This is a genomic window from Maridesulfovibrio ferrireducens, assembly GCF_900101105.1.
Taxonomy (GTDB): domain Bacteria; phylum Desulfobacterota; class Desulfovibrionia; order Desulfovibrionales; family Desulfovibrionaceae; genus Maridesulfovibrio; species Maridesulfovibrio ferrireducens.
The window spans coordinates 173,015-288,357 of the sequence record NZ_FNGA01000003.1 but is presented as its reverse complement, the minus strand read 5'-3'; the positions used below and the strand labels follow the sequence as shown (position 1 = coordinate 288,357).

Below are 115,343 nucleotides of genomic sequence, written 5' to 3'. Positions count from 1 at the left end.
AAAGGTTCCAGCTTCAGCCGGTAAAGGCAAATTATTGCCTTTTGCTCCACTATACTTGCCTTCCGGCAAAGTTTGCGGAGGCAGCAGAATAATATTAATTTTACGTTGTCCCGGCCCGTAGATATCCACAGAAAGGGTATCTACGGCTTTGGCATTAACCGCAGAAAAAACGAAAAGCATTAATGCCGCGACAAAAACAACGACACCAGTCTGCAAATAAGAATAATTTCTTTTGCTCATAATATAAAACCGAACCTACTGATCAAGGTCATGCAGGTTAAAGTTAACAATGATAGTTCGAATTGAACTTCCCGGTGGTTCAGGTAGAACCTCGGTGTCTCTCAAAGCAGTCAAAACTGAATCATCAAAATCTACATTTCCCGAAGAATCAAGAAGTTTAATATCAGTGATTTCGCCTGAAGCTTTTAATGAAACTTGTACGCGCGCAGATAAATTATCTTTCTGTCCGAAAACCGGATATCGCCAATGCTTTTTAACTTCCTGCATTACAATGGCTCCGTAAACCTGAACAAGACCGGACGCCCCGGCTGTCCCGCCAGCAGAAGCCTGCACAGCCGTTGATTGAGCTGTGCCTGTAAGAGAAGCTAAATCCTTAGCAACAGCCCGCTGCTTCGCCTTTTCTTTCTTTTCCACCAACTGCCCAATTGAAGCAAGGTCCGCAGCCAAAGCTTCTTCAGCCGTCATTTTTGGCTTGACCGGCTTTTTAGGAACCTCTTTCTTTTTCGGAGTCTTCTTAACCGGAGCAACCTTCTTCTCCTGCTTTTTAACTTCAGGTTTCGCAACTTTCTTTTTAGGAGGATTGGTCGTTTTTATTTTCTTTGGAGAAATTTTTTCAACTTTAGGTTCCGGCTTAGGTACAGGTTTGGCTATCGGTTTCGGAATCGGTTTTGATTCAGGAGCTTTTACTGGATTTGCCGGAGCCTTGGGTATCTTTTTAAGAGCAGCATCTTCAGGAAGAGGAATCGCGTCAGGCTTTGAAAGATGTGCAGAAGGTTTACTGACCGGAGCAGTTGCAACTTTAGGAGCCTGAGGAGCTGGAGCAAGAGAAACAAGGTCAACCTGATAAACAGGCATATCAAGAGAAATTTTCACAGGCGAAGAAACCGACCATGTCATAGCCAGAATTATTATACCCGCGTGTAGCAGTAATGAGATTAAGAGACCGATAATTCTCATCAATAAATACGCCCTGCAAAAGAGTTCCCGATCATCTTAAATGTATACAACAAACCGTCATTACCCTTTTTATTTTTTACGCTTCTGTTCTGCCGGTTCAGCCACAACTCCCATTCTGTCTATACCCGCAGCTTTAATCTCGCCCATAACGCGGACAACTTCACCGTAAGGAACACTTTTATCAGCCCTTAGAAAAAGCATTTTATTCTGCTTCTTCACCAGTTTTTCAAGATGCCCCTGCAATTCATTAAAATCTACTTTATATTCATCAAGGAATATCTCACCTTTATCATTTATCGATAAAACAAGGTGCTCATTATCCTGCGGAAGGGAACGGACTGTGCGGGTTTGCGGTAAATCAACTTCAACGCCCTGAGTCATTAACGGGGCTGTAACCATAAAAATGATCAGGAGCACCAGCATAACATCAACAAAGGGAGTAACGTTTATTTCAGCCAGCATTCCCCGGTTGTTAGTGTACATTCCCATTATCTACACCTCTGCGGAAGAATCATCTTCGCTATCGCCACCATGTTTGGATGCAGGCTCAACCCATGAAACTTCTCTTTCGACTCTATTAAGGAAAACTCCTGCAAAATTGACCATTTCAGTCTCAATTCCGCCGAGAACTCCAAGGAAAAAGTTATAAGATATTGTTGCCGGTATCGCGACAACAAGACCAATTGCTGTAGCAACCAGAGCTTCAGAAATACCGGGAGCAACCGCTGAAAGAGCTGCGGACTTTGCTGTTCCGATGGCATGAAAGGAATTCATAATTCCCCAGACAGTGCCGAAAAGACCGATAAACGGGGCGCCGTTTGCGCAAGTAGCGAGAAAGGAAAGAGAGGTTGACAATCTTTTCATTTCTGAACTGACTCTCTGCCTCAAAATTCTGCGCAAAGTATCTTTAATCAACCTACGTTTATGACTCGGACTGACTGCGGATTTTTCAAGAATACGGTACTCTTTAACCGCTGCGGCACCGATACGGTTCAACGGAGATGATTTTGTTTTATTAATTGCCGTCAAACCGGAAGACAACGAATCTGCATCTTCCATAATTTGATTTCCTTTAAGAACAAGAGACCTTGCTTTGCCAAGAGAAATAAGTTTCCAAAAAATAATTGTCCAGCTCCAGAGAGACATGCCTGCAAGGAGACAAAGTACCACTTTTACCACGATTGAAGCGGACCCGAGCATGGCGAAAATTCCGCCCTGAGGTAAAAAATCCATACAGCACCAAACCTTTTTTTAGCGTTACCATCGAAATTTAAGAGGCCGCATTAAAAGAAAAAACAGCTTTATTTAATTATATTCTGCACTATTACAGGCAAAACATCTTCAACAGCACCTTTAATAAAAACATCACTCATCGCGTGATAAGCGGATGGAACCTTATTAATTTCTATTATCTTTCCACCGTTACTCTTAATTCGAGGCGGAATTAAGCTTGCTGGAACAACTTCACCGGAGGTTCCGGCAACAAGTACAAGATCAGCCTGATCAGCTAAATCAAAAGCGTCTTGATATGCCTGCGGCGGAATCTGTTCACCGTAAAAAACAAGATCTGGACGAACAATCCCTGAACATTCCGCGCATTTGATCGGAAGTTTTTTAGCATCAAATTTAAAGACGTCTTTCGCCTCATAAACTGCGAAACACTCTGAACAGAAAAAATGACTGCAATTGCCGTGAAATTCTATGACATTAACAGAACCTGCCCGCTGATGCAGACCATCGATATTTTGTGTAATAACGCCTTTAATATTCCCCGAGGTTTCAAGCTCAGATAAGGCAAAATGTGCTGGATTAGGTTCGCATTTCTGAGTCATGCGAACAAGTTCCAAAAGGAATTTCCAAACCGTTACAGGGTCAGACTTCAAGGCTCTGATTGATGCTACTTTTTCAGGATCATGCTTGGACCAGATACCGCCGGGACTACGAAAATCAGGAATACCGCTTGCTACAGAGAATCCCGCACCTGTCATTGCCACAGCGCATCGCGCATTCGCAATCAACTTGATAGCATTTTCCAATGCAGTCCGGTCTAATTTAATCTGCTCAGACGACATGTTCCCTGCTGTAATAATTTACTTTAGCTACCGCGCTTCATCATCTGCTGTACAAGCTGGCGGGAATTTTCTTCAGATTGTTCATATTCCTGCGGAGTCATACCTGCACCAAGTGCAATCTTACGACGCAGTTCACGGCTGACTAAATCGCCCGGCGCGTGTGCGTCATTGTTAATTACAAGCTTTGCACCGAACTTGCGTGCTAACGCTGCAACATGACCATTAGTTAGACTGTGTCCTTTACGGGTAGTGATTTCGAGATGGACACCGTATTCTGCTGCAAGTTTAACTTCTACTTCAGTAATCAGACCCGGATGAGCAAGAATATCAACCTTCGCTTCAATCGCTGAAAGATTCGTTCCTTCTGCAACAGGTTCAACTATTGTTTCACCGTGAACAACAACTAGCTGCGCGCCCAGATCTCTCGCCTGATCAACCATTTCACCAATCAATCCGGGAGGAACGTGAGTAAGCTCCACGCCGCTGAAAACATCTATATCAAAAAAGTGACCGTGCTTCTTGGCGAAACGGTGAATATTTTCAAGAATGATCTCAATATTACTGGAATCGGCATGATCGGTCATAGCAAGCGCACGATACCCCGCAATTCTAGCCCTGCGAGCCAGCTCCGCGGGAATCAATTCACCGTCACTGAATACTGTATGTGTATGAAAATCTATCATTTAATTTTCTCTATATTTATATTAAAAAATATCTACATTTTATACTTGAAGTCGTCAGGCGAAAGCTCTTCAAATTCATCACTATGACCAGTGTCTTTAACAAGTTTCGATTCAGTCTCTTTTGTTCCGGCAATATCAACCACTTTCTGGGACACCCGCACAGGGCATCCGGCTCTTACTGCAAGAGCTATTGCATCAGATGGGCGGGAATCAATTGCTTTGACCTCACCGTTACTGTCAATAATGATTTCAGCGTAAAAAGTTCCCTTTTCAATATCAACGATATCAACAGAGACAACTTTTCCGCCAAGGGCATGGATTGCATCCAGAAGCAAATCATGTGTCATAGGCCTAGGGAAAGCCACTTCATCAAGCACAAGTGAAATAGCCATAGCTTCAATTGCGCCTATCCAGATAGGTAGAACGATTTCCTGTTCTTCATTTTTAAGAACGAGTACCGGAGCGTCGGAGTCATTATCAACCGCCAATCCGTAAACCTTCATTTCTACCATAAATCCCCCACTTTAACACCAACAAGAGAGTGATTCTTAGCTTCTATAATCTTGGCTTTAACCAACTTACCGCCAAGCGGAAGATGCCCTTCAATCCCTTCAATAAAGATATTAACGACTCGTCCGCCGGGATCTTTGCCCCGCCACGCCACTCCGCCGTCTTCCTGCCACTTGCTGTTTCTTTCCAGCAGAACGATCATATCATTGCCGTCCAACTCTTCTAGACATTCTCTAGTAATATGCTTTTGCCTTTCCTGCAAGCGAGTAAGTCTTTTTTGAGCAACATCCTCAGGAACTTTAGGCATCATCTTTAAAGCTGCTACGCCCGGACGGTCAGAATACTTGAAGGAAAAACTGCTTTCAAATCTGACACGTTCCATAATATCCATTGTCTGCTCGAAATCTTCATCCGTTTCACCGGGAAAACCGACAATGATATCAGTTGTTAAAGCAATCTCAGGACACACTTCTTTCAGCCCTTCAACAATGCCCAAATAGCGGGCGCGATCATATTTACGGCCCATCTTCTTTAATATGTTATCTGAACCGGACTGTACAGGCAGATGTAAGTGAGGACAAAGGTTAGGCAACTCTCCGAAAGCCTTAATGACTTCGGGGGCGATGTCCTTAGGATGAGATGTAGTAAATCTGACCCGTTCCAAACCTTCAATTTCAGCAATCTTGTATAACAGCTGCGCAAAGCTTAAGTCGCTGCCGTTTTTATCCATTCCAAAGCTGTTTACATTTTGCCCCAGCAAGGTAATTTCACGAACTCCGGACTTAACAAGCGCGCGACATTCATCAATTATTGCCGAAGACAAACGCGATTTCTGACGACCGCGAGTGTAAGGAACAATGCAATAGGCACAAAAATTATCGCAGCCCTGCATAATGTTTACAAATGCCTGTCCGGGAATTGTTCCAATTCCGGGAGGCAAAAGTTCTTCATTAGGATTTGCAAGCCCGCCTTCACGTTCGGGGTATTGCGCTAGAAAATCGTTTAAAACCAGTCTCTTTTCGTGATCAACCGCCAATTCCTCCAAATATTGAGGAGCTTGGACAATACCGTCACTTCCGAAAACCAGCCTCACATAAGGAAACCTTTCGAGAAAGCCTTCCCCAATCTGCTGAGCAACACATCCACCGACAGCGACAAAATCACCCGGAGATGTACATAAATACCCGAGCCGCCTAAGAACATTGTATACTTTCTGTTCAGGTTTATCCCTTACAGAACACGTGTTCAAAATAAATATATTTGCTTCTGATTCTTCCACTGCTTTCCAGCCTCGACTTTCCATCGCGCGGATAAGCCAATCGGAATCGTGGACGTTCATCTGACAGCCGTATGTTAGTACATTAAACTTCATGAGCCGGACATACTCTATATGAAGGTGAGGGTAAACCCGATAAAAACCTAAAAAAAACAATAAGATAACTCAACCACCAGAATCAGGCCGAATATAAAAAATAAAATTTCCTAAAAAAGATAATCTTTACAAACAGATAAAGCCGGGAAAGTCATAAAGACAATCCCGGCTGAAATACAAAAATTTCTAAAAAAAATCAGGAAGGATTGCGTCCGTAAACCTCTTTAGCTATTTTCCACTGATTGCCATCGAGTACAAATTCAAAAGTCGGGGTAAATTTACCGCGTTCACTGTTGTCGCGATAATCCCAAAGAACTCTGGCTGTACATTTTTTACCGGACAATTCAAACGATGTAATCTTAAACAATCTAAGCTTAAATGCCTGATTAACCCAATATGAAGAGCAACGGGGAAGATCTTCACTGAACTTATCAAAAAACAACTCTTCTTTAGAGTTACACGGAAATGACATAATTAATGCATCACTGGTATAAAGAGCTTTAACAGCATCAAAATCTCTGAGATTATATGCGTCTTTATATTCAAAAAGAACATCCTTGATTCTGTCGCGGACAGCCTCTGTTTCATCAGAGGCAAAAGCAAAAGCGGCAACGGACATCAACAATAAGGCCGAAATTAAAATAAATGAAATTTTCTTCACATGATCACCTGTAGATAATATTTTATTACAATTTCAATAGCTATATAATATTTTGAAAAAAAAATCAGCATACCCCGTTCAGGTTTCGCCATTTTTGCAAACAGGAAATAACATTCTGAAGAACCTGCTCCGGGTTTTTATCTTCTGTCTCGATTGTACATTCCGCATCAAGATCTGTTTCAAACTTCACGTCAATACCGATAACCTCCCCGAGTTCCTTAAAAACTTTTCCGGTTTTCTGCCGTTCCAAAGCTTTTTCATAGAGTCCGGCCATAACCAGCCCCTGCTGTCTTCCGGCTTCACGCTTCATGGCAATATTAACCGGACATTTCAGATGGACCTCGGCAAAAAATTCTATTTGATCACGGGCTTCTTTACGAAAGCAAAGCTCATTCCCTGTACCGTCCATAATAACGCATCGCCCGGACTGCATAATGGAAATCGCGTCCTGCACAAAAAGACTGTACACTCTTCTCCGCTCATCATGTGTATACTCGGGATTAGGAATATACAGCTTACGCCTTTCGTCCAATCTCAAAAGGACAGGATTAAAGCCTTCTTCTCGCATTTTATTTAATACACCGTCAGCAATGGTACTTTTTCCGCAGCCGGGAAGACCTGTAAACCAAACCGCCCAATTTTTATTAACGCATATACCTTTCGAATCCGGCATAATCAAAAACCTCCTCCTCAAGCACATTCTCGATAAATCTTAAAAGCGAAGATCTTACCGTTTCAGGGTGATCTGGATACCACACCGGAGAAGCTATCACCAGCCCCCTGAAAACGAAAAACGGAGCTATAACTTCCAAAATTTCCATATCTCCGGTTCTCTCAAGATATCGCTCAAAATAGGTCATATACATCTTTCTGAACTTTTCAGAGAATAAATTACCTTCGTACAAACCAAAAAGAATATAATTTGACGCCATGCAGCAAAGATCTCCGGCGGCCTCTCCCCATTCTCCGCGACTTCTATCCAAAACGCTGAACCCGTCTGGGCCACCGACAAGCACATTCCAAGGATGAAAATCCCCATGAACAGCACAAAGCCTGTGTGTATAATGCGAAAGCTTCCATCTCCAGTCTATAAGCCGCTTTTCAAGGTTTATAAATCTATCCCGCGAGAAATATTCACATGGATGACTGTACGCCTCATCCACAAGTCCCATAATACACTCACTGCTTCCGATAAGATCTCTGACTCTTCGCGTATAAAGATGTGAATCATCTTTTTTTAAAGAATGAATATCTGCCAGCCAATCTGCCAATTCACCTGCACGATCATTATCCGCATCTAAAAATCCGCCCTTGCGAATACGGTCAAGATCCTGAAAATAATCATACCCTTCAAGCTTTTTATTTAAAATAAAAAACTCTTCCGGCTCCTGTAGAGGAATCATTTTACCGGATTTATCAACATAACCCAGCCCCATAGGTTTTACATGCCGCTTAAGCTTTCCTGACGTTTCATATTGAAACATTAAAACAGCAGCGCGATCCCAGTAAAACTGGTGCCCGTAATTATCGCCCTTCATAACGGAAATTACGGTTTCTTGAATTTTACCTTTCACTTTGAAACGAACAAGAAGAGGCTTCCCGTAGCCGAATTTTTTCATACCCTGTTTATCAAGTGAGCCTATGTCACCATAATCAACAAGGGACGTTTCGGTACCGAAAGCCTCTTTCAGATATTTTTCAATCATACCGGCAGTTAATTCAACCACTTCACTATCCTCCCACTTAATTTAAATTAAGTAAGCCAGGCGAAGAAAGTTACCTGCCGACAGATTACCTGCAAAAAAGTTATCCGTTCGCGCTAAATTTCTCCGAAACTGGATTTGTAACGAGCCCAGAATTCATCCTCAGTATAAGAATGTTCCTGAGTTCCAAGCTTTTCAACGCAATAGACAGCACTGACAGCGCCGATATGAGCAGATTCAACCAGAGTTTTTCCAAGAGACAACCCTTTGATCAGGCCTGCTCTGAAAGCATCTCCTGCTCCGGTAGGATCTTCAACTACGCTTGCCTTGGCAGCAGGCACAGCTGTTTCGCCGTCTTTTTCAACAACAAGACATCCCTTTTCACCGAGAGTAACGATGATGGACTCACAAAGTTCCATTAACTCGGCTCTGGTTTTTTCGGTAGATTTCATGATCATTTCAAGCTCGTAGTCATTAGCTACGAGAATTTTACAACCTTTGATCATGCCGAGAAGCTGCTCACCGCTGAATGCAGGGATATTTTGGCCCGGATCAAAAATAAAAGAAATGCCCTTCTGTCTATATGTTTCAGGGAAATTCTGCATATCATCAAGGTTACCCGGCGAAACAATTGCGAGAGTGTTTTCAGTATCAACTGCTGAAAAATCGTAATCGCAAGAATATTTCATGGCCCCGAGGTTAAACCATGTGATCTGGTTATTAGACTTATCGGTAGTAATATAAGCACCTGCGGTAAAATCTGAGTCAATACGCTTTACGCCGTCAAGTGCAACACCATGTTTGGTAAGCCACTGCTCATAAACGTCAAAATCTTTACCTACAGTTCCAAGAATAACAGGCTTTTCACTGAACAAAGACAGTGCGTATGCTATATTCCCAGCGGTTCCACCGAACTTTTCATCAAGTCCGTCTACAAGCAAACTTATATTCAACATGTGGATTTTTTCAGGAATAATATGGTCAGAAAAACTACCTGGAAAACTCATAATTCTGTCATAAGCAATTGAACCGGAAACTAAAATCTGCATTAATAACGCTCCTTAAACTGTTAAAAAAAAGGTAAACTATAAAGTCGTATCGAGTTCTATATTTTTTACAGCCCGCTTTACAAATCAAACAGGCTGTTCCAAAAGCATCAGGTGAAAAACATAAAAAGAATCAGATCACTATTTTCAAGCATTCTGCAAAACCGGACATTATGCTTTCACACCCGATAAAGTCAATAAAGTGGTCATGAGGTATGACTATTTATCCACTCAAAGAACTCGGAGTTACCTTCTTTTGATTCAACAGCAACAATGCAGGGACAATCATAACTGTGCAGATTTTTGACTGTTTCAGTTAATTTTTCCACAAGAGATGGAATCGTTTTCGCCAGCAGTACAGCCTCAGATGAACTTTCCAGCCGCCCTTCCCACCAATACATTGATTCCATTTTATCAAAAATATTAACACACGCGGCAAGATGACGCATAAGAAGCTCGCTGCCAATTTCACGAGCTTCTTCCACGTCTCCTACAGTAATATATACCAGCGTTATGTGCAGATCATTTTTCACGAATTTACCTACTTACAAATAGCATCATCAGACGTTGCTCCAGATAGATATTTGTTAATATCTGCAAGCTCCGCGTCAGTTACTGTCATGCCCTTTTTGACCATTCTTTCGTTGGTCTTCTGCCACTGAGCAAGATCTTTTTTACCCAGAGCACGGCATACTCTTTTGAGGCTGTGACATGACGCACACTTTGCAACAATCAGCCCTGAACAATCTTCAGACTGTGCTGAAGTCACAAACGCCCCGGACAACAGGAGAGTTCCTGCCACTAGTAAACTGATTAATAATTTCATAATCTTTCCTCCGAATAATTTATGATTTAACAATACATGATTTGATACACCGTGCAACAGTTATAACTTTCAAATACTGACTATGAAGATTGTAAGTTATAAAAAGAAATGATAGCCCGTCCTGATATGGTTATAAAGAATAGTTTGCCCGAAAAGGAAGTCGCTAAAAGAGCAAAAGAAATATATTCTCGTCTACTGAAGCGATACCCTGATCCAACGCCTGAACTTGACTGGAAAAACGGATGGGAACTTTTGGTTTCTACCGTTCTTGCTGCGCAATGTACTGACGTGAGGGTCAACAAAATAACTCCCGCACTTTTCGCAAAATGGCCCGGCCCTGCAGAGCTTTGCAAAGCGGACGTTACAGATATTGAAAGTGTGATCCGCTCAACGGGATTATTCAGAAATAAAGCCAAAAATCTCAAGGCCGCCGCTATCCTTTTAATGGATGAATTTGACGGCGAGTTGCCACGCAGCATGCAGGAAATGACACGACTACCCGGAGTCGCACGCAAAACAGCCAACATAGTGCTTTCCAATGCAATGGATGTACACGAAGGCGTTGCCGTCGATACTCATGTAAAACGTCTTTCGTTCAGAATGGGATTAACAGTAAGCACCAATCCCATTATTATTGAAAGAGATCTGATGCCGCTGTTTAAAAGAGAAAACTGGGGAATTGCAAACCACTTACTGGTACTCTTCGGACGCGACATATGCCCCGCCAGAAGCCCTAAATGCAATATTTGTCCACTAAACGATATATGTCCTAAAAACGGAATTGAGAAAAAATAATGACTGAAAACACAACAAAACCCGGCACTTTTAAAATTCATGCAACCGATGGAAACGCACGCCTCGGAACCCTGACCACTGCCCACGGTGACATTGAAACACCTGTTTATATGCCTGTCGGTACACAAGGAACTGTTAAAGCTGTTTCTCCGCGCGATCTAAAAGAAATCGGGTCACAAATTATTCTGGGCAACACATATCATCTCTATCTAAGACCCGGAGATGAATTAATCGCCCGTAGAGGCGGTCTGCATAAATTTTCCAACTGGGATCGTCCTATTCTCACAGACAGCGGCGGTTTTCAGGTTTTCAGCCTTGAATCAATCCGCAAAATAACCGAACAGGGAGTCGAATTCCGTTCTTACTTAGACGGCTCTAAACATTTCTTTTCACCTGAAAAAGTTATTTCCATTCAAAAAAACCTCGGTTCAGATATAATGATGGTTCTTGACGAATGCGTCGGATACGGAAATGACCGTGAATACACAGAGCGTTCTCTTGAAATGACTACCCGCTGGGCACAAAGATGCCGGGATGCTTATCCCGTAGGTTCCGGCGATCAGTTAATGTTCGGAATTATTCAGGGCGGGTTCCACAAAGATCTACGCGAAAAAAGCCTCGAGCAACTCACTGAGATCCCATTCGAAGGCTATGCCATCGGCGGATTAAGTGTCGGTGAACCTATCCCTGATATGTATGACATCCTCAGGCACATCGGACCTAAACTTCCACAGGACAAACCAAGATATCTGATGGGGGTCGGAACTCCACTTGATATTCTCGAAGGAATCGCCAACGGCGTAGATATGTTCGATTGCGTACTGCCCACAAGGAATGCACGCAATGGAACCCTTTACACCAGCCAAGGCAAAGTTAACATCAAACGCGCTCAGTATCGCGAAGATGATTCCCCTCTTGATCCCAACTGCGATTGCTACACATGCAGAAATTTCAGCAAAGCATATCTGCGCCATATTTACACAGCTAAAGAGCTGCTTTCATCTCAGCTTAACTCAATTCACAATTTGAGATTCTTCTTGAATCTGACCGAGCAAGCACGCGAAGCTATCAAGAATGGTACTTTTGCAGATTTGCGCAAGAAATACGAAGCTGTTTACGAGCCTGTTGTATAAGGAAAGAGAATGCCTCTGGCGGCTTAAACCTTTTTGGGAAAAGGGTTTAAGAATCCCAAAACTTTTTAATGATTTGGTCTTTAGCGAGTATCACTTAAAGGCTTTTATAAGGGGCTATTATTTTAAAGCTTATTCGAAATTTGTTTGCGCTTTTAGGAGCGATCACCTTTTTAGGAATTGTGGCTGCTGCCATACTTTTCTTTTACGCTCCTGCTATTTTGCAACAAACGGATAAACTGGAAAAAGCAGATGCAATCGTCGTACTAGGCGGTCAATATTTCCGCCCCATTTATGCGGCAGAGCTTTATAATGAGGGCTATGCTCCTCAAATATTAGTCAGTAAGCCTATCATATATACAGAAGTAAAAGCTCTTCGCGACCTAGGTATTAACCGCAAATTTCAATGGGAAATTTATCGGGAAGTTTTGCTTAAAAAAGGTGTACCGGAAAGTAGTATTAATTATTTCGGTGAAGATAGCATGAGCACTATTGATGAAGCTGAACAGCTGAAAAAAATGTTCAATGAAAAAAAATCTGACGCAGACATAAAAAAGATCATTCTCGTTACATCACCGCTTCATACCGGACGAGCCGGTAAAATCTTTCGTGATACGCTTCCTGACAAAGAATTTATTGTAGTTGCCACGCCATACGAACCGATTTCCGAAAAATGGTGGACCAACTTTCGCACGGCTCCATATATAATTTTAGAAACGACCAAGAATATTTATTATTATTTAGGTGGGGCTTTCAGAAGTTCTGAACAGCGTTAAACGATAAAAAAACAACCTCCCGAAAATCAAAGTTACCTCATCATTCCGGAAGGTCGCTAAACGCATTAAGTTAACTGACTGATTTTATTTTTTACAGCCCCATTTGTTTGACAAGCTGTTCAAGAATAATATCAATCTCATCAGATTCAGGAAGGCTCAGAACATTGCCATCCATCATTTGCCGCTCTACAAGTCCTGCCAGAGGTGGAATCGTCGTATACCACTTTGGAAGATGCGGAAGATCGGGAGGAATGCCGCCCATATAGCGATTGATAACCATAGCCTGATTATCAAGTCCCAACTCCAGCCCCATGCGCCCTACGTCGGATGCAGTCTGAAAACTCCGCAAACTTGGTTCAGTTACAACGACAAGACCGTCAACATAGGTAACTGTCCCTCTTCCCAAATGCTCCACTCCGGCTTCAAGATCAACCAGAACGCAATCATCACTATCCATAACAACATGCGCGAGAATAGCTTTTAACAGCGCGTTGGCATCACATGCACACCCGCCTCCCGCATTCGTGAGTCCACCCATGACAAGAAGACGTTTGCGTCCGGGAATTATCCCCGGCAAAGGTTTTGAGGATAATGGAATATCAACAGCCAAATCATCCGGCAAATCGCCAACGTCCGGGTTGAGATTTAAAAAACCACCTTCATGGATACGTTCATGCACAAGGTCTTTTCTGCTGATTATAGGCAGTGGCAATGACTCAGGATCAAGCCCTGATGCCTGTCCGAGTGAAAGAGCTGTATCCGCATCAATCATCCAGACATTATGCCCGTTCCTAGCCAGCCAATCCGCCATCCATGATGTGACAGAGGTCTTTCCGACTCCACCTTTTCCTGCAAATGCCAGTTTCATAAGCTGCTCCTGATATTCCTATTCGCTAAGTCCGAGTCCCTTACGCTTAGCCTTGATACGTATATCAAAAAGTTCAGCGGCCTTAACGGGATCAGGTTCGATAACAAAAGAAGCACCTACAAGATCTTCAAGACCTGAAACGGCAAGGTTCGTGACAGTTTCAGAACCGAGAATATTCGGAGGATGACCAAGATGAGTATAAATTCCACTTGCAACGGCATATAAGCCGATAGCAGCGGCTTTTTCAGAATACCATTCAGGGGAAGATGCTCCGACGGGAAGATCACTGATATCAACATTCAGAGCATTGGCCAGTGCGGCACAAAGTTGCAGGATACGCGCATTATCTACGCAAGAACCGTAATGCAATACAGGCGGGATACCCAGTGCTCCGCAAACTTTTTTAAGACCCGGTCCGGCCATTTCTATAGCCTCCGGCACAAGAAGTCCGGCTTTGCCTGCTGCGGTTGTTACGCATCCGGTTACCAAAACAAGAATATCCTTCTTGATCAGCTCCTTGGCAAGGGTGACATTCATGGAATCCTGTTTAATTTTTGGATTATTACACCCAACGATACCAACTGCCCCACGTACATCTCCGGCAACAATCGCCTGAATCAGAGGATCAAGCGTTCCGCCGAGCGCAGATATGACAGCTTCGTTTGAAAAACCAGTCATAATTTTTACGGGTTCACATGGGATATCTACACGGGACGCATCACGTTCGGAATAGGCTTTAACTGCCAGACGGACGATTTCACGAGCCTGTTCAAGAGCGTTGCTCGGATGAATATCAAAATGAATAGCTCCGGTGAAACGGGCTTTTTGCGCGGTATCAATAAATCTGGTGTGATAACAACCGGATATCTGAACAAGACTAGGCATAATACACTGGTAATCTACAACCACAGCTTCAACGGCTCCGGTGATAATTGCCAGTTCTGTCATAAGATGATTTCCTGCCATAGGAATGCCCTGACGCATCAGCAATTCATTACCGGTGCAGCAGAGTCCGGCAACGTTAATTCCGGTGGCTCCGAGAGCTTTTGCCTCGGCTATAATCTGAGGGTCACGCGCTGCGGCAAGAATCATTTCGGAAACAACGGGATTATGCCCGTGTACGAGAATATTAACTTTATCTTCTTTGATAACGCCTAAATTAGCTTCAGACATAGAAGGAGACGGAGTCCCGAAAATGACATCTGAAAGCTCAGTTCCGATCATAGAACCGCCCCAACCGTCAGAAAGCGAAGTTCGAGCCGCATGAATCATTGTGTTAGGAGCATCGTTATCGCATCCCATATGCGTGCGATGCATCATTTCTGCTATTTCGCGATCGACACCGCGAGGAGTCATACCAAGCTTTTTCCAAATGTCTTTACGTTTTTGAGGAACGCGTGAAAGAAATGAAATCTGCTTTTTACGACTGCCGAAATCTCCGAAAAAGACTTCTAAAAGATCGGTTGCAACAGCTTTAACATCACGTTCAGCAACTGTGACTCCGACCTCTTCAGCAATCCGCCTAAGCTTAGGTTCGTCAGTAATTTTATAATCAGTAGTTTCGCCAGTTACAATAGCTTCAAGGACTTCAATCAAATCACGACCATGATCAGAATGACCGGCTGAACCACCAGCCACAAAACGACCGAAATTGCGGGCAACAACAACATCTGCATCTGCGCCGCAGACTCCGCGAGGTGCTTTAGCTGTGATTTTACAAGGGCCCATGGTACAGTTGCGACAGCTGAGACCTTGTTCGCAAATTCTGCAATGAGGAGTTTGATGCTGGAGCCTTTCGTAAACGGTGTCGATTCCCTCAGCTCTGGCCTTGGTTATCATCGCCTGCGCATCATCCCATAAAGAAAGCTCTTCTACCGGACGTGGTTCCTTTGCCATACTTTCATCCTCCCTGTTTTAAACGGATAAAGACAAAATATTTGTCTCAAAATAAAACCTGCATTCAGATTCGTGATTCCAATGTAAACAGTTCAGAACAATTTGTTTGTCGGATATCCGACAAAACAGGTATAAAATTTATATAAAAATAGACAAAAAACATTATTAGGAAAGATTCTAACAAAAAACCTTACGAGTTAACTACATCTTCAAGCGCTTTCAAATCAGGAACAAACCATTTTGAGCGAGCGCGTTTTACAACAAGTCCTTCGCGAACCATATTATTGATCAAAGTAGAAACGGTCTGACGAGTTGCACCAAGAATTTGGGAGAGTTGTTCAATAGTCAAATCGAGCTCAAGCTCAAAACCGCCATCAACGGGAATTCCTGAAACTTGGGCTTCTTTGAGAAGGTAAGCTGCCAAGCGAGCATAAATATCTTTAAAGGCCAGACCGCCGATTACTGAAAATGAATTTTGCAGAATTTTACCGAGCACACGAACCATAGTTCGATTGAAAAGAGGAATTTCGACCATACACCGTTTTACAGACTGAACATCTGTTGTCAAAAGAGAACTATCCTCGAGAGCCTGAACAAAACATCCGGCATGAGTAGAATAAAGATCTCCCGGTTCCAAAATACCGAGTGTGAACTCTTTATCCTCATACCCAAGATAAATCCGCACTCTCCCTTTTTCGACAATAAAAACCAGATTTTCTTCCTGATCGGGGCTAAAAATAATCGCGCCCTTCTTAACACGGCGAGAATTAAACACATCTCGAAGATCTGCGAGCTCGGTCCTTTGCAATTCATCAAGAAGATTTATGCCGGAAAACTTCATAAGGCTCCCGTTTTTATTCTGTAGAAAGCTCTACCAACTCATCAACTTTTTCCGAGCACGAAGTCTTCTGAATCATTTGATCGGCACACAAAGCAAGTGAAATATCTTTACCGCTGTCTACAAGAGCCTGCCGCATATCATCGACAATATTAGAAATATAGACCATGCACGAACTGCTGACTTTTTGTGTCACCTCATCACCATGCCCGGTAAGAATTGAAATAATTCGCAATAATGAAATTTTTTCAGGTGATACAGCAAACGTATATATATCCTTTTCAGCATCCTCGTCACTTCCTTTGACCAGGATACCACCTACCACGAATTTATCCAGCATAGAGCTTAAAAAGCTAACGGGAACACCCATTTCCGTTGCCAAATCCTCAACATAATAAGCAGATTCCGCGCGATTAAACCTGACGCTCATTAGACTCAAAGCCAGCAAAGATATTTTTTGCAAATCTTCCATACTGGCATCCGGCATAAAACGCTGCTGACGGTAAAGCATTACATTTTGAACAGCATAACTTATTTCGGAACCCAGCAGAACTATAATCCAGCTCAGATACAACCAAAGCAAAAAGAGAGGGAATTGTGCAAAACTTCCGTAAATTGCATTGTACTTGCTTACGCCTACCTGCCAATTAATATAAGCCCACTGAGCCATTTGCCAAACGGTTCCGGCAACAATTCCCCCTACAGCCGCACTGCAAAGACGAACCCGCGTGTTAGGCATAAAGGCATAAATAAACGTAAATGCCACCCAGATTAAAACTAACGGAGCCAGTTTAATAAAAAAACCCTCAATTTCTGAAATACCATAAATGTTATCCAGAGATGAAAGCATTCCTTGTTTACTGATTGAAACACTGACACTTGTTGCCGCAATGACGGCTATCGGGCAGATAAATATTACTGAAAAGAAATCTGTAAACTTCCGCCAGAACGTCCGGCCTTTCTTCACTTTCCAGATCACATTAAAAGCCTTTTCAATAGTTCCAACTGTAGACAAAACAGTAAAAAGTAAAGCCGCAATACCGACGACTCCTAAAGTTTTTACATTTGTATTATCCACATATTCAAGCATCTTAGTCACAACTTCTTCCCTGCCGGCTGAAACCTTAAGGAGTATCTCGTGTATATATGAAGAATCCTGAAAACCGATTCCTTTCAAAATGGAAAAAGCAACAGCTATAAAGGGAACAATTGAAAGCATAGTGGTAAAAGTTAAAGCGGAGGCTCTGATCATACACTGATCTTTCCAAAATCCGTAAAAAACAAGATAAAGAACGCGGGAAAATGTATAAAAAATTCTACGCACAAATCCCGCTTTATGGGAATCCCAGTTCCAAATTTCATTCAGAAAAAAATCTGAAACTTTATCTCCAATTTTTCCTGCAGTCATCAAGAACCCCCTTAAAAATCGGACCCCGAAACAATCCAAATAAATAACAGCATCTTCTACAACTTAAATGACTATATCAGAATAAAAAGTTTCTGAAAAACCTAAAAGACTGTTCCGGCAAACCTAAAACATCACTGAAAACATCGTTCCAGCGCTGAAGTCCCAAAACATTAATCTGAGGATCACTCAGTCTGCCGGAAACATGAACATCAACCCCTGAAATAGCATCCAAAAAGGCATTTACAATTTTCAGATATAAATTCGGCAATTCAATAATGTCTGCATTAACGTGCAGGTTAATAGAATCAGCGGGAATATTAAATCCCCCTTTAGCTGTTGCACGCATATAATTTGTATTCAACAAGTAATCTTTAACAACAAAAACACCATCTTTTCCTTTAATTACACCTTTTAAAACGGAAAAAGATGTAGGCTGAGGTATTTTTATTTCTTCACCTTCTTTATTTAATTTAGCAGCAAAAAGGTATGATCCGTTGACAACCTTAAAAGCATAACGGCCGCTCAAAGTGTCAATAAAATCTATATTCGCGCTGGAATTACCACTAAGCTTAACTGAGGAGTCAGCTGTGCCCTTGACATAGGCTCTGCCTACATAATCAGCAAAAAACAGACCCGCTTGAAATCCTCTAGCCTCCAGATCAGTGGTTAGAGCAACAGTACTGTTTTTGAATCCTATAGACAGCTTCCCAGCAATATTTCCTTGATGAAAAATACCCTTGATATTTTTAATGTTGATTACTGATTGCCGCATATCGACATCTGCACTCAATCTGCTTCCACCAAAATCAAAAATGCGGAAGGCGTCACACTGAATTTTTCCTGTTGCATTAATTGAGTCCAGAAAAGTTTGCGGGAATTTCCATTCCGCAACTTTAGGGGTTACAGCCTTTCTCGCTCCAATCGGTCTTTCTGTGATAGCCGGCTCATCCGGAGGCAGGAATCTATCCACATTGACTTTATCAGCCTGCAAAACAAAATTAAGAACTGGCTTTTTAAAATTCGTAAGATTCAGTGTTCCCTTTGCATTTGAATTATCAAGAGTGCAGCGATTAATGTGCATTTTAAGATTATCGCCATTAACCTGATAAGAACTATCAAAAGCAACCGAACGGAAAGCTTCAGGATCATTAGTAGCAGGCTTATTTACACCCAAAATAGCAAAAATATCCGAACAACTCGTTTCTTTAAGTAGAAGACGGCCCGTCACTGCGGCAGTTTCTGACCCTAATCTTTTCGCGTTAAGATCTCCTGAAATTTTAACTTTGCCGCTATTTATAACAAAGCTATCAAACTTGATGCTTTGATTTTTTAAAGCTGCGCCTCCGCTGCAAGTAAGCGTAATCTTCTTTTTAATCGGTAATGATTTACCGTCTAAAGATAAGACCAATTTACTGCCCTCAACCCGAAAGTCGTTCTTGCTATGTCTCGATCCGAAAACATTACCTGAAAAGTCTCCGCCTACCGAAATCGAAGGATTTGATAGTACACCCGAAAGTTTAACTTTCAAATTACGCCCGACCAACCCTTTTCTTACGGAGGTAGTAAGAGGGGCGGCGATAATTCCCATATGAATAGTCTGAGCATGCAGCTGTTTAAACTGAGCAGGGACATCCTTGGAATTAAGAGAAGCTTTAACACTTTTCCCATCCACACAAATATCTGCTTTAAGATTTTTAACAATTTCACCGAAAGTTTTACCACTTGAACTCAAAGAACCAAGAGTAAAATCAACCTTCCCCGAAGTAAGTTTTAATCCGTCAATTTTAATAGGTAACTGAGACAAAGACACTGACGAAACTGACCCCGCCCCTGAAAGAAACAGCGTATCTTTTTCTTTTTGTTTATCAAAAGCCAGGTCAGCTTTGATTGCAAACTTTCCATCCAGATAAGTACCATCTTTAACACTGATGCTTGCAACCTTGGGCCCGGGGGAAACAGACAAACGGCAATTATCCATACGCAAACCGTTATAAACAAATTTACCGATTTCGACTTTTCCATTGCAGGGAATACGCCGAACAAGATCCGCAATGATCATATCTTTAAACTTATTTTTACCAGTACCGGAATTTAAATTAACAGGCTGAACAGACTTCTTAAGCGCAAAAAGTTTGGTATAATCATCGAGAACAATGCTATCCGCGCGAACGTCAAACTCTGCCCACGGGTTTGCATAATCCCGCAAAGAAAATTCACCACGAAGAACAGTATCATCAATCGCTAAAACTAAATTTTTAAGTTCTGTTTTTTTCAAAGTAGAATGGAATGCAACAGAAAATGATGCCGAATTAAGCACCTTGTCCATTTCAGGAGGTATTTTTTTAGGAATGAATCTGGAGAAAAGAGCTTTAGGATCAAATTTGGTAGATTTAAGCTCACCTATAAAATCAGGAGAATCGTAAATATTACTACATATTGCAGAACCGGTAAGACGAACACCCATACCTTGCAAAACAAGGTTCTGAACATCAATTTTACCTTGAACTAAATCAAAATTAAGCGAAGCGATTCCTTCGATAGTACCATCAGAGCCCAAAAGTTCGTCACTCTCTACATGTATCGAAAGAGATGTTTCCGAAAGAGCTACCGACTTGTCTGCAAATGAGACATGAAGCAGCCCTTTAACTCCGGTAGCAGCCTCAATACCAAATAAATCACTATCAACATTTGCACTGACAACAAAAGCAATAGGACTGTCTTTTATGAGAGGCCCGGTTCTGATATTTACACCGGAAAGATTAAGCTCATTCCCTGTTGCAACGTCTCGATAAACACAGGTAGCATTCTCTACGCTTACCCCGCGAACGGATATAGATTTACATAGAACGAATCCTCCGCCTTGCTGATCATCAGAGCTTAAATTTTCAAATGGTAAATTCAATTTACCGTCTTTTCCTCTATCAACTCTGACCACGGGAGAATCGACTATTATTGTATCAATTTCGATTCGCCCAAGAATAAGCGGTAAAAGGCGAACTTTAAAATCTATATCACTAACAGTAATCTGAGGAAGAGAATCTTCTGACGGAACCCCGCTAACAGATACGGATCCTGTATGAAATCCAATCCACGGGAAAAACACGAAATCTAAATTTTTCTCGAAAACAACATTCCGACCTGATACTTTACCTAGATAAGCTTCAAGCTCGCTTCGAGGGCTCTCTGATTCAATATAATAAATTCCACCCATGACTGCGACAAGCAGACATAGATCGAATAATAAAAAAAGAATCCAAAATATTTTTTTCACTCTAAGCAGCACAAGCAACACTCTATTTAGACTTAACAGAATTAATAACTATACCGGACACCTTACCACAATTCATAAGCATAAATATCAATAAAAAGATCTAATAACTTCCATTATTATAAACTATATCCGGCAAGTTAACTTTCGCGACAGAACAATGATGTTTTCATAGGATGACCTGTAATCCCGGCGACAACTGGACATTTTACTTTAAAAGCATAGTAAACATCAGGCATAACTCCCCATAAAGATTCAAAATTACCTTGCCCTTTACTGAGTACAACAGGAGATCTTTTTAACCTTTCATTAAATTCAGGACTGCATCTTTCGAGCACAGTTCCCGGAGTATCCACACCGGAAGTAACAACCTCGCATACATCGGTCATACCTACAAACTTTGCATCTTCAAGTGTAGCATCATTAAGAATATTCTTGCCTCTGACAGCATAGGTTACCTTGACCCCTTCCGCCTGTAATAATCCGGTAAAAATAGTATCCAGTCCGATTTCACCGGCATTATCCCCAAGAATTAAGAGCGATTTATCAACTCTGACCTTCTCTACAAAAGATGCAAACAAAGAACGATCCAGCCCTTGCTCGAGGTGCCCTAATTCAGCTTCCCAGTCGAACTGCTCCATCAGAGCGCAATCCATATAATTACCGATAATTGAAACTCCCATCGCAGCAAGCAGCGGATCAGCACTTCCATATACAGTTTCAGTTATACTTGGAAGCAATTCCATTACACGCTTGTTAGCTTCATCCTTCTGAACTTTATAAATATCCACATCACCGATATGTTTTGAAGTCATCCGGAAAAGTCTTCCGGCAAGTGATGGTGGTGATTCACTGAGGTCAGCCTCGGCAAACCCCTTCGCCCATTCACGTATAACAGCTTCATGAACATCTTCCTGCCCGGGACACGCTTTCCGAATTCCGGTTAAAGCCATATTCAAAAAACAAGGTAAACAATCAAGCTGAGTTCTCATTATAATAACCTTCCAAGATACAGGACTATTTTTGATTCATGTCTTCCATAAAACGGGCTAATATTGCGTCTTTAATATTCTAAAACACTACAGCATACTTAGACAACTCACTGTTTTTTATCCTCTTTCATCAAAGGCACAGCAGTTGCTATACCAAAGGTATCAATAACCAAATTAAAGGAGCAAAACAATGCCCATATTAAACAGAAATCAAAATGGCTCCAACTCAAATGGACAAGGAAGTCCATCTAAAGCTGGAACGTCTCAGGGACAATCCGGAGGCCAAGGTTTAGGTCAGGGAATGGGGCAAGGTCAAGGAATGGGCCAAGGCCGTGGAATGGGACGTGGGCTAAGAGACGGATCTTGCCGCTCCATTAATCAGGATTATTCAAATGCAGGCCAAGGTCAAGGTCGCGGAATGGGCCAAGGTCAGGGGATGGGCCAAGGGCGTGGAATGGGACGCGGACTAAGAGACGGATCTTGTCGTTCCATCAACCAGAATTATTCAAATGCAGTCCCGCAGAATGACAATGATTTAGAAAAACGCATTGCCGACCTTGAAGCCGAAAATGAAAGACTCAGGGCAGAGATCGAAAAGTAAATTCACCTTTTAGGATAAGGCGCGATAACCATCGCGCCTTTAATTTTATACCAGTAAACAGGATATACATATGCGGATAGCTATTGCCAGCGGCAAAGGCGGCACAGGTAAAACAACAGTTGCCGTCAACTTTGCAGCCTATCTTGACTCACTCGGAGTAAAAGTAAGCTTTACAGATTGTGACGTAGAAGAACCTAATGCCCATTTCTTTCTGAATCCAGAATTAAGTGCTGAAAAAGATGAATTTATTCCAGTACCTAAGATTGATGAAGATAAGTGTCTTGGTGAATCGTGCAGAAAGTGTATTCAACTCTGCCACTTTAAGTCACTGATATGGATGGTAGATTCAGTCATGGTTTTTGCTGAATTATGCCACGGGTGCGGACTCTGTAAACTTGCCTGTCCCGCTGACGCAATAGGCGAAGGACAGAGACTTATCGGAACAACCTCACACGGAAAAGCCGGAAATATTGATTTTACACGCGGATTGCTTCGAATTGGTGAAGCAATGTCTCCGCCTTTAATTAAGGCTGTAAAAGAAATATCTCCTAAAGCCGAAATAAACATTTTTGACTGCCCTCCCGGCACATCATGCCCCGTAGTAGAATCACTTGGAGGAGCGGATTTTGTTGCGCTCGTAACTGAGCCTACCCCCTTCGGACTTCATGATCTTGATCTGGCTGTTCAGCTTCTGGACACTTTAAAACAACCGTACGGAGTAATTATCAACCGTTCCGGTATGGGCGATGATCGAGTCGAACACTACTTATCAGAAAAGAATATTCCTCTGCTGGGTACATTACCCCACAGCCGCGAAGCCGCCTCGATATACTCAGGCGGTGGACTTCTTTATGATTCAATACCTGGATTTAAAGATGAATTCGCTAAGATTTGGTCATCTATCCAAACTTTCACAGGCGAGGCCAAATAAATGAAACAATTAGTTGTAATAAGCGGCAAAGGCGGCACAGGTAAAACCAGCGTAGTTGCGGCTCTAGCTTCAGTCGGCCCAAAAAAAGTTCTCGCAGATTGCGATGTGGATGCAGCAGATCTTCACTTAATACTTAGTCCTACAATTCTTGAAACTAATGATTTTATAAGCGGAGTACATCCAACAATTGATCCCGAGTTATGTGTTCAATGCGGGCTTTGCGTTGAACATTGCAAATTCGGAGCTATTTCAGAAAATTTTTCAATTATACCTGAAAAATGTGAAGGATGCGGCGTCTGCGCTTTTGTTTGTCCTGCAGAAGCAGTAACGGAACACCCGCGCAATTGTGGTAAGTGGTTTAAATCTGATACTCGTTTCGGCACCATGATTCATGCTGCTCTTGGAATAGGCGAAGAAAATTCCGGCAAACTAGTCACAACAGTACGTAATGCCTCAACTGCTGCCGGTGAAGAAAACGGAGCTGAGATAGTATTGGTCGACGGCTCTCCCGGAGTTGGTTGCCCAGTTATTGCATCGCTCACAAACGCTGATCTTGCTGTCTTCGTCGCCGAACCCACAATATCAGCAGTGCATGACCTTAAGAGAGTCCACAAGCTGACAGAGCACTTCAAAATACCCTCAATGACCATCATCAATAAATGTGGAATTAATGAAGATCAGGAAAACGAAATTAAAAGATTCTGCCTTGAAAAAGAAATCCTTATTGTAGGTGAATTACCATACGATATGGGTTTCACTAAAGCTCAATTAGCTGGTCTTTCCGCAGTAGAATTTGATCCGGATGGTTTAGGGAAAAATATAAAATCAATTTGGGAAAAAATGGAAAAAAACTTTTAAAGGGAAAAACATGTCAAAAGAGAAAATTGTCATCATTGGTTGTACAACAGCAATGGATACCATGTGTATCGGATGCTCTCGCTGCATGGTCGCTTTCAATCGCCGCAAAGGTGAATTTGAACGTTATGATGAATCCGCTGAACTTACTGCAATCATTGGTTGCGGAGGTTGTCCCGGAGTTGGAGTTGTCACACGTATGGCTCACCTGAAGCTTTGGAATACTGCTTTGGATGAAGTACCTACTATAGTACACATTGCACCGTGCATCACTAATTACTGTCCACATAAAGACATCTTAATCGCAAAAATTAAAGCAAAAGCAGGCTGTGAAGTCGTCGAAGGAACACATCATTTCTTCCCTGATCAAATCTTTGCTTAGGAATCTATAAAATGCCTATTTTTGAATACATATGCCTTGAATGTGGAAAGATTTATGAAGAAATATCGAGTAGTGATGCGAACGAAGGCGAATGTCCTTCTTGCGGAAAAACAACTCGAGAAAAACTGATTTCTTCAACTTCAACTCTGACTGGAAAAGAAGCTCCCGTTACTAAACCGCATGGCGGTAAAGGATGCTGTGGCTCAAGTCCTTCAGCAAAAGGTTGTATTCCAGGCTCTTGCTGCGGAAGAACCTGATTTAAGCAGAACAAAAAAAGCTCTAGCAAAAAGGACATTCCCTTTTTGCTAGAGCTTAAAATTTTGTAACTCTTAAAAAAATTAAAACAATACTAATTATCCACCCAGTCGGAAGTTAATCCGACAATGCAAATCCCATTTTTATCAGCAAACTCTATTGATTTATCTAAATCAAAAAAGAGACTTTTGCCGGCTTCAACCCCTAAACAGGTAGCACCAAGCTCTTTCATCCCTTGAACGGTTTTAAAACCGATTGAAGGCATGTCAACACGATCTTCCTGACCAGGCTTAAAAACTTTAACAATAGAACAGCCCTTTCCCCCAAGTGAACAACCGCGCTTAACAGCAGCATCAGTCCCTTCAATAGCTTCAACAGCAGTAATTACGCCTTCACGAACAACGACGCACTGCCCAATATCCATCCGTCCTAATTCCCGTGCGATTTTCCACCCGACAGCTAAATCCTTTTTTTCCATATCTGAGGGCTTACGCTTTGTCAGCAATCCGGCCGGAGTAAGAAGTTGCGGTGCATAAACATGCGGTCCGACGACTTGAAAACCTTCGGATTCAAACTCATCGGTGATAGCTCTAAGCAGAACATCATCACCTTTTGTCGCAAGCTTAAAAAGCAATTTAGCTGCTCTAAAATCTGGACGTATATCAAAAGCTTTAGGTTTATTGATAGTCCCGGCCATAACTACTTTTGTCACGCCGTTTTCTAGGAAAAAATTTATCAATTTAGAGAATTGACCTAACTTAAGTTCTTTCCAGACATCAACTATGCGATGAACTTCATCGTTCGAATGCCCTTTAAAAGATACAGCCACAACACGGTTTCCCTGCGCTGCGGCTCCTTTAGCAACCAAGAGGGGGAATTGTCCCCCTCCGGCAATAAGTCCAATTGTTTCAGATGCACTATTCATAAATTATTCAGGGCTGCGGTCCGCAGGACAAACTCCACGTTCACTATCTCTAACAAAGGTTATTAGCTTCATGACCTCAGGAATTTCTGACATTTCCTTTTCAGCCATTTCTAGAGATTCATCACGGGTAAGTCCTGAACGGAAAATAATTCTATACGCTTTCTTAATTGCCATACAGGTTTTAGAATTAAATCCATGTCTTCTAAGACCAATCGAATTCGGACCGTGCAAAACTCCGCGAATACCTGTCGCCAGCATATAAGGAGGTAAATCCTTAGCAAATCCTGACATACCGCCGAGAAAAGCATATTCTCCAATTCTGACAAACTGATGAACTCCGGACATACCACTTATTGTGACATGGTCTCCGACTTCAACATGGCCTGCTAAATTGGATGAATTAGCAATAATTACATTATTTCCAAGTTTACAGTCATGAGCAACGTGAACGTATGCCATGAGCATACACTTGTTGCCTATACGAGTACTTCCGCCTCCCTCAACCGTACCACGGTTAACAGTGACGAACTCACGAAAAATATTATCATCACCAATCTCTAAAGTTGTCTCCTCTTCCTTAAAACCAAGGTACTGAGGAGCATCTCCGAGAACAGCATTTGAATGAATAGAATTGCCTTTCCCCATACGGGTGAAAGACTTAATTTGAACGTAAGAATCCAAATAGCAATTGTCACCGATAACAGTATTACCCTCAACCACACAAAATGGGCCAATGGTAACGTTGGTTCCGATAACAGCGCCTGGATCAACGATTGCGGTAGGATGAATGCCAGTCGACACTATAAAGACTCCCTGTCTACAATGGCAGCGGAAACTTCGCCTTGAGCAGCAATTTCGCCATCAACAGTAGCAACACACTTCATTTTCCAGATACTCATCTTACTGCGAATTTTGGTAACATTAAGCTCCAACTTATCGCCCGGAACAACAGGTCTACGAAATTTAACCTTATCAATTCCGGTGAACAGAAAGACTTTATCATCAACGTCTATGCCGTCAATACTGAGAACTATCATCCCGCCAGCCTGAGCAAGAGCTTCAATGATCAAAACTCCGGGCATAACAGGTAGACCCGGAAAATGTCCCTGAAAAAAAGGCTCATTCATGGTGATATTTTTAAAAGCTTTAATATGCTCACCAGGCACCAATTCTTCTACTCTATCGACTAAAAGAAAAGGATAACGGTGAGGAAGCATCGACATAATTTTCTGTATGTCGAGATAATCTATTTCTTTTTTACTCATTTTATTTTCCTTTTGCCAGCTCAGCCTCGAGAGCTACAATACGCTTTTCCAGAGCTGAAAGCTTTCGCCCCATATCCGGAAGCTTTTTAATTGAGATTGAACTTCTCAAATATCTACCTTTTTCAAGAAGAGGAGAACCAGCTCCAACAAAACCAGCCGGCACATCATTGGAAACTCCGGATTGAGCGCCAATAATTGCCCCGTCTCCAATTTTAATATTATCTACCAATCCGGCCTGAGCAGCCAAAATGACATTATTACCGAGCTTTGTGCTTCCAGCTATACCGGACTGAGAAATAATTAAACAATCATCGCCAGTTACAACGTTATGAGCAATCTGGACGAGGTTATCTATCTTAGTTCCTGAACCGATTTTTGTAACATCAAGCGCAGCTCTGTCAATTGTGGTGTTTGATCCGATTTCTACATGGTCACCGATTTTGACAGTACCGATTTGAGGAATCTTCATATGCTTTCCTGAAACCTGTGCATAACCAAAACCGTCACCGCCGATAACTGAACCGGGTTGAATGATAACCCCGGAACCGATAACTATACGGGCCATAATAGAACAATTCGGATAAAGGCAACATCCGGAACCTATCTCACAGTCTTCGCCAACATAAACACCGGCAAAAATCTTTGAGTTAGGGCCAATTTTTGCCCCTTTTCCCACAAAAGCAAAAGGATAAACTGTAGCTGTTTCATCAACTTCAGCTTCAGGATGAATAAAGGCAAGTTCATGAATGCCTTCGACACACCCTTGAGGCTTAGAAAACACGTGCATAGCCTTAGCTAAATCCATATACGGATTTTCGCTCAATATAGCAGACTCAACTTGATCCGCATATTTTGCATTAAGCACGACAGCTGCAGCCTTCGTCGTTGCGAGCTGAGCTTCATATTTAGGGTTAGCTAAAAATGAAAGATCGCTTGATCCGGCATTTTCCAGAGTATTGACTCCGGTAATTTCAGTATCTTTACCTGATATAGTAAGCCCCAGCAGGGCTGCGAGTTCTGATAAAAGCATAAATCCCTACTTTTTACCTGCTCTGTAAGCACGGTTCATTTCGAGAAGAATTTCATTTGTTACATCGATAGTTTCGTCTACATAAAGAAATCCGGAAGATCCTTTATCAAAAATAGCAATAAATGAATTTTTCTTAGCATATGTATCAACCGCTGCTTTAATAATTTCTAAAACAGGAGTTCCAACTTTCTGCTCTTCAGCCTGCATTTTTCTCTGAGTAGCCTGAGCAAGGTCCTGGTAATCGCGAACTTTGCGTTTGAACTCTAATTCTTTATCCTGTTTAGCTTCAAGAGAAAGAACAAGACTCTGTTTCTGCAAAGACTGCTTAAGCGCTTCAAGTTCCTTCTGCTTAGATTCAAGCTTCTTTTTAGCAGATACAAACTTCTTTTCCATCTGCTTTTGAGCAGCTTGTCCAGCCTCAGAATCCTTTATCAGTTTGCCCATTGCAGCCACACCGATTTTTTGAGTGCCAGCAAAAGCATGTGCCTGAAAAGCTAGGACTAAAACCAGAACTAAAAATAAAATTTTACGCATTACTCTCTACTCCTTATATTATCTAACGACTCGAATTAGTCGAAAAGGCATGTCAGGTAACCCCGGACATGCCCTTACTCTTCAATAATTATTATCAAACTATTTTAAAAGAACTGCCCCATTGAAAACTCGATCTTATGACGGCTGCTGTCTTTAAGTTTATCCAGACCGTAACCATATTCAACCCTGATCGGTCCCATTGGAGAGAACCATCTTATACCAGCTCCTATACTTTTGTACAGTCCGAGCGTTAGATCGTTTCCATCTGCCTGCTTAGTATCAGTGAAGAAACTGTCCCCTTCTCCCCATGTATTACCAATATCAAAGAAGGTTACACCAACAAGCCCGAATTCCTCATTAATTGGGAATAGAAGCTCGAAGTTCATGAACATCATCTTATTACCACCGATTCGGTCATCGGAGACACTGTCACGAGGAGATATTTCTCTTGAAGAGTAACCTCGGACATCATTAATTCCACCTAAGTAGAACTTTTCAAAGACTGGAATATCACCATCACCGAAGTTGTCATGAATAAATCCAACTTTACCTCTCCAGTGGAAAATCAAATCCCAGAACACAGGAGTGAAATAGTTAGAATCTAAGGTGTACTTGACGTAAGAGTCATCACCCATCAAAATACCGCCACCCATAGCAACTGTTGCGGTATTAAGAGTACCCGTTGAAGGGTTAAACGCCTTATTAGTGGTGTCTCTCTTAAAACCTGCAGTTACAATACTCGACCAGTTATACCCTTCAATATCTTTAATTGACTGAGCAGCTGTCTTTGAAACGTTTGAAATATAATAGTTATCCAAACGATAGTTAGTGAAGAAGTTTGTATACTCTCCGACTGGATAAGAGGCTTCAATACCTGCACCAATTGTCTGTTTATCATAATCGTCAAAGTCTTCATTACGCCAATAGGTCTGAGCTCCTGCTCCCCACAAAGTATCGCCTACACGTGGGTTATAGAAGTTAAGACCGTAGCTGATACTCTTTGAGCTCCAACCACCGTTAAGACCGAAGTCCCAACCGCGCCCGAACAAGTTTCGTTCAGTAATTTTGGCTGAAACGAACACACTGTCCGAGGTAGAATATCCGATACCACCACTGACCATACCAGTGTTTTTATCTTTAACCTTAACTTTCAAATCCATCTCACTGGGGTCACCAGTCGGAATCGGCTCAATATCAACTTCACTGAAGTAGTCCAGCTTATTCAGCCTGACAATTGAACGTTGAAGCTTAAACCCACTGAACTGATCGCCATCAGCAAGACGCATTTCGCGAAGTATTACATTATTACGAGTTTTTGAATTACCCTCGATAATGACCCTTCTGATATGAACTTTCTGACGCTTAGAAATCATGAAAGTAATTGCAACTGTTTTATCTTCGGAATTCTGATCGAATTGAATATTGGCATCAGCGTATGCATAACCGAAGTTCGCATAGAAATCTGAAAGAGCTTTCATGTCCTCACGCAGGACAGATCTATCAAGATATTCTCCGCCGTCCGCCATATCATCGGCAGCAATAATTTCCTTCAACTTGGATTTTTTAACAATCAAGTCACCTCTGAGTTCAACACGACCGACTTTGTAGCGATCGCCCTCAGAAACCTGAAAAGTCACATATATTCCGTCATCTTTTATTTCAACTTCCGGTTCACCGACTTTTGCTTTGATGAATCCACGGTTACCGTAATACGCTAGAATAGCAGCGGCATCACGTTCAAGCAGCTCTTCTTTGAGTACTCCGGTTTTAGTAAACCATGAAAGCCACCCTCTCTCAGTAAGAGCAAGCTGAGCTTTAACTTCTTCAGGGTCCAGCTTTTCAGCTCCCTGAATAATAATGCCTTCAATATAAAGCTTCTTGCCTTCATCAACCTTTAAATTAAGACGGGCCTGAGCGCCTTCACCGTCTACATTATAATCGACTTTGGCCTTATAATAACCTTCTTTACGGTACATTTCACGCACGGTATTAAGGTCATCAGAAAGAACTTTAGGGTTGAGAACTGCACCCTTTTTAGTATTGACGGCAGAAAGAATATCTTCTGAATCTATTGCGTCAGCACCCTGAACGGTAATTGCTTGAATGCGTGGTTTTTCCACAACTTCGAAAACAATTTTCTTTCCACCGGGCACATCACTGACTTTAACTTTTACGTCTTCAAAATAACCGAGAGCGTAAATGTTTTTGAGATCTGCATTGATTTTATATGGAGTGTATATATCGCCGACTTTAATATTAGTCCGCATCATAACGACGTCTTTATCAAGAACTCTGGTTCCTACAACTTCGACATCTGCAATTTTATCCTGACTAAGCAATTCAAGTTTAACTTTTGCAACAAGCTCATCAACAGCAGGCAAAAGATTAATCAATCCTTTTTTGCTCACAAATAACGGAACAGCCGGCTTCATGCCAAAGGCTTCAACTAAACGGACATCAAGGCTTAGATCTTCACCGATCTGACTGAAGCTACCATATATAGAGTAGCCTGAACCAGCGAGAAGAGCCATGTCCTTTGCCGACTGTATGTTCAAAAATTCGTAACCCTGTTCATCAACAAGCTGCATCACTTTTTTCTGATCAACAACTCTAAAACCAGCCTCACGCAATCTATCTGAAACAAGAGTGGGCAGGCTGTCCTTAAGATACTGAGTATCCGCATTAGCATTTACTTCAAAAGGAAGTACGGCAAGCACAATACTGGAGGCATCTTCAGCTTGTGCTTTTTGAGCTCCTGAATTGAGCAAAAACGCGAGAGTTGCCGCAATCAGCAAAAACAGAAATCTAATTCTGGGCATAAAGTTCTCCGGAACGCAACTCAAGCCGGCGTTTCATAATACCGGCCAATTCTATATTATGTGTCACAACTATAAGAGTCATTCCTAGTTCTTCATTAAGGGAAACCAGCATTTCACCAACCATCTTCCCTGTTTTTTCATCCAAATTACCAGTAGGTTCGTCGGCCAGCAAAACTTTCGGCTTAAGCAAAACGGCTCGCGCGATTGCGGCTCTCTGCCTTTCCCCTCCGGAAAGTGTGGTAACCCTATGGTCAAGCCGATTTTCAAGCCCGACCAGTACAAGAGCTTCACGAGCCATTGCAGAGGCTTTTTTCTGACTGATACCTGCCACCATGGCTGGCAGTGCAACATTTTCCAAAGTAGTAAACTCTGGAAGTAAGTGATGAAACTGGAAAATAAAACCTATTTCCCGATTCCTGACTTGTGCCCGCTTCTCAGCAGGCATATCATTAAAATTCATTCCTGCAAAATCAATATTACCCCTACTGGCGGTATCAAGTGTCCCTAAAATATGAAGAAGAGTAGTTTTTCCTGAACCTGACGACCCCATAATCGCAAGGGATTCACCGGATTCAACATTCAAATTTATATTATTAAGTACTTGAACAATCTCAGTCGGACCTTCGAATTCTTTACCGATACCAGTCAGTTCATAAAGTAAACTACTCATATCTCAGAGCCTTCGCGGGTTCAAGAGCTGCAGCCTGTCTTGCCGGATACAAAGTAGCCAGAAAACAAAGCAAAAACGCCGAAACACCAATTATGGTCAAGTCCAACATGTCCATCCTTACAGGTAGATAATCAACAGGATAAACATTGCTTGGTAATTTAATAAATTGATACTTCTTAAGAAGAAGCGCAACAGGCACCCCGATCAGATACCCTAAGCTTGTTCCGATCAATCCTATTAATGTTCCCTGCCACATAAAAATTCTTCTGATACTTCCAGTTGTTGCCCCCATGGACATCAACACCGCAATATCTCTAGTTTTCTGCATAACCAACATAACTAATGTAGTTATGATGCTGAATGATCCGACCAAAACAATCATTGCCAGAATGATAAACATTGCTGTTTTTTCCAGCTTCAAAGCGGCAAACAAATTGGCATTCATCTGCTGCCAATTTCTTATCTGCACTGGATATCCAGAAAGTTCTTTAGCTAAATGTTTACCGATCTGATCAACAGCGTAAACATCGTCAACGCGTATCTCGAGTCCGGACACAAAATCTCTTTTAAAACCAAGTAGATTCTGCGCAGCTTTATTACTTATGTAAGCCAAAGAGGAATCGTATTCAAACATGCCTGTTCTGAAAATTCCCCCGACCTTAAATATGCGCACTTTCGGAGTAAAACCAGCTGCACTTTGCTTTCCTGTCGGAGAAAGCAGATTAACTGAATCTCCAATAACAAGTCCAAGCCTTTTAGCCAACTGTATTCCGATAACAATTTCAGGCATTTTGCTTTCTTTAGACAACGAGTCCACACTACCGGAAATAATATTTCCGGGTAAACTCAGAACCCCTTTAGCTGTAGAAGAATCAAGGCCTCGTAAAACAACACCTTTAACTCCGCCATTGCTGGAAAGCATCACTTCAGAATAGATAAAGGGCGTTACGCCTGTAACGCCCTTTAATTTTTCTATTTTTTCTACCATATGATGATAATTATCTAAAGTACCGTCATATGCTGTCACGATTATATGAGCATTAACTCCGAGAATTTTATCTCTCAGATCTGTAGAAAAGCCATTCATTACACCGAGAACAACAATCAAAGCCGCAACTCCAATTGCCACGCCGCATACTGCAAAAAGTGATATTACTGAGATGAAGGAATTCTTCCTCAGTGTGAACAAATATCTTAATGCGACGAACAACTCAAATTTCATGCGCCACCAGTGCCGGAAGTTGTTTCACTTCTCAGAAGCGGGAACAGAATAACCTCTCTGATAGAGGAACTGTCTGTCAGCAGCATAACCAGTCTATCGATACCGATACCCTGCCCTGCCGCCGGAGGCATCCCGTACTCGAGAGCACGAACATAATCCTCATCCATATGATGGGCTTCATCGTCACCGGCTTCTTTTTCTTCAACCTGTTCCAAGAATCTGCAACGCTGGTCAACTGGGTCATTAAGCTCAGAAAACGCATTGGCAAGCTCACGTCCACAGACGAAAAGTTCAAAGCGGTCGGTAAGTTCCGGATTCTCTTCATTTCTTCTGGAAAGAGGAGATATATCCGTAGGATAAAGATAGATAAAGTGAGGCTGAATCAACTTAGGTTCAACAAGAAGGTCAAACAGTTTAGCTTGAAGCTTACCGAGTTTTTCACCCTCAACAGCTTTTTCGCCAAGTTTTTTGACCAAATCCTTACACTTATCATAATCATTGTATATTTCCGGAGAAACATCACCGATTTTTTCTAAAGAATCATGGAACGTTACGCGATGCCACGCCCCGGGAGTCAAATCAATAACTTCGTCCTGATAGTTAACTTTAGTATCGCCGTTAACAGCATGACATACCTTAGAAATCATATCTTCGGTAAGATCCATGAGGTCCACATAGTTGGCATACGCCCAATAGAATTCAAGCATTGTGAATTCCGGGTTATGCTGAGTGTCGATACCCTCATTACGGAAGTTACGATTAATCTCATAAACTTTTTCAAAACCACCAACCAAAAGACGTTTAAGATAAAGCTCAGGTGCAATACGCAGATAAAGCTTCATATCAAGTGCATTATGGTATGTTTCAAAAGGTTTTGCCGCAGCACCACCGGGAATAGACTGCATCATGGGAGTTTCCACTTCCATAAAGCCCATATTATCAAGATAGTTCCGCAGAGCCCCGACAATTTTCGTCCGCTTCTGGAAAATCTCACGAGCTCTAGGAGTAACGATCAGATCGACATAACGCTGACGATATCTGGTCTCTACATCCTTAAGTCCGTGATACTTCTCAGGAAGTGGACGCATGGATTTAGTGATAAGAGTGACTGCGCACGCTTTCAGAGTTAACTCGTCAGTTTTAGTTCTGAAGAGTTCTCCCTCAACGCCTACAATATCACCAATATCGAATTTCTTAAAAATTTTGTACAGATCCGCACCAAGGTCGTCCCTTGCAGCATAAACCTGGATCCTACCTGTAGGATCCTGAAGGTGAAAAAATGCGACTTTACCGAAGGAACGCAGAGTAAGAACCCTGCCTGCCATCTTAAACTTTTTACCGAGAGTATCTAACTCCTCAGTAGCAGTTTTGTCGTAATTGTCCCATATAAATGAGACATCTGTATCTTTACTGAAGTCATTGGGGTAAAGTTTCACACCTTCGTCGAGAAGAGTACAAGCCTTTTCCACACGATTCTTCAGAACCTGATTGAGTTCGTTCTGAGCTTGCAGAGCCTCAAGCAGAGGCATAAATGATGCCACGTGCTCTGATTTGGTTGCTAGCTTTATTTGCTTCTTTTTGTCGCCGCTCAACTTATTAATTCTCCGTAACCGAATAAAGTCTAGAAAAATACGAGATCCGTTGTTTGCCTAAGCTAAATACCCTTTGTCGTCAAGAAAGTACATATTTTATAGCCACCCAACGCCGACAAATATTTTTTCAAAAAAAGGTTTGACATGTGACGGCCAAATACGTAAAACCCATCTTCGTTGCTGCAGTGAAATGCACAGCGCGTATATTCCTCGGTGGCTCAATCGGCAGAGCGGGTGACTGTTAATCACTAGGTTGGGGGTTCAAGTCCCTCCCGGGGAGCCAGATTAAAATAAGGCTGTTTTCGAAAGAAAACAGCCTTTTCTGTTTTCTATACAATTCTATTTTTTTAAATTTGACATTACTCTGTTTATCACTGCTATTATATATAGATGCATTGAAGTTATTTTAAAAAAAATCAATTTAAATGCAGATAATGTTTGACAACTTCACGTCAAATCCGTAGATATCTCTTCGTCGCGACGGGAAACTGTCGCAGTGAATATTCCTCGGTGGCTCAATCGGCAGAGCGGGTGACTGTTAATCACTAGGTTGGGGGTTCAAGTCCCTCCCGGGGAGCCAGATTAAAACAAGGCTGTTTTCGAAAGAAAACAGCCTTTTTTGTTTTTTATCGTTTTTTGAAACTCTCCGCCCCGCAAGCAGACAATACAGCAACACCCTTCTTTTCAGATCTCCTTTCGCGCGCTACAATCAGCTATGAACAACCTCTCGCATCCCACAGCAATGTCTCTGCTCAAAACGGCAAGAGACACCAATTCTTCCGTTCGCAATGGTTTACAGGACGATTCAGAGCTTAACACGTCAAAGTATGAACAATTCATTATCTGTAAAGAATGCGAGCATAAGTTAACCAAGCCAACCTTTGCCATTCAAGTAAACGACAGCCACGAGCATTCATTCTTCAATCCGCACGGCTATGTCTTTCAGCTTAGATGTTTTTCGAATGCAAGCGGCTGTTTGACGGAAGGGCCCCCTTCTTCTGAATTCACATGGTTTTCAGGTTACTCATGGCAAATTACGTTCTGCGGAAAATGTTTTTCCCATCTTGGATGGAAATTCACTTCTGATTCCAATTCTTTTTTCGGTCTCATTAAAGATAAAATTAAAAATTCAGCCAAATAAAAAAGCCATCCTGAACTTAATATAGTCCAGAATGGCTTAATTCTTAATTTCTAATTACTAAATCTATTTATAATACAATTTAATTTCATTAGTTTTTGATTCAGTCTGCCCCGGTGTAGGCTGACCGGAAACAAGGATGTAACCTTTTCCTCTAGGGAAATCTTTATTCCCTTCCAGATATCTTTCGAGACGAGCTCTGTGAACAGGAATTGTCGCATCAGTTATAACCGGAGTCATACCCCAGAAGAAATTCAAGTAAGCCGGAACACTCTTATCGGGAGTCAGGCAATGAATAGGCTGTCTAGGTCTACGGCTGCAAATAATCTTAGCAGATGCACCGCTGCTTGAATGACAAAGTATCGCAGGACTATCAATGTTGTCTGCAAGCAAACACGCAGAGTAACTCAGATATTTGATAGGATTGATTTCTTTTGTAGGCTTATAAGGTCCGTCAATTCTTTCAAGATAATAAGGCTCGGTAGCCTCTGCAATTTCGCGGATAAAACCAACAGTCTCTGCGGGATAATCACCGATAGCTGTTTCTTCGGAAAGCATGCAGCAATCAGCACCGTCCATAATCGCATTTGCCACGTCATTAGCTTCTGCGCGTGTTGGAATAGGATTCTTTACCATTGAAAGAAGCATCTGAGTTGCGACGATTACAGGCTTCTGAGCATGGCGACACGCCCTGATCAACTTTTTCTGAATTACAGGAACGGAAGACAATTTACACTCAAGACCTAAATCTCCGCGTGCAACCATAATAGCATCGGCAACTTTTAGAATCTCTTCTATATTATCTACGGCGTTCTGACGTTCAATTTTAGCAACAACCGGCAGCCAAGCTCCAAGCTTATGCATTTCCGCTTTAACATCTTCGACATCTTTAGGTGTCTGAACAAAAGACATCGCGATAGCATCAAGGCCGATTTCAATTGCACCGATAAGATCAACTTTGTCCTTTTCAGTAAAAGCAGCCAATGCGAGATTCTTACCTGGAAATGCAATCCCCTTGCGGGAGGACAAAATACCTGCATTCTGAGCCTGAAGTTTGTAAAGTTTATCTTTAATAATAGTTTCAGTAACTAAAAACTGCAAAATTCCGTCACTTAAAGAAACAAGCATTCCCGTTTCAAGACCATGAAGCAATTCAGGCTGATCAAGCGGAATAAACGGACAATCCGAATACTTACCGCTTTCCTCAGACATTCCCAAATAGACATCAGCGTCCTGTCCGATATTAAGAGGTGCGCCGGCAATTACACCGACTCTGATTTTAGGACCACACAAATCCCCCATAATAGTCAGAGGAATTCCAAGGTCTTTTTCAACTTCTCGAATCATTTTGACAACCGGACGAAAGCTTTCGGCATCAGAATGAGAAAAATTTAAACGCAAAATCCTTACTCCGTTAAGAACCATTTTGCGTATAATTTCAACACTTCCAGAGGCCGGACCTAATGTGGCGATAACTTTGGTTCTCATATTCCTGTCCTCACGAGTTTATATATTTCTAAGCAAGAACTGCTTATATCACGATATATTTTGCTTTTTTTAAATCAAACAATAAGACATTAATTTCGTCAACATGAATACTTAGTATCTTAAACCATAATAAAAAAATGTCTACCATGTTAATTTTTTGCTTCGATTTCTTGCCAATGTCACTTTTTTTAGCTTAAAGGAGCATTTGTCTGTTTATACAGAGCTTAAAAATTAAAATCTAACAGTGGAGAATTCGATGTCTAAAAAAATACTTACATTAATTGCACTTATTGTCATCTCAGCTTTTATTGCAGGCTGTCAACAGCAGGAAACAGCTGGAGCAAAGGTTGGTTTTGTTGATACAAACAAAGTATTTAAAGAATGCAAAGCCGGTGCTGAAGGCATGGAATACCTCAAAAAGGCAAGCGAAAGCTTCCAGTCTACTTTCACAGACATGCAGAAAGAACTTGCAGGCAACCAGACTGAAGACAATGCACGCAAATTCCAGGAAGCTCTCAGCGAATACCAGACCAAAATGGGAGCTGAACAGAATCGCATAGTTGAAACTCTTAACGCTGGCTTCACTAAAGCTGTTGACGATTATCGCAAAGCAAACGGCATGTCCGCTGTCTTCTCAGTAGAATCAGCCGTAAGCTATGACGAAGCTTCAGACATCAGTGCTGCAATCATCGAAGCAATGGATAAAATGGATATTAAAGTCAAAGCTGAATAGTTTAAAAAAGCTACTCCGCTTATTTGATTAGAAAGACCCCCCTCGCAAAAAATGTGAGGGGGGTTTTCTTATTTCAAACAATTCTGTTACTTTTCAGACCTGACACTTGCTTTTTAAATTGTCTCAGGCAATTATCTTGAATAATAAAAGCACTTGAATTCAATCCCATACATTAAAAAATATGACATTTACACTTCTCGCAAATCTTCTAGGTGGACTGGGGCTTTTCCTTATCGGAATGCGCCTTATGACGCAGGGACTCAGGCACGCCGCCGGACACTCACTCCGCCGGCTTCTGGGAGAATGGACCAAAAATCCGGGACGGGGACTAATCTCCGGTTTCTTTATCACAGCCCTTGTTCAATCTTCCAGTGCGGTCACTGTTGCTGTAATTGGATTTGTAAACGCCGGACTGCTTACACTTACTCAATCTATCGGAGTCATTTACGGCAGCAACATAGGAACGACAGTAACAGGCTGGATTGTCGCAACTGCGGGCTTCAATGTTAATATTAAAGGACTGGCACTGCCGCTGATTGCCTGCGGTGCAATTTTGAGGCTCACGGGTTCGATTTCCAAAAGAGCTTACTTCGGCGATGCCTTAGCAGGATTCGGTCTTTTTTTTCTCGGAATTTCTACACTTCAACAATCCTTTAAAGGCATTGAATCCACTCTTGATCTATCAACATTTGCCAGCACCGGATTTATATCCCTCCCTATATTTCTCGGCATAGGGATTATCCTCACCCTGCTTATGCAAAGTTCAAGCGCTGCGATGGCTCTAGTTTTGACAGCAACAATTTCCGGTTTGATGGACTTGAATCAAGGGGCCGCAGCCGTAATCGGGACTAATATCGGAACGACCTCTACAGCAGCCCTTTCAGTAATCGGTGCAACCATCAACGCCAAAAGAGTTGCTATCGGTCATATCATTTTTAACACAGTCACTGCGCTGGTTGCACTGCTAATTCTACCTATTCTATTAAATGCAATTATATTTACAACTCAAAGTCTGGGCATGACCGGGGAACCTGCATTTGTTTTAGCAATTTTCCATACGCTCTTTAATATTCTGGGAGTAGTAATATTGTGGCCGTTTACAAAGCGCCTTGTAACATTTCTTGAACGGAGTATCGGCCGAAAAGGTTATGAAAAAGATAGACCTAAATATCTTGATAAAAATGTCGTAAACTCCCCCTCGCTGGCGGTTGACGCTCTGAATCTTGAACTGGAGCGCATCGGAGTGGAAACCAGATCAATTATGAGAAAAGGGCTGAATTCAAACTTTAACTATGCAGCCCTGAATTCAGATAAAGATTCGCTTGAAAATTTAATAGAGGCTTCAAGAACTTTCTGCGCCAAAATGCAATCACAACCCCTAACTGAAATTCAAGGACAGCAGATAGCTACGGCATTGCGGATACTGCAATATTACCGCACATCAGGAACTCTGTCGGCCTCTCTTGCAAAAAAGGGAGTAGCACCTGATACGGCATCTTTGGGGCCTGATTCCGATCTTATTACGGTGTTTATCAACTCATGTCTCGGTGTACTAAATACTGCTGACAACCCATGCTCCGCGGAATTTTGTCAAATCGACAACATGATAGCAGACATGTTATCAGCCTATCACGACCTTAAGGCAAAACTTCTTTCAGCAGGAGGCCGGGGTATTATACAAGTTCCAGACATGGTCGATCAGTTGGAACTTTTTTCAAAAATCAGAAGAATAGCTAAACAATCAGCCAAAGGGTCAATTTACCTTATGGCTATGAAACCCGGTTCAGGCGCGTGCTGCCCCGGAACCGGCTCAATAAAATTTGCATGGAACCGTCACTGGTAAGATCATGGAGCATATTAATGAATAAATTCAAACTTCCTATTATCATCTTCGCTGTAGTTTTTATTATTTCCGCTGCTGCATTAATATTCTTTATTAACAAAGACACTGAAAAAGATACGACTGAACGGGTTGAAGCTCCCTCATGGATTCATGAAACAGGATCAAGCGGCAGACTTCCTATTACATCAAAAGTTGCAAAATCTCCTTCAGCCACAGAAAGAAATGAAACAGCAAATAAAACTGCACTTGATAATATTGCCGGAAAAACAACACAATCCGGTTCTAAAAAATCAGCTGAAACAGCAACTTCGAATATAGCTGAAACCGTAAACAAATTTAAAAATGACATAGTAACAGATGTTTTTCTCGAAAACCTTGCGGGATATGTAGCTGACAACTATCAGCCGGCTGGATCTCTGCCTTTTAAACCTAAAAGTGGATATAGTTCCGCTTCCTTTAAGGGTATAAATACATATTTCGGTTTAAATTTGATGGGCCTTATGCCGGAAGCCGAAAACATTATTTCAGCTAGAAAATCCATATGGGAAAATCTTCTTTATCCCGGAACACTTTCGAAGGCATATGAAAAATACTACAGCTCATTTCTTGATCTGGTTGAAGAAAAAGGAATTACTGCGGAAAAGAAATTCGCGGTGAAGGGGGATGCATCCGAGATTCGCGCGTTCACAGCTAAAGAGCGGGCGGATATGTTTAAAGTCAGCGCAGCACCTTTACGGCACGTAGCAGCTGTTCTTACTTCAATTGCAGAAAATCCTGATCTTGTTCAAGCTATGGACGGGTATATTAAAGCCGAAAAAAGAGTTGAAAGAGCTAACGCCGTCTTTCAGAAAGAACTGACTGAGTCTAATTATTCTCAATCCGTAATAGCAAAAAACAAGGCTTCCCATGCAGGTAAAATTTTAAAAGATGCAATCATCGTCAGAGAAAAAATCAAGAATGGAATTTCTGACAAGATTAAAACCTTCTGCACTGGACCATGTGACACCCCAAATGACGCGTTCTATATAGCACAGTGGGTTTTCAGGCGGGTAAAAGCGGATCACAACAGAATAGAATCAATTTTATCAGGCAGCAAACTTCTTTCTAAACTTGCAAAACAAATGGAAGACAGAGCTGAAGCTATCAAAAATAATATGTAACGACCTAATCCAGCCCGATACAATCGGGGGCAACAGGGAGTTTAATTACAATCTTTGTTCCTAACATCGGGCTGGTTTCAATTACAAAACTTCCTTTATGCTTTTGGGTGATGATAAAATACGAAACAAAAAGGCCAAGACCGGTCCCTTCTCCGATTCCTTTTGTTGTAAAAAAAGGCTCCAAAGCTTTCTTTTTAGTATCTGCATCCATTCCCGGCCCGTTGTCTTCAATCTCAAGCCTTACATTATTCCCTTCTCTCCCGATTCTGACATAAATTTTACCGACTTTATTTGGATCTTCCTTTCTTGCAGATGTAATAGCCTGCACAGAATTTTTAATCAGATTAATTAAAACCTGCTCAATTTCAGACGGAGCACAAAAAATATCAGGGACACTCTCCTCAAACTCTCGAATAATATCTAAACTGACCCGTCCTTTTTTTTGGTAAAGATCATACCCACTGGAAGAAAGTTCAATCGCAGTATTCATAATTTCAACAAGACTTGTGCAAGACTGCTGTCCTCCCGTCTGCCTGCTAAATTGAAGCATATTCGCAACAATTTTAGCCGAACGCTTTCCAAGCTGCTGGATAGATTCAACTTTAGAGATTATTCCTCTCCGTTCACAATAAGCATGAACGGCTTCAAAAGTTACCCCGCACTCACGGGCAACTTCGTGATTCTTCTGAAATTCTGCAGAAAGTCTGCGCAAAATGTTTTGACTGCCCTGAAGGATTCCTCCCAGAGGATTATTAATTTCATGAGCCATACCGGCAGCCAGCCCGCCAACTGTCATCATCTTTTCAGTTTGAACCATAACTTCTTCCATTCTGGTCCTAGCTGTAATGTCATCAATACGAATAACAGCTCCGGACTCCCCTTCACCTTCAAAGGGAAAAACTACTATCTCAAAAAAAATGGTTTCTCCAGAATGATCAACCGTAAAAATTTCCGTACCACCCGTTTCTTCATTTCGAATAGTCCGCTCAATTAACTGCTTAAATTTTCTAACTTCAGGCATCACATCAAAAAGATAATTTCCTAACGCATCTTTCTCAACAACGCCTGTTTCAGCCACAGCGTAAGCGTTCCAAAGAACAACACTCGAATCCTCATTCACTCCGACAAGAATCGACTGCATAGAATCAATTACGTTGCCAAGATAGTTACGCGTTTTTTGCAGCTCTCTCTGATCAGCAAGCCTACGGGTGACATCACGGGCAACCATTACGAGATAAAGCCTGCCTGCGACAAAATGAACTCGTACAGTGATCTCTACAGGAACATTGACTCCGTCTTTACCTAAAAGCTCAGTGATAGAAATACCTTCATCATCATGAGAAGGACCTGCATCACTGTTAGCAATCACAGTGCGCATAAGGATACATGTCTTTTTAGGAAATATGGATTCGGGAGGGCTTTCGACCAGTTCTTCACGAGAATAATTAGTTTTTTTCAAAGCAGTTGCGTTAACATCTGCAAAACTCCACGAAAAAGCATCCAGAACAAACAGAGCGTCATTCGCATGCTCGACCAAAGCTCTAAATCGCTCAAGCTCATTAATCCGGTCACGCAGTTCCGGATAATAGCTTTTGCGCATTGAGTTCTCACCAAGCCCGATAAGCTTGTTGCGAACATTATCATTACTATCTGATCTAGAACGCCGCTTCATAAATCTTCTCTACATCTTCGCTGCTTAATTCGACAGGATTGGTGACCATACACGCATCTTTCAAAGCCAGTTCTGCCAACTTAGGAATATCTTCTCTTTTTAGATCGAAATCTTTAAGGGTCTTTGTTATTCCTGCATCCTTTCTAAGCGCAACAATAACATCTATAAGGGATTCGCATATCTGATCAGCAGTTTTACCTTCAACATCAACAGACATAGCTTTAGCAATATCCGTATACCTGTCTTCTGCGTAAGAAAAATTAGTTTTAATAACATAAGGGAGAAGTATGGCGTTGCACTCACCATGCGGAAGATTCAAATGCCCGCCAAGACTATGAGCCATTGCATGAACAGCTCCGAGTATCGCGTTCGAAAAGGCAAGCCCAGCTTCCATACTGCCCAGCATAACAAAACCGCGAAGTTCAATATTATCAGGATCTTTAATAGCTGCAACCAAATTCTCATTGACCAATTTTATAGCGTCAATGGCGAAGAGATCGGTCAAAGCGGAATTTGCATTGGATACGTACGCCTCAATAGCATGAGTCAAAGCATCCAGCCCCGTAGCTGCAGTCAGTTGCGACCCCATTGTGGTTGTGAGACTAGGATCGACAAGGGCGGCATCAGGAACCATCGCCTTGCTGACAATACTGATTTTAACATGACGAACAGTGTCAGTTATTATTGCAAACTGCGAAACATCGGCAGAACTGCCGGCTGTGGAAGGTATACAAATTAACGGAGGTCCGGGAGAATCAACCATGTCGACTCCCTCGAAAGAAAGAATATGAGCGTTGTTAGTTGTGACTATGCCGATAGCTTTCGCACAGTCCATAGGGCTTCCACCTCCAACAGCTACAATACAATCACAATTATTTTCTTTGTAAAATTCAGCACCCTTCATGACTTCAACATCTCTTGGGTTTTCCGAGACATCACTAAACACAAAGGTTTCAATCCCAGCCTTATTCAAACTATCTTTTACAGCAGTAGTCCAACTGCAACGAAACACACCGGGGTCAGTAACAATTAGCGCTCTTCTAGCTCCGAAGTTTTCAGCATATTGCCCGGCAAGCAGAGCGGAACCGGCACCAAAAACCAGTTCGGGTGCAACAAATTTGCGCATCGCCATAACCTCTTTCATTCCTGCCTCCGGATGAGATAAAAACTAAATACTATTCGAAAATTCAATATACTCCTAGCTAACCCTAATTAAATATGAAGTAATTTAATTGTATCTATATTCGTTTAACATGAAAACAAAATTATTATTTTATAAAAAACGAAAAGCCCGTCAGAGTCGTGACGGGCTTTTCCAATATAAATAGTATAAATGTTTTATTAGCGTATAAAATCTACGAAACAGATTTAGTGCCAGTCTCCAATACTACCAACGCTATAAACATCTATACAGAATCTCTCCACAACAAGAAGAATAAATTAAAGCTGATGTTCATCCTTTAAAAGGTCATTAACTGTTTTAACAGGTGAAAACGTACTCAGAGGAACCTCTACAAAAACAGTAAGCCAGTCTGCCATTGATCCGTTCCAAAGCCCGGGTAATTCCAAAGCCTTAAGCTTCCGCCCCTGTTCAGATTTATAAGAAATAAAACCTGTTTCAGGATCAGTAAACTTCATCAGATCAAACTGTCTTCCGCGGTAATCACGCAGTCCGCAAACGATATCAACAGGGTTGAAATGAGTTGAAGACTTTAAAATTTCCACCTGCTTAGAACTATCCATATCAACCTGACTTTTCTCAACAATTTGTGGTGAAATAATCCCATCAGAACCGACGACCCAAAATGGACCTCCACCCGGCTCGCCCTGATTTTTTACCATACCGCAAACACGGATCGGCTTATTAAGCCTGGAAATAAGTATCTCAGCTTTTGTCACCAGAGGCATTTTAACGAAATCAGCCGGTAAGGTCATATGCAATCTTGTCACTACAAAAAGGGAAGTAACCGCGACTTCAAACTCTGTCAGAGAAGGCTTCTTCAGCATTTTAATACAATCAAAAATCTGACTTTGAAGCAAAACTAAAAGACCGCCGAGCAGTTTTTTATATTCAATAGTATCCGCTTTAAAGTTATCGGGGACTACGTTATCGATATTTTTAAGGAAAACAATATCACCCTTCAATTCATTTAAATTAACAAGCAATGCACCGTGACCGGCCGGCCTGAAAAGAACCTTATTATCATCAGTACGAAAGATTTCATTATTTAAATCAACAGCAATAGTGTCTGTCTTGCGACTCTGCTCAGAATAAGAAATATCAAAGTCAAACTCCGGGAATTTACCGAGAGCTTCAGCTATATGTTTTTTTGCCTTCTTTTCATTATCGGGAGCAATTGTGAAATGCAGACGAATCTTTCCCTCTTCATCTTTCGCATATTCTATTGCTTCTAAAATGTGTTCCTCGAAAGGTGTACGAGAACCATCCCCATAAACATGAAACGGAATTAAGCCCTTCGGATACTGTGAATAGTTCAACCCTTTTTCGGTAAGCAGATATTCCAAAATTGTCCGGCAGTCATTTTGTGCCAGACATTCATCCAAATCTTCACCGCCCTGCTTCATGGATTCTTTGAGTTCTCCATAAAAAGCAAACTTAGAGAGCGAATCTACAAAAGTACGAGCCATTTGAAGAGAGGCTTCATCGCAATCGGGATTTGATTCAAAATTTTTATGACCCGTTTTCAGAAACTCAAGCAAAAATTTAAACATGCGTGTCGCAGCGCCGGATGCAGGCACAAATTTAGTTATACGTCCGATATCAACAGCGTCATTAAATATACCAATCAAACCATCTCTATCTTCTTCGGGAATAATTGAAATGCCGTCTTTCAAAGTACAGGAACGTTCCAGATTCGTTGCCGGAAATCCCTTTTTCAACCGCATAAACTGATCAGCCAACACACGCGCCGAAATACTGCCACCTATAATATTCTGCAACTTCTTCTCAACTTCGCGGAATTCTTTTTCAGTAGACATATTCAGCTCTCCTTTGTCTTAAAATAGGAAAAACAATGCGCTTGCATGTATTGACCGACCACTCAACAATCACAGGCATACATCAGAAGACAACCTTATCTTTCCATAGCACACATTTTCGTCTGTGTTTAGCTAAAAAGTAAAAAAATGTGATAAAAAATTGGAGGGAGGGGAAAACTATTCAGAAACATTTTTCACTGAAACCAAAATATCAGTATAAACCTATTATTTTACATTGAATAAAGTTTAGCTGTCGGCTATAAATTCTCCACTAAAAAGGAGTTTCATCATGGCCCCACGCAAAAAAAATTTTTATATTTGCACAATCTCCGCATTTCCTAACCTATTATATAAAGAGGAATTTAGCCTCATAAAACTGAATCAAACTCCAGTTGAGTTTATAACATCTTCGATTCGCGATATAATGAATTTTGAAACTTCATGTTTAGCTGAAAATATCACGTTAAAATTCAGAGACTTAAATTTTAGAGAAAATATTTATTTAACCGGAAGTATCACGAGATCCAAAAATACAAAAATCAGAGAAGATGATGGAGAACATATCACTGAAACTTTTTTACAAGATCATCCCTCTGTTGCCTTTCTAGTTAATATCAAAAAACAACTCATCTATTTAGAAAAAAATTCGAAGTATTCTATCGGTTTGACACCTAAATCTTTGACAGATTGCTTAGGTAACATTTTCACTAACATCTTATCTAAACAGTTTACCGTTCTGGTAAAACAATTACCAATTCGAGGTAGATTTTGGGATATTATTAACGAGTCTAAACATATTAAGAACATTGAATTTAAATACCTTGCCCCCAATATTGCTGGAAGAACAAGAGACGAAATGCGTGCTGCACTTAAAGAAATGCAACAAAAAAGAAACATCACTGATTACAGTGAAAAATTATCAAATGAAAATTCTGAATTAAAAATAATTAAAGACAACACATTAGATGCAAAAGTTCAAACTGTAGAAATGCAAGGAGGTCAATGGACAATCGTTAGTGAAAAAGGAAGAATTAAAAGTTCTGACAAATACGAAACCATTAATGCTGATGACCTCGATACAACATTTGGATATAATATAATTAGCAAACTATAACCAAATATAAAATGATAAAATATTTATGTGCATACATTAAAACTTGGACCTTTTATATAGTACTAACTTTATCTTTAGCATATGCTTACCTTATGAATGGAGATTCTAACTGCGCTATCGAGCAATTATCTTTAAATATTATTGGAATTGTAAGTGGAGCATCAGTTGCTGCAATAGCAATCGTTTTGAATATGCTTACAAATGAAAAATTTGCACTTAATGCTATTAAATATAATATTGAAGATAAAATTTACTATAACTTTGTAAACAGTATAAAAAAAGATTTTATTTTTATAATTTCATCACTTTTTATAATCTATATGGTGTCAGCTCTTCCTAATAGTGACATTCCTTTTATCAGATCTCCAATTGAAGAAATAAGCCGTAAAAATTACACAATATTTATAACTGCTTTTTTTACTTTATCTTCTTTTTCAGCCTTTTATGACATATCCAGTTCAATGTTTGAAGTGTTGAGAGTTTTCTTTGAACAAATTAAAACAAAGCAAGACAAACCAAAATAAATTCACTTTCACTCTCAAGCATAAAACACTATTTGATATAGCAATACACACACTAAATTTGTCAAAATATTTCCACGTGAATTCCGATGAATTAAGATATATGCTACTATTTTAATTAAATTTATCAGAAATACACTTATCTTTCTTATCCTTTGTGCCCTGTCTGCCCTGAATACAGATTTTCATCAGCCACCATTTGAGTTTCAGATTTATTTCACTCTTAAAGGGCTTTACTTCTGTACTTTGAACCCCTACGGATTTATACTTTTCGGCGTTAGGCATACCTATTCTACAACTTGGTTAAATTGGGTTTAATCAAGCAAAATTAGGGCATAACAATAGAACAAAGTTAAAAAGATGAGCTTACACAAACTTTTTTAACTTTTTTTAATTTATGGGGGAAAGTATGGGGAATAATTTATTGAAAAGAAAAAGGGGCTTAGACTATTTGTCTAAACCCCTAAACTTGCGTGGTAGGCCACGAAGGACTTGAACCTTCAGGATCGTCGACAAAAAGTGGTTTTCCATACTTTACGTCATACATTTGCAAGCTGGCTAGTTCAGAGATGAACTCCTTTGTATACAGTGGCAAAACTCATGGGCCATTCCACTCTGGCAATGACAGAAAGATATGCACACCTGCAGCCGTACCCAGCTTTTTGCTCCACCGAGCCGTTCAGATCAGGAGTGGTGCTCGGAATGGCTATTTTTCATTACGACCTCTGAAGCTATACATTTTTATCAATACTCTACATCCGTAAGATCTATTCCGAGTTTCTCCCACTGCGCTTTAGCTTCGGCCTGCCCCTTTGCTATCATGTCAGCATCCCACTCTTCCAGCACCAAACTTTCGGCAATCAACTGCCATATATATTTCACTTCATATTTGTATTCTGTATAGTATTTAGGAATACGCCTCATTATCTGGTCACGACAATTGGAGCAAGCGACGACCACGACATCCGCCCCGCTACGCTTGATCTGATCATACTTATATCTAGCGTGCCAAGCTGACTCATCTTCATAAGGCATAGGCCACATGCCACCGCCCCCGCCACAGCAATAATTAAGCCCCCTATTCGGAGTCATATCCATAAAATCATCAACACACTGGTTAATAATCCACCGCGGCTCTTCAAAATACCCCTTACCAAAATGACGTTCAAGTTCACGACCATGCTTACAGGAGTCATGCCAAGTAAACCGCTTGCCCGCATGAACTGATTTATCCAGCTTGATACGGCCCTCTCTGATTAACTGGATCAAATAATCATAAAGATAAGTGAAACCCACCTCGTTATTAGGATCTTCCATAACACATTTATCCATACCCTTCCGGCAACCGTATGAACCTCCCCCGCAATCCGGCATAATCATTCTACTAATATTATGCTTTTTCATGAAATCTATCTTGCGTTTGGCCAACGTCTTATTCGCCTCATAATTACCCGTAAAAAGAGCCCAGTCCACAGCTTCCCACCCTTCAGAAGGTACGGTCCAGTTTTCTCTGGCAGCATAGAATATTTTCCACCACCAAAACTGATCCTCAAAGTCACCATAGACTTCCTTTGAATTCGGGAAAAAAAGGATATTCGCATTCTGTTTATCAACTGGAACATAAAATCCCGGAAACTCTTCGTCCAGTTCTTCCCCTAGCTCGGCCATACCTAGTAAATAATCATCCTTTTTTATGGCGAGATTATTTCCTGTCTCCACATTATTGACCATCCCCTGCTGCAAAGTACCCGGCACTTTGTCACGATCACGCAAGCTTTTCATATGTCCCATTACAGCAGGTATATCTATCCCCATAGGACAAGAATACGCACACCGTCCGCACCCGGTGCACAACCAAGGAAAATTAGAATCCACAACTTCATCTACCATGCCGTAAGCCAGCATACGCATAACCTTGCGAGTATCCCACCCCTCCATACCGGGAGTGTCGGTTATGGGACACCCGTTGGAACAAGTACCGCAGACCATACAGGAACTAAAATCGAACTTATCCAAAAACTCCCGAATTTCGTCATCCATCGGTTTCGGCATAACCATGTCCATGATCAGCTCCTTATGGTGAGGTACTTCACCATTTATTCTCTTCGGGGGCATAAATCCCACCCCCGAAGAGTTACATTCTCTTTCGCAGCAGTCACTTCGCCTGACACGAGACCAACTACACCTTGGCGGAATCAGCTTCCATTACATTTCCAGTCTGATCGTACATCAAACCGCAACGCAAATCGAAGTAGCGGTTGACGCTCATTGTGGGGCTGGGCGCATTAAGCGCCACCTGTACCACAGTAGATCCCATGAATGCCTTTTCAGGATCTTGCTCCTTGGAGTGATGAGCCATTATAACCAGATCCGCATGGAGATTTTGCGACGTCTTCAAAATCTCCATAGGTGGTTGACCGGTACACACTTCATACGAACAGTTTTCCAAGCCACTCAAGCGAGGGCCGTACTCACTTTCAAGACGAGCCGTGAGCTTATCCTTTTCTGCCTCTAAATCGGCTACATGCATCACCGTCAACCGAGCCTTATACTGTCGAGCCATCTGCGCTCCATAGCTCACGGCACACTCAGCCTGATCCGAGAAATCAGTGGCTATAAGAATGTTTTCGAACAACGGCTCCTTGCAAACCACGTCCTTATGTACAACCATAACAGGACAACGGGCCTTCTGACTCACCCGCTCAAGAGTACTGCCTGCCATGCCCCACATCTTAGAACGCTTTTCTTCATATTCCTTGGTATGCGGCCCCATAACGACAAGATCTGCATTCTTCTTCCGCGCCAGACGGAGAAGCTCGTTATGAGGAATACCCGGCACGACCATTATCTGAGAATTTGGAATATCTCTCAGCACCTCGCCGTACATCCCGTCAATCTGATCCTTGAGCTTAGCTGTTTCACCCGAAGGCTCAAGACGTTCAACCGAACCCCATCCTTGAGCCATACCTGCGACATGCACCAGATATAGATTTGCTTCGAACTTCCTGGCAAACTCTGCAGCCGCCTTGACAGCAAAATCATCAATTCCGGTAGGAGTAATACCCACAATGATGTCCTTAAACATAATCTGCTCCCTTGTTAGGGTTTACGGTTCAACACCTGTCAACTCTTCGCCACTTTCCGTCTGGCGCAGTTGCCTCCAGACCTTGTTATTAATCATATCCCTGACCCCAGCCGTCATGGTCAGATTTTTCTTCAATTGCATTACATCCTCTCCAAAACCAAAAGCCAGCCCCATAAGCTGCGATAAATATAAAACCGGAACACGCGCTCCTCCGGCCTTAACGGCCTGAGCCTGATATGCCTCAAGATTCATCTGGCAGAGAGGACAAACGGTAACTATGGCATCAGCATCACTGGCTCCGTTTAAAATTTCCGCCACGGATTGAATTGCCACATCACGATGTCCGACCATAAGAGAAGCACCGCAACACCGATTGCCGTAATCCCACTCATATACGTTTGCACCCAAAGCTTTCAAAACAGGTTCCATTGACGTCGGCTTGCCCGGATCGTCAAAGACGGCATAAGGCCTGAGAATCTGACACCCGTAATACGGAGCAACTTTCATCCCTTTCAGTCCGTCAGTAACCTTCTCTTTTACTAACTTGGCACCCACATCATTCAGAAGGACATCAAGCAGATGGAGGACTTTCACATTGCCGAAATATCTCTGATCAGATGCGGAAAGCACTTCATTCACTTCGCCATGAAGTCCTCTATTCCCTATAACTTCTTTGTTTACCTTAAGCAGATTAAGATAACAGGCACTGCATGGCGCAAGCACATCTATGCCTCCCATTTCTTTTTCCACGATGGCAAGATTTCGAGCCGGCAGGGCATAATTCATAAGTTTACTGACGGGCTCAGCCGCACTCGCCCCGCAACACGTCCAATCTGGTATTTCCTCCAGTACGACGCCCAGACGCTCCATTACAGCCCTGACAGACACATCAAATTCCTGCGCACTCTCCAGAAGAGAACACCCCGGATAATATGCGTACCTCATGACGAAATCTCCATTTCCCTAGCCTTCGCGAACATAGCTTTGAGCCGCCCGCGTTGAGCATTATTTGGTATATGCAACTTCCCCTTGCCCAGCATCTTTACTCCTAACGGAATGAAGGACATCGGCAATGCAGGATCCTTGCGCTTAAGGAAAAATCTATTCATAAGACTGAGTTCCTGTGCCCGGCCACAGGATTCCACATCGTCCATAAACGCTTCGTAAAAAGCGCCGTTCTTCTTGGCTATTCTGTTCCCATCCAGCATAGAAAGACGCTTAAGCGCGCCCATCGCTGAAGTAAGCTTAAGTCCACGTGGACACCTAAGAGTGCACATATAACAGGATGAACAATACCAGAACGCCCGGCTCTCAAGAATTTGGTCCACCATGCCGAACTGAATCATCCGCCACATGCGGCGCGGGGTTACATCCATGGCAAACCCGTTGGGACATGACGCTGTACAAGTTCCGCACTGCATACACGCCGCCACCATGTCTTTCAGCTCGATTAGCGTCGACTGATATTCATCTGTAGCAGGACTCCATGTCTCTCTGATTGCACCACTCATGGTTCACCATCCTTGAGATATCCGTTTATCCGGCTCTATGCCGGTTCTTCCAAAGCCGCATCAATGACGGACATCATCGGCCCGTCGTGGAATCCTTTTAGTACGGTCGCACTATTAGGGCAGACAGCCGCACACGCCCCGCACCCCTGACAAAGCATATCGTCCACTAAAATTTTCCCAGCCTCCATATCCACAACACGGGCGCCATAAGGACAAGCGGCCACGCATGCCTGACAAAGGGAACACAAGGAATGACGGACAAAGGCCACCACTGTTTCCTTGGGTATCTTCTCAGCATTTAGAATACGTAATGCCCTTTGCGCTGCAGCCTTTGCCGAAGCCACCGTTCCCCCCATACGCCGAGGCGAATGGGCAATCCCGCACATATAAATACCCTGCTTAAGGAAATCCACGGGCCGCCACTTGAAGTCGGCTTCTTTATAAAATCCGTTTTCATTTACCCCCACATCGAAAACTTCCAGAAGATCTTCAACATCATTAGGTTCCAACCCACTGGACAATGAAAGAAGATCAGTATGAATCTGGACCTTGCTGCGAAGAATATGATCGAAGAAAGTAATCACTGGCTTGCCATCCTCAAACGCAACTGTTGGCTTATTGTCAGGCTCGTAACGAATGAAAATAGCCCCGGCTTTGCGGGCGCGAGTGTAATAAGTTTCCAAAAATCCCTGAGCCATAATATCCCGATAGAAAACGTAAATAGGCAAATTAGGGTTACGTTCCTTGAGAGTCAGCACGTTCTTAAGCATTTCCGGACAACAAACCCGGCTGCAATATTTGCGGTCTTCACCCTGCGATCTCCAACACTGAATCATAGCAACCCCGGACAACGCACCGGCATCAATAACACCGGTAGCAAGCCGTTCCTCAAAGGTCAGGTGGGTCATCACCGACTTGTGCACACAAAGTCCGCTCTCATAGACCTTTGCCTCATGCCCGCCCGTAGCGAGAATGGACACACCGTGCTCAAGAGGAAAAACTCCTTGAGGACTGGCTATAGCGGACCGGAAGTGCCCTGCGCTTCCTCTTGAAAGGACGACTCTGGAATCCGTGAGAACTTTAATATTAGGGTGTCGTTGCACCTGCCCTATGAGTTCCTCCATAAATTTACGAGGATCTGAGCCGTCAAGCTGAGTATGCAGACGCATAGCCAGGCCCCCAAGTTCCTCCTCGGATTCCACCAGACAGACTCCATATCCATAGTCGGCTATAGACATAGCTGCGGTCATTCCGGCCAGTCCTCCACCCACGACCAAAGCAGATCGAGTAATATCGACCATTACAGGCGCAGATACGGGATCAACTCCTTGCAATCCGGCCACAGCCATGGAAAGCGAAACGTAAATTTCCTTTTCGGACTTGCCTTCTATTTGCGGTCTGAAAGTGGGAGTGTAGATATCAACCACATCCATAAGAGCCGGATTCAGTCCGATAGTCTTTCCCAGCTCTTTGAGCCGAGGGATATAGGCGTAAGGCATACAGGCACCTATAAGTACTCGATTGGGTTTGAATTCATCAATACCCTTCCCTATTTCTGCCCAGCCTTCCGCAGTACAGGCCCGACTGATCGGGACAACCTTATGAACGGAATGAACCTTCGCAAGACGATCGCTTAACGCTTCCATATCAATGGACTGCCCCAAAGTAGGACAGGAAGCGCATACGGCTACAAATGTCCGTGCCGGGTCTCTGGAGACATCTGGATACTCAGGCTCAGGTTCGCTTTCTATACCCGCAAGCACATTATAAACTTTTATAATTCTGGATGCAGCCTGAGCTGCGGCTCCCGCCTGAATTACAGATTCAGAGATATCCTTAGGTTCACCGAAAGCTCCGGCTGCAAACACGCCTACACGACTGGTACGTTCAGGAGCATAAGGCTTCGTCTCAGCAAATCCCCACTGATTAACATCCAAACCGAGAGTCAGAGCAAACTGCTTCATACCGCTCGGAGGGCGAGCTCCGACAGCTAAGACCACCATATCGTAAACCTCTGTCACCATATGTCCCTGCTCTGCCATGTACTCAATTTTCAAAGCCTGATCATCGTCCGTAGGCATAATTGAATGAGGTCTGCTTCGCACAAAACGAACACCTTTTTCATTCTCTGCACGTTCACGATATTGCTGGTAATCCTTTCCCGATGTTCGCATATCCATATAAAAAATAGTGGCGTCTACAGCTCCGTTTGTGGCCTTCTTAGCAAGCACAGACTCTTTAATAGAAAACATACAGCAGATCCCTGAGCAATAATCCGCCCCCTTCTGCACATCACGCGAACCGACACATTGAATCCATGCAATATTTTTGACAGGCTTATTATCTCCGGGTCTTAATAATTGCCCTCCTGTCGGTCCGGTTCCGCTCATAAGACGTTCAAATTCAACTGCTGTAAGCACGCCGGGATGGTCATAGCTCCAGACATCTTCCCCCCCCTCCGGATCCATCTTGGGATTGTAACACTCAAATCCTCCGGCCAAAATAACAGCACCAACTTCCAGTTTCTCTGTAGAGTCGGACATAATGCGCATGTAAAGCTTATCCAGCCAAGGCACGAATGTTTTGGACGCCAAAGACTTAATCAAATATTCACGGGCTCCCTGCATAACGAGATCTGCACCTTGCTCCTCCTGCCCCGCTGTTGCCATAACAACAACCGGCACATCAGCTCTCAGTTCCAGACTACGAGTCAAAATGCGACCAACATCCATATCCTCAAGATTCGTTCCTAAAAGGACCAGACGTATTCTATTATCTGATGTGAGCATCTCCACAGCTTCACTGCCAGTTTCTGAGAAATGAAGTGTAAAATTCTGTTCTTTCAACTTTTCCTTCATGAAATTAGCCACTTCAGCATCACTATCTACAATAAGGATATGAAAATCCTTTCGCTCATCAAATTTGAAATCTATGGCTCCGGTAGGACATGCTTCATAACACTTCCAGCAACGCAGGCAGTTATCGAGATCAAGAACATAATGGTTGGGAATTGCATGAGGAACCGGCAGATACACGGCCGACCGCTCTGACAATCCCGCGTCGAATTCACTGGGAACTTTCACGGGACAGACTTCGGAACACTTACCGCAACTCACACATTTGGTAGGGTCAATCAGAGTCGATTTTCGACAGAGAGAAACTAAAAACTTACCGGGCTCACCATCAATCTCGGTCAACTCGGTAGAAAGCATAATATCAATATTGTCATGAAAAAGCCCCTTGCGCAGACAATACTGACTGGACGAATCTCGCGCCATAAGCGGCAACATTTTACACATGCCGCAATGATCAGAAGGAAACTGGTAATCCAGTTGACTCAAAATCCCGCCATGATTAGGCCGCTTATCAATTAGAGCAACCTTATGACCGGTAACAGCCAGATCCAAAGCGGCCCGGATACCACCTATGCCAGCTCCGACAACCAGCGCTCCATATTGCTTTCTCATTGCGTCCTCCAAAAACTAAAATAATCAGGCTATGTGCGATACCGTTTCCTGAAACTCGTCTTCCTTGAACACTGACAGAGGTGGTGGTTCATCGAGACTTCTACCCGGCTCGTAATTAAAACTTTCCTGAGTACGCGCTGCCACGGTTCTGAACAATTCCATCACCGGAATATCGTTCGGACAGGCATTGGAACATTGTCCGCAACCTATGCAAGCCGTGCTCATATGAGCCATACGTGTCAGATGGTAAAAAACCGTATCCGTAGGCATCTTCAAACTACCCTTGTGTTTAGCCCATTCCATATACTGCCAAGGCTTGTGTTCGAAAACATCGGTATTAAAGACACACGTCTTACAGTAACAGACTGGACAGGCCACACGACAATTATAACAATTAACACAAGATGATAGGTACTCGGACAAATCTTTCAAGTTTCCCGTCGCTGCGCTGGTCCGCTCCAGCATCGCGTCTCTAGTCACAATTCTAGTCTCAATCAGCGATTCGAGAGCTTTTTCCCTGCCATTTGTTGACTCCATATCCGGCAATCCCAGAGCACTAAGCAAAGCTTCACCGCGTGCACTTGAAGCCATAGCTGGAATATATTCATGCAGCTTTGCTCCGGCAATTCCGACGACGATATCTGCTTTTCTCGCATCAGGATGCTCACAGGACTGACAAGCAGACGCTATGTCGACCCCGTTTATAGATGAATTATTGCCATCGCCGATCTGCCCATGAAAACTAAGCGTTGCCTCTACGGGATCTGAATCACCCAGAAATTTTTTGTAGCTCATATTGTCATAGGCCCCCATACAATCCACGCCCACGATAATAACTTTATCGAAGCTCCCCTGATTCAACTTGACCAACTCGACAAAAGCCCTAATTTCACAGGGACGCATGACCGCGGCAATCCGCTCTGTAGATTGCCCACGAGTCAAACGTGACAGGAGTTTGGCACTGTTCATAGGGAATGCCGGAGCTAAAGGGTCAGCACCAGACAATTGATCCGGATTAGTTACCAAAGTAGGCATAGGAATTCCCTTACTGAACAAATGAACCGGCACCATAATTCCACTCAGGGATTCATCGTTCAAAAGCCCTTTCAGGAAACCTTGTAACGCTAGAACAGGATTGTTTTCTTCGACCTGAATTTTCACTGTGGTAGCCATGTTGTATATCCTCCCGGTCCGTAGCGTTACATCACAGCCATGGAACGTGCTTCCATAGGGCCAAGCTCTCTTATTTCATTAATAAAACTGTTCACCGTTGCTGCGAATTCATTCCCTTCGCTAGCACCGATCCATGTCAACTTAACCCGCTCCTTCTCAATGCCGAATTGCGGCAATATCTCATTTAAAAGCTTAATTCTGCGCCTCGCCTTGTAATTGCCGTTGATATAATGGCAATCTCCGGGATGGCATCCACTGATAAGCACTCCATCTGCCCCGGATAAAAGGGCTTTAATGACATACTTGGGGTCCACCATACCAGTACACATCATCCGCACCAATCGCAGGTTAGGCTGCTGCACCATCCTTGAAGTTCCCGCCAGATCAGCGGCCGTGTAAGTGCACCAATTGCAGACAAATGCCAGTAAAGTAGGTTCAAATTCATTACTCATGACTGCCTCCTCAGGCCTGATCTTCCACTTGGGTTTCAATTAAAATATCGGGAATCATACCAAGCAAACCATCTATCTCGTTGAATATCTGATTTTCATTGAAATGCTTAATTTGGGCCGCGCCGCTTGGGCAATACCCGGCACAACTACCGCATCCCTTGCACATGGCCTCATTGATAACCGCAACCTGTCTACGTTCATCGAACTCAATAGCTGAATAAGGACACAATTTAGTGCAAACCTTACATCCGACACAAATATCAGGATTAATCCACGACGTAGTAGGAGAAATGGAAACCTTACCCCTAGCAGCCAGAGCCAGCGCCTGAGCGGCTCCGCCCGAAGCATGAGCCACTGCGTCAGGAATATCCTTAGGCCCCTGACAGGCTCCAGCCAGAAAAACACCATCCGTAGCCGTAGAAACAGGTCCGAGTTTTGGATGCTCTTCCAAGAAGAAACCATCCTGCCCCTGAGCCACTCCGAAAATACGAGCAACCTCAGGCATATCATCCTGCGCCTGCATTGCGGTACAGAGTATGACCATGTCCACGGGCACCCTGACATTCATGCTGAGCAGTGTATCTTCACCGACTACTACCAACTTGCCGTTTTCCTGAACTATCTCTGCGGGCCGACCGCGAATGAAGGTAACCCCTTCCTCCTGAACCCGTTTAAAAAACTCTTCATAACCTTTTCCGAAACAGCGCATATCAATGTAAAAATTATAGACTTTTGTATCATGCCCCACTTTATCTTTAATAAGATGATCGTACTTGAGGGCATACATGCAGCAGGTTCGTGAACAATATTCATGATAGTTTTGATCCCGGCTTCCCACGCAATGGATAATCGCAACACTCTCCGGCGACTGACCATTCTTCATAATAATCTGTCCGCCAGTAGGGCCTACGGCATTATTCAACCGTTCAAACTGAAGAGCCGTATAAACCTCATCATATTTTCCGAACCCGTATTCAGAAATAGGAGTAGGGTCCATGGTTCCATAGCCGGTAGCCAGAACAATGCTACCTACATGGAAAACCTCACGGCTGTCCTTCATGTTGTAATCAATTGCTCCGGTGGGACAAATCGTCTGGCAAAGACCGCATTTGTTCTTGGTGATCATCTTGCAGATATTTCCGTCAATGACCGGAGTGCTTGGCACTGCCTGCGGAGAATTTCTGAAAATAGCCTTCCGCTTACTAAGCCCCTCGTTGAATTCACTGAGCGCAGTGGTGGGACACTTCTCAAGACAGGCTCCGCAACCAGTACAAATATCCTCATTGATAAACCGGGCCTTGCGTTTGACCGTAACCGTGTAATTACCCACAAAACCGGAAACATCCTCAACCTCACTCCATGTCATAAGGTTAATATTGGCTTCCTGAGAAACGGCCACCATCTTAGGTGTCGAGATGCAGGCTGCGCAATCCAGAGTAGGAAAAGTTTTATCAAACTGAGCCATATGTCCGCCTATGGAAGGACTCTTTTCCACAAGATGAACCTTGTGTCCGGACTTAGCGATATCAAGAGAGGCTTGTATTCCCGCAATCCCGCCACCAACGACCATTACATCGGGCAGCACATCTACTTCTCTGGAAAAAAGTTCTTGGTGTCCGCTTACCCGTTCCACCGCAGCCTCTACTATGTGCATAGCTTTAGCTGTGGCTTCGGCAGGATTCGCTGTAATCCACGAACAATGTTCACGGATGCAGGCGTGTTGCATAAGATAGGGATTAAGTCCCGCTCTGGCACATGCCTTTTGAAATGTTTTTTCATGCAACCTAGGCGAACATGAAGCAACCACTACACGGCTCAGTCCATATTCCCGGATGTCATTAATAATCAGATCCTGACCGGGGTCCGAACACATGAACTGATAATCTCTGGAAACAACGACATCCTTAAGCCCCTCTGCATAGCCGGCAACGCTTTTGCAATCGACTCTTCCCTGTATATTAGACCCGCAATGACATACGTACACACCGATCTTTTTGGCCATGATTAGTCCCTCTTTCAGAAGGTCAACGAATGCTTCTGCCGTTATTCAATTCCAATGTCAGCTCACCCACTAGACGCTTAAGCTTTTCATTTTCGATCGCGAGTTCCGCTTTATCCGGAGCCCTTTTCTCTCTTTCAAAAAGAAGATGACAATTCTTCAAAAAATGCTCTCGCCATTTGTAATACTGCCCGGGACGAAGCTCGTGAGAACGACAAAGTTCATTAACACATCTTCCAGTAAGCCCTTCCAACACAATCTTCGCTTTTACCCTGGGATCCCATTTACGCCTCATCTGCGAAAACCTCCTTGTCAGTCTTCCTCTGTCTTCATTTTCAGGGCGATCCAATGGAGAGTTTGAGACTGCCGCCATTCACAATGGCTGTTCCATTCGTAGAGCCTCACCTACGCAACATATTGTCATTTTTTAAATAATTATCTCTCTAAGATTTCGGAGCACACGTCAGACGTGTCACTTACTCTCCTTAACAAGATACATACCGTATTAAATACTTGTATAAATATCTTACGATTAGTTGATTAAATGAGACAGGAAGGAGCTAAAAAAGGAAGAAAACTGAGGTAAAAACGTCTTACAACACAAGACAAGTCTTGTGTTGTAAGACAAAAAACAAAACAAAGGCTGCATTTTCATATTAAAATGTAATTATTTAAACAAAATAGTTCTACAAATACTATTTTAACAGCCTGAGACTTAATCACTAATATTTGTCTTGCTTGACGAAACAACATTAGATTCAAAGAGTTACAATTAAAAATTAATCCATAAATTAAATATAAATACGCAATTGACAAAATCATGCCGAATTATGCTACAGTTTGTATGATAATTCTTATTAGGAGGATTGTATGGCTGACATTCTCATTATTGATACCGACAAAGATTTTGCCGCACATATGGCAAAGGATTTATCACGACATGAGATAGACACCACATATTGTAACTCAATAGCCAAGGCCATAGGGTTGCTGCACACAGGCAATTACAAAGCAGTAATACTAGATGAAGATCTGCCGGAAGGAAAAGTTTTAGATTATATCACAGCCATACGTAAGATTCAGCCATACCCGGAAGTGATTGTCTTATCTCAAAATGGTGACCCAAATACAGCGGAACAAGCCGTACAAAACGGAGCATGGGACTACATTACCAAACCCCCGAGCATACATCGCATTATCGCAATTATAAACCGTGTAAAAGAATACCATACGGAACGACAGGCAAAATGCTCTCCTGTTTCACTACGGAGGGAAGGCATAATAGGAAACAGCCGTACGCTCCAATCTTGCCTTGATAAAGTTGCTCAAGCCTCAACCTCTGATACCAATGTGCTTATCACTGGCAATACCGGAACCGGTAAGGAACTCTTCGCAAAAGCAATTCACAAAAACAGCGCACGGGAAAAGAATCCTTTCGTAGTTGTGGATTGTGCGGCACTGCCGGATACTCTTGCCGAAAACCTGCTGTTCGGCCATGAACGCGGAGCGTATACCAGTGCGGACAGTTCATCAGTCGGGCTCATCAAACAAGCTGACGGAGGAACTCTATTTTTAGATGAAATCGGTGAACTGCCACTCGCCATGCAAAAAGTATTTCTGAGAGTTCTGGAGGGCCGATGCTTTAGGCCTGTAGGCGGAGTAAAGGAGATAACAAGTAATTTCAGGTTGCTGGCGGCAACAAATAGAGATCTGGAAGGTATGGTGTCGTCCAAAGAATTCAGACAAGATCTTTTCTATCGCCTTCGCGGAATTCACATCCAACTACCTCCACTCCAAACCATATCCGAAGACATCAATGATCTCACCTGTCATTTCATCCGCCGCCATTGCCAGCAACTGAAAATAGATAGTAAAGGATTTTCGCCAGATTTTCTTAATGCACTCATGCTTTATGAATGGCCGGGTAACATCAGGGAGCTAATAAACACCATAGAACAAGCCATTTCCAGAGCAGAAACGGAAACAATCCTATACCCTCGGCATTTACCGAGAACCATCCGAGCACATATTGCCAAACGGGAACTTGAAAAAAACGCTCCAAAAGCAGTCAAGAAAGAAAACAAAATCGCAGATGCAGCAAATTATCCAGACCTCAAAACATATCGGAACGAGCAAACAGCAGGAATTGAAAAACGGTATCTAAAAGATCTGATTGAAATAACACAAGGAAATATCAAGCAATCATGTCATATCTCAGGGCTCTCACGCGCAAGGCTCTATGCCCTTATAAAACAGCACGGTATCACCAGAATATCCAGCCGTTAAAGGATATTATCCTTGCCGATATCACTAAAAAAACACCCGCATAAGCAATACGAGCGTTCCCTTTTCATTGTCTACGACCACAAGCAATAGCGAAGGTCCATACGTGCAATATACGGGTTGCACACCGCTCTGAATCATTTTCTGAATCTCCTGCGAGCCTAAGCCTGTTTTCAAAGCGGCTTTGGCAACCTCATCAATGCTATTCTCACCTGTTTTGCCCAGAGTAAGGAGAGACAATCTTGAAATTCTTTTATCTTCATTCAGGTCGTCTAGGAGATCGTAAGAACTGGTACATCTAGTTAAAAAGACTTTTATTCTCTGTCTATAAATGAAAACTTCTCCCCATTGCTACTGGTAGATCCGAGAAATATAAATTAATTATTTCATCCATATCTAAACGGAACAGACAATTTAAATGATAGGAAAAACAGTTTAAGATGGCTATTAAGAAATTCAATTACAATACAAGCGCCATACCACATCAAAACCGCCACCAAATCATAAAAAAAGAGGCTTACACCTAAAAAGATGTAAACCTCTTATTTTACTGAAGACAACGATCATAGTTGAACTGACGACTTACTGATTACGAATAGGTATCAAAAAAACGACCAGCTCTGCCAATGCAAAAACACCCACCACCCCTAAAACAATTAGACAACTTGCAAGCAATTGGACATAATTTATTTATGAACAAGCCAACAATCGATCTTTGTCACTCTGCGTTATCTGAAAAAGTTGTACAGGAATTGTACAAAAGTGAAGGGCAAAAAGAAAAGGGGCTTAGATTTTCATCTAAACCCCTGTACTTGCGAGTGGTAGGCCACGAAGGACTTGAACCTTCAACCAACGGATTAAGAGTCCGGTGCTCTACCAATTGAGCTAGTGACCCGCGTGTGAAAAGTGATTTAGAGTGGATAGCGCAAGTTGTCAATAATATTTTTATGTTTTTTTCTAAAAAAGGCTAATTAATGAGTTTTAAGACCTATTTCGTGATATTTATCAGCATTTTATTTCTGACAGGCGCTACCTGCCCTAGTAAGGCTTACAGTGCTCAAAATCAAAATCCCAATCTGAGCACCAAGTGGAAACTCTACAAACTGAGTACTGAAGACCAAGCCAAAACGGGACTGCAGACTGAAATTTTAGCCGCCCTTATTCTTAAAACCAAGAACGGCTGGTACACATATTCGCATAATCCCGGAAAAATGGGGCAGCCGACGAAACTAAAAGTGACCCTTCTTCCGCGTAAAGCAGAGCTTTCGCCTATTTACCTTGCCGGTAAACTTAAAGACGATCCTTTCAATAAAGGGAGCAAAATAGAAATTTACCCCTCCCCCACCCCAATACTTGTGCCTGTTCCGTCAGAATCAAAATCTTTCACCCTGCAAGCACGGCTTTCTTTGCTTATGTGTTCAAAGACAGCATGCCTGCCATTTAAAACGGATTTAAATTTCTTCGGCATAGGAGTTGTTCCAGAAAAGCTTCCATCTGCCAACGGAGAGCCATGGTGGCCTCTTTTTTTAAAAGCGACTCAGATCGCAAACAAAGGTAAAATTTCTCTTAAAAATATATCTGCCGAACCAGAAACAATACTAAAACCAGCCCCCGTTGCGGACAAAGTTTCAGAAACTACGAAGCTGAAATCCGCTCCTGTACAAACGGATGCAAAAGAAACTTTTTCGTTTGACTCTTTGAAACCGCAATCTTTTACCCCCGGCCTAGAAGTTGCGAACCTGACTACAGCTATTCTTTTCGGTATTCTTGCCGGATTTCTGCTGAATTTTATGCCTTGCGTCCTTCCAGTGATCAGCTTGAAACTTTCAGCTCTGCTGGCGGGTTCACAGCATGTTGAGGAAAGGGAGCGCAAAAAAAGTTTTAGAGAACACAATCTATATTTTGCTCTCGGGATAATGCTCTACTTCGGTGCGCTCAGTGGTATTTTAGGATTCACAGGACTGGCATGGGGACAGATTTTTCAAAAACCGTCTGTTGTCATAGTACTGACCGGAATCGTATTCGCCCTCAGTTTGAGCCTGTTCGGACTATACAATCTCCCGATCGTAGATCTTAAAATAAACACGGAAAATTCAGGACCACGCAGACAAGCTTTATTTACGGGTATACTTGCAACTCTTCTGGCAACCCCGTGCAGTGGACCGTTTCTAGGCGGAGTTCTGGGCTGGGCCATGATTCAACCGCATTATGTAATCGGCAGTGTTTTTATGAGTGTTGGAGCCGGGATGGCTCTTCCATATATTGCAATGGCGATGTTTCCCGGCCTTGTAAAAAAATTCCCGAAACCGGGTGCATGGACAGTCTGGGTAGAGCGTGCGGCAGGTTTCTTCCTCGCTGCAACCTGCATATATCTAATCAGCATTCTACCGGAAGACATGCTTATACCGACGCTGATTTTCTTGTGGTTCACAGGAGTTGCCGCTTGGATGTGGGGACTGTCATCCGGCTGTGACACTAAAACGAGTATGATAGCTTTAAGGGCCGCAGCTCTTACCATATGTATTGCCGCCGGATTCTGGGCCGAAACTCCATCCGTGCCGACTGCTCACTGGATAAGCTTTAAACAGGATGATTTCGCGTCACGAATCGGAAAAGAATCCATGTTTGTAGAGTTCACTGCGGACTGGTGTCCATCTTGTAAAATCCTTGAACAGACAGTGCTTACCTCCGGCAACCTTAATCGTTGGCAGGAAAAATATAATCTGCGTTATATCAAAGTTGATCTGACCGCGCCGGATAAAACAGCGGACGACTTTTTACGTGCTATGGGCAGCAGATCAATCCCGCTTGCGGCTATTTTCCGAAAAGGGGACAACAGCACTTCGCCAACGGTCATCCGTGATCTTTATACCACCGGACAAATGGAAGAAGCGCTAAGCCAGACACTCATCGGCGACTAAGCAATAAGGCATCCATTCACGGACTGTTTTATTATTGCACTCTGCCCCTTTACGAGAGGGTCCGTGTCAGTTAAATACCTTGGCTGAACTAACACGCTTATTATTTCATAATGATAAATAATTAAGGATCAACATGCTAAACTTTCAATTCTTCATCCCGACACGACTCATTTTCGGCCCCGGCAAACTTGCTGAGCTTGGCACTACTCCAAATCTTCCTAAAGGAGATAAAGCCCTTATAATTATAGGTGAATCCGGGGCGATGATCACCAACGGCTATCTTGATAAAGTTCAAGCTGCCCTCGGCAAACAAAATGTTTCTACAATGGTTTTTGATAATATATCTCCCAATCCGAAATCTGATCAAATTGATGAAGCGGCGAAACTTGCCCGTGAAAAAAATATAGATTTTATCGTCGCACTTGGTGGAGGTTCCACTATCGACGCAGCTAAAGCAATTGCCCTGCTGACCACAAATGTCGGTAAATGCTGGGATTTCATTCAGGCCGGTTCAGGCGGAGGCATTGTTGCTGAAAATCCTTCTGCGCCCCTGATTGCCATCCCGACCACAGCAGGAACAGGCACAGAAGCTGACCCGTGGGCAGTTATCAGCAAAAGCGGCGGTACTGAAAAAATCAGCCTCGGCTCAGATTCAACATTCCCGTACATGTCGATCATTGACCCTGAATTGATGCTGTCCGTCCCTCCGCGCACGACTGCATACACTGGCATTGATGCGTTTTTCCACGCTGTTGAAACTTTTGTTTCAACCGAGCATCAGCCCATGAGTGATATGCTGGCACTTGAATCAGTACATCTCATCACCAACTATCTGCCTATGGCGATTGAACAGAGCGACAATATTGAAGCCCGCACTGTAATGGCATGGGCCAGCACAGCGGCCGGAATGTGCGAAACACTTTCACGCTGCATATCTCACCATTCTCTGGAACATGCCTTAAGCGCAATGTATCCCGAACTGCCGCACGGTCTGGGACTTGCTAAACTTTCACTTCCATACTTTAAACGCCTTATCCCCGGCAGCCCTGACCGTTTTGAAGATCTCGCGATGGCAATGGGCTACGACACTTCAGGCTTTGATGAAAATCAGCGCGCGTCAGTTTTTCTGGAAGGATTACGTGTTCTGCTCGAACGCACAGGCTTAGCTCAGGAATCGCTGAAAAATTATGGAGCAAAAGAAGAAGATGTTCCGCAACTTGTTGAAATAGCCATGGCCACAATGGGCAAACTTTTCGACTACACCCCGACTGAAATGGATCAGGATGATCTTGAATGTATTGTCTCGGAAGCTATTGCCGGATAATTGGATAAATTCTGAACAAATAATCGAATCCCCTTGGCAAAAGGTGTTTATTTCGCATAGGCTTTGAGTAATTTAACGTAACCGAAAATATAGTGCAGTATGCCCGTCAAAAATAAAAAAATTATTCAGTGCCCTTTTTGCAACAGTAACCGTCTCTATCTCAGACGCGGATTAGTTTCTGACGCATTCATTTCACTACTGACACCAGTAAAATCATTTACCTGTGGTTCGTGCAGTCGAAGTTTCAGAAAATATAACAACTACTTTACCAGCAAACAGGCTCTTATTCACATTCTGATAATACTTGCTCTCGTCGCTTTTACCCGCCCCAGCCTGATTAATCCCGGAAACTGGTTGATGCAGGAACAAGCCACTCAGCCTGAAAAGTATATTCAGTTGGAACAACAAAGCACTGAAAATTTGCCCGAAGATCAATTCACAAACAACGGAATTGCAGCTACGGCAAATGCGACAGGCGAATTTAACGCAACTCTGGCCTACAAACCAGAAACGTTAGATAACGCCACGGTTCTGGATGTATATAATGGTACGTCAAACAGCACTGTCGATACAATGCAAGTGAGCTTTGACAATTCCGAAGTAAGTTTCAATGCAACAGAACAGAATGCGACTGTACCCAAAATTACAGCCAAAACAGCTTTACAAGGCGGAAGACTTAATTCGATATACTTCAAAAATATCGGAGGGAAAACGCGGATCAACCTTGATATGGGTGGATCTCCGCTCTCCTACACTTCCTTTTTCCTGCGTAACCCGGACAGACTGGTTGTCGACATTCACGGCAGCTGGGAATATTTCGGACCGACCACTTTGAAACCGGAAAATCCGATTTTTTCCAAATTCAGAATCGGAATTTATGAAAATAAATTACGCATGGTAATGGACCTCAAAGGTGACACTCCGGCTCCGACAATTATGAAGACTGACACTGGTCTGAATATTGACGTGAAATAGCAATTAAAGTTTATAGATATAGATCAAAACAAATCCCCTGAAACGGACATTTAGTGCCTGTTTCAGGGGATTATTATTTAGATATAAAAACTTAAATCAGCCGATAAAAATCATATCAAAATTATCACCGGTGATGGATTTTGCTCCGTCTTTTGTGACTTCAAAAGTATTTTCCACGCCGACCATGCCCACTCCCGGAATGCCTATTTTAGGCTCAAGAGCGAAGACCATTCCTTCTTCGATTGGATTCTCAAAACCTTTGGCAATAGGCGGAAATCCATCCACAGTCAGCCCAATTCCATGACCGATAAACGGAACTTTACTTTCACCAAGCCCCATAAAACCTTCTGAATATCCACTTTTTTCAGCTTCGTTAACCAGCATTGCGTAGATATAGCTCGGAAGTGTACCGGGTTTTAAATTATCCGCCGCTAGATCCTGCATATCTTTACAGAAAGCTTGTGCATTCATAATACTACAAGGCACAGATTCTTTTGCACCGGACCAGTAAACTTGTGTTTTATCGGTATGATATCCTTCAAGAACAAACCCGACATCCGCGGCAAGCAAACTTTCTTTCTGCCATTTTTTACATGCGTTACCCATAAACGGAGCTGCCGGATGTTCACCGCGCATTCCCAAAGGACCATTAAACGAACTCGGGTATATACCGGAATCACCGGCAGAAACATGACCCAGAAAGATTTCTTCACCGAATGCCTGCATCCGCATGTTTCCTTGATGGCCCAGTTCAAAAAAGATATTCCAGATAAAGTGCGAAATCTCACGTTCAGTCATTCCGGCCATTAATATCTCGGGCAGAATATCAACAAGCGCGAGGTTATGAAGTTCTCCGGCCTTGCGCATTCTTTTAAGTTCCCATTCCGACTTTACTGCACGGGAAAGAGCCAGCGCTTTATCGCAAGGGACAAATTTAGTATCCGGCATACGGGCGGCAAGCATTTCTCCCAGTTGCCATGTAAGTCCGGCGGTTTCAGCGCCGATAATATCCGATAACGGCTGACATACATTTTTAGCCAGCGGAGCAAGATCTTTAAAAGACTTGAATGGACATATGTTTTTTATTGAACTTTCAAGACGCGCCCTTTCAACAGACTTACGAACGAAAAGAACAGGCTCCCCTTCAACCGGCAGCCACAACGCTCCATTCACAAACGTTCCTGATAAATAAAAAACCTGCAATCGTGAAAAAGCCAGCAATCCCCCTGCTTCGGGAGCTGTTTCAGCTAAAAATCTTCTTGCCTTAGCCCAGCGTATTTCAAGTTCTTCTCTGGGAACGGCTATATTTTGTTCTATGTTGCTCATGTGTTAAAATCTCCTTGCTATTCTTAATTAAATTCCAAATTACTTTGAAAAATATATACTTTTTTAAGCTGAATGAGTAATTTAAATAAAATATTAATCTTAATCAAAATACATAAAAAGAGCTCTTTGCAAGTCATAGTGCTTTACTGTAGCATGCACGAGTTTGTGCACCACGAGGAGAAAAGTAATATGTTATTGCTTGATGAAAAAAAGTTAGCCGCACTTCTGAATGAGGTCAAGGTCATAGCCGTAATAGGTGCTGTCGATAAACCGGGCAGACCCGTTGATATGGTGGGCCGCTATCTGATTGAAACCGGATTTAAAGTTATTCCTGTTCATCCTAAAAGACAGGATGTATGGGGACTTAAAACCTATAAGTCCATTCTTGATATCCCCGAACATGTTGACCTTGTAGATGTTTTCAGAGCACCGGAATTTTGCCCGGACCATGCTGAAGAATGTTTAAAACTGAATACTCTTCCAAAAGTTTTCTGGATGCAGCAAGGCATATTCAGCCCTGAATCCCGGGAAATTCTAAGCGTAAAAGATATTACTGTCATTGAAGACCGATGTATAATGGTTGACCATAAAAGACTCGTAGGCAAAAAATTATGATTAAAGCTTTTGAATGTCAAAGATGCGGCCACTGCTGTCAAGGCGAAGGCGGCATAATAATGACCAAAAAAGATAGAAAAAGACTGGCTGAACATCTCGGCTTGCCAGAAGAAGAAATGGTTTTAAAATACAGCGAGACTGTAAACGGTAAAATCCGTCTCCAAAGCAGAGAAGACGGATACTGCGTATTTTTCAACGAAGGGTGCGGAGTTCACCCCGGCAGACCTGACGTTTGCAGAGCATGGCCTTTTTTCAGAGGAAATCTCGTTGACAAACTGAGCTGGGAGATGGTTCAGGATTACTGTCCGGGTATTAACAACGAAGCCGGACATGAACAATTTGTAATTCAAGGCAAAGAATACATTCGCGCTGAAGGATTGCGTCAGCACGATCCTGAAGTGGGCCCCAACGCACTCATTACCGAAGACGACTAGTTATATGAATTTTCAGGAAGCACGGCGAATATTAAAAATAGATTCAGATGCAAAAATTGCAGATGTGAAAAAGGCATTTCGTAAACTGGCCTTTACCATGCACCCTGACCTTAATCCCAGCCCTGATGCTGCCCGTAAATTCAGAGAAGTGAATGAAGCGTACGTTTTTCTTAGAAACGAAATGCGTAACGATTCTGAAAAACCGACTTCGGCCGGAAAAGCCTCGTATACCAAAAGAAAAGCAACATTCACTTCTCGAGCCGATCAAAAAACAGCATCTCAAGGTGCAAAAGCTTACCAGCAACAACAAAAAACCGCACGAACGGATGCCCAGAACAAGACCCGTTCAGCTTCTGCCCAGCAAAGCAGATCTTTTTATCAAAAAGAGGAAGATGTCCTCAAAGATATTCTTAATGATCCATTTGCAAAACAGGTATTCGAAGATATTTACCGCCAGATAAGCAAAGATAAACCTTATACGACTCCCGGCTCGGCTAAAGAGCGTAAAATAAACATGAACTGGGGTGATAAATCCGTATCAGTTGATGTTTCGCGTGGAATTTTCGGAGGAATTAAGTCGTGGGTGAGCGGACAGATGGACGATGAACAAACCGTCTTCTTTCCCGCATCAACACTTATCCCCGGTCGAAACATTCGCATAACCATCCAGCAAGGTTTCAAAAAAAGTTCAAAAATTCTCGATATTACACTACCGCGAGATTTTATCATCGGCAGACCGATACGTCTTAAAGGCCAAGGCAGAAAGCTCGGCCCGCTGAAAGGTGACCTTTATTTACGAATTCTTGCTAAATAGAATTTTAGAAAAATATATTCTATTCATCTTTTTTCTTGTTTTCCTCCGCTTTTTTTACTAGCCCCTAAGATAAGGAAGAACCGTTTTATCCCTTTTAGGATGTTTTCACGCTCAGCTTTATTGACTGTGACTTTCAAGCGGACCAAAAGATACATAAAAAAATAAGGGAGTTCAACTCATGCTGGCCATTCTTGACTACAAGGCTGGGAATCAAACCAGTGTTCAGCGCGCTCTGAACAAATTAGACATTCCAAACGTAATCACATCTGATCCGGACGTGCTATCCAAAGCAACCGGCATAATTTTTCCAGGCGTCGGTGCTGCGGGTCAGGCTATGGACGAACTTACTGCCGGCGGTCTTGACGCACTATTAAAAGACTTAGTTTCGAAAAAAAAGCCTCTGCTCGGCATTTGCGTAGGTTGTCAGATTCTACTGGACTACAGCGAAGAAAACGACACCAAAGCTCTTTCAGTTATCCCCGGAGAATGCAGACTCTTCAATCCTTCATGGGTGGATTACGAAGGAGTTCCTATCCGCGTGCCTCATATGGGCTGGAACCAAGTTGAGCTGAAACAGGACTGTATTCTTTTTAAAGATATTGATCCTGAAGCATACTTTTATTTTGTCCACAGCTATTATCCAGCTCCCGAAGAAAAATTTATTATCGGCGAAACAATTTATGGCCGCCCTTTCTGTTCCCTTCACGGACGCGAAGGACTCTGGGCCGTTCAGTTCCACCCGGAAAAAAGCGGTAACCCCGGCCTAAAAATGCTTTCCAATTTCTACGAATACTGCAAGGAGGCTTCCGATGCTTAGCAAACGAGTCATACCCTGTCTGGACGTGCGCAACGGAATCCTTACTAAGGGCGTTAAATTTAAAGACAACGTTGATATCGGTGACCCTGTTGCAACAGCAAAGATGTATTACGAACAAGGTGCTGATGAAATCGTATTTTACGACATCACCGCCTCGTCTGAAGGACGTGGAATATTTCTGGATGTTGTAGAACGTGTTGCTTCTGAAATATTCATCCCCTTCTCAGTCGGCGGAGGAATCAACTCTGTCGAAGATATGCGCGCAGTACTTATGGCCGGTGCAGAAAAAGTATCCGTAAACTCCGGCGCTGTTAAAAATCCCGACATTATCAGTCAGGGCGCGGCAGCTTTCGGATCGCAATGCATTGTTTTAGGAATGGACGTTAAAAGAGTACCTAAAACTGAACAGATCCCTTCAGGTTTTGAAATCGTCATCAACGGCGGACGTAAATTCATGGGCATCGATGCTCTCGACTGGGCCAAAACCTGTGAAGCTCTCGGAGCCGGTGAAATCTGCCTCAACTCAATTGACGCAGACGGAACAAAAGACGGATACGACCTTGAACTTACCAAACTGATAGCTGAAAGCGTAACCGTTCCTGTCATCGCATCAGGCGGAGCAGGACACCCTCAGCACATGGTTGATGCTGTGACAGAAGGCCGCGCATCCGCAGCCCTTATAGCCTCCATCGTTCATTACGGTGAATATACTCTGCCTCAGTTGAAAGAGCACATGGCTTCAAAAGGGGTTAAAACCCGCTCCACTTGGTAGCAGATTTACAACTGATATTTGTTAATTCAAAAGGCCCTCAAAATTAATTTTGAGGGCCTTTTTTAAAATCTTTCGCCTTCGGCTGGACCAACGGGGATAATCCCCTTTGGAATCCCTATTAATAAGCAAATTTTATTTTTGTAAAACCATTTCTTTTACCATTTTTAAATATGGCTCAATTCCGCATGGAATTTTTTCAGGCCATTCAAATGGAATTTCATCGTGCTCTTCTAATGCCGTCACAATCATCTCTTTAATCTTCATAAAATCTGACGGATCATCAAAAACTCTATCGGACGGCAGAAAGTAACTGCTTCCATTATCGCGGGAACTTAAAACAGGCAGACCACAAGCCAGAGCTTCAAGCACCGAATTTGAACACGCATCATAGTATGAAGGAAGGACAAAAATATCTGAACTTCCGTAAAAAGCAGGCATATCTGTGACCTTACCCAAGAACCGGACACGCTTCGCGACACCGAGTTTTTCTGCCAGAGCCTGATATTTTGCAGGGTTACGGCCCCCGGCTATATGCAAATAATAATTATCCGGCAATTCTGCCAAGACCTTAATCAGGCTTGAAACACCCTTTAAGGCAAAATTAGTAGTGGCGGTTGATATTACGACATCATTATCAGTTAAAGAAAATTCAGCGCGACTCTTAATTCTATCATCTTCGGTTGGTTTGAAGAAAAGAGACAAGTCCGGCTTGTTGTAAACCACATCTATTTCGCGCTCACTCATGGCAGGATGCGATTCAATCATCCATTCCTTAACGCGGTGTGAAACACAGACCATGCGGCAACCTGAACGAACCTGACGCTTCTCAATATATTTAATAAGTATATTTACGAGAGCGGTACGCCTGCGAAACATCTTAAATAAACGAGCGAATCCCGCAGGCCATGCCCGGCGTGAAAGTTTCCAGAATGATTCAAGAGGACCGCCGCCAACGCGCAATATATCCTGATTGAGCGATTTACCTAGGCTTATGCAAAGATCATATTTTCCATCCCTACGCACCTTTTCGGCTGCAAGGATAAACCACAACAACTTTCCGGCACGGCACAAACCATATCGCCCTACACCAATAACCGTTACACCCTGCGGAGGTTTTTCCTCAGCCCGGGAACAGATAAAATCGACACTGTATCCTTGCTCAGCCAAAGTCTTACTGAGATTATATCCAAAGCGCTCTACTCCACCGTATCGGCTGAAACGCGGCAGCATTATTGCAATTTTAATCATATTTTTAACTTATAACCTTACGGAATATAACAAGTAAACATAAAAACGTTAATATCATGCTCAATCAGCAATAAAACTGTAACCTTGCGGGCTGTCGTTTTAATTGATACCTGCCAACTGAAGCGATACGTACAAACTACCGCGCGAAGATGTTAGTCGGAAACAGCTCATTTGCCAAGATAAACGGTCAATCAGGAGAAATACGTGTTTTTCGCAACACAGCCTTTAGATATGAAATTATTTATTTTTGCCAACCAGATTTTTAGAAAAAGCTGGCTGGATCAAATAATGCCGCTGATTTCATCCGCAGCTCTTTTATGGGTGATTATTCTCGCTGCTACAGCATACGGCATTTATAAAAAAGGGCCGAAAATTCTAATTGTAATGTTGGTCATCATTGCCTCTATGGGAGTCGCCGATTTCTCCACAGGGCTGATAAAAAAAACCATCGGCAGAGTCCGCCCTGTAAATTCACTCCCTCTGACCTATTTTAGAGAAGACGGACAGTGGCAACGCAGACCACTTGATTTTAAACCGCTCAAAGAAAAAGGCAACTCCTACCCCTCAGCACATGCCGCCAATTCTATGGCATTTGCGCTGATGTGTATGTTCTTTTTCCGTAAGCTGAGACCTTGGATGATCTTGCTGCCGCTGGCTGTGGGCTATTCACGTTTATATCTGGGAAAACACTTCCCGACCGATGTGTTAGCCGGATGGGTTGTCGGAATATGTGTCGCAATTTCAGTCTGGCTGATCTGGAATAATTTTATCAAAAATAAAATTCCCGACAAATTAAGACTCTAATTTTAAATTAAAAAAAATGAATATAAAAAAATAAACCCCGTCAGATAAAATCGACGGGGTTTATTTTTATTCAACCATAGCTTCGGCCTGATTACGGTATTTTTTATAAAGTTTAAAACCTAATAAAGTTGAAACAATAAACAAAATTACCGCCATAACCATTTGAGTGGTCGAAGAAACATTCACTCCGCTACCAAAAAGTGCGAAAACTATATTCTGCGGCAGATAACCAATTGTGGAACCGAGAATAAAGGGAATCGCGGGAATGCCGGTTACTCCGGCAAGGAGGTTTGTAATAACATTGCTCCCCAGCGGGAAAAAGCGAATTGTCAGAGCCATATTAAACGGACTGCGACTTAAAAAATCATCCACTTTTTGAATGCGGGCTCCAAATTTATTTTGAATAAATGAGCGGGCCACAAGTCGTGCATAAATAAATGCACAGGCGCACCCAAGCCCTGTTCCGATGGTCCCGAGCAAGGCTCCAAGCGCAAATCCGTAGGCGTATCCACCCATAAAACAAATTAACTGACGCGGAAATCCAATGGCAGAAAAGAACGCGGCTATGCCGACATATAAAATTACACCTGTCATTCCGCGCGAGCTGACATGCTCATCAATCCACTTAGTATCCAGCGCTTCAGAAAGCCCGGCATATCTGACTAAATAAACAGCTAAAGCAAGCACACCGAGCATTGCAAGCCCTTTAATAAGGGCTTTGGCTTTTACTTTTGAATCACTTCGAGGAGATGTCATAAATTATCTTTTTCGCCGCTGCGCTCTTTAACAGAATAAGAAAATTGGCGACTTTGCAACCAACGCACACCTAAAAGATCATATCCTCCGGCCATGGCACGATCCAAAGTTCCATACTTGGATTCACCTTGATGACGTGGACGATGATTCACTTTAATTTCAGAAACACTCGCGCCCTGCATCTTCATAAGTGTAGGCAGAAAACGGTGCATTCCGTTAAAACGGGGAATTGTACGGACCATTTCAGTACGCATAATTTTTAAGGAACATCCGGTATCTTTAACCGATTCCTTGGTCAGTTTATTTCTTATAGCGTTAGCAATTTTAGAGCCGACTCTTTTAATCCACACATCCTTGCGCTTCATACGCCAGCCTATAACCATGTCATATCCTTCGTTATAAAGGGCTAACATAGCCGGAAGATCTGCGGGATCATTTTGAAGGTCAGCGTCCATTGTAGCGACGCGCGGTGCAAGAGCTTCATCAAAACCTGCACAAAATGCAGCTGACTGCCCTCTGTTTTCTTCAAATGAAATATATCTGGCAGCTTGATAGGTTTTTGAAATTTCATTCAAAACAGAGAGACTTGCGTCTTTACTGCCGTCATCCACAAACACAACTTCATATGGAATATTAAGCGGCTCTAGGGCCGAATCAATTTCCTGCATTAGTTTTCGTAAGTTATCCTGTTCGTTATAAACGGGGATTACGAGGGAGATGTCATAGTTTTTTGTCATATCGAAAGATGAGATAAGAAAATTTAATAATTTTGTAAATAGCTGTTGACAATGAAAGGGTCCAACTGTAGACATGCTCTCAGTGACGCGGGGTGGAGCAGTTTGGTAGCTCGTCGGGCTCATAACCCGAAGGTCGTAGGTTCAAATCCTGCCCCCGCAACCACATAGATTTTTTAAATAACCCATTTTTTTAAATGGGTTATTTTTTTGCCTAATGAAAAAAAGACCTGACTCTGACAGACAAATTATTATACTTCTTTCTGATAAAAGCTGCACACCACAAAATTTGAACTCATCATAAATGTGAGATAAGCACCACCTTGCCCCAGTCGATCAATTTTTTTCGAAAAAGGGAGATAAGAATGAACGGCTTTATGAATGGAGTCCGAGCCAATATACCTCTTACACCCAGCGTTATTGCATACAGCTCTGTACTTGGCGTTCTAGCTGCACAAAAATCCATTGCCTGGACCTATATAATGGCACTTAATGTTTTCATGTTTGCCGGATCTGCCCAATTCGTAATGGTGGATATGTGGGCTGACCCGCTACCCGTAACGGAAATGGCTATCGCAGCAACAATTGTAAACATGCGCTACATACTCATCGCAGCCTCACTTAAAGACTTATTTGCCGGACAAGGATTGCTGCGCCGAATGAGCATCATGCATTTTGTGGCCGACGAAAACTGGGCCATGACCATGGTTGCTGCGCGCAAAGGCCAAGCTGATATTTTCCACCTTCTCGGAGGCGGAATGTTTCTGATGCTGGTCTGGAGCTGTGGAACCATGGCGGGCATGTCTCTGGGAGGAATTATACCCGACCCGCAAGTGCTTGCTCTGGACTTCGCCTTCACCGCAGTATTCACAGCTCTGGCTGTTTCCTTATGGCAAGGCAGACAGGATGTGCTCCCGTGGATGGTCGCCATAACAGCCTCAGTTCTCACCGAACACTTCGTGCCCGGCAAATGGTACATACTGGTGGGCGGCGTATCAGGAGCAGCATGTGCTGCTTTCACAGCACCACAAAGGGAGAAAGCTTGATCTCTTTAACCTCTGAAAACGCTTTTCTCGCAATTGGACTCGCCTCGCTGGCAACATATTTAATGCGTGCCGGAGGATTGCTTCTTGCCGGATACTTACCCACCGGAGGACGCATAGGAAGAGCCTTAACCGCCCTCCCCGGAACTATACTCATATCTCTTGCTGCTCCCGGTTTTTTTTCAGAAGGAATTGTGGGGTTTACGGGCGGTTTGATAACCATTGCAGTCGCATTCAAAACCAAAAATGTATTTATTGCTATGCTGGCAGGAATGCTTGTTGTCGCCATAGGCAGACATATGGTATAAGAAATCATTTGAGACCGTCATTCTTTTAGTTGACACCTTATACCTGAGCATGTAGTTCCCTTTTCACAGTGACGCGGGGTGGAGCAGTTTGGTAGCTCGTCGGGCTCATAACCCGAAGGTCGTAGGTTCAAATCCTGCCCCCGCAACCACATAGATTCTGAGATGAACCTGATCGCTTGACGGGTTCTTTTTTTTTCGGGGTTAAATCCATATTTAAAATGGATGATATTTTTTAAGACCCTGATAATATTCGAAATAATTTGCAAATGTCAAAATTTCAGTTGACAGCAAATACCAGAATGTGTAGAAACATTCTCAGTGACGCGGGGTGGAGCAGTTTGGTAGCTCGTCGGGCTCATAACCCGAAGGTCGTAGGTTCAAATCCTGCCCCCGCAACCATATAGTTTAATACAAAAGGCTTAATCGAAAGATTAAGCCTTTTTTTTGTTATAGTGACCAGCCATTATCTCTATCTACAAAACAAACATACAACCTCTTGCTAGCCTTACGTTAGTTTTATAACCACCAATAATTTAAGATTTTTTTACTTTAATATGATCTGCTGTCTTTAATGCATAATTCTGATATCTTTCTTCTCCGGTATGCAGCGTATAATGACTCATTTATACTCCTCTAACTTTGCTGTTGGGGAGAAGCTCAAAGTTTGTTTCAGTTACACTTGCGATTTGAATTCAAGATAGTTAGAACAATTAAAGAAAAGATGAGCGTATGAATAACAAAGAAAAAAATAGGTATTATTATGAGCATTATAAAAAAATTACATAAAATGGTCCCGACTAGTGGCAAAGTATTGGCCTTCTTTATTCCCTTGGTCCTGTGGGGGCTTTGGTGGGCATATTCCGGGATGGGGTATATGTTCTCCACTACTGAATGGCCTGAAATATCCTCCCCTGTCCGTACGGAAATCGTAGAGGTTAAGGCACATCCTGCCTTCAACAACCCAGATGCTTCTGATTCGAGCAAGGAAGAACTTGAAAATTTGAAAGGCCGGGTTCTTGTTCTAGCAATTGTGTCCCGGTTGGAAGCTGAGCTGGCTGACGGGTGGACCCCCCAGTATTTGTTTGTGAATCCCAAATCTCATTTCGATAATGCGGTCAATCGTAAGCTTGGAGTTCTCACAGCTACAACTCTTTTGCAGAAATTTTTCTCCACCACCATGGCAAAATACGGTTCCATGGACCCTGAAAATCCATGGATGCAGGAAGCTCGTGAACGCGACTTTACCTACGGTCCCCGGACTTGGGGTTTCTTCGAGAGGTCTTCCTCTTCCGCGTATGACGATGGCGTAGCTAACGTCCACAAATACGCCGATAAGCTGATTGGAATGAAAGTGGACAGCAAGCAGAAGAAAGATACCCGTGCTATCGTCAACATCAAGGCCAGCGAAATCTATGAGATGTTGACCTTCATCCTTTCCAAAAACTTTATTGATGTTCCGCTAGGCTGGCTCTCTGCACCTGGAGATTCTCTGACGGGATCTGAACTGGATGACCGTGTGTATTTCGCACAAGGCATGACGTTGGTTCTTCGTGATGTAATCACCGTGCTGAAAGAACTCTATCCTGAAAAAATTACCAATGTGGACAAGGGCGGAACTCAGAACCTTGAGGAAGCGATGGTAGCCATGAACAAAATCTGCACATTCAACCCTGCGGTTGTATTACGCGGCAAAGAAGATTCTATGTTCGCTGACCACCGAGGCAAGATGGCTCGCTATATGTTCACAGTGAGAGAGCGACTGCTCGACGTGTCGGAAACTATTCGAAGATAAAGAATTCAAAAAGTTAGAAGAACACCACTATAAAAAAGGGTTTACATCGTATGCGATGTAAACCCCTTTTTTATTCTGTACTACTTCTTCGTCTTCTTTACCGTCGCAATTTTTGATCTTACAGGAATATTACTAGAATGCAGTCCCGGTTTCTGACCGTGCAGATCAAACTCAAGTTTCACACCCGGCCTGAAAATAAGAGTATGCGTGGAGCCTCCAAAGTGAAACATGCCCAGTTGATCACCCTTTTTCACATGCTGCCCTTCATAGACAGTAACTTCATTAGATGAAACTTCTGCCATGCCGACAAACATTACTCCCATCAAGCCGATATCCGGATTGTCAGCTTCTATCAGAACCAATGCTCTGGCAGCAACCTGCGTGATATATCCTTGAGATTCATTAGGGCCGGAAGGATCAAAGCCGAGACTCTGAGCTTCTGCGTAGTATGAACCGTCTATGTTCTGAACTTTCACGATTTTTCCACTCACAGGACTATGCCAGCGGTGGTAACTGAGAGCACTCAAAAAAGCCTGATAGACTGTTCCTCCGGCAAACTGTTTAGCAAGTTCCTCATCACCCATCATATGTGTAAGGGAATAAGGCTGCGCCTTGATCCAGAAATTATCGCGCAACTTAACATTTTCAACCAGTCTATACGGTGCGGATTCACAGGAATTACTTATGACATAATCATCGTCAGGGGCCGCCACTGGACGGCGGCCTTCACGAAAGACACGTGTGAAAAAGTCATCCCATGAAGTAAAACCGTAATACGGTTTCTTCGGATCGCAGATAAAGTCCTTTGCAAAAGTCGGCATTGCTTTTTTTGCATCACGTCCGAACCAGCCATTTTCAGGATCATCACTCAAAACGTAACGTGAATCCTGTGAACCAAGAAACACAGCCCACTGAGTCAAAATTTTCTTAAGCTGCCGGTTAACCTTATCATTCAGAAAAGCAGCAGTCCCGGCAGAAGTTCCCATAGGCCAGTCTAAAATAGCATTGATCGGGAATCCAACCAGCCCTGTTTTGTTGAATTCAGGAGCACGCGTCATAATGGCGTTTATAAGTCGCAACATATGGTTATAATCTCTGACCTGCGGTTTGCCGGTAGGATCTTTGTCATAAGGAGGCTTGTGGGGAACCTGCTTAAACATTTCAGTAAAGAGCATGAAAAGTTCAGGGTCGCTCTCAATCAAATCTTTAAATTCCTGAATAACAGGAAGCAAGACAACCTTGCTGGAACCATCCGTCTGACTAATAATATCAGCTCGCCAGTCATTCAATACCTGCTGATCAGAAGGTAGCCACTTTCCCACCCGGTAAGGGGTTGTCTCTTTCGACACATCTGCAAAAGAAGATTGCGCCGATAACACCAATAAAATCGCTAGAAAAACTGCAAAAATGCCGGTTTTAAACAAAAGTTTTTTCATAAGAACTCCTTTTTGTTAGTCATCACTAATGTTCATAACGGAGCATCCGCACTATGAATATTCCTTTGGTTTTAGCCTATTTTACGAAGTGTGGGAATGAATTATCTTACTATTGTTTATTGTCACTATACACTCATAGCTTTTGCACCAAGACTGAACGCTATCGCCCACATGGTCACGCCTACAAGGCTATCCAGTATACGCCAAGTCACAGGCTTTCTAAATAAAGGAGCTAACGCACGCCCTCCAAATCCAAGGGTGTAAAACCAGATAAATGATGCTGTCACAGCTCCAAAACCGAAGAAATATCGAGCTTCGCCTGAATACTGGCCGCTGATGGAACCGAGCATTACTATCGTATCCAAATATACATGCGGATTAAGTAAGGTTATCGCAAAAGTCATCATAATGATTGGGCGTACTCCCGTGACAGTCTCCTCATCACTTTCAAGCTTGCCGCCATTTATTGCTGAACGGAAAGAACTAAATCCGCACCACGCAAGAAAGGCAGCTCCGCCCCACGCGGCAGGTTTAAGCCACATAGGATGAGAAGCAACAAAATCACCTGTTCCAAGCACGCCAAGTGTAATCAACACAGCATCGCACAGCGCACACACCAAACAAATTTTCAGATGATGATTCTTTTTGATGCTCTGAGTCAGCACAAAGGCATTCTGAGCACCGATAGCAACAATCAGCCCTCCCCCGGTCCCGAATCCCTGCATATATGGTAGTATCATAGACATTTATTATCTCCATTGTTTAAGTTGAAGCGATCTTAAACATCCAATCTGAATTAGTAAAATTAAATATTTTCATTTGTTATTAATTTTGCTTATATTGATGACATGCTCGATTATAAATTTCTGGAAGCTCTTACTGCGGTAATAGAGGAAGGCGGATTCGATAAAGCGTCCGCCAAGCTGAACCTTACTCAATCAGCGGTATCTCAGCGCATACGAAACCTTGAGGAACAATCAGGCCAAGTACTGATAGTTCGTTCAGTTCCGCCGGAACCTACGGAAGCAGGCCGCAAACTGATAAAACATTTGCGGCAAGTAAGGCTTATGGAACATGAACTGGCAGATGAAACAGGACTTAATCATCCCGATGATTTTATTATAATACCGCTTGGTGTGAATGCGGACAGTCTGGCAACATGGCTGTTTGACGCGCTGGATGATTTTTTACATGAAAATCGCGTGCTTCTTGATATCTACGTTGACGACGAAAACCAAACTCATGAGTTACTTAAGCGAGGGGAAGTTGTCGGGTGCATCGGTACCGGCTCTAAACAACTTAAAAGCTGTAAAAGAGAATACCTCGCAACCATAGAATATTTATGCGTTTGCACGGATTCATTCCGGGATAAGTGGTTTAAGGACGGATTCACTTTGAAGAATGTCACAAAAGCTCCGGCGGCTATGTTCAACCGCAAAGATGAAACTCAAGGCCAAATATTAAATTTAGCCTTTCCCGATACGACAATCACGCACCCTATTTTTTACGTGCCATCATCTGAATCATTCATAGATGTAATTCGCAGAGGATTTGCATACGGAATGGTGCCGGAAATGCAGGCACAGGAAGACATTGATTCCGGTAAGCTTATTGAGTTGATTTCTAACGTGAGAGTATCTGTTCCCTTGTATTGGCAATCATGGAGTGTGGATACCCCTTTGCTGAATGGGCTTAGTAAGGCACTTGTTGATTATTTCAAGAGTACATCTTAATTTTATTATTATCTTTCTTTTGACACCTTTTTCAAATTCGTATACACCTCTTCTTAGTTCGAACATACAGATTCCTTCTATCGAACAAACTCAGTCATTTTAATAAGATTTTATATTTCTAAAAGGGCATCCCCTTAAATGAACATGAAGAGACGGGTTCTACCTCCCTCTGTAATGCCCATAAACATTGCAGAAGATCTGTTTTCTTCCTCCCTGTAAAAGAGAATACGGAGGCGCACACGCTGTCAGCGCCTCCAATTTCTCTTTACCCAGCCTTCTGCCCCCACGCGAATCTCATTTAAAAAATAAAAATAATTCAACTTGTAATACTTCCCTATTTTAAATACTATGCCTACCTGTTGAATATCCGGTGAAAGCAAAACAATCACACTTGCTTTATATCCTCATCATTAATGAATAATTACTCATCACATAAAAAGTACAAACTAACAGCTAGTTAGTAGAAGGATTTTATCATGGCAAAAGACTATCAGCCAAGAATGCACTCTGCGGAGCATATGCTGAATTCAGCAATGGATCGCAAATTCAACTGCGGTCGTTGTTTCAGCGCACATATTAATAAGAAAAAATCTAAATGCGACTATAAATACAAACGCGGCATGACTGACGAAGAAGCTAGAGAAATTGAAATGACTGTTAATGCAGCAATTTCTGCTAAACTTCCTGTCACCGACGATCTGATCACCCTTGAAGAAGCTGAAGAAAAATATAATCTGGAAAGACTCCCTGACGGAGTAGACGGCGTAAGAGTTATTAAAATCGGCGATTTTGACACCTGCCCTTGCATTGGTGAACATGTTGATAACACCAGCGAAATTGGTGAATTCAAGATGGTTTCACACAGTTTTGAAGATGGCGTTTTACGCATCAGATACAAATTAGGCGAAGCATAATAAATTGCAGGCTTAAAAATTGTTTACAGGATAAAATTCTGTTGATAGTTTTTAAGCCTGCTGTTTAATTATATCATTCCGTGCAACTGGCGATCTTAAGTGGAATAAACCACGAGGAAACACGGAATCAGCTTTCTGCCGCTCGCCTGGGCCACGTCATACGACGTGCATCCTTTCCCTTTAACGAGGGAACAAACAAAGGAGTTGCCCATGAATTCTTACCGTGCCCTTCTCAAAAAATCAGACCCCGACATTTTTTCCGCCCTCGAGGGTGAAGAACGCAGACAGCGAGTCGGCATCGAACTTATTCCTTCCGAAAACTATACTTATCCCGAAGTTCTTTGTGCATTAGGCAGTGTTTTTACCAACAAATATTCTGAGGGTTATCCCGGTAAACGTTATTACGGCGGTCAAGAATTTACCGACAAAATCGAGAATATTGCCCGCGAAAGAGCTAAAGAAGTTTTCAGATGCGAACACGCTAATGTGCAGCCGCTCTCCGGTTCGCCCATGAATCAGGCTGTATACCTCGGCCTTCTCGAACCCGGCGACACCATTCTGGCAATGGACCTTTCCCATGGCGGGCACCTGACTCACGGTGCGCCTGTTTCCTTTATGGGTAAATTGTTCAATTTTATCCGCTATAAAACTGATCCTGTCGATGGAAACATTGATTTCGACGAACTCCGCAAGACAGCTCTAAAGCATAAACCTAAAATGATTCTATGCGGTTACACTTCGTATCCGCGAGATCTTGATTATGCATCATTCAAACGAATCGCGGATGAAGTCGGTGCCATAACAATGACAGACGCCTCGCATTATGGAGGACTGGTTGCAGCAGATGTTATGCTGAACCCTTTTGATTTCGGTTTCGACATAGTCACAACCACTTCCCACAAATCGCTCAGAGGTCCGCGCGGCGGAATCATTTTATGTAAAAAAGAATTTGCTCCGAAGATCGACAAGGCCGTTTTCCCCGGCTTACAAGGCGGCCCGCATATGAACACGATTGCCGGTATAGCTATCGCTTTAAAAAAAGCAGCGGAACTTGATTTTCACAAATACGGATTGCAAATCCTTAATAATGCAAAAACGCTTGCGACTGAACTCACAGAATCAGGAGTAAGCCTCGTCACGGGTGGCACTGATAATCACATGATGGTTATTGATACAGAAAAAAGCTTTGGTATAAACGGTAAAGTAGCAGAAGAACTTCTTGATTCGGTGTCTATCACAACTAATAAACAAATTATCCCCGACGACCCAAATCCTCCGCTGAAACCGAGCGGAATAAGAATCGGAACCCCCGCCGCCACAACTCGCGGTATGAAAGAAAAGGATATGGTTCAACTTGCAGGATGGATGATAAAGACTTTGAAAAATCCAGATAAATTAGAACTGGCTAGACATACTAAACACGAGATTGAATCTTTCTGCTCTAAATTTCCGGTTCCGGGAATTTAATAAAAAGTTTGTAATCAGCCCGGAACTATATATTTTAAAAATAGTTCCGGGCTATTTCTTTAATGGATATTTTTTCCGCGACATTTTTTTTCACGCATCTTTTTTTACTTAACAAAACAGCTCATACTAGATAGAGGTTTCAGCTGTTAACAACTCTTACTCAACCCATCAAAGCAAAACAAAATTTTTATGACTTTATATGAAATAATCATCATATCCATAGCTCTTGCCATGGATGCCTTTACCATAGCTGTTGCATGCGGTCTCTGCATGCCGGAAGTAACAAAACGCCATACTTTCAGACTCGCGTTTCATTTTGGTCTTTTTCAGGCTCTCATGCCGGTGATAGGCTGGGCTGCCGGTCTTGCCGTAAAAGCCATGGTGGAAACATACGCTCCGTGGATTTCATTTATTCTGCTCTCATTTGTAGGCGGAAAAATGATTTATGACTCCTTTCAGCAAGACGAATCGTGCGACACCAAAAAAGATCCTACTAAAGGATTTTCACTTATTTTCCTGTCAATTGCTACAAGCCTTGATGCTCTTGCTGTCGGGTTGTCCTTTTCGATTATGGACTATCCCATTGCCATGCCATCAGTTTTAATTGGTATTACAGCGTTTGTATTAACAGCAATAGGTATGCAAATTGGCAAAAAATTCTCCAAAGCTTCACGCTATAGCCATATTGCAGAACTGGTTGGCGGCATCGTTCTGATCCTCATCGGCCTTAAGCTCTTGCTTCAATAAAAAAAATTAAACATAAATAATCACGAAATCCTCATTTCTGCTTTTGACAGTAAACAATCCTAGGTATACTCTGGTTTGAATAGTGTCGTTTATTATTCAACAAACATCAAAATCCGGTTTGCAAACGTAAGCCAAGGACGGATATTTTTACCAAATGCCCTTATTGCAGCCCCCACCCTATAAACCTAAATTTCCTCTCCAGTCCGGCCATCTTCAAACCATTTTCCCGAGACTTTTCCGAAAAGTTAATCTCCCTCCTGTTATAAGAAGAAGAATCAACACTCCCGACGGAGATTTTCTGGACATCGACTGGCATCTGGCCGGCAGCACAAGACTGGCTGTAATTGCTCACGGACTTGAAGGCAACTCAAGAAGACACTATGTGCTTGGAATGGCACGAGCCATGGTTCTTTCCGGATGGGATTGCATCACCTACAATTTTCGAGGATGCAGCAAAGAAATGAACAGAAGGCCGCAAATGTACCACAGCGGCGACACCCAAGACATCAACACAGTTCTGCAATACGGATTAAACCACGGCATATATGATGACGCGGCTCTTATCGGATTCAGCATGGGTGGAAATCAGGTTTTGAAATACTTAGGTGAAAATCCCGAACAAGTTCCTGAAAATGTTACACGGGCAATAGGAATATCCGTTCCATGTGATCTTGCTTCAGCAGCAAGGCAGCTTTGTAAAAAATCAAACTTTATTTACAGCCAATATTTTTTACGATCACTCAAAAAAAAGGTCATCACCAAAAACAGACTATTCCCAACTCTCTTTCCGCTTGAAGGTCTGCCATCCATTAAAAATCTTATAGATTTCGACAACAAATATACCGCACCGCTTAATGACTTTAAAGACGCTTCCGATTACTACAGCAAGGCATCGTGCAAACAGTTTTTACATCGGATTAAAATTCCTACGCTTATTATAAACGCTCAAGATGATCCTTTTCTCGCTCCTGAATGCTACCCCATTGCAGAAGCCCAGAACAACAATTACCTATCTCTTCAAATCCCCCAATATGGCGGACATGTTGGTTTCACAGACTTACCACAAGAAAAACAACTCTGGTCTGAAAGCCGAGCTGTAAGGTTTTTAAACACATAAAAAAATAAGGCCCGGCAGAAATATCTGCCGGGCCTTATTTTTTTAATTAAATTTTAAAATTAGAATAAACATGACAACTCTTTTTTAAGTCGCATAAAAGAACATCCTAAATATAAAGGAGTAGTACTTTGAGCGTCTTTTCCGATATTATCAGCAACCAAGCTCATATCTACAAGCCCTAAATTGCCAAGACTTTCTTTAAGCGTATCCGCATGGATAATTATTGACTCGAAATCGCCATTATCAATTGATTCATCCAGTTCGTCCAATTGCAAACGCAAAGAATCAGCTACTTCTTTTATAAATTCATCCAATTTATCAGGATGTAAATTCAATTCTTTTGACAGAAAATCTCGAGCAATTGACAATTGTTTGTAACTCACAAAAACCTCCGCCCAAATGGCCTGTAAATAACAAAAAAGGGCCGAGCCTTTTACGGTCCCGGCCCTGATTTTTTTGTCGAAGCTGATTAAACAATGCTTTCAGCAAAAACGTATTAGTCGCCGCGCCTTAATTCTTCAACCAGATCAAGCAATTCTCGAACTTCTTCCGACAAATTACGGGTTCCATCAGATGCCTTTTGACTATTTCTGGAGTTCTCTTCAGTCATGGAATCAATTTCACCGACGCTACGATTAATCTCTTCAGAGGTTGCAGATTGTTCCTCAGCGGCTGTTGCAATAGAGCGAACCTGATCTGCTGAATTTCGAGCCAATTCAACAATTTCAGTAAGCATATTTCCTGAAGTGCGAGAAAGGTCAGTGGCCTTTTCAACAGCACTTACTGTTGCATCCATGCCCTTAACATTTTCGCGCGCCAACTGCTGAATAGAATTGATGCTACTTTCAACTTCTTCTGTTGCACCAATTGTCTTTTCTGCTAGCTTACGTACTTCATCGGCGACAACTGCGAATCCTCTTCCGGCATCTCCGGCCCTTGCGGCTTCGATAGCAGCATTCAGAGCGAGAAGATTTGTCTGGTCGGCAATATCATTGATGACACCAAGTACATTTCCGATTTCAACAGACTGCCTGCCGAGTTGTTCCATTGTCTCCTTGAGCTTGGCTGTTCTATCCTGAATGTCCGTCATAGCAACAATAGTATCTTGAACCATTTCAGCGCCTTCGCCGGCCTTTTCCATAGACATCTCAGAGCTTTCACTTGTTTCAGAAGCATTTCGGGCAACTTCAAGAACAGTAACGTTCATTTCTTCCATTGCTGTTGCAGTCTCGGCCACTCTCTGCTTCTGAAACTCACTTCCACTCAGAATTTCTTCAGCACTGGCAGTAACTTCATCAGTGATTGTAGAAACACGGTCAATAACGGCCTGCAACTTTTCAGCAGCAGCCAACATACCTTCCTTCTTTGCCCCTTCCGCACGCTTAGTTGCTTCCTGAGCTTCAGCAGCAGCCTTCTGAGCAATCTTAGTTGCTTCCTGAGCTTCTGCTTCCTTTAGCTTAATACTCTCAATATTCTGAGACAGAGTAGAAACCATTGAATTCAAAGCTTGTTGCAGCGTTGAAATTTCATTTCTACCTTGCGGATCAAGACTTACATCAAGGTTACCCTCAGCTACAGATGTTGCAGCTTCGGTTGATTCGCGTAGAGGAGTAACAATTGTTCTGATAAGATAGAGACTTAAAGGTAATATGAAAATAAGAAAAACTCCGCCGGCCCCGAGCAGAATCTTCATAGTAAGAGAGTTTGCGCTTTCATTCATAGCGCCACTTATACGAGCCTTTTCACGATCAATATTATCAATATAAACGCCGGTTCCTATCCACATACTAGTTCCGGGAATCATCTGTGCATAACTGACCTTCGGCTGAACTCCAGCTCCAGGCTTTTCAAATTCGTAAGTAACAAAACCACCGCCACCTTGGGCAACGGTTTCTAACTCCCGAACAAGGAAAAGCCCGTTATGATCCTTGAGTCCTCCGAGATCCTTACCCTGCAAGGACTTCTTGGGAGGCATAACCATATTAACAGTACCCTTATATACAAAAAAGTACCCGGAATTGTCCTTTTCATATCTGATCGGGTCCAAAGCTTTACGTATAAACTTTAACCTCTCATCTTCGCCCGTAATATCCTTTAACTCTTCACCAATGGAAAGTGCCATGCTCTTAGTAGCTACATGTATCTTATCTTTCTGATCTGCAAGCATGACCTTTTGAGTCTCGCTTACTCCATATTCTGTAATATCGCGGATAGCTCCTAGAAAAAGAACTCCGGTTACAATCAAAAATAGAACCATCAGAGCTAACAGAAAGAAAAATCTGGATCCGATTGATAAATTTTTAAACATAGGATCCTCCCCCTATAAGATATTACACACATTGAACGCATCAATTCAGAAAACAATTCCTGAACCAGTTACTAAAACCTAATCCCAATATACACGACATATAATTTTAATAAAAGTATTTTGTAAAAAAAGTTGAAACAAAAAAAAGAGCTGGAAGTAGTTAAACTTCCAGCTCTCTAAAAATAATAATTATGGAGTTGCTATATCACGTAATCAACAGCACTTCGGGATAACGCTACCTGTTTGATAAAAACACCACATTCCTGATGCAAAGGATGAATCTGATAGGCATCAAGATCTTCTTTTGTATCAAATTCAGAATAAAGTACTACATTGCAAGCCGGAGATGCTTCAAAAATGTCTACACTTACTTCAATATGTTTAAGGGTATCGATCTTTCCAGACAGATTTTCAAGAATTTCTTTAATTTTCAACCCGTTTTGAACAGCAGTTCCACCTTCAGCTTCATCCTTCAACGTCCACATAACAATATGCTTAATCATTACTTTCTCCTTTGCCTAATTATTTGTAGTGCCAGTTAAATCGGCATAAAAACCCAATAACACACAATCATTAATAAATTTATTATCTACGTAATTCTTCAACCAGAGCAACAAGCGCATCAACTTCACCGGAGAGATCTTTTGCGCCCTCTGCAGCACGCATACTATTTTTCGCATTATCTTCTGTCATAGAATCAATTTCGGCGATACTGCGATTAATCTCTTCTGATGTTGCCGACTGCTCCTCTGCTGCTGTGGCAATGGACTGAACCTGTCCCGCAGCATTTCCTGCAAGCTTAACAATTTCAGCAAGAACATCACCAGACGTCCTTGAATACTCAGTAGCACCGCTAATTGCTTTAACAGCGCTCTGCATACCCGATATGTTCTGTTTTGCTAGGTTTTGAATCAAAGCAATGCTCTTTTCAACTTCATCTGTTGCACCGATTGTTTTTTCTGCAAGCTTACGAACCTCATCAGCAACAACCGCAAAACCTCGACCGGCATCCCCTGCTCTGGCAGCTTCAATTGCAGCATTAAGAGCCAATAGATTTGTCTGATCGGCAATGTCATTAATTACGCCGATAACCTTTCCGATATCAGTTGATTGAGTATTAAGCTTATCCATCAGTTCTTCAAGATCATTAGTCTGCTTTTGAATACCCAGCATCGACTCAATGGTCCCTTGAACAACTTGATGTCCTTCGGTAGCTTTATTTCTTGTTTGTTCCGTGTCTTTGTTCGTTTCAGAAGCACTCTGAGCAACCTCAAGAACAGTCGCTGTCATCTCTTCCATTGCTGTGGCAGTTTCTGCTATGCGCTGTTTCTGGAAATCACTTCCGGTCATTATTTCTTCAGTGCTCTGTTCAACATTTTTAGAAATTTCAACTATATTTTTTAAAACAGACTCAAGTTTATCCGCAGCAGTCTGCATACCTTCTTTCTTAGCCCCTTCGGCCTGACGACGCGCTTCATCTGCTTCCGCAGCGGCCAGCTTGGCAACACGGGTCTGCTCTTCAGCCTCCGCGCCTTTCGCTTTTATATTTTCAAGATTAGACGACAAAGTAACGACCATTGAATTTAAAGCACTTTGCAAAGTAGAAATTTCATTTCTGCCCTGCGGATTAAGCTTTACTTCAAGATCACCTGAAGCAACTTTACTGGCAGCTTCAGTCGATTCATGCAAAGGACGAACAATCGTCCGGATCATATACAGACAAAGTGGTAAAACTAAAAAAATTAAAACAGCCCCGACTATTAACCCAATCTTAATAGTACCGGACTTAGCATTGCTTATCATCTCACCATTGATACGGGCTTTAACTTCATCGATATTATCAATGTAAACCCCTGTTCCAATCCACATATCCGTGCCGGGTATCATTTCTGCGTAGCCTAGTTTCGGCTGAATCCCTTTACCGGGCTTATCAAAAACATAAGAAACAAAACCGCCGCCACTTAGAGCTGCACGTGCAAGATCCTGAACAAAATATACACCATTTTTATCTTTGGCGTTCTTTAAATCTTTACCCTGAACAGCTTTTTTCGTAGGCAGTGCAACGTTAACAGTCCCCTTGTATACAAAGAAATATCCTGACTTATCTTTTTCGAACCTGATTTTATCAACTGCTTTTCTTATAAATTCAACTTTATCATCCTGACCATAAACGTCTTTCAGTTCTTCTCCGAGAGAAATTGCAATCGTTTTAGTCGCAACCTCAATTTTACCTTTTTCCTCTTCAAACATGACTTTTTGAATCTCACTCATTCCGTAGTCAGCAAGCTCCTGATTTTGCATCATAAACATCGTTCCACTAAGAATTAGAAACAAAAACATCACCAGCAACAGTACGAAAAATCTGCCGCCAATCGATAAATTTTTAAACATAGCACTCTCCTTTCACAAGTAAGAATTAAACTATAAAGACAATCATTCTAGAAATTAGATTCAAAAAAAGGCTTTTCCACCGGGCGAGCGAATGGAAAAGCCTGGATTGTGCGGCAGGTAACCGATATATATTCAGTTGCGAGGTGAAGGTACCGGACATGGAGGCAATGCTGTTTACATGCCGCGACGATAAATATTTAAACAGAATCAGCTGTCACGCCTTATGCGAGACAGCTGATTCTACCATTTAACTATTTTCTGCGCTCGGATAAAAGTTCCGCAACATGACGGACTTCTATATCAAGGCCTTTCTTCTTAGCACCACCGCGAAGCTGCATAACACAACCGGGACAATCGGTAAGCAGAACAGCTGCACCAGTTTCTTCTACATTGTGCATTTTCTTAGAAAGCAACTGTTCAGATATTTTAGGGAACTTAACTGAGTAAGTTCCTCCGAATCCGCAACATACTTCTTCTTCAGCACATTCTACGTAGTCGAGTCCTGCTTTAACCATCAACTCACGAGGAGCGGTTTTTACGTCCAACCCTCTGCAAAGGTGACAAGGAGCATGATAAGTAACTTTTTTACCCTTTGAATCAAGGAAGTCTTCTTCTTTAATTCCGACCACATCGTTCATAAAGGAACTGTAGTCTATAACCTTATCTGCAAACTCTTGAACACGAATTGCATATTTAGGATCATGGCCAAGCATTTTTGGATAATTATGTTTGAGATGTGATGCACAAGAAGCACACATGGTCAAAATATATTCACAATCTGAATTTTCAAAAGCTTCCATATTCTGAATTGCTACTTCTCTACACGCTTGTTTTTCTCCCATCATCTGCAATGGAAGACCGCAACAAGACTGATCCATAGGAAATTCAAGTCCGATATCCTTACCGCGCATACTTTCCACAGTGGCTACAGACTGCTCAGGGTAAACGAAATCCTGAACACAGCCGGAGAAAATCGCGACTTTGTGTTTTGGATTTGCAATCTTCGCAGGCTTAACTTTAGACCACATATCGCGGAAAGGAACTTCAGCAACCACCGGTAATGATCTGAAATCATGATCAGGAGCAAAAATCATGGGCAGATGGCGAAGGAAACCGTCATTGCCTGCCACAGGTTTCTGAGCATATTTTGCTATACGCAGGAATTTGTGGAACAGTTTACGGTTTTTCATCATCTTGCCCAGCATAGCCGATGGAAGAGAATGTCCTTCCTCGTCCTGAATTCTGGCATGAATTTCTTTAATCAGAGCAGGAAGATCAATACCGCCTGCGCAGATTTCCTTACATGCACCACAGTTGATACAGTTCTGAACAAGGTTTTTAGCTTTATCAGTTCCATGGAAAAAGTAAGTGAGAATGAGGCCGATAGCCCCTATATAAATATGGCCCATCTTGTGGCCGCCGACCATGCGATAAACAGGACAGACATTGGCACATGCTCCGCAACGAACGCATTGAAGAACTTCAGCGAACACCGGGTCTTTAGCGAGAGCGCGTCTTCCATTGTCCAAAAACACGAAGTGCACTTTCTTCCTGTCATCCTCAGCCACGGCACACTCGTTAGACCCGGTGATCCAGGTAACATAAGAAGTGATAGCCTGCCCTGTAGCATTACGGGGCAAAACTTTAAGTACACGTAAAGCGTCATGCAATTTAGGTGTAAGTTTATCAAGTCCCATCAGAGCAACATGTACTCTAGGTAAAGTGGTAACCAATCTGGCGTTACCTTCATTGGTTACGATACCGATGGATCCAGTTTCTGCGATTGCAAAGTTACAACCGGAAATCCCCATATCAGCTTCAGTAAATTTCTGACGAAGTTCACGGCGAGCAACTTTAACAAGCTTCGGAATATCATCATCCTGCTTTTTGCCAGTAGCGTCAGTAAAAGTATCACTGACCTGATGGCGGGAAAGATGAATCGCAGGCATAACCATGTGGCTCGGACCTTCATGACGAAGCTGAATAATCCACTCACCGAGGTCAGTTTCGACAACATCCAGATCAAGGTCTTCCAAATGATGATTGAGGAGTGTTTCCTCAGCGGTCATGGATTTAGACTTAACAATCTTTGTACAGTTTTCTTCCTGAGCAATACGACCGATTATTTCATTCGCTTCTTGAGCAGTTGCTGCTAAATGAACAACGGCACCTTTTTTTTCAGCTTCTTCTTTAAACTGAACAAAAAGTTCGTCTATATTTGCAGTAGAACAAGCTTTCGCTTTTGCAATATCTTTTATCAAAGCTTTATCATCAATTTCTTTAAAAGCATTTGCTCTGCTTGTGCGATAAGCAATAGCGAAATTATCCATAGCAGTCCGCAGGAAATCATTATCTAAAGCTTCTCTAACTTGGCCTTTGTACTCTTTAAAATTTTTGGCATCCTGCATTATTTGTCCTCCAGAAGAAGAATATGAAGTTCGAGTGGGCCGTGCACACCAATAGCAAGCACTCGCTCAATGTCAGCAGTTCGGCTGGCACCAGTGATAAACGCTGTATAATCAGCAGCGCGCATACACTCTTCCAAGAATGATTCCAGTTCATAGGAAGTACCGACGATCTTAGACTTAGGAAGTACAGCGACATGAACTTCACTGATCATTGTAGCAATTCTTAATTCTTCACTGCGGGACTTAAGTACAAGAGTTCCGGTTTCCGCAATTCCATGGTCGACAACGGTAAAACCGATATCAATTCCACCGAGATATTTACGAAGACCATCTTTCAAGAGGTCAAAACCATTCTCTGAACAGAGTTTGCCTAATGATGAAAACTGTTTTTTATTGAGGGCAGGCGCGGCTATGGTTTTTCCGGTCTTGGTCTCACAGAGAGCACCGGCTTTAGCGGAAAGACCTTCTTCACAACCGGAAACAAGTAATTTACAAGCTTCTTTTTTGCCGCAAAGGTCTATTGTGTACTGGAACGCTTCATCTAAAGAAGACACTTCTGAAACTATGGCCGACACTAATCCGGCCTTTTCAGTGAAAAGTTTGACATTTTCGCTATTGACTGTCATTTTTTCTCCACGGTCAAAGGGGTAAACTCTTTAATGCAATATCCGTTGGTAATTCCCAGTGTAATACAGCTTCGACTTCCACTCGAATGCAGTACTTCAGCCCTTCCACAGTCTGATCTGGGTACATTTCTTCGGGTCGTTCCATAACAGGAACGACCCAAACCATCCTTTTATTCCGGCACGGAAACTTCCACTCCCCGAACCGAATTTATCCTAGTAACTATCTGCTACAATCCAAGAACTGCAACAGTGTCGTTAGCAATTTCAAGCTCTTCATTTGTCGCTATAACAAAAACTTTTACAGGGCTGTCATCGGCACTGATTGCTGATGGAGTTCTATCCCAATTCCAGTTTTTGTCAGAATCCATGATAATTCCAAAGTTTTCGAGATCAGAACAGGTTCTAGCTCTGTATTCAGGATCATTCTCACCGATTCCGGCAGTGAAGACGATAGCATCAACTTTGCCAAGTTCGAAGAAATAAGAACCTATGAACTGACGGACTCTATGAGTCGCCATATCAAGAGCCAGTTCTGCACGCTCATCACCCTTTTCAATACGGGAATGGATATCGCGAAGATCGTTGGAACCGCAAATGCCCTTCAAGCCGCTTTCATTGGTAAACATTGTTACAACTTCAGCTGCACTCATGTCCTTTTTATCAGAGATAAAACCGACAATAGCTGGGTCAAGATCTCCACAGCGGGTTCCCATTATGATCCCGCCAAGAGGAGTCAGTCCCATTGAAGTATCGCTACATTTTCCTTTTTTAACAGCGGAAAGAGAAGCACCATTGCCCAGATGAACAGTAACAAGATTGCACTCTTCAAGAGGTTTACCGAGAACTTTAGCGGCTTCACGAGCTACATATTTATGTGAAGTTCCATGTGCTCCGTAACGACGAAGAGCAAACTCTTCGTAATATTCGTAAGGGATACCGTACATGAATGCTTTAGGTTCCATTGTCTGATGGAAAGCAGTGTCAAACACTACAACCTGTCTTACTCCGGGGAACAGTTCCGTTGCAACTTCAATCCCGATAACATGTCCGGGATTGTGCAAAGGAGCCAAAGGAATAACGTCTCTGATTCCCTGAAGTACTTCTGCATCAACTTCAACAGGTTTAGAAAAAAGTTCTCCGCCGTGCACGATTCTATGACCGATACCGGCAATTTCTGAACTATCTTTAATAACCCCTTTTTCAGGGTCGGTTAGAAGGCGAACCACCTCGTGCATTCCTTCTTTATGTGTAGGAAATGCACATTCAATAGCTTCTTTAAACTCTTTCGGAGTTCCAAGAAATGCTTTGTGAGTAAGACTGCCCATCTCTTCGCCGATACGTTCGACAATGCCGGAAGCAAGAGGATTGCCTGAAGTCATATCAAGAAGTTGATATTTAATTGATGAGCTTCCAGCGTTGATTACTAATATTTTCATTAAATAAGTCCCTTTTCCGCCTGTGCTTGAATAGCGGTTATCGCTACGGTGTTTACAATATCGGGAACCGTACAACCTCTGGAAAGGTCGTTTACCGGTTTGTTAAGTCCCTGCAGAATAGGTCCGATTGCAACGGACTGTTCAGCTGAACGCTGCACTGCTTTATAAGTATTATTTCCGGTATTTAGATCAGGGAAGATGAACACTGTTGCTCGTCCTGCCACCTGACTGTCCGGAAGTTTTGTTTTAGCTACCGAAGGATCGATTGCAGCGTCATACTGCAAAGGCCCTTCAATCAGCAGGTCAGGAGCACGCTCTTTTGCAATACGGACGGCTTCCTTAACTTTTTCAACATCAGCACCTTTACCAGACTGCCCTGTTGAGTATGAAAGTAACGCAATTCTAGGTTCTACACCGAAAATACGAGCGGTCTGAGCAGAACTGAGAGCAATTTCTGCAAGCTGTTCAGCATTAGGATTAGGGTTAACCGCGCAGTCTCCGAATACAAGAACGCGATCCTTCAGGCACATCAGGAAAACACTGGATACAATAGATGCTCCGGGCTTTGTCTTAATAAACTCAAATGCGGGACGAATTGTCTGCGCAGTTGTAGTAACAGAACCTGAAACCATTCCATCTGCATCACCTGTATAGACCATCATGGAACCGAAGTAAGTTGGGTCCAGCATTCTGTCTCTGGCATCCGACATGCGGATACCTTTGTGCTCGCGAAGCTTAAAATAAGTTTCACAATAGCTTTCAAACTGAGGAGAAGACTCAGGATCAAGTATTCTGACATTGTGCATATCAAGACCGAGTGCAGAAATCTTAGAACCGACTTCATCTGCTTTACCAAGCAGAACGATATCAGCGACACCGCGACGGGTAAGCATATCAGCGGCACGAAGAACTCTTTCGGCTGTTCCTTCAGGAAGGACTATAATTTGCTTATTAGCCTTTGCCTTCTGAACCAGCTTGTACTCAAACATCTTCGGAGTAACTTTGTCTGATTTTGTAGAAACAAGACGCTGTCTAAGTTCATTAATATTAACATGCGATTCAAAAGTTCCCAGAGCGGAAGCTGTTTTACGCTGGTCTTCAGGATCAATGCGTCCGTAGAGTTCGCTAAGAACCTGAGTAGTACGATAAGTATTAGTATCTACCGACAGAATAGGAATCGGTACACCAGTCCACCCTTCAATCAACCTGTGAACGCTGGCACTTGGCTGCAATCCACCGGTAAGAAGAATCCCGGAGATATCAGGAAAGGAAGTGGATAATCTGGATGCAAGGCTGCTCAAAATGATATCTGAACGATCACCGGGAGTAATGATCAAACTTCCGGCTTCAATATATTCAAGGAAGTTACCAATACGCATTGCGGCGATTACGTAGTCGTCTACGAGAGTATCAAGTCTTCCGTGGCCATAAAGAACAGAAGCGTCGAGCCATTTCCGCACATCGTTCATGCTGGGGTTACCAAGACTTTCATCTTCAGCAATACCGTAAACAAGCAAATCTTGTGCGCATCTTGTTTTACATTTGATGCTGGAAAGGATTTCAGCCATTTCAGAAGGCGGAGCTGTAATTCTATTGATTACAGCAGCCACGGTGTCTACACCCTTATCTTCCAAAGCATCAATTACGAGCTGAGTCGAAGCAATGATATCTTCTGTTGTTTTTCCTCTGCCGTTTGCAACAAGCAAAACAGGACAACTGAGGTTGGCGGCGATCTCCGCATTGATATCAAATTCAAAGTTCTGGTCTTTACCCTGAAAATCGGTTCCTTCACAGAGAACAAAATCAAATTTTTCTTCAAGCTTACTGTATTTATTCAGGATATTTTCTAGCAACAATGAATGCTTGCCATTATTTATCAGCTCTCTAGCCTCTTTAAGAGTGTAAGCGTAAGTATCTTCATAATTGATATCAAGATTAAAATAATTCATTAAAAGATTGATATCATGGTCGCGGGAACCTGTCTGATTATCATTAATAATAGGCCTGAAAATAGCGACATTTTGTATGTCTCTAAGTAACAATTGCATTACGCCCAAAGCGATTGCAGACTTTCCGCTTTTCTCTTCGGTGGCTGTAATATACAAATTTATAGACACTAAAAAACTCCTGTTTGACGTGCGGGGAGGTTGGATATCTGGTTTCCGGATCAGACAAATCCCGCGCTGTTCAACTTGATAACCAAACGGGCCGGAAGTAACTTTACTTTCCTACTACCCGCTAAAAAAACCAACCGCTCACATAAGAGCGGTTTTTCGTAAAGTAGTCCAGACCGTAATTACGATCTGGACCATTTTACACTATTTTTTTATTGCATCGGCATAAATTTCTAACACATGCCGTACTTCAATTCCACCACCGGACTGCGAAAGCATGTCACCAAGCTGCATCATACATGCAGGACATGAGGTGGCAACAACTTCTGCACCGACGGCTCTTACATTATCAGCTTTACGCTGGCCTATACTTTTCGATAAATCGTAATGGAATAGATTGAAACTACCACCGCAACCACAGCAACGGTTGGCTTCATTCATCTCTTTAAACTCATATTTATCACTTTTTTTAAGCAATGCACGGGGCTGCTCAGTAACTCCAAGAGATTTTGCAAGATGACAAGGGTCGTGATACGTCACAGTCCTGTCACTTTTCTTAGGTTCTGCAGGCAAAGTCACTCCCACAACATCAACTAAAAATGCAGTGATATCCATAGTCTTGTCAGCAAGATCTTTAACTTTTTCTATAAAGACAGGATTCTCATCCTCGATCATCTTAATCCATGTTTCTTTAATAGTTGCAGTACAAGTTGCACATGGAGTAACAAGATAATCGAAATTGCCTTCTTCAAAAGCTTTTATATTCTGTTTCATAAGTGTGATGAATGATTCCTGATCTCCGGAAGCCAGAGTCGGGATTCCGCAACATGCCTGTCCCTTAGGAAGAAAAACACCCACACCATGATACTTTAGAACATCCATTGCGGCATGTCCTACATGAGGATACATTTTATCAACGACACATCCCGGGAAAAAAGCAACTTTAAGGCCGCTTGCTCCGCGAGGAGTATCAACGCTGGGATAATCTTTTCTGAACGGACGCTTTGCAAGCGGCATAAAATGACGCTCACCGAGCAACGGATTCAAAAGAGCACAGCTTGCTGTTCCGGCTGCTTCATCAGCGACTTTCTCAAAAGGCCCCTGAAACTTAGCACTCATGTCAGTCAGAAAGTTAAACAATTTCGGACGAGTCAGAAGTCCCTTAAAAATAAACTTTTTAGCAGAAGACAAACCCTTATAGGTTGTTACGATAACACGCGCCTTAATGAAAATGTCCATGATCTTAACACCACTTGGACAGTTCGCAGCGCATGATCCGCAAAGCAGACATCTGTTAAGCTTCTCGTTAACCTGATCAGGATCTTTAATCATTTCATGAGCAAGCTTCTCAAGAAGAGCGATCTTACCGCGAGTAACATCAGCTTCCTGCATGGTTTCAGCAAAGACAGGACAAACAGCCTGACACATACCGCACTTCATGCAAGCGACCATTTGGTCGTCCAGCTCCATAAGTTGTTTAGCTAATTTTTTAACGTCAGACATTTAGCTAGCCTCAATGATTTTGCCGGGATTAAGAATACCCTTAGGGTCAATGGCTTTCTTCATACGGAGAGAATAATCAAGAGTTGCCTGATTAGTTTCTTTTATCATCCATTTGGATTTAGCCATTCCTATTCCATGCTCACCGGAGAGTGTTCCTTTAAGAGAAAGCGCCACATCAAAGATCTCATTAACTGCTTCTTCTACGCGATGGAACTCGGCTTCATCTCTTTTATCACAAAGAATTGTCGGATGAAGATTACCGTCACCGGCATGTCCGAAAGTTCCGATAGAAATGTTATACTTTTCAGCAATCTTATTAACTCCGCGAATCATTGCAGGAATCTGACTGCGGGGAACAGTTGCATCTTCAAGAACTGTTGTAGGCCGTGCGCGTGCAAGAGCAGGAAGTGCATTACGACGAGCAAACCAGAGACTTTCACGTTCTGCTGCTGTTTCAGCCGCACGAACAGAAGTAGCACCGATTTTATTACAAATATCAACAATCTTTTGAGCATCATCAGCAACTTCAGCAGGATGACCATCAACTTCGATCAAAAGAATAGCTTCAGCTTCGGTTGGAAGACCCGCTTTAGTGAAAGCTTCAACATATTTAATAGTAACGTGATCAAGCAGTTCGAGAGTACAAGGAACGATATGATTTGCGATAATAGCAGCAACTGTTTCAGAAGCTTTATCGATATTGTCAAAGACAGCCATCATAGCTTTCGAAGCTTTAGGAGGAGGAACAAGCTTGAAAATGATATTACTGAAAACACCGAGAGTGCCTTCAGAAGCAACCATGAGTCCACCAAGATTGTAACCTGTTACACATTTAACTGTGCGTGAACCGGCCTTAATGAGGTCACCGTTAACGTCAAAGAAATCAATTCCCATAACGTAATCTTTAGTAACGCCGTATTTAAGGCCGCGAAGACCGCCCGCATTTTCAGCAACGTTACCACCGAGTGTGGAAACAGCCTGACTGCCTGGATCTGGAGGATAAAAAAGGCCGCGTTTTGCGACTTCTGCTGCAAATTGAGCTGTAACAACACCCGGCTCAACTACTGCATAAAGGTCTTCTTCGTTAATTTCTAAAATTTTATTAAGGCCGTTGGTCAGAACTACAATTCCGCCAGGATGAGGAATAGTTCCGCCGGAAAGATTTGTTCCAGCACCGCGAACAGTCAAAGGAAGACCATGCTCATTACAAAGCTTTGTAACCGGCCCAAGCTGTGCTGTGGTAGTAGGCTTAATCACAAGAGACGGGACAGCAGGATTAAGAACTGCTGAATCGTAGGAGTATGAATGCAGGTCTGCTTCTGTATGCAGAACACCTTCAGCTCCGACTATTTTTTCAAATTCTTTTGCCAGTTTTGCATTGGACATTATATTTGCTCCTGTCTTAAAAATGAACTCATTATGAATATATAATTAACACCATTCTACACTTTTTTAATATCCCGGCCGGCGATGGCTCCGACCGGGATATTAAATCAAACTAGAACAGGTGAGGTAAAAATACGAAGGACATGAGACATGCAACTACGCCGACAACAAGACCGTAAAGCAGGAAAGGCCATACAGTACGTCTAAGAATAGCGCCTTCCATGCCGGACAATCCGACAACCGCACAACCGGCAACGATGTTATGGATACAAATCATGTTACCCATTGCTCCACCGACGCCCTGTGCTGCAACGATAATCTGATGAGGCAGATTCAGAGTTGAAGCTACGCCCCACTGGAATTCTGCAAAAAGAAGATCGGAAACAGTGTTTGAACCTGTGATGAAAGAACCGAGTCCACCAACAAAGGATGCAAACATAGGCCATGTCTGACCGGCAAGACCGGAAACAGTTTCTGCCAATGCAAGAGGCATGGACAAATAATTGTTAGGGTTAAGAGCCGCATCAACAATACCGGAACCCTTAAAGATAGAAACGATTGAAACAGCAAAGAACAATGCGATTGTAGGGCTCTTCATCTTAGCGATAGCTTCTTTCCAAGCAAGAGCAGCTTTATCGCCGGGAATTCTGTGAATGAAGATCGTAAGGATAGCTACAAGAGCAAAAGGAATAGTACCTGGGAGATATAGATATTTAATAGAAGCATTTACACTTTCAAAACCAAGGATGTTTGTGAAAGGAATAGATACACCGGCAAGCATGCCCTTGAGACCGAGTTCAGGAATACGGGTAACAACAAGGATCAAACCGATAAGAACATAAGGAGTCCATGCACGGAACTGGCTCATGTGAGCTTTGAATTCTCCGCCGTTTTCAGCAGAAACAGAACCGGTCCATTCAGCATCCCACTCAGACATAGGTCCGAAAGACCATGAAGTGGAAGGCATACAGAAACCATTTTTAGCTCCAACAATGATAATACCAAGACCGACAAGACCACCGATGAGAGATGGGAATTCTGGTCCTACAAGCCATGCAGTCAAAAGGTAGGGAACTGAGAATGCAGTTGAAGAGAACAAACAGAATTTCCATGCTCCGAAACCTTCACTCCAGCAACGGTTCTTACCGAAGTATCTGGTCATGAAACCGAGCATAAAGATAGGCAGGATATAGATCATAGGAAGATGCATCAAAGTTGCCCACTGACTGACCAACTTATCAAACATTTCCATTGAGCTGAAATTAACACCGGGAGCGCCGGTAGCTACTGCTGTTTCAACAAGTCCGGTGAGGTACTTGAAACCGATGATGACAGGTGTTCCAACAGCTCCGAACGTTACCGGGAAGGAGTTGAAAACCAGACACATAACAACGGCTGCGAGTGGCGGGAAACCGAGACTTAAGAGGAGCGGTGCGGCGAGAGCTGCCGGAGTACCGAACCCTGCTGCGCCTTCAATAAATGCGGCAAACATGTACCCGATAATCAGAACCTGAATACGCGGGTCACGAGTGATTCCCTGAAAACCATACTGAATGGTTTCCATACCACCACTGTATTTCAGCGTATAAAGAATAATAATAGCACCGAAAACAATGATTAAAATACCAGTTGCAGTTACAAAACCTTGCAAAGTAAGCGCAGCAACATAAGCAGCTGGAAGATTCCAGACAGCGATTGCGCCGATAGCACAGGATAACCATGCAACCGGCATTGCTTTAGTTGCAGGCCAACGCATACCAACCATTAAAATCAGGGCAAGAGCAATCGGAACGAGTGCTACAAGAGCTAGAATTCCTACAGTCATGTTTCCTCCTTAAGCAGAAAAAATCGAAGTTTGTTATTATGCTTTGATGAAACAGCTTCATCGTACCACATATGCATAATAAAATCTCATTCTTTTAAAGTCTTTTGAATGACTCCCTCCCAACCTTCTACGAAACACCTTCAACCTCGCAGAAAAAGGGATGTTTGCGGGTGGACTAAGAGCTGTCCACCCGCAAACGGTGGGGTTTTTATTCGCTTTCGCTGGAACCAGCGTCAGCCATATATTTTAAAATATCGTAGCGTTCGTTGTAATCTTTCTCGATTTTCGCACGATATTTTTTTGATGCTTCTGGGTTGGTACGTTCCAGCAATCCGTAACGGTTTTCACCAGCCATGAATTCCTGCATTGTTCCGTCAGGAGCTTTAGATTCAAGGATGAAAGGATTCTTACCTTCATCAGCAAGAAGCGGATTGTAGCGGTAGAGAGGCCAGTAACCGCTGTCTACAGCCAACTTCATTTCAAGCTGAGTTTTGCCCATACCCTTTCTGATTCCCTGGTTGATACAAGGCGCGTACGCGATGACCAAAGAAGGACCGGGGTATGCTTCAGCTTCCTGAACAGCTTTCAGGAACTGCTGTTTGTTAGCTCCCATGGAAACGCAGGCAACATATACATAACCGTAGGTCATCGCGATGCGACCAAGGTCTTTTTTACCTGTGCTTTTACCGGAAGCAGCAAACTTAGCGATGGATCCGAGCGGTGTTGCTTTAGAAGCCTGACCACCGGTGTTTGAGTAAACTTCGGTATCCATTACGAAGATATTGATATCTTCACCGGATGCGAGGACGTGATCCACGCCGCCGAAACCGATGTCATATGCCCAACCGTCACCACCGAAGACCCAGAAGGACTTCTTAGTGAACAATTCTTCCATGTCAGCAATTTCGAAAAGAAGATCTGTCTGAGGAGCAGCGAAAAGATTTTGAAGAACCTTTTTACCGAACTCTTCTGAGAGAGCAGCGTTCTTGCGGTTGTCCAACCATCCCTGCATTGCTTCTTCCAGCTCGGCAGGAACACCTTCGCTGATAGCTTCAGTTACGAGGTCTGCAAGTTTTTCACGGCGATGCGAAATACCCATTTCGATACCAAAACCAAACTCTGCAGCATCTTCAAACAGTGAGTTGCCCCATGCAGGACCATGACCGTTCTTGTTTGTGCAGTAAGGAGTAGTCGGAGCAGATGCACCCCAGATTGAGGAACAACCTGTTGCGTTCGCAATAACCATGCGTTCGCCGAACAGCTGAGTGAGAGCTTTAACGTAGGGGGTCTCACCACAACCGGCACATGCACCGGAGAATTCCATAAGAGGACGCTGGAACTGACTTCCTTTAACGGAAGATCTGCTGACCAGGTCATCTTTTTCAGGAATAGTCTGCGCAAAAGTAAGGTTAGGAATTTCAGTCGGAGCCTGAGTTGCAAGAGGTTTCATAACCAGTGCTGTTTCCTTTGCAGGACAGATATCAACACAGTTACCGCAGCCCAGACAATCCTGAGAATAAATCTGCATGCGATACTTAAGGCCGCTGAGTTCTTTGCCCTTGGCAGCAATAGTTACAAAACTTTTCGGTGCTCCTTCCAGTTCTTCTTCAGCAGCGAGAACAGGACGGATTGCAGCGTGCGGACAAACAAATGCACACTGGTTACACTGAATACAGTTTTCAGGAAGCCACTGCGGAACATTTACTGCTACGCCGCGCTTTTCAAACTGAGAAGTGGAAAGAGGGAAGAGACCGTCTGGTTCAAAAGCGGAAACAGGCAGGTTATCCCCTTTTTGGCCCAATATAGGACGAACAACATCAGTAATGAAGTCGGGTTCATCTGTGACGGTCTCTTCTGTATCAGTGAGGTCTTTCCAAGAATCAGGATAGGTAACTTCGACAAGGTTTGCGACAGCCTGATCGACTGCTGCATTGTTCATATTAACAATCTTGTCGCCTTTTTTACCGTAAGCTTTTTTGATGGATTCCTTAAGCAAAGCAACAGCCTGCTCAAAAGGAATTACGCTGGAAAGCTTGAAGAATGCAGTCTGCATGATCATATTAATACGACCACCAAGACCTGCAGCAGCAGCGATTTTAACAGCATCTATTGTGAAGAACTTGAGGTTCTTTTCAGCAATGGTGCGGCGCATGGAAGCTGGAAGTTCTTTTTCCATATCTTCTGCGGACCAAGGTGAGTTGATAAGGAAAGTTCCGCCATCTTTAATGCCTTCAAGAAGGTCATAAAGGTGAACGTAGCTTGAGTTATGACAAGCAATGAAGTCCGCGCTTGTTACCAAGTAGGTGGACTGAATCGGTTTGTCACCGAAACGCAGATGAGACATGGTGATACCGCCAGACTTCTTAGAGTCGTAAGCGAAGTATCCCTGTGCGTACATATCAGTGTTATCACCGATGATTTTAATAGCCTGCTTATTAGCACCGACAGTTCCGTCAGCTCCGAGTCCCCAGAACTTACACTGTACAGTTCCTTCAGGAGTTGTATCGAGAGAAGCACCCATATCAAGTGATGTGTGAGCTACGTCGTCTTCGATTCCAACGTTGAAGTGGTTCTTAGGACCGGTTGCTTTCATGTTGTCGAAAACAGCCTTGACCATGCTAGGTGTGAATTCCTTAGAACCGAGACCGTAACGGCCGGCAGTAATAACAGGAGCTTCACCGCGTTCCATGAAAGCAGTACAAATATCCTGATACAAAGGATCACCAATAGCGCCAGGCTCTTTTGTACGATCAAGAACAGTGATATTTGTGGTAGTAGCAGGAAGAACCTGCATGAAGTATTCAGAGATGAAAGGACGATACATGCGAACTTTAACAAGTCCGATTCTTTCGCCCTGAGCAATCAGGTGGTTGACAACTTCTTCGATTGCTTCACAACCGGAACCCATTGCAACAATAACTCTTTCAGCTTCAGGATGTCCTACATAATCAAAAGGCTTGTAGTAGCGACCGGTGAGATCACCGACTCTCTTCATGCACTTAACGACTACTGAAGGAACCTGCTCGTAGAAAGGATTACAAGCTTCACGTGTCTGGTAATAAATATCGGGGTTCTGAGCTGTTCCGCGAATAGACGGATTCTCAGGACTCATGCCTCTGGCGCGGAAATTCGCAACAGCTTCCCAGTCCATGAGTGCTGCCATATCTTCATAATCGATGACTTCAATCTTCTGAATTTCATGAGAAGTACGAAATCCGTCAAAGAAATGCATGAATGGAACACTGGACTCAATTGAAGCAAGGTGAGAAATAAGTGCAATGTCCATACATTCCTGTACGGAGCTTGATGCCAGCATTGCAAAACCTGTCTGACGACAAGCCATTACGTCCTGATGATCCCCAAAAATAGAAAGAGCCTGCGCTGCAAGAGCACGGGCAGAAACATGAAAAACACCGGGGAGAAGCTCACCGGAGATCTTGTACATGTTAGGAATCATGAGCAGGAGACCCTGCGACGCTGTGTAGGTTGATGTAAGAGCCCCTGCAGCAAGAGCGCCATGAACTGCTCCGGCGGCACCTGCTTCAGACTGAAGCTGCTTTACATTTAAAACCTGACCGAAAATGTTTTTGCGGCCCTGTGCTGCCCATTCTTCAGCAACTTCACCCATGGTGGATGATGGGGTAATGGGATAGATGGCTGCGGTATCACTCATAGCATATGCTACGTGTGCAGTTGCAGTGTTTCCATCCATTGTCTTCATAATTTTAGCCATTAATTTCGCTCCTTAGAGATTTGATGAAACAACCTCATCGAGTTAAGACTTTGTTTTGAGCCTGAATGCAGGCATAAGATTGAATACTCAACTAACCACTACTCAAATTTTATGCCAAACATAGAATATTTATAAAAATCTAATATAAACAAACACTTAGCAATCAAACAGACTTAGAATTGGAATAACCACTCAACACCAGTCCTAAAAACAGGACAAGAAAACAATTAATAACGAAAAAAAACATTCACAAACTGCCATATAATCACATTTATTTACCTAAAAATTCTATAAACACCTATAAAGACACAAAAAAAGCCCTGTCTTAAAAACCAGACAGGGCTTGTCCTAAAAAACGGACTAATGCTTACATTATATTTTATTAACTAATAACTAATCTCATATTTTTTAAGCAAAGCATAAAAGTGCGAACGAGAAAGACCAGAAACACCTAAGATAACGGACGTTTCTCCACTATACCTAGTTAATAGTTCTTCAAGATACCTTTTCTCGGCAAGTCCCTTAAAAACTTTTAGAGATGGCAATTCACTCAAAAAAAGATCTGAAACAGTCGCTGAAACAACAGAATCAATTGACGTGTCCACTTTTTCAGACTCTTCCATTGTTTCGTAATCCAGTCGTCCTTGATCACGAATTACAACGGCTTCAGTTTTTTTAAGATTAGATTTTGCCATTTTAATTCTTAAATTATCTGATAAATGCATGGCATAAATAGTATTCCCACTGCCGCATGCAATAAAAGCCTGCTCTACCACATTGAACAATTGACGGACGTTACCGGGCCATTCATAATTTTCTAAAACATCATAAAAGTCAGAATTGGCAACTTTGGGAGGGACTCCGTACTGAGTGCGAAGCCTTCTCAAATGAAAATCAGTAAGTTCCAGTATGTCACCGCTTCTATCCCTTAACGGCGGTAAAGTGATATGAATAGTCTGGATGCGGTATAAAAGATCCTGACGAAATTCGCCCTTGGCAACCATCGCCTCAAGATTTCTATTTGTAGCAGCTATCAATCTGAAATCACTTTTAAATTCTCTATTTTCTCCGACCGGACGATACGTTCTTTCCTGCAAAACTCTCAAAAAAGATTTTTGCACGGAAAGAGACATCTCCCCTACTTCGTCAAGAACCAGAGTGCCTTTATCTGCTAAAGGAACTAGCCCCTTACGGTCTGCCTGCGCTCCTGTGAACGATCCCCGCTTATGCCCGAACAAGGTGCTTTCAACCAGATTTTCGGTAAGCGAAGCACAATCCACAACAATAAAATTATTTTGTGCGCGTCTGGAATTATCATGAATTGTACGGGCGAAAAGCTCTTTACCTGTACCGGTTTCACCCGTTACCAGCACATTTGCATCAGAGCCTGCCGCATGAGCTACAAGATCATAACAACTTTTTATTTCGGGACTTTTACCGACAATATTATCTAAATTAAGGGCGACCCGTTGAGCTTTATTTTTCTTCTCATTGTGAAAAGCCAAAGCCCTGCTCATGGAAAGAGATATCTGCTTAATTGATGAAGGTTTAACAAGGAAATCCCATGCCCCGCCCTGTATAGCGAGTTCCGCACCGTCATCATCACCCTTTCCGGTAAGAATAATAACTTCCGGAGAACCTGATGAACCCTTTATGCGCGGCAGAAAATCCAGCCCGTTTCCATCCGGTAAAGAAATATCTAAAAAAACGAGATCAAAGGCAACTCTCTCAACTTTATCCATACCGCTGGACAAAGTATGAGCATAATCTCCTTCGTGACCCGATCGAACAATAAGACTTTCAATTGTTTCGCAAACCTGCACATCGTCATCTATTATAAGAATTCTACCCATCATTTTTCTCCGTGGACAATAGAACTTCTCTAATAGCATCCGCAATTATGTTCTTACTGTATGGTTTCATTAGGACTTTCCTGACATTTTTTACTTCAGACGCGAAGTTTAAGAAATTCCTTCTCCCTGAGACGATAAGCACCGGAATAGCCGGTGCAACATTCTGAATATCTTTGGCAAGGTCCAAACCGTTAGCTTCCGGCATATCATAATCAGTTATGATCAAATCGAATTGATGAGGGTCTGCACTGATTAATTTGAACGCCTCAGCAGGTGATGATAGAGCTTTAACGGTATATCCGAGACTTTCCAATATCCTAGGTGTTGTTTCGAGCTGATCTTCATCATCTTCAACAAAAAGTATACTTTCCTGCCCAAGGTGCAAAGGCCCATAACTTTTATTATCCAAATTTCTAATTTGACTTGTAACAGGCAGATATATTTCGAAACTTGTTTTAACATTCGGAGAACTATGTACACTTGTACCGCCACCATGTCCCTTTATTAACCCGTGGACAACTGCGAGTCCAAGCCCGGTTCCCTCAGCTTTACCTTTGGTCGTAAAAAATGGATCAAAAATCTTATCCAATATTTCCACAGGAATGCCCGGACCATTATCTGAAATTGCGAGTTTAAGATATTTCCCTGATTTAACTCGCATAAACTGTCCCTGCTCATCATCAACATCTACAGTTCTAAGAGAAACCTCAATATGCCCCCCACTATCCCTGATAGACTGAAAAGAATTGGTACACAGATTCATTATTACCTGATGAATCTGTGTAGGATCAGCCATGATTAACGGGACATCTTCAGAAACATTCGCCGTAACCCGAATATTTCTTGGCAGGGAAGCTTTAATAAAATCGACAGTTTCGCGAACAACATCACTAATATCTGTAGGTTTAAAACCTTCCTGTGAAGGACGGCTGAACGTCAAAATCTGCTTAACAACACGGCTTCCGCGCTGAGCGGCTTTTACAGCTCGATCTAAATCTTTCCAAGTGATGGTTCCTTCTTTCACGTCATTCATCGCGAGTTCAACCGAATTTATGATGGAAGTAAGGATGTTATTGAAATCATGAGCAATACCACCGGCAAGAGTCCCGATTGCTTCCATCTTTTGCGATTGAAGAAGTTGCTTTTCAAGATTAACTCTACGCGTAACATCCTGGGCCGTTGAAAGAGTTCCTACAACATCCCCTTTTTCATTATAAAGTGGAACCTTATTAATATCCAACCAGACAGCATCACCACCTTCACGCGTCATTGCCCAACTGATGCGTAAACGCTGTTTCCCTGTTTCAATAACCTGCTTATCCCATTTAGCGGCTTCCTCTGCAAACTCCTTGTCAGGCTTGAGTACGGAATCATCCAAACCGATGATTGCCGAGGGAGAACCCATTTCAAAGAAATCAGTAAAAGAGCTGTTTGCCCCGAGATACCGCTGACTTTTATCTTTCCAGCAAATTTGTAGGGGTATGGTATCCATAAGAATTTCCTGAAAAGACAACTGTGCCTTAATTCTTTTTTCAACCCTTCTGCGCTGTAAAATAGAAATAACCAGAAAAATTAAAATAATACTGAGCACAAACAAGGAAACTATAATTGTCCAGAAAACCTGTTTGTTCAGCTTATAAAAATAGTCAGGCCCATTAATAATAATGCTGTCTTCGGGCAAAAGTGTTTGATCTATATTGAACTTTTTCAGGATATTATAATCGAACATATAATATTCATTCGTACCCAAGACTACTTTCTGTCCGGGCATCTGACCTGTCTGCAAGACCTCGACAGCCATTTTAGCGGCCTGCCGTCCTTGATCCTGCCCCGAAAGAAGTTTCCCCCCGACTATGCCATGTCCAAGAAGAAATTCCCATACGCTGAAAACCATAACCGGAGAGTTATCTGATATAATCTGAAGGACTTCTTCCGCTGTATATAATTCACCGTGAGCTCCTTTATAAAAAGGAGTAAAAAGAAGAATCTCATTGCGATCCATGCCACGAGACCTCTTGAGCAGTTCAGCCAAGGTGAGATCATTCCAATATTCAAAGGTTAACCGGCCGGCGAACAGCGGTGCAGCTGTTTCTATCTGATGAACTATTGCTCGAGATGTTACGGAATTATCTCCGACAACTGTAACTTTTTTAATGTCATGATTAAACGTAAGAGCAAGATTTACATTGGCTTCAATATCCGGATTTTCGAGAACTCCGCCATAGTTATTCTTTCCTTTGATAAGATCAGGTTTAAAATCATTAATACCGCAAAAAAGAACCGGAACATCAGAAAAGAAACTATCCTGATATTTAAGCATGAAATTCAGCGCCGCATTATCCGAAACAATAATCGCCGACAAATTGTAACCTTTATATTTGAAAGCATAATAAGAATGCAGAATTTCCATAAATTCTTCACCCTTAAACCGCTTTGTATCCATATATTCAATATGCAGATCAATATTCAGATTGCTATCATTTAAAACTTCTCTGACACCATCCAGAATATCATCTGACCATGCGTAGCCATTCTGATAAGAATTGAGAAAAAGAACATTTCTTTTCTCACTTTCAGCCATGGATAACGTCGCTGAAAAAATCATTATAAATAGTGCAAATGCAGTGACTAAATATCTCACTTGTATTGCTCTCCGGTTTATTTAAATATTAGAAGCAACTGAAAATTAATTTCGATGTTTCCTACCATACAAAAACTATACCGCAATAGCCATCCTAATACCTTAGAGCACCCCAACAGCTTAAAAAAAAATCTAAAAACAAATAACAAGTCCTATGCAGCCGTTGGTAAAGACAGTGTTAAAAATAGCAATTAAAACTCTTTGTAATTGTTGAACTTTATTTTGTATTTTACAATTTATCTTGTTATTTATGAGTCTTAACTAAATTATTATATTACTAAGTATTACAGATAGATTTTGCTTTCATGCTATTTTATTTCAAATAGGCATTGTCTTGCCACCTCAGAAGAGTTATATTCTAAATATAAAGATATAACCATTCAGCAAAGGGAGGACTTATGAAAAAGACAACACCAATCCCAACTCCACAGAAAAAGATTAGCACCAAAGTTGACCCAAAGGTCAAAACAACTCAGGAAAAATGTGAAATATTCGTGCTCACAAATGAAAACTGGAATGTTCAGCAGGATGATCGGGCAAATATTATGAGTGCTGATTTTCATCAAATGGAATCTGCAAGGAACACTAAATCAGCATGAAAAAAAATCGACAACAAAAAACCATTAATCTATTGGAGCTGAAAATAATAAAAAAAAGCACACTTAACTAAGTCAAGTGTGCTTTTTTTATTTATAAGGGCTGATTAAACCTACAAATTACTCTTAATCCTTGAAAGAATTCTTGATGAAGCCTGCTCATCACCTAACATACCATACCTGACTGAAACTTCAGTAACTCTGGAAGAAATGCTCTTCATGTCAATGTATATTGTAGTGTCAACATCAATAGCCTTAATCGATGCGTCACTTATCCTCTTCTCATTACTCTCAATTTTTAAACCAAGTCCCTGACAAGCTTTCAATGTAGCCTGATAAGTAGAGCTTAAATTGGCATTATATTGGCGTTTTGCCTGACCTGCTACATAGGCGTAAGTTCCACCTGCTGCTGCTCCGCCGAGTAAAACAGCGCCGCAACCTGAAAGAGACAAGGCCATCAAGGTACACAGAAAAAATGTGGTGATCTTCTTTGCAATCATTATTAATCTCCTAATTTTGAATTCATATTTTTATTACAATCAACTTAAGAACGAATATGGACTACGACATTGTTCCAGTCAACTGCGGATAGACAATGTGCCGAAGGCTTAACAAAAACAACTATAATCAACACAAAAAAAGTGCGATCAAAAATACCGACCGCACTTATATATTAAATACATTTTAAATTATAAAATATTATTTTCGCGAAGTTCATTTAAAACTCTAACCTTGCTGAAAGGCTTCACTATATAACAACTGGCGTAACCTTTAAAAAAGGCCTGACTCACATTTTTAGTATCGTTAAGACAAGTAATCATAACAAGTTTGAACTCATCAGGCCCTTCAATCCCCCGCTGGAGCTCAAAATCGCGAAGTTTTTTTGTCGCAACGTGTCCATCCATTTCCGGCATCAGGATATCCATAAAAACCGTATCAAACGGATCACTATCCTCAACAGCTTTCTTAAATATATCCAGAGCTTCTGTTCCGTTAAACACAGCTTCACAACGAGCATACGGTGACAAAAGTTGCGTCAGATACATATGGACGGTTTCATCGTCATCAATAATAAGAAACCTCATAACCCCTCGCTTCAACCGTTCCCGATTTTAAATTAATTTATAAAAAACCCAAAAATCACTTAAATTTTTTCTATATTATAGCAAATAGATTTGTATAGCAATAATGAATCCTAAACAAACAACTGTAAAATACTTTTCAAAGCACTCATTAATTGAGCGATTTTAATTTTTAATATAAAAAAAGGTTCAAGACCGAAGCGTCAAATAGTGACACTTAAGCCTTGAACCTGATTAATAACGAATTAATTTTATTTTTTGAAAGAATTTAATTCAAGAAGACAGCTAGATATCGACACCCCAAGCTTTAATTACAGCCATGCCGCCCTGAGTATTCAGCACTTCATCAAAACCCAGTCCATGAAGCATAACTTGAGCTTCGTATGAGCGACCACCCGTATTACAGACGAGAACAATCTTCTTATCTTTTGGAAGTTCTTTGAAGCGGGCAGGAATTTCACCCTGAGGGATATTGTGCCAATACTCGGGATACTTCTCGAGAAACGGTTCAGCATCTGCGTGTTCGCGAACATCAAGGAAACAGTAATCACCGCATTCACGGTCAGCCCAGTATTTAGCGAAAACATCAGGACCATGTCCGTAATTCATGCCGGCAAGAGCGTTATCCGCCATATTTGCGATGGCGTTAAGCACATCCATTGCTGATGAGAAAGGCGGTGAATAAGCTACTTCAAGATTGCTTACATCTTCGATGGTAGGCTTGAATTTCATCATACCGGCAACAGCATTGATACGTCCGACCATTGCATCTCCGCTGGAGGCATAACCCTGCAATCCAAGAACCCGGCGAGTGGATTTATCAACGGTCATTTCCAGAATCATCATATCCCTAACAGGATAAAAATGTGCTCTGTCAGCCATGATCAGCATTACACTGACAGCATCAAAGCCGGCCTGTTTAGCAGAAGCGAGACTTAAACCGGTACCCGCGATAGATTTTTCGAAAAGCTTAACAACAAACGATCCGGCAGCGGCAGGAAAAGCTTCATTGCGTCCCGCAAGATTACTACCGATAACACGCCCCTGTCTGTTGGCCATGGACCCCATGGGCAGATAAAAAGGAGAATCATCGACAGCATTTTTAATTATTACACAGTCACCACCTGAAAAAATATCAGGATCGGAAGTACGCATAGTTTCATCAACAAGAATTCCACCACGCTCGCTGCAATCAAGTCCACACTCGCGTGCAAGCTTGTCATTAGGAAGAACGCCGGCTGAAATAATTACGATATCAGCTTCTATAGTTCCGTCAGGAGTTACAACCCGCTCAACTTTGCCGTCGCCCTCAATACGGGTAACAGTCTGTCCGAGTTTAAATTCAACGCCCTGCTCCTGCATATGATTCTGACCCATCTTAGCAAGCACAGGGCTGACCATGCGGGGTAGAATTTGATCGAAAATTTCAACAACAGTTGTTTCAATTCCCCACATATCAGAAAAAGCATCCGCCATCTCAAGGCCGATAAATCCAGCACCGACAACAACGGCTTTACTGAACTTGCCCTGAGTGATGCCTTGTTTAATCTTTTCGGCATCGTGCATATTACCGACGTAATATACATTTTCCAGATTTTCACCGGGAAGATTTAATTTACGGGGAGTAGCTCCGGTACCGATTACCAATTGATCGTAATCAAGCACACTCTTATCGCCCGTTTTCAAGTTCGTGATATGAACCTGCTTTTTATCGCGATCTATTTTAGTGGCTTCCGTACTGGAAAGGACCTCAACACCTTTGATATCTTTGAAAAAGGGTTCATCCCTCACCATATGAAAGGCAGTGGCACGAAGAGCACTTGCTTCCGAAACATCACCTGAAACAAAGTAAGGAATTCCACAACCGCCGTAAGAAAAAACATCATCTCTGTCGATGAGTGTTACTTTGGCATCCTGTCTGAGTCGTTTAAAACGACAAGCCGCTTTAGGTCCAAGTGCTACAGCACCTATGACAACTACATGTTCTGACATGATCAAACCTCTGATTTTCAATTAACTTAACTTCTAAAAAAACTATACCTAAAAGGGAGGTATTCTCTTTATTTCTTAAATGCAAGAAGAGGTACAGATTATAAAAATCTGTACCTCCTTAATAAATAACCAATTAACTAAATATTACATTACGCTCTGGCAATGAAATCCTTTAAACCTGCGCCTAAACGCTTAATCCCTTCAACGATGCGTTCTTCATCGGAATTTGAAAAATTAAGACGAAGAGTATTTTCACCGCTGTCATCAACATAAAAAGGACGACCGGGAACAAAAGCAACTTTATTTTTTATAGCTTCATCAAAAAAGTCCATAGCAGACAGAGATTCCGGAAGAGTCGCCCACAAAAACATTCCGCCCTCAGGTTCGGTTATTTTGACCTCGGCCGGAAAGTATTTTTTGATACTTTCAACCATAACATCTCTCTGTTTACCATAACGTTCTTTGATCTTTTCTATATGATCATCCAGAACATTATCAGTAAGATAGCGATGCATTACACGCTGAGCAAAAGTGCTGGTGTGCAAGTCCGAAGCCTGCTTGGCAATAATCAGTTTGTCGCGCATTTCGCCGCCGCAAACCATCCAGCCGAGCCTGAATCCAGGGGCCGCAACTTTAGAGAAAGATCCGAGTAAAATTCCACCTTCGTCAAGGTATCCTCTGACAACAGGAGGATGAGATTCTCCCCTGAACCGGAGTTCACCGTATGGATCATCTTCAATAAACAGAGTATCGCGTCCTTTCATAAGCTTAGCGACGCCTGCTCTTTTCTCGGCGCTATAGGTCAATCCCGAAGGATTCTGAAAATTTGTTACAGCATAAAACATTTTGACCTTATCTTGATTTAAAGCTGCTTCCAGCTCCGCAAGATTAGGTCCGTCCGCTTCAAGATCAACAGTAATAAAATCTGCCTGAAACATTGAAAAAGACTGAATTGCTCCAAGATAACCGGGACGCTCAATAATGACCTTGTCTCCGGCATTAAGAAGAACTTTACCAAGCAGATCTAGACACTGCTGTGAACCGGAAGTAATGAGAATTTCATCAGGACTGACATCAATTCCCTTCTTTTCCTTATAGCGAGCAGCAATATACTCACGCAGTGGAAGGTAACCTTCAGTCGTTGAGTACTGTAAAGACTGTGGTCCTGAATCTTGAAAAACACCAACTGCGGCAGCTTCAAGATCAGCAACAGGAAATAATTCCGGGTTAGGTAAACCGCCAGCAAAAGAAATAATAGATGTATCTTCAGTGACTTTGAGTATTTCACGAATGAAAGATCTGTGGACAGTAGACATCCGATCGGCAAACTTAACAGGCATCCGAGCCTCCTTGAAAACCATAACGCCACAATCTAAAGCATGTATTCCAGAAACCCAGTTCATGCCTTTCAGAAACCGTTCCCGAAAGAATTGTCAGCAAGTTGGTGCATTTAAAGGGACATTTCGATTTAATAATCAAAAGAAGAAACATCCTACTTATTTTTTTAGGGAACACAAGCAACAAAATGCACCTATATATAGAATACAGGTGCACTTTTTTTATTCACTCATGATAATAAGTAGTTACAACC

General features: G+C 42.5%; 100 protein-coding genes, 6 tRNA genes, 1 pseudogene and 1 riboswitch (1 of these 108 cut by a window edge). Of the genes and pseudogenes, 39 read left to right on the top strand and 68 right to left on the bottom strand.

The genetic code is table 11. From position 1 onward, the window contains the following. The 14 genes from BLT41_RS10560 to BLT41_RS10495 all read right to left on the bottom strand — a co-directional run. On the bottom strand, positions 1–240 hold the start of the coding sequence (locus BLT41_RS10560) for a PD40 domain-containing protein (RefSeq protein ID WP_092160934.1). It extends 1,137 nt beyond the left edge of the window; 240 of the gene's 1,377 nt are visible here — the first part of the coding sequence; its start codon is at positions 238–240; its stop codon lies off the left edge, out of view. 15 nt (positions 241–255) lie between these two features. Beyond that, the gene (gene tolA, locus BLT41_RS10555; RefSeq protein WP_092160932.1) at positions 256–1,197 is read right to left on the bottom strand and encodes a cell envelope integrity protein TolA; all 942 of its coding nucleotides are present in this window, start codon (positions 1,195–1,197) and stop codon (positions 256–258) included. A 69-nt stretch (positions 1,198–1,266) separates the two neighbouring features. Next, positions 1,267–1,686 carry a protein TolR gene (gene tolR / locus BLT41_RS10550; protein ID WP_092160931.1) on the bottom strand — a complete coding sequence of 140 codons (420 nt, stop codon included), beginning with the start codon at positions 1,684–1,686 and terminating at the stop codon, positions 1,267–1,269. A gap of 3 nt (positions 1,687–1,689) precedes the next feature. After that, entirely contained in the window at positions 1,690–2,430 is a 741-nt protein-coding gene (locus BLT41_RS10545) for a MotA/TolQ/ExbB proton channel family protein (RefSeq protein ID WP_092160930.1), read from the bottom strand. Positions 2,431–2,498: 68 nt separating this feature from the next. Continuing rightward, complete coding sequence (locus BLT41_RS10540) at positions 2,499–3,269, bottom strand: SIR2 family NAD-dependent protein deacylase (RefSeq protein WP_092160929.1); 771 nt, start codon at positions 3,267–3,269, stop codon at positions 2,499–2,501. Positions 3,270–3,292: 23 nt separating this feature from the next. Then, positions 3,293–3,952 carry a histidinol phosphate phosphatase domain-containing protein gene (locus BLT41_RS10535; RefSeq protein ID WP_092160928.1) on the bottom strand — a complete coding sequence of 220 codons (660 nt, stop codon included), beginning with the start codon at positions 3,950–3,952 and terminating at the stop codon, positions 3,293–3,295. A 32-nt stretch (positions 3,953–3,984) separates the two neighbouring features. Next, positions 3,985–4,464: a bifunctional nuclease family protein gene (locus BLT41_RS10530; protein WP_092160921.1), complete on the bottom strand. Its 480-nt coding sequence runs from the start codon at positions 4,462–4,464 to the stop codon at positions 3,985–3,987. Next, complete coding sequence (gene miaB / locus BLT41_RS10525) at positions 4,458–5,834, bottom strand: tRNA (N6-isopentenyl adenosine(37)-C2)-methylthiotransferase MiaB (RefSeq protein WP_092160919.1); 1,377 nt, start codon at positions 5,832–5,834, stop codon at positions 4,458–4,460. Before miaB ends, BLT41_RS10530 begins: the two co-directional genes overlap by 7 nt. A 196-nt stretch (positions 5,835–6,030) precedes the next feature. Then, a complete protein-coding gene (locus tag BLT41_RS10520) occupies positions 6,031–6,495 on the bottom strand; it encodes a Cif family virulence factor (RefSeq protein ID WP_244512249.1) in 465 nt (154 codons plus the stop codon). Positions 6,496–6,559: 64 nt separating this feature from the next. Continuing rightward, positions 6,560–7,168, bottom strand: a complete 609-nt coding sequence (locus BLT41_RS10515; protein ID WP_092160917.1) for an adenylyl-sulfate kinase — start codon at positions 7,166–7,168, stop codon at positions 6,560–6,562. After that, the gene (locus BLT41_RS10510) at positions 7,140–8,222 is read right to left on the bottom strand and encodes a phosphotransferase family protein (protein ID WP_092160916.1); all 1,083 of its coding nucleotides are present in this window, start codon (positions 8,220–8,222) and stop codon (positions 7,140–7,142) included. Before BLT41_RS10510 ends, BLT41_RS10515 begins: the two co-directional genes overlap by 29 nt. Positions 8,223–8,314: 92 nt before the next feature. After that, positions 8,315–9,247: a carbohydrate kinase family protein gene (locus tag BLT41_RS10505; RefSeq protein ID WP_092160914.1), complete on the bottom strand. Its 933-nt coding sequence runs from the start codon at positions 9,245–9,247 to the stop codon at positions 8,315–8,317. 203 nt (positions 9,248–9,450) lie between these two features. After that, positions 9,451–9,777 (bottom strand): divalent-cation tolerance protein CutA, encoded by a 327-nt coding sequence (gene cutA, locus BLT41_RS10500; RefSeq protein WP_244512248.1) that lies wholly within the window; start codon positions 9,775–9,777, stop codon positions 9,451–9,453. Between the two features lie 8 nt (positions 9,778–9,785). Beyond that, positions 9,786–10,070 (bottom strand): cytochrome c family protein, encoded by a 285-nt coding sequence (locus tag BLT41_RS10495; protein WP_092160912.1) that lies wholly within the window; start codon positions 10,068–10,070, stop codon positions 9,786–9,788. Between the two features lie 126 nt (positions 10,071–10,196). Here BLT41_RS10495 and nth point away from each other — a divergent pair, with 126 nt between their 5' ends. From nth to BLT41_RS10480, 3 genes are all read left to right on the top strand, one after another. Continuing rightward, entirely contained in the window at positions 10,197–10,865 is a 669-nt protein-coding gene (nth, locus tag BLT41_RS10490; protein WP_092161619.1) for an endonuclease III, read from the top strand. Next, positions 10,865–11,998: a tRNA guanosine(34) transglycosylase Tgt gene (gene tgt / locus BLT41_RS10485; RefSeq protein WP_092160910.1), complete on the top strand. Its 1,134-nt coding sequence runs from the start codon at positions 10,865–10,867 to the stop codon at positions 11,996–11,998. Before nth ends, tgt begins: the two co-directional genes overlap by 1 nt. 179 nt (positions 11,999–12,177) lie before the next feature. Beyond that, positions 12,178–12,771, top strand: a complete 594-nt coding sequence (locus tag BLT41_RS10480) for a YdcF family protein (RefSeq protein WP_244512247.1) — start codon at positions 12,178–12,180, stop codon at positions 12,769–12,771. Positions 12,772–12,862: 91 nt separating this feature from the next. Here BLT41_RS10480 and BLT41_RS10475 read toward each other — a convergent pair whose 3' ends face one another. The 6 genes from BLT41_RS10475 to BLT41_RS10450 all read right to left on the bottom strand — a co-directional run bounded on the left by BLT41_RS10475 (position 12,863) and on the right by BLT41_RS10450 (position 22,041). Then, the gene (locus BLT41_RS10475; protein WP_092160906.1) at positions 12,863–13,639 is read right to left on the bottom strand and encodes an ATP-binding protein; all 777 of its coding nucleotides are present in this window, start codon (positions 13,637–13,639) and stop codon (positions 12,863–12,865) included. 18 nt (positions 13,640–13,657) lie between these two features. After that, on the bottom strand, positions 13,658–15,535 hold the full coding sequence (gene cooS, locus BLT41_RS10470) for an anaerobic carbon-monoxide dehydrogenase catalytic subunit (protein WP_092160900.1): 1,878 nt from the start codon (positions 15,533–15,535) through the stop codon (positions 13,658–13,660). Between the two features lie 190 nt (positions 15,536–15,725). Beyond that, positions 15,726–16,376, bottom strand: coding sequence for a Crp/Fnr family transcriptional regulator (locus tag BLT41_RS10465; RefSeq protein WP_092160892.1), 651 nt, complete (start codon positions 16,374–16,376; stop codon positions 15,726–15,728). Between the two features lie 13 nt (positions 16,377–16,389). Further along, a complete protein-coding gene (locus tag BLT41_RS10460; RefSeq protein WP_092160890.1) occupies positions 16,390–17,781 on the bottom strand; it encodes a YihY/virulence factor BrkB family protein in 1,392 nt (463 codons plus the stop codon). Positions 17,782–17,857: 76 nt separating this feature from the next. Continuing rightward, positions 17,858–21,052 carry an AsmA family protein gene (locus tag BLT41_RS10455; RefSeq protein ID WP_244512246.1) on the bottom strand — a complete coding sequence of 1,065 codons (3,195 nt, stop codon included), beginning with the start codon at positions 21,050–21,052 and terminating at the stop codon, positions 17,858–17,860. A gap of 137 nt (positions 21,053–21,189) precedes the next feature. Beyond that, positions 21,190–22,041: a damage-control phosphatase ARMT1 family protein gene (locus tag BLT41_RS10450; RefSeq protein ID WP_092160886.1), complete on the bottom strand. Its 852-nt coding sequence runs from the start codon at positions 22,039–22,041 to the stop codon at positions 21,190–21,192. 190 nt (positions 22,042–22,231) lie between these two features. Between BLT41_RS10450 and BLT41_RS10445 the strand changes: the two genes are divergently transcribed. The 5 genes from BLT41_RS10445 (at position 22,232) to BLT41_RS10425 (ending at position 25,067) form a co-directional block, all read left to right on the top strand. Next, positions 22,232–22,642, top strand: coding sequence for a hypothetical protein (locus BLT41_RS10445; RefSeq protein ID WP_092160884.1), 411 nt, complete (start codon positions 22,232–22,234; stop codon positions 22,640–22,642). 70 nt (positions 22,643–22,712) lie between these two features. Then, positions 22,713–23,573 (top strand): nucleotide-binding protein, encoded by an 861-nt coding sequence (locus BLT41_RS10440; RefSeq protein WP_092160882.1) that lies wholly within the window; start codon positions 22,713–22,715, stop codon positions 23,571–23,573. After that, entirely contained in the window at positions 23,574–24,431 is an 858-nt protein-coding gene (locus BLT41_RS10435) for an ATP-binding protein (protein WP_092160881.1), read from the top strand. Between the two features lie 10 nt (positions 24,432–24,441). Next, positions 24,442–24,810 carry a CGGC domain-containing protein gene (locus BLT41_RS10430; protein ID WP_092160879.1) on the top strand — a complete coding sequence of 123 codons (369 nt, stop codon included), beginning with the start codon at positions 24,442–24,444 and terminating at the stop codon, positions 24,808–24,810. 11 nt (positions 24,811–24,821) lie between these two features. Continuing rightward, positions 24,822–25,067, top strand: a complete 246-nt coding sequence (locus BLT41_RS10425) for an FmdB family zinc ribbon protein (RefSeq protein WP_092160878.1) — start codon at positions 24,822–24,824, stop codon at positions 25,065–25,067. A gap of 92 nt (positions 25,068–25,159) precedes the next feature. Here the strand turns inward: BLT41_RS10425 and BLT41_RS10420 are convergent, their stop codons facing one another. The 9 genes from BLT41_RS10420 to lysS form a co-directional block, all read right to left on the bottom strand. Next, on the bottom strand, positions 25,160–25,990 hold the full coding sequence (locus tag BLT41_RS10420) for an LpxI family protein (protein ID WP_092160877.1): 831 nt from the start codon (positions 25,988–25,990) through the stop codon (positions 25,160–25,162). 3 nt (positions 25,991–25,993) lie between these two features. Further along, positions 25,994–26,791, bottom strand: coding sequence for an acyl-ACP--UDP-N-acetylglucosamine O-acyltransferase (gene lpxA, locus BLT41_RS10415; RefSeq protein ID WP_092160876.1), 798 nt, complete (start codon positions 26,789–26,791; stop codon positions 25,994–25,996). Beyond that, complete coding sequence (gene fabZ / locus BLT41_RS10410) at positions 26,791–27,255, bottom strand: 3-hydroxyacyl-ACP dehydratase FabZ (RefSeq protein WP_092160875.1); 465 nt, start codon at positions 27,253–27,255, stop codon at positions 26,791–26,793. The genes lpxA and fabZ overlap by 1 nt, the downstream gene beginning before the upstream one ends. 1 nt (position 27,256) lies before the next feature. After that, positions 27,257–28,285: a UDP-3-O-(3-hydroxymyristoyl)glucosamine N-acyltransferase gene (gene lpxD, locus BLT41_RS10405; protein WP_092160874.1), complete on the bottom strand. Its 1,029-nt coding sequence runs from the start codon at positions 28,283–28,285 to the stop codon at positions 27,257–27,259. Between the two features lie 6 nt (positions 28,286–28,291). Beyond that, positions 28,292–28,819 carry an OmpH/Skp family outer membrane protein gene (locus BLT41_RS10400; protein ID WP_092160873.1) on the bottom strand — a complete coding sequence of 176 codons (528 nt, stop codon included), beginning with the start codon at positions 28,817–28,819 and terminating at the stop codon, positions 28,292–28,294. Positions 28,820–28,923: 104 nt separating this feature from the next. Next, a complete protein-coding gene (gene bamA / locus BLT41_RS10395; protein WP_092160872.1) occupies positions 28,924–31,638 on the bottom strand; it encodes an outer membrane protein assembly factor BamA in 2,715 nt (904 codons plus the stop codon). After that, positions 31,625–32,308: an ABC transporter ATP-binding protein gene (locus tag BLT41_RS10390; RefSeq protein ID WP_092160871.1), complete on the bottom strand. Its 684-nt coding sequence runs from the start codon at positions 32,306–32,308 to the stop codon at positions 31,625–31,627. The genes bamA and BLT41_RS10390 overlap by 14 nt, the downstream gene beginning before the upstream one ends. Further along, positions 32,301–33,530: a lipoprotein-releasing ABC transporter permease subunit gene (locus BLT41_RS10385; protein ID WP_092160869.1), complete on the bottom strand. Its 1,230-nt coding sequence runs from the start codon at positions 33,528–33,530 to the stop codon at positions 32,301–32,303. The genes BLT41_RS10390 and BLT41_RS10385 overlap by 8 nt, the downstream gene beginning before the upstream one ends. Then, complete coding sequence (gene lysS, locus BLT41_RS10380) at positions 33,527–35,059, bottom strand: lysine--tRNA ligase (protein WP_092161617.1); 1,533 nt, start codon at positions 35,057–35,059, stop codon at positions 33,527–33,529. The genes BLT41_RS10385 and lysS overlap by 4 nt, the downstream gene beginning before the upstream one ends. A gap of 270 nt (positions 35,060–35,329) precedes the next feature. On the opposite strand from lysS, the gene BLT41_RS10375 reads away from it, so the two are divergent. The 3 genes from BLT41_RS10375 (at position 35,330) to BLT41_RS10365 (ending at position 36,263) form a co-directional block, all read left to right on the top strand. Continuing rightward, positions 35,330–35,405 (top strand) — tRNA-Asn (locus BLT41_RS10375). A 221-nt stretch (positions 35,406–35,626) separates the two neighbouring features. Continuing rightward, positions 35,627–35,702 (top strand) — tRNA-Asn (locus BLT41_RS10370). Between the two features lie 135 nt (positions 35,703–35,837). Then, entirely contained in the window at positions 35,838–36,263 is a 426-nt protein-coding gene (locus BLT41_RS10365) for a cereblon family protein (RefSeq protein ID WP_092160868.1), read from the top strand. A 63-nt stretch (positions 36,264–36,326) separates the two neighbouring features. Here the strand turns inward: BLT41_RS10365 and pyk are convergent, their stop codons facing one another. Continuing rightward, entirely contained in the window at positions 36,327–37,748 is a 1,422-nt protein-coding gene (pyk, locus tag BLT41_RS10360; RefSeq protein ID WP_092160867.1) for a pyruvate kinase, read from the bottom strand. Between the two features lie 256 nt (positions 37,749–38,004). On the opposite strand from pyk, the gene BLT41_RS10355 reads away from it, so the two are divergent. The 3 genes from BLT41_RS10355 (at position 38,005) to BLT41_RS10345 (ending at position 41,484) form a co-directional block, all read left to right on the top strand. Beyond that, positions 38,005–38,481, top strand: a complete 477-nt coding sequence (locus BLT41_RS10355) for an OmpH/Skp family outer membrane protein (protein ID WP_092160860.1) — start codon at positions 38,005–38,007, stop codon at positions 38,479–38,481. Between the two features lie 181 nt (positions 38,482–38,662). After that, the gene (locus tag BLT41_RS10350) at positions 38,663–40,324 is read left to right on the top strand and encodes a Na/Pi cotransporter family protein (RefSeq protein ID WP_092160858.1); all 1,662 of its coding nucleotides are present in this window, start codon (positions 38,663–38,665) and stop codon (positions 40,322–40,324) included. 17 nt (positions 40,325–40,341) lie between these two features. Next, a complete protein-coding gene (locus BLT41_RS10345; RefSeq protein WP_092160857.1) occupies positions 40,342–41,484 on the top strand; it encodes a hypothetical protein in 1,143 nt (380 codons plus the stop codon). A 4-nt stretch (positions 41,485–41,488) separates the two neighbouring features. Here the strand turns inward: BLT41_RS10345 and BLT41_RS10340 are convergent, their stop codons facing one another. From BLT41_RS10340 to BLT41_RS10330, 3 genes are all read right to left on the bottom strand, one after another. Continuing rightward, positions 41,489–43,156, bottom strand: coding sequence for a PAS domain-containing sensor histidine kinase (locus tag BLT41_RS10340; protein ID WP_092160855.1), 1,668 nt, complete (start codon positions 43,154–43,156; stop codon positions 41,489–41,491). Continuing rightward, positions 43,140–44,300, bottom strand: a complete 1,161-nt coding sequence (gene ercA / locus BLT41_RS10335) for an alcohol dehydrogenase-like regulatory protein ErcA (protein ID WP_092160853.1) — start codon at positions 44,298–44,300, stop codon at positions 43,140–43,142. The genes BLT41_RS10340 and ercA overlap by 17 nt, the downstream gene beginning before the upstream one ends. A 296-nt stretch (positions 44,301–44,596) precedes the next feature. Next, positions 44,597–46,156 (bottom strand): DUF4301 family protein, encoded by a 1,560-nt coding sequence (locus BLT41_RS10330; RefSeq protein ID WP_092160852.1) that lies wholly within the window; start codon positions 46,154–46,156, stop codon positions 44,597–44,599. Positions 46,157–46,445: 289 nt separating this feature from the next. Here BLT41_RS10330 and BLT41_RS10325 point away from each other — a divergent pair, with 289 nt between their 5' ends. The 3 genes and pseudogenes from BLT41_RS10325 to BLT41_RS17665 form a co-directional block, all read left to right on the top strand. Then, complete coding sequence (locus tag BLT41_RS10325) at positions 46,446–47,270, top strand: hypothetical protein (protein WP_092160850.1); 825 nt, start codon at positions 46,446–46,448, stop codon at positions 47,268–47,270. A gap of 92 nt (positions 47,271–47,362) precedes the next feature. Further along, entirely contained in the window at positions 47,363–47,794 is a 432-nt protein-coding gene (locus BLT41_RS10320) for a hypothetical protein (protein WP_092160848.1), read from the top strand. A gap of 501 nt (positions 47,795–48,295) precedes the next feature. Next, positions 48,296–48,520: pseudogene (locus BLT41_RS17665) on the top strand (tyrosine-type recombinase/integrase); the annotation flags it as partial. Between the two features lie 15 nt (positions 48,521–48,535). On the opposite strand, the gene BLT41_RS10310 reads toward BLT41_RS17665, so the two are convergent. The 9 genes from BLT41_RS10310 to BLT41_RS10270 form a co-directional block, all read right to left on the bottom strand. Further along, the gene (locus BLT41_RS10310) at positions 48,536–49,906 is read right to left on the bottom strand and encodes a (Fe-S)-binding protein (RefSeq protein WP_244512245.1); all 1,371 of its coding nucleotides are present in this window, start codon (positions 49,904–49,906) and stop codon (positions 48,536–48,538) included. Positions 49,907–49,970: 64 nt separating this feature from the next. After that, on the bottom strand, positions 49,971–50,876 hold the full coding sequence (locus BLT41_RS10305) for a universal stress protein (RefSeq protein ID WP_092160844.1): 906 nt from the start codon (positions 50,874–50,876) through the stop codon (positions 49,971–49,973). Between the two features lie 21 nt (positions 50,877–50,897). Next, the gene (locus BLT41_RS10300; protein ID WP_092160842.1) at positions 50,898–51,821 is read right to left on the bottom strand and encodes a CoB--CoM heterodisulfide reductase iron-sulfur subunit B family protein; all 924 of its coding nucleotides are present in this window, start codon (positions 51,819–51,821) and stop codon (positions 50,898–50,900) included. Beyond that, positions 51,818–52,387 carry a 4Fe-4S dicluster domain-containing protein gene (locus BLT41_RS10295; RefSeq protein ID WP_092160840.1) on the bottom strand — a complete coding sequence of 190 codons (570 nt, stop codon included), beginning with the start codon at positions 52,385–52,387 and terminating at the stop codon, positions 51,818–51,820. The genes BLT41_RS10300 and BLT41_RS10295 overlap by 4 nt, the downstream gene beginning before the upstream one ends. Positions 52,388–52,422: 35 nt before the next feature. After that, the gene (locus BLT41_RS10290) at positions 52,423–55,854 is read right to left on the bottom strand and encodes an FAD-dependent oxidoreductase (protein ID WP_092160838.1); all 3,432 of its coding nucleotides are present in this window, start codon (positions 55,852–55,854) and stop codon (positions 52,423–52,425) included. A 24-nt stretch (positions 55,855–55,878) separates the two neighbouring features. Then, positions 55,879–57,027 carry a Coenzyme F420 hydrogenase/dehydrogenase, beta subunit C-terminal domain gene (locus BLT41_RS10285; protein ID WP_092160836.1) on the bottom strand — a complete coding sequence of 383 codons (1,149 nt, stop codon included), beginning with the start codon at positions 57,025–57,027 and terminating at the stop codon, positions 55,879–55,881. A 26-nt stretch (positions 57,028–57,053) separates the two neighbouring features. Then, positions 57,054–57,479 (bottom strand): hydrogenase iron-sulfur subunit, encoded by a 426-nt coding sequence (locus BLT41_RS10280; protein WP_092160834.1) that lies wholly within the window; start codon positions 57,477–57,479, stop codon positions 57,054–57,056. 10 nt (positions 57,480–57,489) lie between these two features. Continuing rightward, the gene (locus tag BLT41_RS10275) at positions 57,490–59,481 is read right to left on the bottom strand and encodes a CoB--CoM heterodisulfide reductase iron-sulfur subunit A family protein (RefSeq protein ID WP_092160832.1); all 1,992 of its coding nucleotides are present in this window, start codon (positions 59,479–59,481) and stop codon (positions 57,490–57,492) included. A 22-nt stretch (positions 59,482–59,503) separates the two neighbouring features. Continuing rightward, on the bottom strand, positions 59,504–59,773 hold the full coding sequence (locus tag BLT41_RS10270) for a transposase (RefSeq protein WP_092160830.1): 270 nt from the start codon (positions 59,771–59,773) through the stop codon (positions 59,504–59,506). 575 nt (positions 59,774–60,348) lie between these two features. Here BLT41_RS10270 and BLT41_RS10265 point away from each other — a divergent pair. Beyond that, positions 60,349–61,764, top strand: a complete 1,416-nt coding sequence (locus BLT41_RS10265; protein WP_092160823.1) for a sigma-54-dependent transcriptional regulator — start codon at positions 60,349–60,351, stop codon at positions 61,762–61,764. Between the two features lie 24 nt (positions 61,765–61,788). On the opposite strand, the gene BLT41_RS10260 is transcribed toward BLT41_RS10265, so the two are convergent. Both BLT41_RS10260 and BLT41_RS10255 read right to left on the bottom strand, forming a co-directional pair. Further along, positions 61,789–62,001 carry a hypothetical protein gene (locus BLT41_RS10260; RefSeq protein WP_092160821.1) on the bottom strand — a complete coding sequence of 71 codons (213 nt, stop codon included), beginning with the start codon at positions 61,999–62,001 and terminating at the stop codon, positions 61,789–61,791. A 579-nt stretch (positions 62,002–62,580) separates the two neighbouring features. Further along, positions 62,581–62,656 (bottom strand) — tRNA-Lys (locus BLT41_RS10255). A gap of 79 nt (positions 62,657–62,735) precedes the next feature. Between BLT41_RS10255 and BLT41_RS10250 the strand changes: the two genes are divergently transcribed. From BLT41_RS10250 to BLT41_RS10240, 3 genes are all read left to right on the top strand, one after another. Next, entirely contained in the window at positions 62,736–64,682 is a 1,947-nt protein-coding gene (locus BLT41_RS10250) for a protein-disulfide reductase DsbD family protein (RefSeq protein ID WP_092160819.1), read from the top strand. 133 nt (positions 64,683–64,815) lie between these two features. Then, entirely contained in the window at positions 64,816–66,006 is a 1,191-nt protein-coding gene (locus BLT41_RS10245; RefSeq protein WP_092160818.1) for an iron-containing alcohol dehydrogenase, read from the top strand. 99 nt (positions 66,007–66,105) lie between these two features. Next, a complete protein-coding gene (locus BLT41_RS10240) occupies positions 66,106–66,981 on the top strand; it encodes an AMIN domain-containing protein (RefSeq protein WP_092160817.1) in 876 nt (291 codons plus the stop codon). A gap of 96 nt (positions 66,982–67,077) precedes the next feature. Here the strand turns inward: BLT41_RS10240 and BLT41_RS10235 are convergent, their stop codons facing one another. Then, positions 67,078–68,307 (bottom strand): M24 family metallopeptidase, encoded by a 1,230-nt coding sequence (locus BLT41_RS10235; protein ID WP_092160816.1) that lies wholly within the window; start codon positions 68,305–68,307, stop codon positions 67,078–67,080. 189 nt (positions 68,308–68,496) lie between these two features. Between BLT41_RS10235 and BLT41_RS10230 the strand changes: the two genes are divergently transcribed. The 5 genes from BLT41_RS10230 (at position 68,497) to hisF (ending at position 71,759) form a co-directional block, all read left to right on the top strand. Then, complete coding sequence (locus BLT41_RS10230) at positions 68,497–68,922, top strand: CoA-binding protein (RefSeq protein ID WP_092160814.1); 426 nt, start codon at positions 68,497–68,499, stop codon at positions 68,920–68,922. Further along, positions 68,919–69,356 (top strand): YkgJ family cysteine cluster protein, encoded by a 438-nt coding sequence (locus BLT41_RS10225; protein ID WP_092160813.1) that lies wholly within the window; start codon positions 68,919–68,921, stop codon positions 69,354–69,356. Before BLT41_RS10230 ends, BLT41_RS10225 begins: the two co-directional genes overlap by 4 nt. Positions 69,357–69,360: 4 nt before the next feature. After that, positions 69,361–70,170: a J domain-containing protein gene (locus BLT41_RS10220; protein WP_092160812.1), complete on the top strand. Its 810-nt coding sequence runs from the start codon at positions 69,361–69,363 to the stop codon at positions 70,168–70,170. A 178-nt stretch (positions 70,171–70,348) separates the two neighbouring features. Further along, positions 70,349–70,987 (top strand): imidazole glycerol phosphate synthase subunit HisH, encoded by a 639-nt coding sequence (hisH, locus tag BLT41_RS10215; protein WP_092160811.1) that lies wholly within the window; start codon positions 70,349–70,351, stop codon positions 70,985–70,987. After that, a complete protein-coding gene (gene hisF, locus BLT41_RS10210; RefSeq protein ID WP_092160810.1) occupies positions 70,980–71,759 on the top strand; it encodes an imidazole glycerol phosphate synthase subunit HisF in 780 nt (259 codons plus the stop codon). The genes hisH and hisF overlap by 8 nt, the downstream gene beginning before the upstream one ends. A gap of 132 nt (positions 71,760–71,891) precedes the next feature. Here hisF and BLT41_RS10205 read toward each other — a convergent pair whose 3' ends face one another. Beyond that, positions 71,892–73,007, bottom strand: coding sequence for a glycosyltransferase family 4 protein (locus BLT41_RS10205; RefSeq protein ID WP_092160809.1), 1,116 nt, complete (start codon positions 73,005–73,007; stop codon positions 71,892–71,894). A gap of 204 nt (positions 73,008–73,211) precedes the next feature. On the opposite strand from BLT41_RS10205, the gene BLT41_RS10200 reads away from it, so the two are divergent. Continuing rightward, positions 73,212–73,811, top strand: a complete 600-nt coding sequence (locus BLT41_RS10200; RefSeq protein WP_092160808.1) for a phosphatase PAP2 family protein — start codon at positions 73,212–73,214, stop codon at positions 73,809–73,811. Positions 73,812–73,877: 66 nt separating this feature from the next. Here the strand turns inward: BLT41_RS10200 and BLT41_RS10195 are convergent, their stop codons facing one another. Both BLT41_RS10195 and BLT41_RS10190 read right to left on the bottom strand, forming a co-directional pair. Then, positions 73,878–74,567 (bottom strand): TVP38/TMEM64 family protein, encoded by a 690-nt coding sequence (locus BLT41_RS10195; protein WP_092160807.1) that lies wholly within the window; start codon positions 74,565–74,567, stop codon positions 73,878–73,880. Then, complete coding sequence (locus BLT41_RS10190; RefSeq protein WP_092161615.1) at positions 74,564–75,304, bottom strand: glycosyltransferase family 2 protein; 741 nt, start codon at positions 75,302–75,304, stop codon at positions 74,564–74,566. The genes BLT41_RS10195 and BLT41_RS10190 overlap by 4 nt, the downstream gene beginning before the upstream one ends. An 86-nt stretch (positions 75,305–75,390) precedes the next feature. Here BLT41_RS10190 and BLT41_RS10185 point away from each other — a divergent pair. The 6 genes from BLT41_RS10185 (at position 75,391) to BLT41_RS10160 (ending at position 78,444) form a co-directional block, all read left to right on the top strand. Continuing rightward, a tRNA-Met gene (locus BLT41_RS10185) sits at positions 75,391–75,467 on the top strand. Positions 75,468–75,666: 199 nt separating this feature from the next. Continuing rightward, on the top strand, positions 75,667–76,347 hold the full coding sequence (locus BLT41_RS10180) for an AzlC family ABC transporter permease (protein ID WP_092160806.1): 681 nt from the start codon (positions 75,667–75,669) through the stop codon (positions 76,345–76,347). After that, complete coding sequence (locus BLT41_RS10175) at positions 76,344–76,652, top strand: AzlD family protein (RefSeq protein WP_170830359.1); 309 nt, start codon at positions 76,344–76,346, stop codon at positions 76,650–76,652. The genes BLT41_RS10180 and BLT41_RS10175 overlap by 4 nt, the downstream gene beginning before the upstream one ends. A 72-nt stretch (positions 76,653–76,724) precedes the next feature. Beyond that, positions 76,725–76,801 (top strand) — tRNA-Met (locus BLT41_RS10170). A gap of 173 nt (positions 76,802–76,974) precedes the next feature. Continuing rightward, positions 76,975–77,051: transfer RNA gene (locus BLT41_RS10165), tRNA-Met, on the top strand. Positions 77,052–77,412: 361 nt separating this feature from the next. Further along, the gene (locus BLT41_RS10160; protein WP_092160804.1) at positions 77,413–78,444 is read left to right on the top strand and encodes a hypothetical protein; all 1,032 of its coding nucleotides are present in this window, start codon (positions 77,413–77,415) and stop codon (positions 78,442–78,444) included. Between the two features lie 80 nt (positions 78,445–78,524). Here BLT41_RS10160 and BLT41_RS10155 read toward each other — a convergent pair whose 3' ends face one another. Further along, the gene (locus BLT41_RS10155; RefSeq protein WP_092160803.1) at positions 78,525–79,880 is read right to left on the bottom strand and encodes a phosphatidylserine decarboxylase family protein; all 1,356 of its coding nucleotides are present in this window, start codon (positions 79,878–79,880) and stop codon (positions 78,525–78,527) included. Between the two features lie 125 nt (positions 79,881–80,005). Further along, complete coding sequence (locus tag BLT41_RS10150; protein WP_092160802.1) at positions 80,006–80,626, bottom strand: LysE/ArgO family amino acid transporter; 621 nt, start codon at positions 80,624–80,626, stop codon at positions 80,006–80,008. Between the two features lie 102 nt (positions 80,627–80,728). Between BLT41_RS10150 and BLT41_RS10145 the strand changes: the two genes are divergently transcribed. The 5 genes from BLT41_RS10145 to BLT41_RS10125 all read left to right on the top strand — a co-directional run bounded on the left by BLT41_RS10145 (position 80,729) and on the right by BLT41_RS10125 (position 85,858). Next, complete coding sequence (locus BLT41_RS10145) at positions 80,729–81,613, top strand: LysR family transcriptional regulator ArgP (RefSeq protein WP_092160801.1); 885 nt, start codon at positions 80,729–80,731, stop codon at positions 81,611–81,613. Between the two features lie 476 nt (positions 81,614–82,089). Continuing rightward, positions 82,090–82,527, top strand: a complete 438-nt coding sequence (locus BLT41_RS10140; protein WP_092160800.1) for an alanyl-tRNA editing protein — start codon at positions 82,090–82,092, stop codon at positions 82,525–82,527. A gap of 72 nt (positions 82,528–82,599) precedes the next feature. Further along, a riboswitch (ZMP/ZTP riboswitch) is annotated at positions 82,600–82,686 on the top strand. 51 nt (positions 82,687–82,737) lie between these two features. Continuing rightward, entirely contained in the window at positions 82,738–83,994 is a 1,257-nt protein-coding gene (locus tag BLT41_RS10135; RefSeq protein ID WP_092160799.1) for a serine hydroxymethyltransferase, read from the top strand. Positions 83,995–84,183: 189 nt separating this feature from the next. Continuing rightward, positions 84,184–84,741, top strand: coding sequence for a manganese efflux pump MntP (locus tag BLT41_RS10130; protein ID WP_092160795.1), 558 nt, complete (start codon positions 84,184–84,186; stop codon positions 84,739–84,741). Positions 84,742–84,895: 154 nt separating this feature from the next. Next, positions 84,896–85,858 carry a YheT family hydrolase gene (locus tag BLT41_RS10125; protein ID WP_092160794.1) on the top strand — a complete coding sequence of 321 codons (963 nt, stop codon included), beginning with the start codon at positions 84,896–84,898 and terminating at the stop codon, positions 85,856–85,858. A 59-nt stretch (positions 85,859–85,917) separates the two neighbouring features. Here BLT41_RS10125 and BLT41_RS10120 read toward each other — a convergent pair whose 3' ends face one another. The 14 genes from BLT41_RS10120 to BLT41_RS10055 form a co-directional block, all read right to left on the bottom strand. Then, on the bottom strand, positions 85,918–86,241 hold the full coding sequence (locus tag BLT41_RS10120; RefSeq protein ID WP_092160792.1) for an Hpt domain-containing protein: 324 nt from the start codon (positions 86,239–86,241) through the stop codon (positions 85,918–85,920). A gap of 113 nt (positions 86,242–86,354) precedes the next feature. Beyond that, positions 86,355–88,166 carry a methyl-accepting chemotaxis protein gene (locus BLT41_RS10115; protein WP_092160790.1) on the bottom strand — a complete coding sequence of 604 codons (1,812 nt, stop codon included), beginning with the start codon at positions 88,164–88,166 and terminating at the stop codon, positions 86,355–86,357. 200 nt (positions 88,167–88,366) lie between these two features. Beyond that, positions 88,367–88,669 (bottom strand): Dabb family protein, encoded by a 303-nt coding sequence (locus BLT41_RS10110; protein WP_092160788.1) that lies wholly within the window; start codon positions 88,667–88,669, stop codon positions 88,367–88,369. Between the two features lie 82 nt (positions 88,670–88,751). Next, a complete protein-coding gene (locus BLT41_RS10105; RefSeq protein WP_092160786.1) occupies positions 88,752–90,557 on the bottom strand; it encodes a methyl-accepting chemotaxis protein in 1,806 nt (601 codons plus the stop codon). 251 nt (positions 90,558–90,808) lie between these two features. Then, positions 90,809–92,965, bottom strand: a complete 2,157-nt coding sequence (gene ldhH / locus BLT41_RS10100) for an L-lactate dehydrogenase (quinone) large subunit LdhH (protein WP_092160784.1) — start codon at positions 92,963–92,965, stop codon at positions 90,809–90,811. Further along, complete coding sequence (locus BLT41_RS10095; RefSeq protein ID WP_092160782.1) at positions 92,965–93,591, bottom strand: lactate utilization protein; 627 nt, start codon at positions 93,589–93,591, stop codon at positions 92,965–92,967. Before BLT41_RS10095 ends, ldhH begins: the two co-directional genes overlap by 1 nt. A gap of 227 nt (positions 93,592–93,818) precedes the next feature. Then, positions 93,819–95,027, bottom strand: a complete 1,209-nt coding sequence (locus BLT41_RS10090) for an acetate kinase (protein ID WP_092160779.1) — start codon at positions 95,025–95,027, stop codon at positions 93,819–93,821. Continuing rightward, entirely contained in the window at positions 95,027–97,144 is a 2,118-nt protein-coding gene (gene pta / locus BLT41_RS10085; protein ID WP_092160777.1) for a phosphate acetyltransferase, read from the bottom strand. The genes BLT41_RS10090 and pta overlap by 1 nt, the downstream gene beginning before the upstream one ends. Before the next feature lie 201 nt (positions 97,145–97,345). Further along, on the bottom strand, positions 97,346–98,644 hold the full coding sequence (locus BLT41_RS10080) for a (Fe-S)-binding protein (RefSeq protein ID WP_092160775.1): 1,299 nt from the start codon (positions 98,642–98,644) through the stop codon (positions 97,346–97,348). Beyond that, positions 98,645–100,030 carry an FAD-linked oxidase C-terminal domain-containing protein gene (locus tag BLT41_RS10075; protein ID WP_092160774.1) on the bottom strand — a complete coding sequence of 462 codons (1,386 nt, stop codon included), beginning with the start codon at positions 100,028–100,030 and terminating at the stop codon, positions 98,645–98,647. It lies immediately after the preceding gene. Between the two features lie 112 nt (positions 100,031–100,142). Beyond that, positions 100,143–101,855, bottom strand: a complete 1,713-nt coding sequence (locus tag BLT41_RS10070; protein WP_092160773.1) for an L-lactate permease — start codon at positions 101,853–101,855, stop codon at positions 100,143–100,145. Positions 101,856–102,063: 208 nt separating this feature from the next. Then, positions 102,064–105,588 (bottom strand): pyruvate:ferredoxin (flavodoxin) oxidoreductase, encoded by a 3,525-nt coding sequence (nifJ, locus tag BLT41_RS10065; RefSeq protein WP_092160772.1) that lies wholly within the window; start codon positions 105,586–105,588, stop codon positions 102,064–102,066. Between the two features lie 386 nt (positions 105,589–105,974). Further along, a complete protein-coding gene (locus BLT41_RS10060; RefSeq protein WP_092160771.1) occupies positions 105,975–107,441 on the bottom strand; it encodes a sigma-54-dependent transcriptional regulator in 1,467 nt (488 codons plus the stop codon). Next, a complete protein-coding gene (locus BLT41_RS10055; protein ID WP_244512244.1) occupies positions 107,434–110,082 on the bottom strand; it encodes a hybrid sensor histidine kinase/response regulator in 2,649 nt (882 codons plus the stop codon). The genes BLT41_RS10060 and BLT41_RS10055 overlap by 8 nt, the downstream gene beginning before the upstream one ends. A 398-nt stretch (positions 110,083–110,480) precedes the next feature. Here BLT41_RS10055 and BLT41_RS10050 point away from each other — a divergent pair, with 398 nt between their 5' ends. Next, positions 110,481–110,681: a hypothetical protein gene (locus tag BLT41_RS10050; RefSeq protein ID WP_092160770.1), complete on the top strand. Its 201-nt coding sequence runs from the start codon at positions 110,481–110,483 to the stop codon at positions 110,679–110,681. Between the two features lie 110 nt (positions 110,682–110,791). Here BLT41_RS10050 and BLT41_RS10045 read toward each other — a convergent pair whose 3' ends face one another. The 4 genes from BLT41_RS10045 to BLT41_RS10030 form a co-directional block, all read right to left on the bottom strand. Next, a complete protein-coding gene (locus BLT41_RS10045; protein WP_092160769.1) occupies positions 110,792–111,178 on the bottom strand; it encodes a DUF3568 family protein in 387 nt (128 codons plus the stop codon). A gap of 189 nt (positions 111,179–111,367) precedes the next feature. Further along, the gene (locus BLT41_RS10040) at positions 111,368–111,763 is read right to left on the bottom strand and encodes a response regulator (RefSeq protein ID WP_092160768.1); all 396 of its coding nucleotides are present in this window, start codon (positions 111,761–111,763) and stop codon (positions 111,368–111,370) included. Positions 111,764–112,045: 282 nt separating this feature from the next. Next, positions 112,046–113,752: an FAD-dependent oxidoreductase gene (locus BLT41_RS10035; protein ID WP_092160767.1), complete on the bottom strand. Its 1,707-nt coding sequence runs from the start codon at positions 113,750–113,752 to the stop codon at positions 112,046–112,048. A 149-nt stretch (positions 113,753–113,901) separates the two neighbouring features. Beyond that, entirely contained in the window at positions 113,902–115,092 is a 1,191-nt protein-coding gene (locus BLT41_RS10030; RefSeq protein WP_092160766.1) for an aminotransferase-like domain-containing protein, read from the bottom strand. Positions 115,093–115,343: the final 251 nt, after the last annotated feature.

Bases quoted from the DNA above. Each gene is read 5' to 3' on its own strand.
- tolA (WP_092160932.1), bottom strand. From the start codon at position 1,197: ATGAGAATTATCGGTCTCTTAATCTCATTACTGCTACACGCGGGTATA.
- tolR (WP_092160931.1), bottom strand. From the start codon at position 1,686: ATGGGAATGTACACTAACAACCGGGGAATGCTGGCTGAAATAAACGTT.
- BLT41_RS10545 (WP_092160930.1), bottom strand. From the start codon at position 2,430: ATGGATTTTTTACCTCAGGGCGGAATTTTCGCCATGCTCGGGTCCGCT.
- BLT41_RS10540 (WP_092160929.1), bottom strand. From the start codon at position 3,269: ATGTCGTCTGAGCAGATTAAATTAGACCGGACTGCATTGGAAAATGCT.
- BLT41_RS10535 (WP_092160928.1), bottom strand. From the start codon at position 3,952: ATGATAGATTTTCATACACATACAGTATTCAGTGACGGTGAATTGATT.
- BLT41_RS10530 (WP_092160921.1), bottom strand. From the start codon at position 4,464: ATGGTAGAAATGAAGGTTTACGGATTGGCGGTTGATAATGACTCCGAC.
- miaB (WP_092160919.1), bottom strand. From the start codon at position 5,834: ATGAAGTTTAATGTACTAACATACGGCTGTCAGATGAACGTCCACGAT.
- BLT41_RS10515 (WP_092160917.1), bottom strand. From the start codon at position 7,168: ATGCCGGATTCGAAAGGTATATGCGTTAATAAAAATTGGGCGGTTTGG.
- BLT41_RS10505 (WP_092160914.1), bottom strand. From the start codon at position 9,247: ATGCAGATTTTAGTTTCCGGTTCAATTGCTTATGACAGAATTATGAGT.
- BLT41_RS10495 (WP_092160912.1), bottom strand. From the start codon at position 10,070: ATGAAATTATTAATCAGTTTACTAGTGGCAGGAACTCTCCTGTTGTCC.
- nth (WP_092161619.1), top strand. From the start codon at position 10,197: ATGGTTATAAAGAATAGTTTGCCCGAAAAGGAAGTCGCTAAAAGAGCA.
- tgt (WP_092160910.1), top strand. From the start codon at position 10,865: ATGACTGAAAACACAACAAAACCCGGCACTTTTAAAATTCATGCAACC.
- BLT41_RS10475 (WP_092160906.1), bottom strand. From the start codon at position 13,639: ATGAAACTGGCATTTGCAGGAAAAGGTGGAGTCGGAAAGACCTCTGTC.
- cooS (WP_092160900.1), bottom strand. From the start codon at position 15,535: ATGGCAAAGGAACCACGTCCGGTAGAAGAGCTTTCTTTATGGGATGAT.
- BLT41_RS10465 (WP_092160892.1), bottom strand. From the start codon at position 16,376: ATGAAGTTTTCCGGCATAAATCTTCTTGATGAATTGCAAAGGACCGAG.
- BLT41_RS10460 (WP_092160890.1), bottom strand. From the start codon at position 17,781: ATGACTGCAGGAAAAATTGGAGATAAAGTTTCAGATTTTTTTCTGAAT.
- BLT41_RS10450 (WP_092160886.1), bottom strand. From the start codon at position 22,041: ATGAGAACTCAGCTTGATTGTTTACCTTGTTTTTTGAATATGGCTTTA.
- BLT41_RS10445 (WP_092160884.1), top strand. From the start codon at position 22,232: ATGCCCATATTAAACAGAAATCAAAATGGCTCCAACTCAAATGGACAA.
- BLT41_RS10440 (WP_092160882.1), top strand. From the start codon at position 22,713: ATGCGGATAGCTATTGCCAGCGGCAAAGGCGGCACAGGTAAAACAACA.
- BLT41_RS10435 (WP_092160881.1), top strand. From the start codon at position 23,574: ATGAAACAATTAGTTGTAATAAGCGGCAAAGGCGGCACAGGTAAAACC.
- BLT41_RS10430 (WP_092160879.1), top strand. From the start codon at position 24,442: ATGTCAAAAGAGAAAATTGTCATCATTGGTTGTACAACAGCAATGGAT.
- BLT41_RS10425 (WP_092160878.1), top strand. From the start codon at position 24,822: ATGCCTATTTTTGAATACATATGCCTTGAATGTGGAAAGATTTATGAA.
- BLT41_RS10420 (WP_092160877.1), bottom strand. From the start codon at position 25,990: ATGAATAGTGCATCTGAAACAATTGGACTTATTGCCGGAGGGGGACAA.
- fabZ (WP_092160875.1), bottom strand. From the start codon at position 27,255: ATGAGTAAAAAAGAAATAGATTATCTCGACATACAGAAAATTATGTCG.
- lpxD (WP_092160874.1), bottom strand. From the start codon at position 28,285: ATGCTTTTATCAGAACTCGCAGCCCTGCTGGGGCTTACTATATCAGGT.
- BLT41_RS10400 (WP_092160873.1), bottom strand. From the start codon at position 28,819: ATGCGTAAAATTTTATTTTTAGTTCTGGTTTTAGTCCTAGCTTTTCAG.
- bamA (WP_092160872.1), bottom strand. From the start codon at position 31,638: ATGCCCAGAATTAGATTTCTGTTTTTGCTGATTGCGGCAACTCTCGCG.
- BLT41_RS10390 (WP_092160871.1), bottom strand. From the start codon at position 32,308: ATGAGTAGTTTACTTTATGAACTGACTGGTATCGGTAAAGAATTCGAA.
- BLT41_RS10385 (WP_092160869.1), bottom strand. From the start codon at position 33,530: ATGAAATTTGAGTTGTTCGTCGCATTAAGATATTTGTTCACACTGAGG.
- lysS (WP_092161617.1), bottom strand. From the start codon at position 35,059: ATGCCTCTGCTTGAGGCTCTGCAAGCTCAGAACGAACTCAATCAGGTT.
- BLT41_RS10365 (WP_092160868.1), top strand. From the start codon at position 35,838: ATGAACAACCTCTCGCATCCCACAGCAATGTCTCTGCTCAAAACGGCA.
- pyk (WP_092160867.1), bottom strand. From the start codon at position 37,748: ATGAGAACCAAAGTTATCGCCACATTAGGTCCGGCCTCTGGAAGTGTT.
- BLT41_RS10355 (WP_092160860.1), top strand. From the start codon at position 38,005: ATGTCTAAAAAAATACTTACATTAATTGCACTTATTGTCATCTCAGCT.
- BLT41_RS10350 (WP_092160858.1), top strand. From the start codon at position 38,663: ATGACATTTACACTTCTCGCAAATCTTCTAGGTGGACTGGGGCTTTTC.
- BLT41_RS10345 (WP_092160857.1), top strand. From the start codon at position 40,342: ATGAATAAATTCAAACTTCCTATTATCATCTTCGCTGTAGTTTTTATT.
- BLT41_RS10340 (WP_092160855.1), bottom strand. From the start codon at position 43,156: ATGAAGCGGCGTTCTAGATCAGATAGTAATGATAATGTTCGCAACAAG.
- ercA (WP_092160853.1), bottom strand. From the start codon at position 44,300: ATGAAAGAGGTTATGGCGATGCGCAAATTTGTTGCACCCGAACTGGTT.
- BLT41_RS10330 (WP_092160852.1), bottom strand. From the start codon at position 46,156: ATGTCTACTGAAAAAGAATTCCGCGAAGTTGAGAAGAAGTTGCAGAAT.
- BLT41_RS10325 (WP_092160850.1), top strand. From the start codon at position 46,446: ATGGCCCCACGCAAAAAAAATTTTTATATTTGCACAATCTCCGCATTT.
- BLT41_RS10320 (WP_092160848.1), top strand. From the start codon at position 47,363: ATGAATGGAGATTCTAACTGCGCTATCGAGCAATTATCTTTAAATATT.
- BLT41_RS10310 (WP_244512245.1), bottom strand. From the start codon at position 49,906: ATGCCCCCGAAGAGAATAAATGGTGAAGTACCTCACCATAAGGAGCTG.
- BLT41_RS10305 (WP_092160844.1), bottom strand. From the start codon at position 50,876: ATGTTTAAGGACATCATTGTGGGTATTACTCCTACCGGAATTGATGAT.
- BLT41_RS10300 (WP_092160842.1), bottom strand. From the start codon at position 51,821: ATGAGGTACGCATATTATCCGGGGTGTTCTCTTCTGGAGAGTGCGCAG.
- BLT41_RS10295 (WP_092160840.1), bottom strand. From the start codon at position 52,387: ATGAGTGGTGCAATCAGAGAGACATGGAGTCCTGCTACAGATGAATAT.
- BLT41_RS10290 (WP_092160838.1), bottom strand. From the start codon at position 55,854: ATGAGAAAGCAATATGGAGCGCTGGTTGTCGGAGCTGGCATAGGTGGT.
- BLT41_RS10285 (WP_092160836.1), bottom strand. From the start codon at position 57,027: ATGGCTACCACAGTGAAAATTCAGGTCGAAGAAAACAATCCTGTTCTA.
- BLT41_RS10280 (WP_092160834.1), bottom strand. From the start codon at position 57,479: ATGAGTAATGAATTTGAACCTACTTTACTGGCATTTGTCTGCAATTGG.
- BLT41_RS10275 (WP_092160832.1), bottom strand. From the start codon at position 59,481: ATGGCCAAAAAGATCGGTGTGTACGTATGTCATTGCGGGTCTAATATA.
- BLT41_RS10270 (WP_092160830.1), bottom strand. From the start codon at position 59,773: ATGAGGCGTAAATGGGATCCCAGGGTAAAAGCGAAGATTGTGTTGGAA.
- BLT41_RS10265 (WP_092160823.1), top strand. From the start codon at position 60,349: ATGGCTGACATTCTCATTATTGATACCGACAAAGATTTTGCCGCACAT.
- BLT41_RS10250 (WP_092160819.1), top strand. From the start codon at position 62,736: ATGAGTTTTAAGACCTATTTCGTGATATTTATCAGCATTTTATTTCTG.
- BLT41_RS10245 (WP_092160818.1), top strand. From the start codon at position 64,816: ATGCTAAACTTTCAATTCTTCATCCCGACACGACTCATTTTCGGCCCC.
- BLT41_RS10240 (WP_092160817.1), top strand. From the start codon at position 66,106: ATGCCCGTCAAAAATAAAAAAATTATTCAGTGCCCTTTTTGCAACAGT.
- BLT41_RS10235 (WP_092160816.1), bottom strand. From the start codon at position 68,307: ATGAGCAACATAGAACAAAATATAGCCGTTCCCAGAGAAGAACTTGAA.
- BLT41_RS10230 (WP_092160814.1), top strand. From the start codon at position 68,497: ATGTTATTGCTTGATGAAAAAAAGTTAGCCGCACTTCTGAATGAGGTC.
- BLT41_RS10225 (WP_092160813.1), top strand. From the start codon at position 68,919: ATGATTAAAGCTTTTGAATGTCAAAGATGCGGCCACTGCTGTCAAGGC.
- BLT41_RS10220 (WP_092160812.1), top strand. From the start codon at position 69,361: ATGAATTTTCAGGAAGCACGGCGAATATTAAAAATAGATTCAGATGCA.
- hisH (WP_092160811.1), top strand. From the start codon at position 70,349: ATGCTGGCCATTCTTGACTACAAGGCTGGGAATCAAACCAGTGTTCAG.
- hisF (WP_092160810.1), top strand. From the start codon at position 70,980: ATGCTTAGCAAACGAGTCATACCCTGTCTGGACGTGCGCAACGGAATC.
- BLT41_RS10205 (WP_092160809.1), bottom strand. From the start codon at position 73,007: ATGATTAAAATTGCAATAATGCTGCCGCGTTTCAGCCGATACGGTGGA.
- BLT41_RS10195 (WP_092160807.1), bottom strand. From the start codon at position 74,567: ATGACATCTCCTCGAAGTGATTCAAAAGTAAAAGCCAAAGCCCTTATT.
- BLT41_RS10190 (WP_092161615.1), bottom strand. From the start codon at position 75,304: ATGACAAAAAACTATGACATCTCCCTCGTAATCCCCGTTTATAACGAA.
- BLT41_RS10180 (WP_092160806.1), top strand. From the start codon at position 75,667: ATGAACGGCTTTATGAATGGAGTCCGAGCCAATATACCTCTTACACCC.
- BLT41_RS10160 (WP_092160804.1), top strand. From the start codon at position 77,413: ATGAGCATTATAAAAAAATTACATAAAATGGTCCCGACTAGTGGCAAA.
- BLT41_RS10155 (WP_092160803.1), bottom strand. From the start codon at position 79,880: ATGAAAAAACTTTTGTTTAAAACCGGCATTTTTGCAGTTTTTCTAGCG.
- BLT41_RS10150 (WP_092160802.1), bottom strand. From the start codon at position 80,626: ATGTCTATGATACTACCATATATGCAGGGATTCGGGACCGGGGGAGGG.
- BLT41_RS10145 (WP_092160801.1), top strand. From the start codon at position 80,729: ATGCTCGATTATAAATTTCTGGAAGCTCTTACTGCGGTAATAGAGGAA.
- BLT41_RS10140 (WP_092160800.1), top strand. From the start codon at position 82,090: ATGGCAAAAGACTATCAGCCAAGAATGCACTCTGCGGAGCATATGCTG.
- BLT41_RS10135 (WP_092160799.1), top strand. From the start codon at position 82,738: ATGAATTCTTACCGTGCCCTTCTCAAAAAATCAGACCCCGACATTTTT.
- BLT41_RS10130 (WP_092160795.1), top strand. From the start codon at position 84,184: ATGACTTTATATGAAATAATCATCATATCCATAGCTCTTGCCATGGAT.
- BLT41_RS10125 (WP_092160794.1), top strand. From the start codon at position 84,896: ATGCCCTTATTGCAGCCCCCACCCTATAAACCTAAATTTCCTCTCCAG.
- BLT41_RS10115 (WP_092160790.1), bottom strand. From the start codon at position 88,166: ATGTTTAAAAATTTATCAATCGGATCCAGATTTTTCTTTCTGTTAGCT.
- BLT41_RS10110 (WP_092160788.1), bottom strand. From the start codon at position 88,669: ATGATTAAGCATATTGTTATGTGGACGTTGAAGGATGAAGCTGAAGGT.
- BLT41_RS10105 (WP_092160786.1), bottom strand. From the start codon at position 90,557: ATGTTTAAAAATTTATCGATTGGCGGCAGATTTTTCGTACTGTTGCTG.
- ldhH (WP_092160784.1), bottom strand. From the start codon at position 92,965: ATGCAGGATGCCAAAAATTTTAAAGAGTACAAAGGCCAAGTTAGAGAA.
- BLT41_RS10095 (WP_092160782.1), bottom strand. From the start codon at position 93,591: ATGACAGTCAATAGCGAAAATGTCAAACTTTTCACTGAAAAGGCCGGA.
- BLT41_RS10090 (WP_092160779.1), bottom strand. From the start codon at position 95,027: ATGAAAATATTAGTAATCAACGCTGGAAGCTCATCAATTAAATATCAA.
- BLT41_RS10080 (WP_092160775.1), bottom strand. From the start codon at position 98,644: ATGTCTGACGTTAAAAAATTAGCTAAACAACTTATGGAGCTGGACGAC.
- BLT41_RS10075 (WP_092160774.1), bottom strand. From the start codon at position 100,030: ATGTCCAATGCAAAACTGGCAAAAGAATTTGAAAAAATAGTCGGAGCT.
- BLT41_RS10070 (WP_092160773.1), bottom strand. From the start codon at position 101,855: ATGACTGTAGGAATTCTAGCTCTTGTAGCACTCGTTCCGATTGCTCTT.
- nifJ (WP_092160772.1), bottom strand. From the start codon at position 105,588: ATGGCTAAAATTATGAAGACAATGGATGGAAACACTGCAACTGCACAC.
- BLT41_RS10060 (WP_092160771.1), bottom strand. From the start codon at position 107,441: ATGGGTAGAATTCTTATAATAGATGACGATGTGCAGGTTTGCGAAACA.
- BLT41_RS10050 (WP_092160770.1), top strand. From the start codon at position 110,481: ATGAAAAAGACAACACCAATCCCAACTCCACAGAAAAAGATTAGCACC.
- BLT41_RS10045 (WP_092160769.1), bottom strand. From the start codon at position 111,178: ATGATTGCAAAGAAGATCACCACATTTTTTCTGTGTACCTTGATGGCC.
- BLT41_RS10040 (WP_092160768.1), bottom strand. From the start codon at position 111,763: ATGAGGTTTCTTATTATTGATGACGATGAAACCGTCCATATGTATCTG.
- BLT41_RS10035 (WP_092160767.1), bottom strand. From the start codon at position 113,752: ATGTCAGAACATGTAGTTGTCATAGGTGCTGTAGCACTTGGACCTAAA.
- BLT41_RS10030 (WP_092160766.1), bottom strand. From the start codon at position 115,092: ATGCCTGTTAAGTTTGCCGATCGGATGTCTACTGTCCACAGATCTTTC.